Raw genomic sequence first — 115,343 nt, forward strand, 5'->3', positions numbered from 1 at the left:
CCAACGGGTGCTGTGATGGGTAGGGGAGCGTCGTGTGCCGGGTGAAGCAGCCGCGGAAGCGAGTTGTGGACGGTTCACGAGTGAGAATGCAGGCATGAGTAGCGATACACACGTGAGAAACGTGTGCGCCGATTGACTAAGGGTTCCTGGGTCAAGCTGATCTGCCCAGGGTAAGTCGGGACCTAAGGCGAGGCCGACAGGCGTAGTCGATGGACAACCGGTTGATATTCCGGTACCCGCTTTGAAACGCCCAATATCGAGCCCATTAATGCTAAGGCCGTGAAGCCGCCGGCTGAGTCTTCGGACGAGGTCGGAGTGGTGGAGCCGCTGACCCAAGGTGGTAGTAGGTAAGCGATGGGGTGACGCAGGAAGGTAGTCCAGCCCGGGCGGTGGTTGTCCCGGGGTAAGGGTGTAGGCCGTGTGATAGGCAAATCCGTCACACATTAAGGCTGAGACCTGATGCCGAGCCGATTGTGGTGAAGTGGATGATCCTATGCTGTCGAGAAAAGCCTCTAGCGAGTTTCATGGCGGCCCGTACCCTAAACCGACTCAGGTGGTCAGGTAGAGAATACCGAGGCGTTCGGGTGAACTATGGTTAAGGAACTCGGCAAAATGCCCCCGTAACTTCGGGAGAAGGGGGGCCATTCTTGGTGATCCGATTTACTCGGTGAGCTGGGGGTGGCCGCAGAGACCAGCGAGAAGCGACTGTTTACTAAAAACACAGGTCCGTGCGAAGCCGTAAGGCGATGTATACGGACTGACGCCTGCCCGGTGCTGGAACGTTAAGGGGACCGGTTAGCTTGGATTCGTCCAGGCGAAGCTGAGAACTTAAGCGCCAGTAAACGGCGGTGGTAACTATAACCATCCTAAGGTAGCGAAATTCCTTGTCGGGTAAGTTCCGACCTGCACGAATGGCGTAACGACTTCTCGACTGTCTCAACCATAGGCCCGGTGAAATTGCACTACGAGTAAAGATGCTCGTTTCGCGCAGCAGGACGGAAAGACCCCGGGACCTTTACTACAGTTTGATATTGGTGTTCGGTTCGGCTTGTGTAGGATAGGTGGGAGACTGTGAACTCTGGACGCCAGTTCAGGGGGAGTCGTCGTTGAAATACCACTCTGGTCGTGCTGGATGTCTAACCTGGGTCCGTGATCCGGATCAGGGACAGTGTCTGATGGGTAGTTTAACTGGGGCGGTTGCCTCCCAAAGGGTAACGGAGGCGCCCAAAGGTTCCCTCAGCCTGGTTGGCAATCAGGTGTTGAGTGTAAGTGCACAAGGGAGCTTGACTGTGAGACCGACGGGTCGAGCAGGGACGAAAGTCGGGACTAGTGATCCGGCGGTGGCTTGTGGAAGCGCCGTCGCTCAACGGATAAAAGGTACCCCGGGGATAACAGGCTGATCTTCCCCAAGAGTCCATATCGACGGGATGGTTTGGCACCTCGATGTCGGCTCGTCGCATCCTGGGGCTGGAGTCGGTCCCAAGGGTTGGGCTGTTCGCCCATTAAAGCGGTACGCGAGCTGGGTTTAGAACGTCGTGAGACAGTTCGGTCCCTATCCGCTGTGCGCGTAGGAGTCTTGAGAAGGGCTGTCCCTAGTACGAGAGGACCGGGACGGACGAACCTCTGGTGTGCCAGTTGTCCTGCCAAGGGCATGGCTGGTTGGCTACGTTCGGAAAGGATAACCGCTGAAAGCATCTAAGCGGGAAGCCTGCTTCGAGATGAGGACTCCCACCTCCTTGAGAGGGTAAGGCTCCCAGTAGACGACTGGGTTGATAGGCCGGATATGGAAGCCAGGTAACTGGTGGAGTTGACCGGTACTAATAGGCCGAGGGCTTGTCCTCATTTGCTCGCGTCCACTGTGTGGTTCCCGGGTTGCGAACAGTCGCACCGGTTGAACCAGTTCCACTTTCATAAACTGAAGAGTGTGCTTGTTCGCTAAGTGCCGATGCCCCGTTCCGCGGGGCGGCCCGATAGAGTTTCGGTGGTCATAGCGTTAGGGAAACGCCCGGTTACATTCCGAACCCGGAAGCTAAGCCTTTCAGCGCCGATGGTACTGCAGGGGGGACCCTGTGGGAGAGTAGGACGCCGCCGAACAATCTTTCAAGGACCCTTGGTCCAGCGTTCACGCTGGACCAAGGGTCCTTTTTGCTTTTCTGAATGCTTTGCCGCAGCGCGTCGGTTGGTCGACTGCGCGAGAATGTCTGTGGTACCCGATGACAGGAGTCACGCCGATGTCCCCCAACTCTTCCGACGACCGTCCGGACCGCGAGCCGCGTCGTAGGGACGGTGGTGACAGGGGCGGATTCCGCGGCGGTCGTGACGATCGTGACCGTGGGCCCCGCCGTGACGACGACCGCGGTGACCGCGGCGGTTACCGCGGCTCCCGCGACGATCGCGGTGGCCGCCCCGGTGGCTCCGGCGGTGCCGGCGGCTACGGGCGCCGCGACGACCGCGATCGTGACCGCGGTCCTCGTCGTGAGGACGACCGTGGTGGCTTCCGCGGCCCGCGCGACGACCGTGGTGGTCGTCCCGGTGGTGGTGGCGGTTACGGCTCGCGTCCCGGCGGTGGCGGTGGCTACGGCGGCCGTGACGACCGTGGCGGTCAGGGTGGTGGCGGTTTCCGTCGTGACGACCGCGGTGGTCAGGGTGGTGGCGGTTTCCGCCGTGACGACCGTGGTGACGACCGGGGTGGGCGCTTCCCCCGTGACGACCGTGACCGCGGCCCTCGTCGTGAGGACGACCGTGGTGGCTTCCGTGGTCCGCGTGACGACCGTGGTGGTCGTCCCGGCGGTGGTGGCGGTTACGGCTCGCGTCCCGGCGGTGGCGGTGGCTACGGCGGCCGTGACGACCGTGGTGGTCGTCCCGGCGGCGGTGGCGGCTTCCGTCGCGACGACCGCGGTGGACGCGACGACCGCGGCGGCCAGGGCGGTGGCGGCGGCTACGGGCGCCGTGACGACGACCGTGGTGGCTTCCGCGGCCCGCGTGACGACCGTGGTGGTCGTCCCGGTGGCGGTGGCGGTTACGGCTCGCGTCCCGGCGGTGGCGGTGGCTACGGCGGCCGTGACGACCGCGGCGGTCAGGGCGGCGGCGGTTTCCGTCGTGACGACCGTGGTGGCCAGGGTGGTGGCGGTTTCCGCCGTGACGACCGTGGTGACGACCGGGGTGGGCGCTTCCCCCGTGACGACCGCGATCGCGGCCCCCGCCGTGAGGACGACCGTGGTGGCTTCCGCGGCCCGCGCGACGACCGCGACCGCGGCCCGCGCCGTGACGACCGTGGTGGTCAGGGTGGTGGCGGTTTCCGCCGCGACGACCGTGGTGGTCAGGGCGGCGGTGGCTTCCGTCGTGACGACCGTGGTGGTCAGGGCGGCGGCGGCTTCCGCCGTGACGACCGCGGCGACGACCGTGGTGGCTTCCGTGGCCCCCGTGACGACCGCGACCGCGGCCCGCGCCGTGACGACCGCGGTGGTCAGGGTGGTGGCGGCTTCCGTCGTGACGACCGTGGCGGCCAGGGCGGTGGCGGCGTCCACGGGCGCCGTGACGACGAGCGCGGCGGCTACCGCGGCGGACGCGACGATCGGGGCGGCTTCCGTGGCGGCCCGCGTCGTGACGACCGCTCCGGTGGTGGCGGCTACGGACGCCGTGACGACCGCGAGCGTCCCGACCGCGAGCCGATCAAGCGCCTGCCCATCCCGGACGACGTCACGGGCGACGAGATCGACAAGGACGTGCGGCAGGAGCTCCAGAGCCTGCCGAAGGGCCTCGCCGAGGACGTCGCGCGCAACCTCGTCATGGTCGCCAACCTGATCGACGAGGAGCCCGAGCGGGCGTACGCGTACTCCAGGGTCGCCCTGCGGCTGGCGTCCCGCGTCGCCGCGGTGCGCGAGGCGGCCGGCTTCGCCGCGTACGCGACGCAGAAGTACTCCGAGGCGCTGGCCGAGTTCCGTGCGGCCCGGCGGATGACCGGGACCGTGGAGCTGTGGCCCGTGATGGCCGACTGCGAGCGCGGGCTCGGACGTCCGGAGCGCGCGCTGGCCATGGCCGGCGAGCCCGAGGTGCAGAAGCTCGACAAGGCCGGTCAGGTCGAGATGCGGCTGGTCGCCGCCGGTGCCCGCCGGGACATGGGGCAGCTCGACGCGGCCATCGTGACCCTCCAGAGCCCCGAGCTCGCGTCGAGCTCCGTGCAGCCGTGGACGGCCAGGCTCCGGTACGCCTACGCCGACGCGCTGCTGGCCGCCGGCCGCGAGGACGAGGCGCGGGAGTGGTTCGCCAAGGCGCTGGAGGCCGACAAGGACGGGGCGACCGACGCGTCCGACCGTCTCGCCGAGATGGACGGCGTGGAGTTCACCGACGCCATGGACGACAGCGACGAGGACGAGCACCGCGACCTCGACGCCGGCCACGAGGCCGCCGGTGACGGCGAGGCCGAGGACGCCGCCGAGGACACGGTGTCGGCCGCCGAGGACGTCACGGACGAGCCGTCCGGCGAGGACGAGGCTCCGGCCAGGTCCGCCGAGTAGGGCGGGACACGGCACACACCGAAGGGCGGTACCCCGAACCGGGGTACCGCCCTTCGGCGTTGTCGGCCCTGAGGGCCCGGGGGTGTGGGCGAGCGCAGGCACGGGCCGTGCACCGGGCCGCCCGGTGTCAGCCCAGGGACAGGCTGCGCAGCACCAGACCCGTGGCCGGCTTCGGGCCGAACGAGGTCGACTTGCGCGGCATCGTGACGCCCACGCGGGCCAGGTCGCGCACGACCTCCTCGCGCACCGGGTGCATCAGCACGGCCGTGCCGCCGCTGCGTTCGGCCTGGGCGACCGCGGCCTCGGTGTCGTGGATGTAGGCGATGTGCTCCGGGCCGTCCGGGACGCGCCACAGGCGGTCCAGGATCGTCGAGTGGAGCACCGTGGCGTCCAGTGAGCGCCACGCGGCCGGCGGGTCCTGCGGGACGGTGTCGGCGAGGAGCGCGGCGTCCGGCCGGTCGACGAGGTGGAAGCGGCCGTCTCCGGCGAGGAGGAAGGCGTTGGACGCGGCCGCCGCCTCCGCCAGGTCGTCCAGGGCCCCCGGCAGGTCCGTGGCGAGGGTGCGGACACGGAAGGAGCCGTCGAGCGCGGTGAGCGCGTCGGCGAGGGGGAGGCCGCGCAGCAGCCGGTGGATGGCGCGCACCTGGAGGGGGTGGCGGGCCGTGTCGATCAGCAGCACCAGGCCGTAGTCCCAGGGGCCGGGCGCGGGGTGCTCGGCGCGCAGCCGGAGGTAGGTGGCCCACCGGTGGTGGCCGTCGGCGATCAGGGCCTGATGCCTGCTCAGGTCCGCGCGGACGGCGGCCGTCTCGGCCGGGTCGGTGAGCGACCAGAGCCGGTGCTCGAAGCCGTCCTCGGTGGTGGTGGCGAGCAGCGGCGGGCGGGCGGCGGCGCGTTCGACGGCGGTCGTGGCCGCGCCGGGGACGTCGTCGCCCCGGTAGGTGAGGAGCAGTGGTTCGAGGTTGGCGGCGGTGCTCCGCATCAGGGCGGCGCGGTCCGCGACGATGTCCGGCATCACCCCTTCGTGGGGGAGCACGATGCCGTCGGACGGCTCGGACAGGGCGAGGGCGCCGATGATCCCGCGCTGCAGGAGGTCGCCGCGGCGCTGCTCGTACACGTACAGGGCCGGTTCCGGGTCGGGCGCGAGGACGCCCTCGGCGAGCCAGCGGCCGAGGGTGTCGGCCGCCTGCCGGTGGCGGGCGTCGGGGGTGGCGGCCTGCGGCAGGATGAGCCGGACGATGTTGTGCGGGTCCGCCGACTCCAGGTGGTGCAGGCCGTCGGGGCGCACGACCACGTCGTACGGCGGTGAGGTCACGGCGGCGAGGCTGCCCACCCGCTCGGGGACGTAGCGCAGTCCGCGGAACGGGATCAGGTGCAGGCCGCCATTGGCCGCAGGACCGTCGGTGTTCATCAGGGCATCGTATGCGCGTGGGGGCGATGAGCGATGATCGGGGGAGAGGACCGACGGACGACGAGGAGCGGACACGGATGAGCCAGCGGGGCAGGACCATGCCGGGCGGAAGCACGACCGCGCCGGCCGAGGCGTACGACACGGCCCTGCTCGATCTGGACGGTGTCGTCTACGCGGGCGGGGAGGCGATCGCGCACGCGGTGCCGTCGCTGGGCGCGGCCCGCAGGCAGGGGATGCACCTGGCCTATGTGACGAACAACGCGCTGCGCACGCCGGAGAGTGTGGCGGCGCATCTGACCGAGCTCGGTGTGCCGGCCGTCGCGGAGGACGTCATCACCTCCGCGCAGGCGGTGGCCCGGCTGATCTCCGAGCAGGTGCCGGGCGGGTCGCGGGTGCTGGTCGTCGGCGGCGAGGGGCTGAAGGTCGCGCTGCGCGAACGGGGTCTGGTGCCGGTGGAGTCGGCGGACGACGAGCCGGTCGCCGTGGTGCAGGGCTACGGCGGGCCCGAGCTGGCGTGGGGCCGGTTCGCGGAGGCCTGCTACGCGATCGCGCGCGGTGTGCCGTGGTTCGCGTCCAACACGGATCTGACGATCCCGGGTGCGCGGGGCATCGCGCCGGGCAACGGGGCCGCGGTGGAGGTCGTGCGGATCGCGACCGGGGGCGAGCCGCAGGTCGCGGGCAAGCCGCTGCCGCCGATGCACCGGGAGACGATCCTGCGGACGGGCGCGCAGCGGCCGCTGGTGGTGGGGGACCGGCTGGACACGGACATCGAGGGCGCGTTCAACGGGGAGGTGGACTCGCTGCTCGTGCTGACCGGGGTGACGGACGCGGCCGGGCTGCTGGCGGCCGAACCGCGTCACCGGCCGACGTACGTGGACGCGGATCTGCGCGGTCTGCTGGTGCCGCAGCCCGAAGTGGCCGCGGTGGAGGGGGAGTTCCGCTGCGGTGGCTGGCGGGCGGCGGTGCGCGGCGGGGAGCTGGTGCTGGAGGGCGAGGGCGACGGCGCTCCGCTGGACGGTCTGCGGGCGCTGTGCGGGGCGGCCTGGTCGTACGCGGGCGAGGGTGTCTGCGACCTCGACGCGGCGAAGGTGCTGGCCAGGCTGGGCCTGTGAGGTGAAGCCGGGCCGGGGCCGGGAATCGGCGCGGGGGGCAGGTTAGGTTAACCTAACTGCGTGTTGGTCGACAGTCCCTCGAAAACGAGCGCGGAGCCGATATCCGCCGCCCCGGCTTCCCCCCGGCGTCACGCCCTGCGTGCGCTGGGGCTGCTGGTGGCCGTCGGCGTCCTGCTGCTGGTCTGCGTCGCGAGCATCGCCGTGGGCGCCAAACCGGTGCCGGTCTCCGATGTGTGGGACGGGCTGTTCCACAACACCGGGACCGGCAACGACGTGGTCATCCGTGATCTGCGGGTGCCCCGGACGCTGCTCGGTCTGCTCGTCGGCGCCGCGCTCGGGCTGTCGGGGGCCGTGATGCAGGCGCTGACCCGCAATCCGCTCGCCGAGCCCGGTCTGCTGGGCATCAACGCGGGCGCCGCGGCGGCCGTCGTCAGCGGCATCAGCTTCTTCGGCGTCACCTCGCTCTCCGGCTACGTCTGGTTCGCGTTCCTCGGCGCCGCCGCCGTCTCGGCGGCCGTGTACGTGCTCGGCGGCAGCCGCAGCGCCACCCCGGTGCGCCTGGCGCTGGCCGGCACGGCCGCGAGCGCGGCGCTGTACGGCTACATCAACGCCGTGCAGCTCCTGGACGCCGCCGCGCTGGAGCGCCTGCGGTTCTGGACGGTCGGCTCGCTCTCCTCGGCGAGCATGGACACCATCACCAAGGTCGCCCCGTTCATCGGCACCGGCCTGCTGCTGGCGCTGCTGCTGGCGCGGCCGCTGAACGCGATGGAGATGGGCGACGACACGGCCCGCGCGCTCGGCGCCCATCTGAACCGCACCCGGATCCTCGCGATGATCGCCGTCACCCTGCTGTGCGGGGCGGCGACCGCCGCCTGCGGGCCGATCGTCTTCGTGGGGCTGATGATCCCGCACGTCGTGCGCTCGTTCACCGGGCCCGACATGCGCTGGATCCTGCCGTACTGCGCGGTCCTCGCCCCCGTCCTGCTGCTCGGCGCGGACGTGATCGGCCGGATCGTCACCCGCCCCTCCGAACTCCAGGTCGGCATCGTGACCGCGGTCGTCGGCGGGCCGGTCTTCATCCAACTCGTCCGCCGCAAGAGGATGGCCCAGCTGTGACGGCCCCGCACACCACCGCCGAACAGGCCCCGGCCGCCCCCGCCGCGAAGGGCTCCGCGCGGCCGTCGTCCGCCGGGGCGCCGAAGGCCGTCCGCGTGCCCGGCGGTCTCTCGCTGCGGGTGGACCCGCGCGCGGCGCTCGTCTGCGTCCTGCTGGCCGCCGCCGCGTTCGCGGTCGCCGTGGTGCTCATCGGGACGGGCGACTTCCCCATGTCCTTCGGCGACGTCGTCTCGACGCTGCTGGGCAACGGGACCGCGGCGCAGGAGTTCATCGTCCACGACCTGCGGCTGCCGCGGGCCCTGGTGGCCGTCCTGGTGGGGGCCTCGCTCGCGCTCAGCGGGGCGATCTTCCAGTCGCTGTCCCGCAATCCGCTCGGCAGCCCCGACGTCATCGGTTTCGGCCACGGCTCCACCGTCGGCGCGCTCACCGTGATCGTGCTCTTCGGCGGCGACACCCTGGCGGTGTCGGGGGGTGCGGTGGCCGGCGGGCTGCTGACCGGTGTCCTGGTCTACGCGCTGGCGTGGAAGCGGGGGGTGCAGGGCTTCCGGCTGGTGCTCGTCGGCATCGGCGTCGCCGCCGTGCTGACCGCGGTCATCCACTTCCTGATCACCAAGGCCAACCTCGTCGACGCCACCCGGGCCACGCTGTGGATGACCGGTTCCCTCGACGGGCGCGACTGGGCCCAGGTCGGGCCGCTGGCGCTGCTGTGCGCGGTGCTCATGCCCGTGGTGTTCGCCCACGGCAGGCCGCTGCGGATGCTGGAGATGGGCGACGACTCGGCGTACTCGCTGGGGGTGCCGGTCGAGCGCACCCGGGTGGTGCTGATGACCTGCGGCGTGCTGTTCATCGCGGTGGCCACCGCGGCGGCCGGGCCGATCGCCTTCGTCGCGCTCAGCGCTCCGCAGCTCGCGCGCCGGCTGACCCGCTCGCCCGGGCCCAACCTGGTCGCCGCCTCGCTCATGGGCGCGGCCCTGCTGCTCGTGGCCGACTGGGTCGCGACCGCGGCCTTCCCCGGCCGGCAGCTCCCCGTCGGCGTGGTGACCGGTGTGCTGGGCGGCTGCTACCTGCTCTGGCTGCTCGTCACCGAACGCAGGGCCGGCCGGATATGACCGCCCGCAAGGAACCGAACGCCCCGACCCCGTCACGGCACCCCAGGAGTACGACCAGCATGCAGCGCCTCACCGCGGAAGAGGTCACCCTCGCCTACGACCAGCGGGTCATCGCCGAGAACCTCTCGGTGGAGATCCCCGACAACTCCTTCACGGTCATCGTCGGGCCGAACGCCTGCGGCAAGTCCACGCTGCTGCGCGCCCTGTCCCGGATGCTGAAGCCGTCCGTCGGCCGGGTGCTGCTCGACGGGCAGTCGATCCACTCGCTGCCCGCGAAGAAGGTCGCCAGGACGCTCGGGCTGCTGCCGCAGTCGTCGATCGCGCCGGACGGCATCACCGTGGCGGACCTCGTCGGCCGCGGCCGCTACCCGCACCAGGGCCTGCTGCGGCAGTGGTCGCCCGAGGACGAGCGGATCGTGCAGGAGTCCATGGCCGCGACGGGCGTCGGGACGCTGGGCGACCGGTACGTCGACGAACTGTCCGGCGGCCAGCGCCAGCGGGTGTGGATCGCGATGGCGCTGGCGCAGCAGACCCCGCTGCTGCTGCTGGACGAGCCGACGACCTTCCTCGACATCCAGCACCAGCTGGAGGTCCTCGACCTCTGCGCCGAACTGCACGAGACGCAGGGCCGCACCCTGGTCGCCGTGCTCCACGACCTCAACCAGGCGGCCCGGTACGCCACCCACCTCGTCGCGCTGCGCGAGGGGAAGGTCGTGGCCGAGGGCGCGCCCGCCGACGTGGTCACCGCCGAGCTGGTCGAGGAGGTCTTCGGGGTGCGCAGCCGGGTCATCGAGGACCCGGAGTCGGGCACCCCCCTGGTGGTGCCGTTCGCCCGCGCGCGGGCGCCCCGTCAGGCCGCCGCGCGCTGAGCGCGGCCCCGCCGGGTCACAGCAGGGAGCGCAGCCGCATCAGGTCGCGGAAGCCGGCCTCCAGGCGGACCCGGCCCGAGGCCCAGGCCCGGGCGAAGTTCAGCTCGCCGCCGACCATGGCCACCAGGTCGTCGCCGGTCATCGCGAGGCGGATCTCCGCCTTGTCGCGGGGCGGTCCTTCGTAGGTGTCGGTGACGTCGATCCGGCTCTGGTGGAGCCGGCCGGCGAAGGTGGTGTCCAGGTCGGTGACGTGGCAGCTCAGGGAGCGGTCCAGCGCCGTCGCCGAGCGGACGTCGCCGTCCGCCTTCGCCAGATTGCCGGAGAGGGTGTCGAGTGCGCTGCGGCACTCCTGCGTCGTGGCCATCGTGACCGACGGTACCGCAGGGCTTCGCGGTAGCGTCTGGGCATGAGTGACGAAGCGCTGCCGGGGCCGCCCGCCCGGACCGCGGCCGGGGCCGGGGACGGGACGGCGGCCCGCGAACCCGCCGGGCCGGCGCCGCTCGGCGTCGAGCGGGTGCCCACCCACCACCCGGAGGTCGACGCGCTGCTGGAGCGGCTCGCCGATGTGGACCACCTCGCCGCCGACGGCCACAGCGAGGTGTACGAGGATGTACACCGGGGCCTGCGGGACGCGCTGACCGCGCTCGACACCCGTCCGGGTCCGCGGCCCCCGCACCCGTCGCACGACCACAGGAGCTGAACCCACCGTGGCAGGAGTCGCCCGCCGCCGTCTCGACGCCGAACTGGTACGCCGCAAACTGGCGCGTTCGCGGGAGCACGCGGCCCAGCTCATCGCCGCGGGCCGCGTCACCGTCGGCGGCAACACCGCGACGAAGTCCGCCACCCAGGTCGAGACGAGCGCCGCGCTCGTGGTCTCGGCCGACGACAGCGACCCCGACTACGTCTCGCGCGGCGGCCACAAGCTGGCCGGCGCGCTGGCCGCCTTCGTGCCGCTGGGGCTGGAGGTCACGGGCCGCCGGGCGCTGGACGCGGGCGCCTCGACGGGCGGCTTCACCGATGTGCTGCTGCGCGCCGGCGCCGCCCACGTGGTCGCCGTCGACGTCGGCTACGGGCAGCTCGCCTGGTCGCTCCAGAGCGATGAACGCGTGACCGTCAAGGACCGTACCAATGTGCGGGAGATGACGTTGGAGACGATCGACGGGGTGCCGGTGGACCTGGTGGTGGGCGATCTGTCCTTCATCCCGCTCGGCCTGGTGCTGCCGGCGATGGTGCGCTGCTCGGCGCCCGGCGCGGACCTCGTGCTGATGGTGAAGCCGCAGTTCGAGGTGGGCAGGGAACGCCTCGGCAGCGGCGGTGTCGTCCGCAGCCCCGAGCTGCGGGCCGACGCCGTGAGGGCGGTCGCGGGCCGGGCCGCCGAGCTGGGCCTGGGGGTCCGGGGGGTCACCGCCAGCCCGCTGCCGGGCCCCTCGGGCAACGTCGAATACTTTCTGTGGCTCCGGGCGGGTGCGCCCGGACTCGACCCCGCGGACGTCGACCGCGCAGTGGCGGAGGGACCTCGTTGACCGAGACAGCAGCAACCACAGCAACGACCACGACGAAAGCGGCGCGCACGGTCTTCCTGCTCGCCCACACCGGACGCCCCGCGGCGATCCGCAGCGCCGAACGCGTCGTCCAGGGGCTGCTGCGCAGCGGCCTCGGCGTGCGCGTGCTGGAGGCCGAGGCGGCCGACCTGCCGCTGCCGGCCGCCGTCGAGACCGTGCCCGACGGGGCGCCGGACGTGCTCGACGGCTGCGAGCTGCTGATCGTGCTCGGCGGCGACGGGACGCTGCTGCGCGGCGCCGAGTTCTCCCGCGCCTCCGGTGTGCCGATGCTCGGCGTCAACCTGGGCCGGGTGGGCTTCCTCGCCGAGGCGGAGCGGGACGACCTCGACAAGGTCGTCGACCGGGTCGTCAGCCGTGCCTACGAGGTCGAGGAGCGGATGACCCTCGACGTGGTCGTGCACAGCAACGGCGACATCGTGCACCGCGACTGGGCGCTGAACGAGGCCGCCGTCCAGAAGGTGTCGCCGGAGCGCATCCTGGAGGTCGTGCTGGAGATCGACGGCCGCCCGGTGACCGCGTTCGGCTGCGACGGCATCGTCTGCGCGACACCGACCGGTTCGACGGCGTACGCCTTCTCCGCCGGGGGACCGGTGGTGTGGCCCGAGGTGGAGGCGCTGCTGATGGTGCCGATCAGCGCCCACGCCCTGTTCGCCAAGCCGCTGGTGACCTCGCCGACGTCCACCCTGGCCGTGGAGGTGCAGCCGCACACGCCGCACGGTGTGCTGTGGTGCGACGGCCGCCGGACCGTGGAGCTGCCGTCCGGCGCGCGGGTGGTGGTCAGACGGGGCGCCGTGCCGGTCCGCCTGGCACGGCTGCACCACGCGTCGTTCACCGACCGTCTGGTGGCCAAGTTCGCGCTGCCGGTGTCGGGTTGGCGCGGCGCGCCGCACTGAGAGCGGCGAAGAGCCCCTCGGGAGAGTGAACGCGGGGCCGGGGTCCGTCGCGCGGCGGGCCCCGGACCTCGTAAGGTCGTGTCCGTGTTGGAGGAGATGCGGATACGGTCGCTCGGAGTCATCGACGACGCGGTCGTCGAGCTGTCGCCCGGGTTCACCGCGGTGACCGGTGAGACGGGCGCGGGCAAGACGATGGTCGTGACCAGCCTGGGGCTGCTGCTCGGCGGACGTGCCGACCCGGCCCTGGTGCGGATCGGCGCCAAGGCGGCGGTGGTGGAGGGGCGGGTCAGGGTGCCCGCCGGCTCCCCGGCCGCGCTGCGCGCCGAGGAGGCCGGGGCCGAGCTCGAGGACGGCACGCTGCTCGTCAGCCGGACGGTGTCGGCCGAGGGGCGCTCGCGCGCCCACCTCGGCGGGCGGTCGGTGCCCGTGGGCGTGCTGTCGGAGCTGGCGGACGAACTCGTCGCCGTGCACGGCCAGACCGACCAGCAGGGCCTGCTGCGGGCCGCCCGCCAGCGCGAGGCGCTGGACCGCTACGCGGGCGCCGCCGTCGCGGGCCCGCACACCGGGTACGCCGCCGCCTACCGGCGGCTGCGCGCGGTGTCGGCCGAGGTGGAGGAGCTGACCACCCGTGCCCGCGAGCGGGCCCAGGAGGCGGATCTGCTGCGCTTCGGCCTCGACGAGATCGCGGCCGTCGAGCCGCGGCCCGGCGAGGACGTCGAGCTGGCCGCAGAGGCGGAGCGGCTCGGCCACGCCGAGGCGCTGGCGTCCGCCGCGTCCGTCGCCCATGCCGCGCTCGCCGGCAATCCGGAGGACCTCGAAGCCGTCGACGCGACCACCCTGGTCGCCGGCGCGGGGCGCGCGCTGGACGCGGTGCGCTCCCACGACCAGTCGCTCGCGACGCTCGCCGACCGGATGGGCGAGATCTCCATCCTGCTCGGCGACGTGGCGGGCGAACTGGCCGGGTACGCCGACGACCTGGACGCCGATCCGCTGCGGCTGGCCGCCGTCGAGGAGCGGCGGGCCGCGCTGACGGGTCTGACCCGCAAGTACGGGGCGGACATCGCGGCCGTGCTCGCCTGGGCCGAGGAGAGCGCCGCCCGGCTCACCGAGCTGGACGGCGACGACGAGCGCATCGGGGAGCTGACCGCGGAGCGGGACACCCTGCGGGGCGAACTCGCCGGGCTGGCGCAGGCGCTGACGGACGCCCGCACCGAGGCGGCGGACCGGTTCGCGGACGCGGTGACCGAGGAGCTCGCCTCCCTCGCCATGCCGCACGCCCGGGTCTCGTTCTCGGTGCGCCAGACCGAGGACCCGGAGGGCGTCGAGGTCGGCGGCCGGACGGTCGCCTACGGCCCGCACGGCGTCGACGAGGTGGAACTGCTGCTCGCCCCGCACCCGGGGGCGCCGCCGCGGCCCATCGCCAAGGGCGCCTCGGGCGGTGAGCTGTCCCGGGTGATGCTGGCGGTCGAGGTGGTCTTCGCCGGGACCGACCCGGTGCCGACGTACCTCTTCGACGAGGTCGACGCCGGTGTCGGCGGCCGGGCCGCGGTCGAGATCGGCCGGCGGCTGGCGAAGCTGGCCAGGTCGGCACAGGTCGTGGTGGTCACCCACCTGCCCCAGGTGGCCGCGTTCGCGGACCGTCAGCTCCTGGTGGAGAAGACCGACGACGGCTCGGTGACCCGGTCCGGGGTGACCGTGCTGGAGGGCGAGGACCGGGTGCGGGAGCTGTCCCGGATGCTGGCCGGCCAGGAGGACTCCGAGACGGCCCGGGCGCACGCGGAGGAACTGCTGGCCGCGGCCCGCGCCGACGCGTAGCCCCCGCCGCCCGGCCGCGCAGCCGCCCGGTCCCGGCGCCCGGTCCCGGCCGCGCAGCCGCCCGGCGCGCGGCCGGATCCGGCGCTTCGGATTCACCGATGTGGGTGATCCGTCGACGCCGGATCCTGCTCCGTGCACCGGAACGACATCGCGACGGTGCCGGAACGCCCGTACGGACTGGCATCCTTGGCGGGTGACACAGCTGCGGACGGTCCAGGTGCTGGGGGGCGGCAGCGCGGGCAGCAGCACGCACGTCAGGTCACTGGCCGCCGGGCTGGTGGCCCGCGGCGTGCGGGTGACCGTGTGCGCCCCCGCCGCACTCGACCGTGTCTACGACTACGCGGGGGCCGGCGCGCTGTTCGCGCCCGTCCCCCGCCGGAGCGACCCCCTGACGGTCGGCGCCCTGCGCGCGGCGTGCGCCGGGGCGGACGTCGTCCACGCCCACGGGCTGCACGCCGCCGTGCGGGCCTCGCTCGCCCTCGGCGGCCTGTCCGTCCCGCTCGTCGTCACCTGGCACACCCGGGGGCACGGCGACGGCGGGCGGGAGCGGCTGCTGCGGCTGCTGGAACGCCGGGCGGCCCGCGCGGCGGCCGTCGTCCTCGCCACCTGCTCCGAACTCGTCGACCTGGCCCGCGCCCGGGGCGCGCGTGACGCCCGCCTCGCGCCCGTCGCCGCCCCCAGGGCCGTCACCCCGCCCGGCGGGCGCCCCGACAAGACCCATGCCGAACTGGGCTCCATGGGACGCCCGTTGATCGTCGCCGTGGGCAGCCTCGACGCCCACCGTGGCTACGGCACACTGCTCGACGCGGCCCGCCGCTGGCGGGCGCTCGACCCCGCCCCGCTGCTCGTCGTCGCGGGGGAGGGGCCCCGGCGTGCCGCGCTGCAGGGCCGCATCGCGCGGGAGGACCTGCCGGTGCTCCTGCTCGGCCGGCGCGACGACGTCCCCGAGCTGCTGGCCGCGGCCGACGTCGCGGTGCTGCCCAGCCGCTGGGAGGCGCGCTCGGTCCTCGCCCAGGAGGCGCTGCGGCTCGGCGTCCCGCTGGTCGCCACGGCGGTCGGCGGAGTCCCCGAACTGGTCGGCGACGCGGCCGAACTGGTCCCCTACGGCGACGCCGGCGCCCTCGCCGACGCCGTCCGGGGGCTCCTCGCCGACCCGGCGCGGCGCGTCGAACTGTCCCGCGCCGGCCGCGTCCAGGCCGGCGGCTGGCCCTCGGAGGACGACACCGTCGCCCATGTGCTCAGCGTCTACGACGAGCTGACGGGCGGGGGAGCGCTCCCGCTCTGAGCCCCCGGCCGCGGCGGTCCGGGCGGGTGCCCGGCCGGGGTCACGGGGTGTGGCGGCGGGCGCGCAGGGCGAGGCTCAGCGAGAGCACCGTCTCCGGGTCGTCCAGGTCCGTGCCCAGCAGTTCCCCGATGCGGGCCAGCCGGTTGTACAGCGTCTGCCGGTTCAGATGCAGCTCGCGCGCCGTCTCCGCCTTGCGGCCGGCGTGCGCGAGATACGTCCGGAGGGTCGGCAGCAGTGGCGGACGGGAGACCGCGTCGTGCGCCAGCAGCGGCCCGACGGAGCGCTCCACGAACGCGGCCAGGTCCGGGTGTTCGCGCAGCCGCCACAGCAGCAGCTCGATGTCGAGCCGCCGCGCGTCGTACCAGGGCCGGTCGCCGAGGCCCTGCGCCGCCACCGCCGTCTCGGCCGCGTGCCGCAGCCCCGGCCCCGCCGTTGACCAGTCGCCCGCCGCCGCGACCACGACCACCGCGGGCGGCCCGCCCGCCCGCTCCAGACCGGCCCGCTCGACGCCGGTGCGCAGCGCGCCCGCGACCCGGTCGGCGACGGCCGCCCGCTCGGACCCGTCGCGCAGGCCGACCAGCAGCGGCACCCGGCCCTCGACCGGGCGCACGCCCAGCAGCACCGGGACGCCGAGCCCGGCCAGCTCCTTCGACACCGCCCGCGCCAGCACGGCCCAGTCCCCGGTCCCCGTGGGCTCCGCGGCGAGGCGCATGACCACCGGCAGCAGCGGCCCCTCGCCCGGCCGGAAGCCGAGGACACGGGCCTGGGCGGGGGCGGAGTCGGGCGCGATGCGGCCCTCCGCGAGATCGGTGAGGAAGTCGCCCCGCCCCCGGGCCGCCAGCTCCTCCTCCTGCCGTGCCTGCATCAGCACCACCGCGAGGGAGCCCGCCGCGCGTTCCGCGGCCATGCGGTGCACCGGGGACAGCGGGGCCGAGACGGCGAGCAGCACCAGCCGGGCCCGGACCGCGGCGGTGCCCCCGCCACCGCCGGGCACGTCCACCACGACGGCCGTCGCGGGCGTGCCCTCCGCCCGTCCGCCGCGCAGTCCCTCCCACACCTGGAGCGGATCGGCCGGGGACCGCCCGGCCTCCGCCGCGTACAGCAGCCGGCCGTCCGGGGTCTCCAGGAAGACCGGGTTCGCGGTGAACTCCGACAGCACGCGCAGCACCTGCGGCACACCCCCGCCGCCCAGCAGCGCCGCCGTGCAGCGCCGGTGCACCTCCTCGGCCTGGCGCAGCAGGGCGTAGTGGTGGTTGACGATCTCGGTGTGGATCTCCTCCGTCACCGAGACGAAGGGCACCTCCCGGTGGAGCTGGACGAGCGGCAGCCCGGCCGCCCGGGCGGTCTCCACCAGGGTCGAGGGCAGCCGGTCGAAGCGGGGCCCGAGCTCCACCACCAGCGCGGCGATGCCGCGTTCGGCGAGCTGCCGGACGAAGGCGCGCTGTTCGGCGGGGCGGGTGCCGAGCCCGAGGCCCGTGGTCAGCAGCAGTTCGCCGCCCTTGAGCAGCGAGGCGATGTTGGGCACCTCGCCCGCGTGCACCCAGCGCACCGTCCGCCCGAGCCGGTCGCCGCCCGCCACGGTCTCCGGCAGGCCGCTGCGCAGCACCGGCAGTTCGAGGGCCCGCCGCACGGTGATCCCGCCCTGGTCTTCCATGGAGCGGGACGCTACCGGTGTCCCGTTTCCGCCGCATCGTCCGGGGCACGGGGAGCGGACGCGCGGGGGACGGCGCACGGGGAGCGGACCGCGCGGGGACGCCGCACGGGGAGCGGACGGCAGGGACGGGCCGGTCCGGCGGTCCGGCGGGAGGCCCGCCGGACCGGTACGGGCTCAGCCCCCGTAGGCCCCGGAGGCCGTCAGGCGCAGGGCGGTGTCGATCAGCGGGACGTGGCTGAACGCCTGCGGGAAGTTGCCCACCTGCCGCTGGAGCCTCGGGTCCCACTCCTCGGCGAGCAGACCGAGGTCGTTGCGCAGCGCCAGCAGCTTCTCGAAGAGCCGGCGCGCCTCGTCGACCCGGCCGATCATGGCGAGGTCGTCCGCCATCCAGAACGAACACGCGAGGAACGCGCCCTCGTCGCCGGGCAGACCGTCGACGCCCTCGTCGGCGCCCTCGGTCGGGTAGCGCAGGATGAAGCCGTCCTCCGTGGACAGCTCCCGCTGGATGGCCTCGATGGTGCCGATCACCCGCTTGTCGTCCGGCGGCAGGAAGCCCATCTGCGGGATCAGCAGCAGCGAGGCGTCGAGCTCCTTGGAGCCGTAGGACTGCGTGAAGGTGTTCCGCTCCTTGTCGTACCCCTTCTCGCAGACGTCCCGGTGGATGTCGTCGCGCAGGTCGCGCCACCGCTCCAGCGGGCCGTCCGCGTCGCCGGACTCGATCAGCTTGATGGTCCGGTCGACGGCCACCCACGCCATCACCTTGGAGTGCACGAAGTGCCGGCGCGGCCCGCGCACCTCCCAGATGCCCTCGTCGGGCTGGTCCCAGTGCTTCTCCAGGTACTGGATCAGCTTGAGCTGGAGCAGCGAGGCGTAGTCGTTGCGGTTGAGGCCGGTCATGTGGGCCAGGTGCAGGGCCTCGGTGACCTCGCCGTAGACGTCGAGCTGGAGCTGGTGCGCCGCTCCGTTGCCGACCCGGACCGGGGTGGAGTTCTCGTAGCCCGGCAGCCAGTCCAACTCGGCCTCGCCGAGTTCGCGTTCACCGGCGATGCCGTACATGATCTGGAGGTTCTCCGGGTCTCCGGCGACCGCGCGCAGCAGCCACTCGCGCCAGGCGCGGGCCTCCTCGCGGTAGCCGGTGCGCAGCAGCGAGGAGAGGGTGATCGCGGCGTCGCGCAGCCAGGTGTAGCGGTAGTCCCAGTTGCGGACCCCGCCGATCTCCTCGGGCAGCGAGGTGGTGGGCGCGGCGACGATCCCGCCGGTCGGCGCGTAGGTGAGCGCCTTCAGCGTGATCAGCGAGCGGACGACGGCCTCCCGGTAGGGGCCGTGGTACGTGCAGTGGTCGACCCACTCGCTCCAGAAGCCGGCCGTCGCCTCCAGCGACCCCTCCGGGTCGGGCAGCGCCGGCGGCTCCTTGTGGGAGGGCTGCCAGCTGATCGTGAACGCGATCCGCTCGCCGGGGGAGACGGTGAAGTCGGAGTACGTGGTGAGGTCCTTGCCGTACGTCTCGGCGTCGGTGTCCAGCCAGACCGAGTCCGGGCCCGCGACGGCGACGGTACGGGTGTCCACCTTGTGCACCCACGGCACGATGCGGCCGTAGCTGAAACGCATCCGCAGCGCGGAGCGCATCGGCACCCGGCCGGTGACGCCCTCCACGATGCGGATGAGCTGGGGCGCACCGTCACGCGGGGGCATGAAATCGGTCACTCTGACCGTGCCCCGTGCGGTGTCGTACTCGGATTCGAGGATCAGGGAGTCGCCCCGGTACTGCCGCCGGGTGGCCGACGGCGGCGCGGAGTCCGCGCCGTACGCCGGGCCCAGCCGCCAGAAACCGTGCTCCTCGGTGCCGAGGAGTCCGGCGAAGATGGCATGCGAGTCGAAGCGGGGCAGGCACAGCCAGTCCACCGTGCCGTCCCGGCAGACCAGTGCTGCGGTCTGCATGTCTCCGATGAGTGCGTAGTCCTCGATGCGCCCGGCCACGTGCATCTCCAGTCGAACGGCCACGTCCGCCCCTCGGGGCGCTTACGAAGTCAAGGGTCGTTGACGAGCCGCGACGACCCAAACACCGAAGTGGCCCTGTCGCCACTCGCACTGGTGTGGGGGGCGCCGAGAACCGGCCCTCGGCTGGGAAATCCGCCGCTCGGCCGGCCCGGCTCGGCAGCGAGTGTCCGAGCAGGATACGACGCACACCGGGGGTCCGCGCAGGTGTCCCGCCAACGTTCCTGCGCCGAACGGGTGAGCGGCAGGTCGGACGCGGTGAGCGGTCGCCGGACAGCCTGCCCGCACGACGGCCGGCCACACCCCCGAGAGGGCGGCGCGAGGTGTGGCCGGAAGCAGCCGTGCGTGGGCGCTGATACCCTGGTACCCCGTGGACCGGTGGCCGTCCCGATGCGGAGAAGGCCCCGAAACCGCAGCGACGGCGCCCCCCGAAAGGGATCCGGCAGCCGGTACGTACCCCACCACGCGACCACGGGAGCCCCCTCTTGGCGATGCCGGCACGAGCCACATCCGCGACGACCAAGCACATCTTCGTCACCGGGGGTGTCGCCTCCTCCCTCGGCAAGGGCCTCACGGCCTCCAGCCTGGGCGCGCTGCTCAAGGCGCGGGGCCTGCGGGTCACCATGCAGAAGCTCGACCCGTACCTGAACGTGGACCCGGGCACCATGAACCCGTTCCAGCACGGTGAGGTGTTCGTCACCAACGACGGCGCCGAGACCGACCTGGACATCGGCCACTACGAGCGCTTCCTCGACGTCGACCTCGACGGCTCCGCGAACGTCACCACCGGCCAGGTGTACTCGCAGGTCATCGCCAAGGAGCGGCGCGGAGAGTACCTGGGCGACACCGTCCAGGTCATCCCGCACATCACCAACGAGATCAAGTCGCGCATCCGCCGGATGGCCACCGACGACGTCGACGTCGTGATCACCGAGGTCGGCGGCACCGTCGGCGACATCGAGTCGCTGCCGTTCCTGGAGACGGTCCGCCAGGTCCGCCACGAGGTCGGCCGGGACAACGTCTTCGTCGTGCACATCTCGCTGCTGCCGTACATCGGCCCGTCCGGCGAGCTGAAGACCAAGCCGACGCAGCACTCGGTCGCCGCGCTGCGCAACATCGGCATCCAGCCCGACGCGATCGTGCTGCGCGCCGACCGCGACGTGCCCACCGCCATCAAGCGCAAGATCTCGCTGATGTGCGACGTCGACGAGGCCGCGGTCGTCGCCGCGATCGACGCCAAGTCGATCTACGACATCCCGAAGGTGCTCCACACCGAGGGCCTGGACGCCTATGTCGTGCGCAAGCTCGACCTGCCGTTCCGCGACGTCGACTGGACGACCTGGGACGACCTGCTCGACCGGGTGCACAACCCCGACCACGAGGTCACCGTCGCGCTCGTCGGCAAGTACATCGACCTGCCCGACGCCTACCTGTCGGTGACCGAGGCCATGCGGGCCGGCGGCTTCGCCAACAAGGCGCGGGTCAAGGTCAAGTGGGTCACCTCCGACGACTGCAAGACGCAGGCGGGCGCGGAGAAGCAGCTCGGCGACGTCGACGCGATCGTCATCCCCGGCGGCTTCGGCGAGCGCGGTGTGGACGGCAAGGTCGGCGCGATCAAGTGGGCGCGCGAGCACCGGGTGCCGCTGCTGGGCCTGTGCCTGGGCCTCCAGTGCATCGTGATCGAGGCCGCGCGCAACCTCGCGGAGATCCCCGACGCCAACTCCACCGAGTTCGACGCCACCACCGCCCACCCGGTGATCTCCACCATGGAGGAGCAGCTCGCCTACGTGGAGGGCGCCGGCGACCTCGGCGGCACCATGCGCCTGGGCCTCTACCCGGCCAAGCTCGCCGAGGGCTCGATCGTGCGCGAGGTCTACGACGACCAGCCGTACGTGGAGGAGCGCCACCGCCACCGCTACGAGGTCAACAACGCGTACCGCACCGAGCTGGAGAAGAAGGCGGGCATCCGGTTCTCGGGCACCTCGCCCGACAACAAGCTCGTCGAGTACGTCGAGTACCCCCGCGAGGTGCACCCCTACCTGGTCGCCACCCAGGCGCACCCGGAGCTGTGCTCCCGCCCGACCCGCCCCCACCCGCTCTTCGCCGGTCTGGTGAAGGCGGCGGTGGAGCGCCAGCAGGCGGCGCGCGCGGCCGAGTAGTCCGCGGACGATACCGTTGACCGGGGTGCCCGCCCATGGGGGAGGGCGCCCCGGTCCGTCGTCTGTACGTGGTGGAAGGACGCTTCGATGACCCTGAAGGACACCCCCGAGGAGTGGCAGGTCACCGCGACCGCGACGCCGTTCCGCGGCAACAAGACGAGTGTCCGCACGGACAGCGTCGTCATGCCCGACGGGACGGTCGTCACCCGCGACTACCAGGTGCACCCGGGGTCGGTGGCGGTGCTCGCCCTCGACGGCGAGGGGCGCGTGCTGGTGCTGCGCCAGTACCGGCACCCGGTGCGGCACAAGCTGTGGGAGATCCCGGCCGGTCTGCTCGACGTCCCCGGCGAGAACCCGCTCCACGCGGCGCAGCGCGAACTGTACGAGGAGGCGCACGTCAAGGCCGAGGACTGGCGGGTGCTCACCGACGTGTACCCCACCCCCGGCGGCTGCGACGAAGCGGTGCGGGTCTTCCTCGCCCGTGACCTCTCCGAGGCGGAGGGCGCGCGCTACGAGGTCTCCGAGGAGGAGGCCGACATGGAGCTGGCGCGGGTGCCGTTGCAGGACCTCGTCCGGGGCGCGCTCGCGGGCGAACTGCACAACACCTGCCTGGTCGTCGGCGCGCTCTCCGCCGCGGCGGCGCTGGCCGGCGACGGTTTCGACGCCCTGCGTCCCGCCGGCGCGCCCTGGCCGGCCCGCCCGTTCGAGGCCTGAGGCGCGAGCCCGGACGGGCGTGTGACGGGCTCTCAGGTTCCGTAATGTGACCATCAGTTGATCCGATCGGGGGACGGGGGGCTGTGCCCGCCCCGTGCCGCCGGGATCGTCCCGATGCGTGAACTAGGCTCGCAACGCCCGTGCGGAGCCCCGGCGGGCTCGGCTCGTGCGCGGACGGACTGGAGCGTGGCCCGTGACGGATCAGGCGCTGGACTCGGACGGCCCCGACCGGGCGGTGGGCGTCCGGACCGGCGCCGGTGACCGTTTCTTCGGCAGGCACCGCGAACTCAGGTCGCTCCACGACGACATCGGGCACGCCGGCCTCGACACCCTCGCGGGCCGCAGGGCCGCCCGGGCCCGGGTCCTGCTGATCGCGGGCCGGCCCGGATCGGGGCGTACCGCCCTCGCGGAGGAGCTCGCCCGCACGCTCGCCGACCGCTACCCGGACGGTGTGCTGCGGGTGCGCCTGACCGAGCCGGGCGGGCGGCCCGTCCCCCTGGAGGAGGCGGCCGGCTCGCTGCTGCGCGCCATGGGGGCGACCGCGCCCCCAGGAGCGGACGAGGACGAGCTCACCGAGTGTGTGCGCGAGGCCCTCGCCGTCCGCCGGGTGCTGCTGCTCGTCGACGACGCCCGCGACGCCGAACACGTCGACCCGCTGATCCCCGACAACCCCGACGCCCTCGTGGTCGCCGTCGCCGAGGGGCCGCTCACCGGCATCCCGGGTGTCCGGCCCTGCACGCTCGGCGGCATGGACGCCAAGTCCGCCATCGAGCTGCTCACCTGCTACACGGGCGAGGTCCGCATCACCGTCGACCCGCAGGCGGCCGAGGCGGTCGCCGAGGAGTGCGGAGGCCAGCCCGCCGCGCTGGTGCTGCTCGGCGGCTGGCTGGCGGCCCGGCCCTCCTCCTCGGTCGCCGACGCCGCCCGCCGGCTGCGCGCGCTCCCCGACGACGGCGAGCTGCCGAGCGGCGGCCGGCCGCTGGCCCGGGCGTTCCGGCTGGTGTACGAGTCCCTGCCGGCGACCGCGGCCCGGACGCTGCGGCTGCTCGCCCTCGCACCGGCCGGCCGGGCCGACGCGCACACAGCGTCCGCGCTGGCCGGCTGCTCGGTCTCGGCGGCGCAGACCACGCTCGAATCGCTGGCCGCCCTCGGTCTGCTGCGGCGCGCGGAGGACGTCTTCGAGGTCCCGGGCTGCCTCGCCGGGCTGCTCAGGGCCCTGCTGGACACGGCCGACCGCCCCTCCGAGGTGCAGCTCGCGCGGGCCCGGATGCTGGAGCGCACCGTCCGCAGGCTCCAGGCGTGCCGGGCGGTCACCGAGCCGGACGGCAGCCCGGCACGCCGCAAGCTCGCCGCGCTGCCGCGGGCGCTGCGCTTCGTGTCGGTGGCCGAGGCGGACGCCTGGCTCGACGCCCGGCGGGAGGTGCTGCTCGCCTCCGCGCGGGTCGCCGTCGACGACGGGGAGCTGGACACGCTGGCCAGGCGGCTGGTGGCCGGTCTCGTGCGGGCGCTGGCGGCGCACCGCGGCACCGACGCGGCCGCCGCCGACCTCTACGGACTGCACCGGCTGGTGCTCGACGTCGCGCAGCGGCGCGGTCTGCACCGCGAGCGGGCCGCCGCCCTGCTGAACCTCGCCGACCTGGACGCCGGGCACGGCCGCACCGAGGACGCGCTGGCCCGCTACCGCGAGGCGCTGGACGCCGGACGGCTGGCGAAGGACGCCTACGCGACGGGCCGTGCGATGGAATCCGTCGGGGGCGCCTACCAGGAGCTGGGGGACTGGCAGCGGGCCGCCGACTGGTACGGCCGGGCCCTCGCGCAGCGCCAGACCCGCGGCGAGCGGGCCGACGAGGCGCGGCTGTACGGGCGCCTCGGCACCGCGCACACCTACGCCGGGCGCTACGGGGAGGCGCTGCGGAGCTGGCGGGCCGCGGTGGCCGGGCACCGCAGGCTCGGCGACGTGCCCGCCCAGGCGCGGGCGCTGAGCGAGGTGGCCCGGGTGCAGGAGTACGCGGGCCGACCGGAGGAGTCGCTGCGCACCTGCCGGGAGGCCGTGGAGTGGGCGCGGCAGGCCGGTGACAGGCGCCTCCAGGCCGCGCTCCAGCTCCGGCTGGCGGACACGCTGGAGCGGCTGTCGGACCCCGCCGCTGCGCAACTGCACCGTCACGCTGCGGAAAGGCTCCTTGGAGAGGAGGGTTCCGCCTACGAAATCCGCAGTGGTTCCGAAGAAGATTGATGCTTTGTAAGGCTAGACAGCGGGAAGTCCTTCATTAGACTGGTTGATGCCGGGCCTTCACATGGTGTGTCCCGGTGTGCCCGGTGAGGCTGGGTATCTATGGCATTGACCGCTTTTTCCCTCTGAGTCAAGGACCGTGATCGACGTGAAGGTCGGCATCCCCCGCGAGGTCAAGAACAACGAGTTCCGGGTGGCCATCACCCCCGCCGGCGTGCACGAGCTCGTGCGACACGGCCACCAGGTCGTCATCGAGCGGAACGCGGGCGTCGGTTCCTCGATCACCGACGAGGAGTTCGTCGCGGCGGGGGCGCAGATCCTCCCCACCGCCGACGAGGTCTGGGCCGCCGCCGACCTGCTGCTGAAGGTCAAGGAGCCCATCGCCGAGGAGTACCACCGCCTCCGCAAGGACCAGACCCTCTTCACCTACCTGCACCTGGCCGCCTCCCGCGAGTGCACCGACGCCCTGCTGGAGTCCGGCACCACCGCCATCGCCTACGAGACGGTCGAGACGGCGAACCGCGCGCTGCCGCTGCTCGCCCCGATGTCCGAGGTCGCGGGCCGGCTGGCCCCCCAGGTCGGCGCCTACCACCTGATGCGCTCGGCCGGCGGCCGCGGCGTGCTCCCCGGCGGCGTCCCCGGCACCCAGGCCGGCCGGGCCGTCGTCATCGGCGGCGGCGTCTCCGGCTGGAACGCCACCCAGATCGCCGTCGGCATGGGCTTCCACGTGACCCTGCTCGACAAGGACATCAACAAGCTGCGCGAGGCCGACAGGATCTTCGGCACCAAGGTGCAGACGATCGTGTCCAACGCCTTCGAACTGGAGAAGGCCGTCGTCGAGGCCGACCTCGTCATCGGCGCCGTGCTGATCCCCGGAGCCAAGGCGCCGAAGCTGGTCACCAACGAGCTCGTCGCCAGGATGAAGCCCGGAAGTGTCCTTGTCGACATTGCGATCGACCAGGGCGGCTGCTTCGAGGACTCCCGTCCGACCACCCACGCCGACCCGACCTTCCCGGTCCACGGCTCGGTCTTCTACTGCGTCGCCAACATGCCCGGCGCGGTGCCCCACACCTCCACCTACGCGCTCACCAACGCCACGCTGCCCTACATCGTGTCGCTGGCGAACAACGGCTGGGCCGAGGCCCTGCGCCGCGACACCGCGCTGGCCAAGGGTCTCAACACCCATGACGGCAAGGTGGTTTACAAGGAGGTCGCGGAGGCCCACGGCCTGGAGAGCGTCGAGCTGAGCGCGCTTCTCGGCTGACGGTCAACCGACGTCGTCAACATCACGTGTCCGGCCGGACCTTGGTCAGCAAGGTCCGGCCGGACACGTTTGTCCCTGCTCGGGACGGAGGTTCAACTCGCCTCGAACGTAACCCTTTAGCCGTTTCGCCCACCCCTGAAACCTGTCGGCGGGAGCACAGGGAACGGGTCGCGCGCCCTTGACAGCGGGGTGTTCGATTGCCGACACATCGGGCCGGGTCCGGCGGATTGTGTTGCTGCGGAGCGGTGACACGCCATAGAGTCGCCAACCGTCGGCATGGTGCCACGCTGACCTATCGATAAGTTTCCTGGTCCCGTCCAAGGAGGTAAGACGACTTGTGAATGAGTCGACATTTACTCCCGGGGGTGGTCAACCAGGAACGGCTGCGGGCCAGGACCCGTCGCCCGGTTTCGAGGCTGTCGGCTCCGTCGCTGTCCGCCCCTTCGTGACGCACCAGCACACGACGCACATGACGACACCCCACACGATGAAGACGATGGACGGCCAACACGTGAACGCCATGGCCGGCAACGAGAGTGGCCGAGAGTCCACCCACTTCGCCGCCTACGAGGAAGTCCCCGAAGGGCACTTCTACGACCCCGACGCCGAGTATGAGCCCGACCCCGAGTACGCGGCCACCCTCGCGCCCGACGCCGCGCGTCAGCGCCGCGAGCGGATCGGCCCCACCGGACGTCCCCTGCCGTACTTCCCGATTCCGGGCCCGCTGACCGACCACGGTCCCGCCAAGATCATCGCGATGTGCAACCAGAAGGGCGGCGTCGGCAAGACCACGTCGACCATCAACCTGGGCGCCGCGCTCGCCGAGTACGGCCGCCGGGTGCTGCTCGTCGACTTCGACCCGCAGGGCGCCCTGTCCGTGGGCCTCGGCGTGAACCCGATGGAGCTGGACCTCACCGTCTACAACCTCCTGATGGAGCGCGGCATGTCCGCGGACGAGGTCCTGCTCAAGACGGCCGTGCCCAACATGGACCTGCTGCCGAGCAACATCGACCTCTCCGCGGCCGAGGTGCAGCTCGTCAGCGAGGTCGCGCGCGAGTCCACGCTCCAGCGGGCGCTGAAGCCGCTGATGTCCGACTACGACTACATCGTGATCGACTGTCAGCCCTCGCTCGGCCTGCTCACGGTCAACGCGCTGACCGCGGCGCACAAGGTCATCGTGCCGCTGGAGTGCGAGTTCTTCGCCCTGCGCGGAGTGGCGCTGCTGACCGAGACCATCGAGAAGGTCCAGGAGCGGCTCAACCCCGACCTGGAGCTCGACGGCATCCTCGCCACGATGTACGACTCCCGCACGGTGCACAGCCGCGAGGTGCTGGCGCGGGTCGTCGAGGCGTTCGACGACCACGTCTACCACACGGTCATCGGCCGGACGGTCCGCTTCCCGGAGACCACGGTCGCCGGTGAGCCCATCACCACCTACGCGTCCAACTCCGTCGGCGCCGCCGCCTACCGCCAGCTCGCCAGGGAGGTGCTCGCCCGGTGTCACGCCGAGTGAGTCTGCCCGGTGCCGACGAGCTGTTCCGCACGACCGGGGGCACGGCGCTGCAGGCGTCGTCCCCGCGCAAGCAGTCCGGCGGCGAGCCGCGGGTGCCGGCACCGGCGGGCGAGAGCGACCCGGCGGCGGAGGGCGGCTCCGGCGCGAACGCGCGCTCGCAGGAGCACGCGGCGGCCGCCGGCCCCGAGGCGCCCGGCGAGGAGCGCGGGCGCGGCCAGGAGGCCGCGGACGCCCCGGGGGCGAAGGCACGCCGTGCGCCCGGTACGGAGGCGCCGGCGGGCGGCGCCGCGAGGCGGCGCGGCCGGGGCGCCAACCGGCGGCCGAGCGGCCGGGAGCGGCACGACGAGAAGATCACGGTCTACGTCTCCGCCGAGGAGCTGATGGACCTGGAGCACGCGCGCCTGGTGCTGCGCGGCGAGCACGGACTGGCCGTCGACCGCGGGCGCATCGTCCGCGAGGCGGTCGCGGTGGTGCTGGCCGACCTGGAGCAGCGCGGCGACGCGAGCATCCTGGTGCGCCGCCTGCGGGGCCGCTGACGCGGTAGCCTGCGGGCCTGCCCACCTGCGCCGTTCCCCGCCCCTGGACCACGATGCCCCCGACCGACGAAACGTCCCGCCCGGCCCGCCGCCGCGCACTGGGCCGGGGCCCGGGGGTCCCGGCCGCGCCGGGACCGGAGGGGCATGGCGCCGCGGCGGCGCCCGCCCCGGAGGCCGAGGCGGCCCCCGTGCCCGAAGCCGTCGCCACGCCCGCCACGTCCGCACCGGAGGCGCCGCCCGCGTCTGTGGGCGTGGGCGTGCCGGAAGCGGCTCCTGAGCCCGGCGTCCACGGTTCCGTGACCACGCCCGCGCCGGAGGCGGCCCCCGCCCCGGAGGCGTCCACCCCCGTGCCCGCGGCCCGGGAAGCGCCTGCCCCGGAGACGGAGGCGGGCCCGGTGCCGGAGGCCGAGGCGCCTCCCCTGCCCGAAGCCGTCGCCACGCCCGCGCCGCCCGCGTCTGTGGGCGTCGGCGTGCCGGAAGCAGCTCCTGAGCCCGGCGTCCACGATTCCGTGACCACGCCCGCGCCGGAGGCGGCCCCCGCCCCGGAGGCGACCACCCCCGTGCCCGCGGCCCGGGAAGCGCCTGCCCCGGAGACGGAGGCGGGCCTAGTGTCGGAGGCCGAGGCGCCTCCCGTGCCCGAAGCCGTCGCCACGCCCGTGCCGGAGGCGGCCCCCGCGCCCGGGGAGGGGCGGTTCACGGTGCGGTTGGCGAACTTCGAGGGGCCGTTCGATCTGCTGCTGCAGCTCATCGCCAAGCACAAGATGGACGTCACCGAGGTCGCCCTCTCCAAGGTCACCGACGAGTTCATGGCGCACATCCGGTCCATGGGCGCCGACTGGGACCTCGACCAGACGACCGAGTTCCTCGTCGTCGCCGCCACGCTGCTCGATCTCAAGGCCGCGCGGCTGCTCCCGGCCGCCGAGGTGGAGGACGAGGCCGACCTCGCGCTGCTCGAGGCGCGGGACCTGCTGTTCGCCCGGCTGCTCCAGTACCGCGCCTACAAGCGGATCGCGGAGATCTTCGAGGGGCGGCTCGACGACGAGGCGCGGCGCTTCCCGCGGACCGTCGGGCTCGAACCGCACCACGCGGACCTGCTCCCCGACGTCGTGATCAGCATCGGCGCGGAGGGCTTCGCCCGGCTCGCGGTGAAGGCGATGCAGCCGAAGCCCCGGCCCCAGGTGTACGTCGACCACATCCACGCCCCGCTGGTCAGTGTCCGGGAGCAGGCCGAGGTGGTCGTCGCGCTGCTCAGGGAGCGCGGCACCGCCAGCTTCCGGGAGCTGACCGAGGGCGTGGACGACACCCTGACCGTCGTCGCGCGCTTCCTGGCCCTGCTGGAGCTGTACCGGGAGAAGGTCCTCGTGCTGGAGCAGCCCGAGGCGCTCGGGGAGCTCACCGTCACCTGGGCCGCCGGGGACGGGGCCGCCGGCGTGACGGTCACCGACGAGTTCGACCAGGTCGTGGAGGAGAAGGAGTGAGCGAGCTCAAGCCCGCCCTGGAGGCGGTCCTCATGGTCGTCGACGAGCCCGCCACCGAGGAGCACCTCGCCAAGGTGCTGGAGGTCCCGCGCCGGGCGGTCGCCGACGCGCTGCGGGAGCTCGCGGACGAGTACACCGTCCAGGGCCGCGGATTCGAGCTGCGGCTCGTCGCGGGCGGCTGGCGGTTCTACAGCCGTCCCGCGCACGCCGCGGCCGTGGAGCGCTTCGTCCTCGACGGGCAGCACGCCCGGCTCACGCAGGCCGCCCTGGAGACCCTCGCGGTCGTCGCGTACCGCCAGCCCGTCAGCCGGTCGAGGGTGTCGGCGGTGCGCGGAGTGAACTGCGACGGGGTCATGCGCACCCTGCTCCAGAGGGGTCTGGTCGGGGAGGCGGGCACGGAACCCGAAACAGGTGCGATCCTGTACAGGACGACGAACTACTTCCTGGAGCGGATGGGCCTGCGCGGCCTGGACGAACTCCCGGAGCTCGCGCCCTTCCTCCCCGAGGCGGACGCGATCGAGGCGGAGACGCAGGAAGGGCTCCCGTCGTTCGACCCGGACGCACCGGAGGCGCCGGGCCGTGAGGACGCAGACGACAAGACGGACATTTGATGCGAAGCAGCAGCGGCAGGAACAGCAGCGGAAACAACGGCGGGAGCCGTGGTGGCAACAGCGGCGGCCGCGGCAGCAGCGGTGGCGGCCAGCGCGGCGGCCAGGGTGGCGGTGGCGGCGGCCAGCGCGGCGGCAGCGGCGGCGGGCGCGGCAACTACCGGGGCGCGGGCAACGGCCGCGACGACCGGCAGGGCCAGGGCCAGGGCGGCCGGCCCCGCAACCCCCGCCCCGAGGAGCGCCGCTACGACGTCGGGATGCCCTCCGACGGCCCCGACGGCCCCAGGAAGGGCCGCGGCGGCGCGGCCCGCGGCGGCGCCAAGGGCGGCCCCCGCCAGTCGCCGCAGCGCGGCGGCGGACGCACCGCGCCCGCCCGCTCGCGCGAGTACGACGCCCGCGCCGAGCAGCGCAACCGGGAGCGGTACGAGAACAGACCGGAGATCAAGACCCCCAAGACGTTCGGCGAGGAGGAGGGCGAGCGGCTGCAGAAGGTGCTGGCCCGGGCCGGCATGGGCTCGCGCCGCGCGTGCGAGGAGCTGATCGAGGCGGGCCGCGTCGAGGTCAACGGTTCGATCGTGATCGAGCAGGGTGTCCGGGTGGACCCGGAGAAGGACGAGATCAAGGTCGACGGGCTGACCGTCGCGACCCAGTCCTACCTGTTCTTCGCGCTGAACAAGCCCGCCGGTGTCGTCTCCACCATGGAGGACCCGGACGGGCGCCAGTGCCTCGGCGACTACGTCACCAACCGCGAGACCCGGCTCTTCCACGTCGGGCGGCTGGACACCGAGACCGAGGGCATCATCCTGCTCACCAACCACGGTGAACTGGCCCACCGCCTCACCCACCCCAAGTACGGCGTGAAGAAGACGTACCTGGCCGCCATCCAGGGCCCCCTGCCGCGCGAGGTGGGCAAGCGCCTCAAGGACGGCATCCAGCTGGAGGACGGCTACGCGCGCGCCGACCACTTCCGGGTCGTCGAGCAGACCGGCAAGAACTACCTGGTCGAGGTGGTCCTCCACGAGGGCCGCAAGCACATCGTGCGCCGGATGCTCGCCGAGGCGGGCTTCCCCGTCGACAAGCTGGTGCGCACCGCGTTCGGCCCGATCTCGCTCGGGGACCAGAAGTCCGGCTGGCTGCGCCGGCTGACCAACACCGAGGTCGGCATGCTGATGAAGGAGGTCGGTCTCTAGGACCGGCCCCGCCCCGCCGCACACGAGGAGCCCGCGACCGCCAGGTCGCGGGCTCCTCCGCGTGCGGCCCCTGCCCGGGTCCGGGCCCCCGCCTCCGCACGCGCCGCCGGTTCCCGGTCCGGAAAACCCTTGTGGCGGAGCGCCGGAAGCATTTATGGTCACTATGACCATTAAGGAGGTCGGTGTGAGCCTCGCAGACATGCTCCAGCCCTTGCAGCAACCGCTGTTCACCCTGCTCGACACGCCCGTGAGCTGGGTCGAGGTCCTCGGCTTCGGCAGCGGCGCGCTCTGCGTCTGGCTCGTCGCCCGCCAGCACATCGCCAACTGGCCGATCGGCATCGCCAACAACCTCTTCTTCATCCTGCTGTTCACCCAGGCCGGGCTCTACGCCGACGCCGGCCTCCAGATCGTCTTCATCGCCCTCGCCGCGTACGGCTGGTGGACCTGGACCCACGGGGGTGGACCAGGCGCCGGCACGCTGCCCGTGCGCCGCACCACGCGCACCGAGTGGCTGTGGCTGCTCGCGGCGGGGGCGGTGGGGACCGCCGGCCTCACCCTCCTGCTGGACCGGGCCACCGACTCCACGGTCCCCTTCTGGGACGCCCTGACCACCGCGCTCTCCCTGATGGCGACGTACGGCCAGTGCCGCAAGCGCCTGGAGTCCTGGTGGCTGTGGATCGCCGCCGACGTGGTCTACATCCCGCTCTACGCCCACAAGGACCTGTACCTGACCTCGCTGCTCTACGTCGGCTTCCTGACGCTCTGCCTCGTCGGGCTGCGCAACTGGCACCGCGACCTCGCCGCGGGCAGGCCGGCGGCCCCGGTGGAGGCGGTCGCGTGAGCCGCCACGGACACGGCCTGGTGCTGGGCAAGTTCTATCCGCCGCACGCCGGCCACCACCACCTCGTCCGCACCGCCGCCGAGCGCTGCGAGCGGCTCACCGTGCTGGTGTGCGCCTCCTCCGTGGAGAGCGTCCCCCTGGCGGACCGGGTGGCCTGGATGCGCGAGGTCCACCCCGGGGTGCGGGTGGTCGGCGCCGTCGACGACACCCCCGTCGACCTCCACGACCCCGCCGTGTGGGACGCCCACATGGCCGTCTTCACCACCGCCGTCCCCGAACCGGTGGACGCCGTCTACACCTCCGAGGGCTACGGCGACGAACTCGCCCGCCGCTTCGGGGCCGTGCACGTGTCCGTCGACCCGGGCCGCACGGCGTTCCCCGTCTCCGGCACCGCCGTGCGCGGGGACCTCGCCGGCCGCTGGGACCACCTCGCCGCCCCCGTGCGGGCCGCGCTCACCCGGCGGGTCGTCGTCCTCGGCGCCGAGTCCACCGGCACCACGACCCTCGCCCTGGCCCTCGCGGAGCACTACCGCGGGCGCGGCGGCGTCTGGGCGCGCACCCGGTACGTCGCCGAGTACGGCAGGGAGTTCAGCGAGGACAAGCTGGCGGCCCTGCGGGCCCGGCGCCCGGGGGCCGACTGGGCCGACGTGTCCTTCGCCTCCGAGGAGTTCCCCGTCATCGCCCGGGAGCAGGCCGCCCGCGAGGAGGCCGCCGCCCGGGACGGGTCGCCGCTCCTCGTCTGCGACACCGACGCCTTCGCGACCACGGTCTGGCACGAGCGCTACCTGGCGGGCCCCTACCCCGCGGCGCCCGAACCGCGGCGCCAGCACCTGTGGATCCTGACCGACCACCACGGGGTCGCCTTCGAGGACGACGGGCTGCGCGACGGCGAGCATCTGCGGCCCTGGATGACCGGCCGCTTCCGCGAGGAGCTGGCCCGCACCGGCCGTCCGGCCGTCGAGGTGACCGGACCGCACGAGCGGCGGCTCGCCGCCGCGGTCGAGGCGGTCGACGCCCTGCTGGCCGACGGCCTCCGGTTCGCCGACCCGCTCCCGGAGCGCCGCTGATGACCGCGTACGACCCCGGCGCGTTCCCGCCGTTCGCCGTCACCGTCGACCTGGCGGTCCTCACCGTGCGCGGCGACACCCTCCAGGTGCTGCTCGTCGAACGGGGACAGGAGCCCTACCGCGGCGACTGGGCGCTGCCCGGCGGCTTCCTGCTGCCCGACGAGTCGGCCGAGACGGCGGCCCGCCGCGAACTGGCCGAGGAGACCGGGCTGTCGCCGTCGACCGCGGCCGGACTCCACCTGGAACAGCTCCGCACCTACAGCGACCCGGGGCGCGACCCGAGGATGCGGGTGGTGTCCGTGGCGTTCACCGCGCTCGTGCCGGACCCGCCGGAGCCCCGCGGCGGCGGCGACGCGGCCCGCGCCCGCTGGACGCCCGCCGCCACCGCCGGACCGCTCGCCTTCGACCACGACCGGATCCTGGCCGACGCCCAGGAACGCGTCGCCGCCAAGTTCGAGTACACCTGCGTGGCCACCGCCTTCTGCCCGCCCGAGTTCACCCTCGGCGAGCTCCAGCGGGTCTACGAGACCGTCTGGGGCGTCGCGCTGGACCGGCCCAACTTCCGCCGCAAGGTCCTCGCCACCCCCGGTTTCGTCGAGGCCGTCCCGGGCGGACCGCGCCGCACCGGCGGCCGGGGGAAACCGGCCGCGCTCCACCGGGCGGGCCCCGCCCGCTTCCTGCACCCGCCCCTGCTGCGACCGGAAGGACGTCACCCATGACCTCGGCCACCCCGCACCCGACCCCGGCCACTCCCACCGCCGCCGCCGCGAAGCGGGCGGCGACCGGCTCCCTGATCGGCCTGGCGCTCGGGGACGCGCTCGGTTTCCCGACCGAGTTCAACGACGTGCCGTCGATCCTCGCGAAGTGCGGCCCCTGGCGGTCGATGGAGCTGCCCGAGCCCGCGATCGTCACCGACGACACCCAGATGACCCTCGCCCTCGGCCGGGGCCTGCGCACCGCGCTGTCCGGCGGCACCCTCGCGCCGCTGCGGATGGTCCGCCCCGTCCGCGAGGAGTTCACCGACTGGTACCACTCCCCGGACAACAACCGGGCGCCCGGCCGCACCTGTCTGGTGGCCTGCCGGAAGCTCGACGACCCGGACCTGCCCTGGCAGGAGGCGAGCCAGATCGGCTCCAAGGGCTGCGGCGCCAACATGCGCGTCGCGCCCGTCGGGCTCGTCCCCGGGCTGAGCGTGCGCCACCGTGCCGGGGCCGCCCAGCTGCAGTCCGCGCTCACCCACGGCCACCCCACCGCGCTCGCCGCGAGCGACCTCACGGCACACGCGGTGCGCCTGCTCGCCGACGGCGCGGAGCCCACCGGGCTGGTCGGCCGGCTGCGCTCGTACGCGCTGGACATGCGCCGCACGTACCACGAGGAGTGGCTGGGGGACCTCTGGCGGCACTCGACCGCCGACGCGAGCCCCGAGGCGTTCATCGCCCGCGGCTGGGACGAGTGCCTCGACGTGCTGGAGCGCCTCGCCGCGGCCGTGCGCTCGCCCGAGCCGGAGATCGACCCGTGCCTGGTCACCGGGGACGGCTGGATCGCCGAGGAGGCCCTGGCGACGGGCCTGCTGTGCTTCCTGATGTTCCCCGGCGAGCCCCTGACGGCGCTGCGCCGGGCGGCCTGCACCCGGGGCGACTCCGACTCGATCGCCTGCCTCGCCGGCGCCTTCGCGGGCGCCCACCTCGGGGCGGACGCCTGGCCCGCGGAGTGGGCCGGCCGGATCGAGTACCGGGAGGAGCTGCTGGCCCTGGGGGCCGCCTGGGACGTCCGAGCCGGAGCTTGAGCCCGGGGCCTGAGTCCGGCCCCCGTCCGGGGTCGCGCCGGGCCCGGGTCAGGTCAGCAGGACGGCGCCCCCGGACACGGTGATCCGCTCCGGCGGCAGCGGCTTCGTCGCCGGGCCGCGCTCGACCGAGCCGTCGGCGACGCGGAACCTGCTGCCGTGGCAGGGGCAGACGATCAGCCCGTCGGTGACCGACCCGACCAGGCAGTGCTGATGGGTGCAGATCGCCGAGAACGCCTTGAACTGCCCGGCCTCCGGCTGGGTCACCACGACCTTCGGCCCCTTGAGGATCGTGCCGCCGCCCACCGGGACGTCCGCCGTCCTCGCCAGCTCCTCGCCGCCGGGGGCGGAGGTCCCGCGGGAGGCGGAGGCGCTGTCGGACGCCTCCGGGGTCCCGCCCGTCTCCGGGGCGGACGGGCCGCCGCCGTCGCCGCCGCACCCCGTCGCCAGGGTGACCGCCCCCGCTGCGCCCGCCGCCAGGACCGACCGTCGGCACGTGTTCATCACACTCTCCCTCGTACGGTGACGTCGCGGCCCGGCGTCGCCGGTGCCACGGGCATCGTCACCGCCCGTGCGGCCCGTGCGACGCAACCGGGCCCCCGTTGTCCGTCCGCCGGCCCAGCGCGGCGGCCCGCACGGGCGCGTCAGGGCCCCGGCGCGAGGCCCGTGGCCCGGCCGCTCCCGTCGCGCACCACGGTGGACACCGCCACCACGGCCTCGCGCTCGACGGCGCCGTGGACGTGCGGATACGAGGTGCCGCCGGCGTCCTCCCAGCGGACCTCGGCCGACAGCCGGGACGGGTCGACCGTCAGCACCAGCAGCCGCCCCGGCACCTCGCGGTAGCGGGCGTCCGCGACGGCGAGCGCGGCCGGCTCGTCGGCCGAGCAGTGGACGAAGCCCTCCTCGGCGAGGGACGCGGGGGCGTAGGGGGCGGGGGCGCCGGCGGCCCACCGGTCCTCGGGCACGACATGGAAGATCATGCACCCGTTGTAGCAGCCTGCTTGTCCTCGTTGTTTGCCTATGGGGTGTAGGAAAATGCATACTGGCCGAAGGAAGAGGAGAGGAGGGCGTCATGGCACGCGCCGGGCTGACACCCGACCGGCTCGCCCGAGCCGGAGCCGAGCTCGCCGACGAGGCGGGCCTCGACGCGGTGACCGTCTCCGCGCTCGCCCGCCGGTTCGGCGTCCGGGCCGCCAGCCTCTACGCCCATGTGCGCGGCACCGACGACCTGATGACCCGGATCGCCCTGCTCGCCCTGGAGGAACTGGCCGACCGGGCCGCCGACGCGGTGGCCGGCAGATCCGGCAAGGACGCGCTGGCCGCCTTCGCGGACGCCTACCGCGACTACGCCCGCGAGCACCCCGGCCGCTGGGCCGCGACCCGCTTCCCGCTCGACCCGGAGACGGCCGCCGCGAGCGCGGGCCCGCGCCACGCCCGGATGACGCGGGCGATCCTGCGCGGCTACGACGTGCCGGAGGAGGAGAGCGTGCACGCCGTCCGGCTGCTCGGCAGCGTCTTCAACGGCTGGGCCGGCCTGGAGAACGCCGGCGCCTTCGACCACAGCGAGCCCGGTCCGCAGGCGAGCTGGGAGCGGGCCGTCGACGCCTTGGACGTCCTCCTGCGGCACTGGCCGGCCCCCGGCCGCTGAGCCGGGGCCTGTCCGGCCCGGCGCCGGGAGCCCCGCACCCCGCCCGGCCCCACCCACCACCACGGCGGCGTCCCCGCGCCGCCGGGAACGGCGACCGACATGGACACCACCACCGCACCCGACCGCGACGACTGGATCACCACCCCCCTCACCGCCGCCCTGCTGCGCGGCGCGCTCGAACTGGAGCGCACCGGGCACGGCCTGCTGCCCCACCGGCTGCCCGCGCGCGCCCGCGCCCAGTGCACCGACCCGCAGCTCGCCATGGTCGAGTCGCAGCCCTCCGGCGTCCGCCTGGTCTTCCGCACCCGCGCCACGGCCGTCGAGCTGGACACGCTGCCCACCAAGCGGAACTACACCGGCGCCCCGCCGAGGCCCGACGGGGTCTACGAACTCCTCGTCGACGGCCGTCCCGCCGGGCGGGGCAGCGTGACGGGCGGCAACACGCTCACCATCGACATGGAGACCTGGGCGAGCGACTACCGCCCCGGCGAGCCCGGGACGGTCCGCTTCGACGGTCTGCCGGGCCGTGCGAAGACCGTGGAGATCTGGCTGCCGCACAACGAGACCACCGAGCTCGTCGCCCTGCGCACCGACGCGCCCGTGGAGGCCGTGGCCGAGCGGGGGCGGGTGTGGCTCCACCACGGCAGCTCCATCAGCCACGGCTCCGAGGCGGCCGGACCGACCTCCATCTGGCCGGCGCTCGCGGCCTCGCTCGGCGGCGTCGGGCTGGTCAACCTGGGCCTCGGCGGCAGCGCCCTGCTGGACCCGTTCACCGCGCGCGCCATGCGGGACACCCCGGCGGACCTGATCAGCGTCAAGATCGGGATCAACCTGGTGAACCTCGACCTCATGCGGCTGCGGGCCTTCGGGCCGGCCGTGCACGGCTTCCTCGACACCATCCGCGACGGGCACCCGGCCACCCCGCTGCTCGTCGTCTCGCCGATCCTCTGCCCCATCCACGAGGACACCCCCGGTCCCGGCGCCCCCGACCTGGAGGCCCTGTCCACCGGCCGGGTCCGCTTCGTCGCCACGGGGGACCCCGCCGAGCGGGCGGCGGGCAAGCTGACCCTCGGCGTGATCCGCGAGGAACTGGCCCGCATCGTCCGGGAGCGGGCCGCCGACGACCCGCATCTGCACCACCTCGACGGGCGCGAGCTGTACGGGCCGGCCGACCACGAGAGGCTGCCGCTGCCCGACAACCTCCATCCCGACGCGGCCACCCACCGCCTGATCGGCGAACGCTTCGCGACGGCGGTGTTCGGGGAGGGGGGCGCGTTCGCCGAAGGGGGGACGTCCAGCCCGTCCGCCGACTGAGGACACGGCGGCGGCCGTGCCGCGGCGGCCGGCCCGCGCACGGCCGGCGCCCCGCCCCCGAGCGCACCGATCCCGCCGGCCGTCCCCGCGGGCCTGCCCTCGCCGCACCCCCCCGCCGCGCGCGGGTGCCCCCGATCGCCGGACGGGCTGGTTGCCCGGTGCCGCCGCCCCGCTGGCTACGCTGGGCGGACAGCACACCCCCGCGCCGGCCGCCGCCCCGCGGCACGGCCCCCGTCGCTAGGACACCGCCCCGTGAGAACCGCGCTCGTCATCGGAACCGGACTGATCGGCACCTCCGCCGCGCTCGCCCTCGCGGGCCGCGGGGTCACCGTGCATCTCGTCGACCACGACGCGGCCCAGGCGCGTACCGCGGCGGCGCTCGGCGCGGGCACCGACGCGCCGCCCGAGGGCCGGGTGGACCTCGCCGTGGTCGCCGTGCCGCCCGCCCATGTCGCCGCCACCCTCGCCGAGGTGATCAAGGCGGACGCCGCGCGCGGCTACCTGGACGTCGCCAGCGTCAAGGGCGGACCGCGCCGCGAGCTGGAGGCGACGGGCACCGACCTGTCCGCCTACATCGGCAGCCACCCCATGTCGGGCAAGGAGCGCTCCGGGCCGCTCGCCGCCAGCGCCGACCTCTTCGAGGGCCGCCCCTGGGTGCTCACCCCCACCCGGGACACCGACACGGAGGTGCTGAACCTCGCCCTGGAACTGGTCGCGCTGTGCCGGGCCGTCCCCGTGGTGATGGACGCGGACGCCCACGACCGGGCCGTCGCCCTCGTCTCGCACACCCCGCAGCTCGTCTCCTCGATGGTCGCCGCCCGGCTGCGGGAGGCCGACGAGACCGCCGTCCGGCTCTGCGGCCAGGGCATCCGCGACGTCACCCGGATCGCCGCCTCCGACCCCCGGATGTGGGTGGACATCCTGTCCGCCAACCCCGGCCCGGTCGCCGACGTGCTGGCGGGCGTCGCGTCCGACCTGGAGGAGACCGTCCGCTCCCTGCGCTCCCTCCAGGCCGACGACGCCGCCGAGCGCTCGGCGGGCGCCGCCGGCATCGAGGACGTGCTGCGCCGCGGCAACGCCGGCCGGGCCCGGGTCCCCGGCAAGCACGGCGCGGCCCCCGCCTCCTACGAGACCGTCGCCGTGCTCATCAGCGACCAGCCGGGCGAGCTCGCCCGGATCTTCGCGGACGCGGGCCGGGTCGGCGTGAACATCGAGGACGTGCGCATCGAGCACGCGACGGGACAGCAGGCCGGCGTGGTGCAGCTCATGGTCGAGCCGTCCGCCGCCCCCGTCCTGAGCGCCTCGCTGCGGGAGCGGGGCTGGGCGCTGCGGCAGTAGCCCGCGCCCCCGGCCGGCCGGGGCCGGGCCCGCCCGCGGGCGGGCCGGACGCCGCGTGCAAGAGGGGTGCCCGGCACTCGGTAACCTTGTGCCGGGCACATCGGCAGTCCCGCCGGCCCGCCACCCCAGATCTGAAAGGTGTCCGACACCGTGGAATCCGTGATCGTCGCCATCGACGGCCCCTCCGGCACGGGCAAGTCGAGCACCTCCAAGGCCGTCGCCTCCGCGCTGGGACTGAGCTACCTCGACACCGGCGCCCAGTACCGCGCGATCACCTGGTGGATGATCAGCAACGGCATCGACGTCTCCGACGCCGCCGCCGTCGCCGCCGTCGCGGGCAAGCCGGTCATCGAGTCCGGCACCGACCCGGCCGCCCCGGCGATCACCGTGGACGGGCTGGACGCCTCCGGCCCGATCCGCACCCAGGAGGTCACCTCCAAGGTCAGCGCCGTCAGCGCCGTGCCCGAGGTGCGCACCGTGATCACCGACCTCCAGCGGTCCATCGCCTCGGCCGCCGGGAAGGGCATCGTCGTCGAGGGCCGTGACATCGGCACCACCGTGCTCCCCGACGCCGACCTGAAGATCTTCCTGACGGCGTCGCCCGAGGCGCGCGCCGCGCGCCGCAGCGGCGAGATCAAGGGCTCCGACGTCGCCGCCACCCGCGAGGCGCTGATCCGCCGGGACACCGCCGACTCCAGCCGCAAGACCTCCCCGCTCGCCAAGGCGGACGACGCCGTCGAGGTCGACACCACCGAGCTCACCCTCCAGCAGGTCATCGAGTGCGTCGTGACCCTGGTCGAGGAGCGCCGGAGCGCACCGAAGCAGGTCGCCAGGTGACCGTTCCCTCGCTGAAGGGCGCGGCCGTCGGCCGGGGCATCGGCATCGGCCTCATGTACGGGCTCTGGAGACCCCGGGTGCTCGGTGCCTGGCACGTGCCCGCGTCCGGGCCCGTCATCATGGCCGTGAACCACTCGCACAACATCGACGGCCCGATGCTGATGGGAACCGCGCCCCGGCCGGTGCACTTCCTGATCAAGAAGGAGGCGTTCGTCGGCCCGCTCGGCGCCTTCCTGACCGGCATCGGCCAGGTCCAGGTGGACCGGACGACCGCCGACCGCACCGCGATCGGCAACGCGCTCGGCGTGCTGGAGAACGGCGGCGTCCTCGGGATCTTCCCCGAGGGCACCCGGGGCGAGGGCGACTTCGCCTCGCTGCGGGCCGGCCTCGCGTACTTCGCCGTGCGCAGCGGCGCGCCGATCGTCCCGGTCGCCGTGCTGGGAAGCACGGAGCGCCGCGGACGGTTGATAAAGCAGCTCCCCCCGCTGCGCAGCCGGGTCGACCTCGTCTTCGGCGAGGCGTTCCAGGCCGGCGACGGGAGCGGCCGGCGGACACGCAAGGCGCTCGACGAGGCGACCGTACGCGTCCAGGAGAGGCTGACCGCCCACCTGAAGGACGCGAAGCGCCTCACCGGGCGCTGAGACAGACTTGAGTAATGGGCCGCCGGACGCGGCCCAGTGACGAACGAGGAACGGACTTCATGAACGACCAGCACGACCACGGAGCGCTCGGTGACACCGAGTACGCGGAGTTCATGGAGCTCGCCGCGGAAGAGGGCTTCGACGTCGAGGACGTCGAGGGCGCGATCGAGGAGGCCGGGCACGGCCCGCTTCCCGTCCTCGCCGTCGTCGGCCGCCCGAACGTCGGCAAGTCGACCCTGGTGAACCGGATCATCGGCCGCCGCGAGGCGGTCGTCGAGGACAAGCCCGGTGTCACCCGCGACCGCGTGACCTACGAGGCCGAGTGGGCGGGCCGCCGCTTCAAGGTCGTCGACACCGGCGGCTGGGAGCAGGACGTCCTCGGCATCGACGCCTCCGTCGCCGCCCAGGCCGAGTACGCCATCGAGGCGGCCGACGCGGTCGTCTTCGTGGTGGACTCGACCGTCGGCGCCACCGACACCGACGAGGCCGTCGTCAAGCTGCTGCGCCGCGCCGGCAAGCCCGTCGTCCTGTGCGCCAACAAGGTCGACGGCCAGAGCGGCGAGGCGGACGCCACCGCCCTGTGGTCCCTCGGACTCGGCGAGCCGCACCCCGTCTCCTCGCTCCACGGCCGCGGCACCGGCGACATGCTCGACGCCGTGCTGGAGGTGCTGCCGGACGCCCCGGCCCAGACCTTCGGCGCCGCCGTCGGCGGGCCGCGCCGCATCGCCCTGATCGGCCGTCCCAACGTCGGCAAGTCCTCGCTGCTGAACAAGGTCGCCCGCGAGGAGCGCGTCGTCGTCAACGAGCTGGCCGGCACCACCCGCGACCCGGTCGACGAGCTGATCGAACTCGGCGGCGTGACCTGGAAGTTCGTCGACACCGCCGGTATCCGCAAGCGGGTCCACCTCCAGCAGGGCGCCGACTACTACGCCTCGCTGCGCACGGCCGCCGCCGTGGAGAAGGCCGAGGTCGCCGTCATCCTGATCGACGCGACCGACACCATCAGCGTCCAGGACCAGCGCATCATCACGATGGCCGTCGAGGCGGGCCGCGCGATCGTCGTCGCCTACAACAAGTGGGACGACCTCGACGAGGAGCGCCGCTACTACCTCGAGCGCGAGATCGAGACCGAGATGCAGCAGGTCGCCTGGGCGCCCCGGGTGAACGTCTCCGCGCTCACCGGCCGCCACATGGAGAAGCTGGTCCCGGCGATCGAGTCGGCGCTGGCGGGCTGGGAGACCCGGGTCCCCACCGGCCGTCTGAACGCCTTCCTCGGCGAGATCGTCGCCGCGCACCCGCACCCGATCCGCGGCGGCAAGCAGCCCCGCATCCTCTTCGGCACGCAGGCCGGCACCAAGCCGCCCCGCTTCGTCCTCTTCGCCTCCGGCTTCCTGGAGCACGGCTACCGCCGCTTCGTGGAGCGCAGGCTGCGCGAGGAGTTCGGCTTCGAGGGGACGCCGATCCACATCTCGGTGCGGGTGCGGGAGAAGCGCGGCCGCAAGAAGTGATCCCCGGCCGCCCGCGGGAGTGCCCGTGGCGCGGACACGGCGATGCCCCGGACCGCAGGCGAAGAGCCGCGGTCCGGGGCATCGCCGTGTCCGGCGGAGCCTCAGGCGCCCCGGCGCGGCCCCGGCGGCAGCGCCGCCGGCTCGTGCCCGCCCGGCGGCCGCACCACCTGGTGGTAGGGCTGCCAGTTGTTGCCCGGGTGGACGACGGGGCTGAAGTGCCCGGCGTACGAGCCGAATCCGCCGCGGCTGCTGTGCAGCCCGGTCGACCCGAACGCCCGGAAGCCGAGATCCTCCTCGCCGCTCCGGTCGCCCGGGAGCGTCCGGAACGCCCGGCGGAACTCGGAGTACAGCGCGTCGTAGATCGGCGTGGGCGATTCGCCCGACGAACCGTCACGCGCTGCGCGCGCCGAGGGGATCTGGCTCTGGTACGGCTGGCGGGATGGGTCGTATGTGTGCACGTACCTGCAACGACCCGGCCGTCCTCGCGGATGCGGTCTGCGCTGCCGTGCATTCTTCCGGGGGAGGCGCGGCACGCGCGGTCGATGCGCCGCCGGGGCGCCGGGGCCGCTCGCCGGGCGGGGCCTTCCGCGCAGCAGCGGGCGCCGGCCCGCGTGCCGCGGGCCGGCGCCGTGCGTGTCCTCGTGCGGCCGGCGGCACGGCGCGGGCCGCCGCCCGCGCCGGAGGGCCGGCGGGGATCAGGTGCCGGCGAGGGGCATCGCGGCGGCCACCAGGCGGCCGTTGGCGGCGGCCTTCTCCAGGGCGTCGCGCAGCAGGTCCTCACGCGGCTGCTGGCCGATGGAGCCCACCGGCGCGGCGAACACGAGCACCGTGTGCGACCGGTTGGCCGCCGTGCGCCAGCCGTCCGTGACCTGGAGCGGCTGGTGCGCCTGCCACCAGGCGACCGGGCTGCCGCCGTGGGTGGCGGGCTGGAGCACGGCGTGGAGCTGGCCCATCGCGACCAGGACGGACCAGCCGGGGAGCTGGCGGGGCACCTGGTTGACGTCGTTCACCGGCTGGAAGCCCTGCTCGATCAGCAGCGGCAGGAAGTCGTCGCCGCCGTTGCCCGTGGTGCCGGGGCGGGCGATGGGCGCGGTGGGCTCGACGACCAGCGCCGGGTGCAGCTCGCCGTTGATCAGGATGAGACCGCTCGTCACCCCGAGCACGGCCTGCTGCGGCGCGCCCCCGCCGGCCGGGGACTCCTCGCCGGTGATGGACCGGACGGCGCCCTGCAACTGGTCCTCGGCGACCTGGACGACCTGCGAGGGGATGCAGGTCGCGTGGGCGAACGCGAGGACCGCGGTCTCCTCGCCGACGAAGAGCACCGTGCTGGTGCGCTCCTGCTCGGAGTCGCCCGGGGTGCGGCAGGAGGTGCAGTCGTAGCTGCCCGGTGCGTTGTGGCCGGCGAGCAGCCGGTCGGCTTCTTCGTCGCCGATCTCGGCGCGTACGTCCTCGCTGACGTCGAGCATGCGCGGCACGGGTGGCTCCTCGGACTTGATCTTGTGCGCCGGGCCGGTCCCGGGCTCATGAAGGGTCAACGGGTGATGTGCGGCCGGAGTCACGCGCGGCGCGCCACCCGTTACGAGGCGCCTGGTCACGGGGGTGGCGCCGGCGGGGGACCGGCGCGGCGCGCGCACTCCGCCGCCTCGCCGCGGAACACGACCGCCCCCCGGCGCAGCCCGTGCACCACGACCGGGACTCGCACGGGTCCCCGCAGCGCGTCCGGGAGCCGCTGCTCGGCGAGGACGACGGCGGCGCCGCTCGCGCACAGCAGCGCGTAGGTGCGGGCCGCCGCCGCCGGGGCCATGCCGCGGGCGGGTTCGTCGAGGAGCAGCACCTCCGCGCCCGTGACCAGAGCGCGGGCCACCGCGAGCATGCGCTGCTCGCCGCCGGAGAGCGTGGCGGCCGGGCGGTCCAGCAGCGGCCCGAGCTCCGGGTAGGCCGCCAGGGCCGCGTCCGCGGGGCCGCCCCGCGCGGCCGCTTCGAGGTTGTCGGCGACGGTGAGCGTCTCGTGCACCGCGCGTTCCCCGGGCACCAGGCACAGCCCGAGACGGGCCCGCCGGTGCGGGGGCAGGGCGCCCACGTCCCGGCCGTGCCAGAGCACGGCTCCGGCGGCCGGGGCGACGGTCCCGGCGAGGACGCGGAGCACGGTCGTACGGCCGGACCCGTTGCGCCCGGTCAGCACGGTGACGGCGCCGGCGGGCACGGGCAGGTCCACACCGTGCAGGGCCTCCAGGGGCCCGTACCGGACGCGTACGCCGCGGAGCTCCATCACGGGGGTCATCGCCCGATCCGGCCTCCCTCCAGGACGAGGACGCCGTCCGCGACCCTGGCGACCAGCTCCGGGTCGTGCTCGACGACGAGGACCGCCGTGCCGTCGGCGGCGAGCGCCCGCAGCACGCGGGCGAGGGCCTCCGTCTCCGCCGTGTCCAGCCCGGCGGCCGGTTCGTCGAGCAGCAGGGTGTGCGGCCGCCCCGCCAGCGCCCGCCCCAGCTCCACGCGCCGGAGCACCCCCGTGGACAGCCCGGCCGCCCGCCGCCGGCGCACGGGCCCGTCCAGCCCGAGCAGCCGCAGCACGGGCTCGACGGCGGGCGCCGCCGGCCGGTGCCCGGCCTGCTCGGCGCCGACCAGGACGTTCTCCTCGACGGTCAGCGAGGGGAAGACGGCGAGTTCCTGGAACGTCCGCGCCACACCGAGCCGGGTCCGCGCGTGGGCGGACCGGCGGGTGATGTCGGTCCCGTCGAGGCGGATGCGCCCGGCGTCGGGCCGCAGGGTCCCGCAGAGGCAGTGGAACAGGGTGGACTTGCCGGCCCCGTTGTCCCCGACGAGGGCGGTGACCCGGCCCGGGGGCACGGCGATGTCGACCCCGTCGAGCACCACGAACCCCTGGTACCCGACCCGCACCCCCCTGGCGACCAGGCCCCGCTCGTCCGCGCCTTTGGCGAAGCGCTCGGGCCGGGCGTGGGCGGGGCCGGCGGTCCGCCCGGCGGGCCCGGGCGGGACGGCCTTGCCGCCGGCCGACGCGGCCCGGGGGGTGGGTGGTGCGTCGCGCGGGGGCGGGGGCCCTGGCGGAGCCGGGCCCCGGCCGGGAGCGGCGGGGGCCGCCGGGTCGGCGCCGCCCTCCGGAGCCCGGAGCGCCTCGGTCCGGTCGTCCCCGGCGGCCGGGGGCTCGGGGGCGGGGAGCCACGGTGGGGCCGTGCCGGCGGCGTCGGGTGCGCAGGCGGTGCGGCGGCGGAGGCCGGACAGGGCCGCGAGGAGGCCGACCACGACCGCCGCCACCCCCGGCTCCGTGCCCGCGTCCAGCCCGACCAGCAGGGCCGCCGCGAGCAGCGGGGCCATCAGGTTGTCCGCGCCGAGGACGAACACCGCCGCGAACCAGAGCAGCCCCCGCACCGGGTCGAACGCCGCCGGGTCGAAGGCCCGCACCCCCAGCACGAGCAGACCTCCGCCCAGCGCGGCGAGCGCCGCCCCCGCGGCGAACGCCAGCAGCTTCAGCGCGGGCACCGCGACCCCCGCCGCCTGCGCGCCCGCCTCGTGGTCGCGCATCGCGGCCAGCGCCCTGCCCGTACGGCCCCGGCGCAGCGCCGCCACCGCCGCCAGCGCACCGGCCAGGACGGCCAGTTCGACCGCGTAGTACGCCCGGTCGCCGTCGAGGCCCGGGGGACGGGCCACCACCGGCAGCCCCGCCGTCGCGTACGGCTGCTCGAACACGAAGCGGCTGACCGCGACCCCCACCGCCAGCGTCGCCAGCGCCAGGGCCAGCCCGTGGCGCCGGATCGCGGGCCACCCGGTCAGCAGCCCGAGGGGCGTCACGCACAGCACCGCCACCGCGAGGGCGGCCGGCACCGGCAGCGCGGGCAGCCCCGGGAAGCGTCCGGCCGCCAGCAGCGCGGTGAACAGGCCCCCGAGGCCGGCGAACGCGGCCTGCCCCAGCGAGATCTGGCCGCCGCGCCCGGTGACGACGACCAGCGACAGCAGCACGACCGCGAGCGCGGGCACCTGCACCGCCGTCCCCGGATCGGAGCCCGCGAACCCGAGCGGCAGCAGGAACAGCACCGCGGCGACCGGCCAGGCGGGCCAGGGGATCCGCACCGGCGGCGCCGCGGCCCGCGCCACCGAACCGCCCTCACCCCCCACCCCCGGCAGCACCAGCGCGGCGACCAGCAGCGCCACCACGAAGAGGTTCGCGCCGAGCGACTGGACCACCGACTCGGCGTCGCCCCCCGGGTGCAGACGCGCCATCTGCGCCTGGGCGACCCCGATCGCGAGGGCCGCGCCCGCCGCCACCGGCAGGCTGCGCATCCGGGCGATCACCGCGACCGCGATCACCTCCAGGACCAGCAGCGGCAGTCCGTAGGGGTCCAGGCGCACCAGGGGCGCGAGGAGCACACCCGTCAGACCGGCCGTGAACGCGCCGAACGCCCACCCCGCCGCCGCCGTCCGGTCCGCGTCGACACCGCCCAGCGCGGCGAGTTCCCGGTTGTCGACGACGGCCCGCAGACCCCGCCCGAACCGGGTCCACCGGGTGACCGCGCCCACGGCGCAGCCGAGCAGCAGCACGGCGGCGAGCTGGATCCAGGGGTCGTCGGGGAGCAGCACCGGGGCGTCCGACCTGGCGCCGGTGCCCCAGAGCAGGGCCGCCGCGCCGACCAGCAGCACGAAGACGCCGATGGAGGCGACCAGGGTGCGCGCCGGGTCGGGCGCGGGCGTCGACAGCGGTCGGAAGACGGCCCGGTCGAGCAGCAGCCCCATGCCCGGCGCGACGACCAGCAGGGTCACGGCCGCCGCCGCGGGCACCGGCCAGCCCCAGGCGACGACGAACTGGCGCAGCACGTAGGCGCAGATCATCGCCACCGCCCCGTGCGCGAGGTTCAGCACACCCGTCGCCCGGTGGGTGACGACCAGCCCGATCCCGGTGAGCGCGGCCGCGCTGCCGACGGCCAGCCCGGCGAGGGTGAGGTCGTACGTCAGCGACCCCACGGCCGCTCCCGCCCCTCGCCCGCCCCGTGACCGCCCGCGCCGTCACCGCCCGCCCCGTGACCGCCCGTCCCCCGCCCGCCCGTCTCCCCGGGGGGTGCCGTACCGGCGGGCCGGGCCGCCCCCGGTGCCCCGCCGTCCCCGGCGGTGCCGCGCCCCGGGTCCGGTCCGGGCCCCTGGCCCGGTGTGCGATCCGGGTCCGGTCCGCGCCCCGGGTCCGGTCCGCGCCCCGGGTCCGGTTCGCACACCGGGCACGGGGTGAGCGGCGCCCCGCCGGCCCCGCCGGCCGCGCTGGTCACCGGCTTCCCGGCGACCAGCGGGCAGTCCGGGCGGTGGAAGAGCGTCCCACCGGGCACCCGCACCGGCCGGGCCGCCGTGTGCGGGGCAGGCACGGCGGGCACGCACACGGGGTCCGCCACCTGCTCCCGGGACCCGCCCGCGTCCGGCCCGTCGCCACCCGCTCCCGGGGGCCGGACACGGGCCGAGGCCGCGAGGAGGACCGCCCCGGCCACCAGCAGGGCCGCGCCCGGCACGGTGGCGGAGGCCAGGTAGGGGAGCTGGCGCGCGGCCGTCCGTTCGCCCGAGACGCCGTACCAGCCCAGGACGCACAGCACGGCACCGCAGACCGCGGCCGCGATCCCACCCCAGTACAGCCACCGCGACGTCGGCATCGGAATGCCTCCTTTCTTGCACTATGCCCCCAGTCGTCGGAGGCTGGAAACCGACAACCGGTGGTGAGCGCCATGGTTCTTTCAAGGCACCCCCGTACCGCGGTCTGGGCAGCCGCCGCAGTGCTCGTCCTGGGGCCCGTCGCGGTGGCCTGCTCCGACGACTACGGCAACGGCGGCTCGTCCTCCCCGTACACGTCCACCGCCCCCGCGACACCGTCCGAGGCCGCCTCCGGCCCCGCCGACCCCGCTGCCGCCGAGCAGCAGATCCGGGCCGCCTGGGGCACCTTCTTCGACCCGGCGGCGAGCACGGACGAGAAGGTCGCGGTGCTCCAGAACGGCGAGCAACTGCGGCCGGTGCTGAGCGCCTTCGGCGATGACCGCGACGCGTCCAGGGTCTCGGCGACGGTGACGTCCGTCGAGTTCACCTCGCCGACCGCGGCGACCGTCACCTACGACCTGAAGGTGGCGGGCCAGACGGTGCTGCCCGACGCCAAGGGCAGCGCGGTGGACGAGGGCGGCACCTGGAAGGTCTCCGTGAAGGCACTGTGCGCCCTCGTCGAGCTGAGCCCGAACGCCCAGAGCGTGCCCGGCTGCTGAGCCGGACGCCGTCCGGCCCGCCCGCGGCCGTCTCCCGCCGGCGCACGGCACCTGCCGCGGCGGGAGAGGGCCGGGTCCCCCGCAGGCGCACGGCCCGAGCCGCGGCGCCCCGGCTGCCGCGGGCGGCCGGCGCGCTGCTGCTCGCCGGGCTGCTGGCGGTCACGGCCGCGTGCGGCAGCAGGCTCCCCGAGCGCGATGCCGGGCCCTCCTCCGCGCCATCGGGACGGGAGCCGATCCGGGTCGGCGTCATCGCCAGCTCCACCAGCCCCGTCGGCGGCGCCGCCTTCGACGCCCCCGGCGAGGGCGCCCGCGCCTGGTTCGCCGAGCTGAACGCGCACGGCGGGATCGGGGGCCGGCGGGTGGAGGTCGTCGGCTGCGACGACGGCGGCAGCGGCGTCGGCAACGACGCGTGCGTGCGCCGGCTGGTCGACGAGCGCAAGGTGACCGCGCTCGTCGCGACGACCGCGTACGACTACGCGGGCGCGTCCCGGGTCTCCGCCGCCGGGGTGCCCGACATCGGGGGGCAGCCCATCGGGCCCGCCTACGACACCTATCCGCATCTGTACGGCATCTACGGCAGCCTCGCCCCGCGCGACGGCGACACGCCCGGCTGGCACGGCACGCTCTACGGCGGCACCGAGGTCTACCGCTGGTTCCGCCAGGCGCGGGGCGCCCGCACGGCCGCCGTCGTCCACTACAACCAGGCCTCGTCCGCCGCGTACGCGCGGCTGGTGACCCGGGGGCTGGAGAAGGAGGGCTACCGGGTCGTGCGGGAGCAGGTCGACTTCGCGCTGCCCAACTTCCGCGCGGCCGCGGCGGACATCCGCCGCAGCGGGGCCGACCTGGTCTTCGACGCGCTCGACACCCACGGCAACGCCCAGCTCTGCGAGGCGATGGACGACCTCGGGGTGCGCGTCACCGCGAAGGTCACCAACGTCCAGAACTGGTCGGAGTCGGTGGCCCGTGACTACGCGGACGCGCCCCGGTGCCGCAACAGCCTCTGGGCGACCGGCGCGAGCCGCAACCACGACGACACCGCCGACCCGCAGGTGCGCGCGTTCCGCGCCGCCATGGCGCGCGCCGGCGACGCGGCCGGGCCGCTGTCGCAGTGGCAACTGGAGGGCTGGGCGGCCGCGATGTGGTTCACGGACGCCGCCCGGGCGTGCGGCGCCGACGTGACCCGCGCGTGCGTCGACCGCCGGGTCCGGGAGCTCACGCCGTACACCGCCCGGGGGCTGCTGCTGCCCGTCTCGTTCGAACAGCTCGCCGATCCGCCGCGCACACGCCGCAGTTGTCTGTCCGTCGCCCGCTGGCAGGACGACCGCGGCTGGGTGGGCCAGGGGCCCGGCATGACCCGCACCTGTTTCGTCGTGCCTCAGATCCCGTACCGGCCCTGACCGGCAAGTACAGTCCTCGGGAGATCTCCTTCGCGACCACGGGGGAGCAGAGCCGATCAGGGGGATACGGCGACTCATGCGTGTGTCATTTCTGCTGCACAACGCGTACGGATTCGGGGGCACGATCCGTTCGACGTTCAATCTGGCCGAGGAACTGGCCCGCCGTCACGAGGTCGAGATCGTCTCGGTCTTCCGGCACCGCGACCGGCCTGGCATGGAGGCCCCCGGGGGCGTGACGCTCCGGCACCTCGTCGATCTGCGCAAGGACAGCCCCGCCTACGACGGGGACGATCCGCAGGCCGCCCGGCCCGCCAAGGTCTTCCCCCGGGGCGACGGGCGCCACCGGCAGTACAGCCGCCTGACCGACCGGCGGATCGCGGAACACCTCGCGGAGCTGCGGGCCGACGTCGTCGTCGGCACCCGCCCCGGTCTCAATGTGCACATCGCCCGGGAGGCCAGGCCCGGCATGGTCCGCGTCGGTCAGGAGCATCTGACCGTCGGGGGCCACAGCCTGCGGCTGCGCCGCGAGATCGGCTACCGCTACGCGGCGCTCGACGCGGTCACCACCGTCACCGAGGCCGACGCCCGCGCCTACCGGACGTCCTTCCGCCTGCCCGGCGTACGGGTGCGGGCGGTGCCCAACAGCGTGCCCGAGCCCTCGGCCGAACCGGCCGACGGCTCGGCGAAGTGGGTGGTCGCGGCCGGCCGGCTCACCCGCGTCAAGCGCTACGACGTGCTGATCGAGGCCTTCGCGCAGGTGGTCGCCGTCCGGCCCGACTGGCGGCTGCGCGTCTACGGCGGCGCCGACGCCACCGGCAACGAGCGGGACGCCCTGCGGCGGCTCGTGGCGGAGCGCGGGCTGCACAACCACGTCCTGCTGATGGGCACGGTGAGCCCGCTGGAGGCGGAGTGGGTCAAGGGGTCGGTCGCGGCCGTGACCTCCTCGCTGGAGTCCTTCGGCATGACCATCGTGGAGGCCATGCGCTGCGGCCTGCCCGTGGTCTCGACCGACTGCCCGCACGGACCCGGCGAGATCATCGAGGACGGCGTCGACGGGCGGCTGGTGCCCGTGGGCGACGCGGACGCCGTCGCCCGGGCGCTGCTGGAGCTGATCCAGGACGACGGACTGCGCCGCCGCGCCGGGAAGGCGGCCCTGGCCGCGTCCGCGCGGTTCGACCCGGCGAGGATCGCCGAACGGCACGAGGCCCTGTTCGCCGAACTCCTCGAAGCGGGGGCCGGCGGGCGCCGGGGCGGCGGGGCGCGCGAGACGTTCCACCGCGGCCGGGGCGCCCTCTACGACGGCGTGTACGCGCTGCGCCACCGGGCCGCCGGGGTGGTCCGGGGACGGAGGGCGGGCGCATGAGCACGTCGACGAGGGTGAGGGCGACCGCCGCGGCGCTCGGGGGCCGGGGCGCGAAGAGGGGGGACGCGTGAGCACGTCGACGGAAGCGGGAACGGGCGCGGGCACGCCCGCCGGGCCGGTGCGGGCGGACTGCCTCGCCGACGCCGGGGGCGGGATCGCCTTCCGGGTGCGCGGGACGGCGGCCGGTGACGCCGGCGCCCTGGTGCTGCGGCGACGCGGCGGCGGCCCCGGCGAAGAGCTCCGGCTGCCGCTCACCGAGGCGTCCGGCGGCGTCCTGCGGGCGGAGCTGCCGGCCTCGGCCGTCACGGCGGAGGGCCGCTGGACGGTGACCACCGACACCGGCCGCGTCGTGGAGCCCGGCCTCCGGGACCTGCGCGCCGTCGTCGACCGGACACCGGGACCGGGGCCGCTCACCGTCCGGGTGCCGTACCCGGGAGCGGGCGGCCGCCTGGTGATCCGCTGCTGGCTCCGCACCGCCCACGCGGAGGCGGGACACCTGGACGTGTCGCCCGGCGGCACGCTCTCGGTGACCGGCCGGCTCCACGGCACCACCCTCGGCCCCGACGCCCGCGCCGAGGCACGGACACCCGGCCCGGACGGGGCGGAGCGGGTCCACCCGGTGTCCGTGACGGGGGAGGGCGGGACCTTCGCGTTCACCCTCCCGTACGCGCCGCTGGCGGAGGCGGGCGCCGGCGAGGAACGGACCTGGGAGCTGTGGCTGCGCCCCGCAGCCGGGGCGGACGAGCTGCGGATCGCGCGCATCCTCGACGACGTCTGGGACAAGCGAGAGATCTTCCGCTTCCCGGAACACCGCACACCGGCCTGGCACGCCGTCCCCTGCTACACGGCGGACAACGAACTCGGCATCCGCCTGACGCCCCGCCGCCCCTGACCCCCCGCCGCCCGCCCCGGGGCCGCGCGGGCCAGGCCCCGGGGCCTGTGGCCTCGCGGTCGGGTGCTCGTCGCCGAGGGTGGGTGCTGGCCGCCCGGGGCCGGTGGCCCTCGCGGTCGGGTGCTCCCCGTCGAGGGTGGGTGCTGGGCGCCCGGGGCCGGTGGCCCTCGCGGTCGGGTGCTCGTCGCCGAGGGTGGGTGCTGGGCGCCCGGGGCCGGTGGCCCTCGCGGTCGGGTGCTCCCCGTCGAGGGTGGGTGCTGGGCGCCCGGGGCCGGTGGCCCTCGCGGTCGGGTGCTCCTCGCCGAGGGTGGGTGCTGGGCGCCCGGGGCCGGTGGCCCTCGCGGTCGGGTGCTCCCCGTCGAGGGTGGGTGCTGGGCGCCCGGGGCCGGTGGCCCTCGCGGTCGGGTGCTCGTCGCCGAGGGTCGGCGCGCCGCGCCAGGGCCTGCGGCCTCGCCGCCGGGCGCTCCCGCCCAGGGCCGGCGCGCCGTACCCATGGCCGTGGCCCCGGCGGGAGCCTGCCTGCCTATCGGTAGCCCGGGCGTCGCCGTTCTCCCGGCGCACCAGGCGCACCCGGCACCCGGCACCGGGCCCGCGCCGGTGCCCGCGCCCGGGTCCCGGCGCGGCCCGAGACCCAACCCCGCCGCCTCCGGGCTCCCGGCGCACCCGGCACCAGGCGCACCCGGCACCCGGCACCGGGCCCGCGCCGGCACCCGGCACCGCGCCCGGGCCCCGGCGCGGGCCCGAGACCCAACCCGCCGCCCCCGGGCGGCCCCCCTTGCGGACAGAGGGTGTCCGCAAGGGGTGGGAGACTCGGCCGCATGTTGGAGACCTCGGCACGTCTGCTGCGTCTGCTGTCCCTGTTGCAGGCCCACCGCGAGTGGTCCGGCGCCGATCTGGCCGACCGGCTCGGGGTCACCCCGCGCACGGTGCGGCGGGACGTCGACCGGCTGCGCGACCTCGGCTACCCGGTCGACGCCAGCCCCGGGACCGGCGGCGGCTACCGGCTCGGCGCGGGTGCCGAGCTGCCGCCGCTGCTGCTCGACGACGACGAGGCCGTCGCCGTCGCCGTGGGGCTGCGCACCGCGGCCGGCCAGGGCATCGAGGGCATCGGCGAGTCGTCCGTCCGCGCGCTCGCCAAGCTGGAGCAGGTGCTGCCGAACCGGCTGCGGCGGCGGGTGGGCGCGCTCAACGCCTTCACGGTCCCCATGCTGCGGGGCCGCCAGGGCCCCGTCGTCGACCCGGCCCTGCTGACCGAGCTGGCCCACGCCTGCCGCGACGGGGAACTGCTGCGCTTCGAGTACCTGGACCACAACGGGACGGCGACCCGGCGCACGGCCGAGCCGCACCGGCTGGTCTGCACCGAGCACCGCTGGTACCTCGTGGCCTGGGACGTGGACCGGGCGGACTGGCGCACCTTCCGTACCGACCGCATCACCCCGAAGCCTCCGCACGGCCCGCGTTTCGCGCCCCGCACCCCACCGGCGGACGACCTCGCCGCCTATGTCTCCCGGGGTGTCTCCAACCAGGTCTACGCGGCCCGCGCCGTGCTCAGGCTCCAGATCTCCGCCGAGCGGGCCGCGGAGGTCATCGGCCCGTCGGTCGGGGTGCTGGAGGCGGTGGACGAGACCTCCTGCGTGCTGCGCACGGGCGCCCCGAACCTGGAGGTCCTCGTCGTCCACGTCATGCTGCTCGGCGTCGACTTCGAGATCGTCGAACCCGCCGAGCTGACCGACCTCGTCGCGGCGGCGCGCGACCGGCTCTCCCGGGCCCTCGCCGCCGGAGGGGGCATGCCGCGCCCGGCCGATGATGGGGATCCTGTGAGGAAGCGGTGAATTCCCTGCAAGGCGTCAATTCGCCGTGCCGCGGCGAACGGGGTAATTCCCGGGAATTGAATCCGCATGGTTTCCGGATTCCGGGGAATGAGAGGAAGCCGCGTCCGGAAGTGCCCGTTCGGGTGAACGAGTTCGACGGGAACGGCCGCAGAACACATGTCGGGATCCTGTGACAGAAGCGTGACCGGCGCGCTACGCCGGACTGCCGGTGGTGATCACCCGTCCGGCTTCCGTCACCGTGTGAGGCCGCCTACGGTGGGGGCATGGGAACCCAACCGACCCCTCAGGAACAGCCCGACGCGCCCGACTCCTATGTCGGCCTCGACGCCGGCCCGGCGGAGCGGATCGCCCGCGAGCGGGGCTGGTCGCCGGTGAGATCGCTGCCGCCCGGCTCGATCATCACCATGGAGTACATGGAGGGCCGGCTCAACTTCGAGGTGAAGGACGGGACCGTCGTCCGCTGCTGGAAGGGCTGACCGCCCCCGGCGGGCCGCCGCACGGCGAAGGGCTCCGGCACACGAGGTGTGCCGGAGCCCTTCGCCGTCCTTCGGTGCCCGCCCGCTCAGCCGCCCGCCACGGGCCGCGAGTGGGGCGGCCGTCTGCTGCCCGTCGGGGTGACCGGCGAGCGCTCGGAGCGCACCGCGTGCGCCCGCGGGGAGGTGTGCGTGGCGGTCCGTGTGGTCGCCGCCGACCCGGAGGGCCGGGTCGTGGTGCCGGTGACGGCGACCGGCTCGTGCGGCGCACCGCCCTCGGGCTGCGGCACGGGATCGCGCTGCGGCACGAGCCCCGGCCGGGGGCCGCCCGCCGCGACCGGCCGCGACGGCGTGAGTACCCGGCGGGAGCGCCAGCGGTCCCGCAGGCCCAGGATCCAGACCTCGGCACGCCCGATCAGCGGCTCGCACCACGGCAGGGCGAGCAGGACCAGCAGCCCCGCGGCCCAGCCCAGGAGCACGTCGCTCAGCCAGTGCGTACCCAGGTACACGGTGGTGAGCCCGACCCCGAGGGAGACCACGGCTGACAGGGCCGACAGGTAGCGGCGCGCCCTCGGCGTCGTGGCGAGGTACGCCAGGATGCCCCAAGTGACCACGGCGTTGGCGGTGTGTCCGGAAGGGAATATATCGCCGCCGGCGAACATCTCGGCCGAGCCGATCTCCGTCGCGTAGTGGGGGCCGAGCCGGCCGAGGCCGATCTTGACCGCTCCCACCGAGAGGTTCAGCATCAGCAGGGCCGCGCCGAGCGCCAGGAGGGGCCTGAGGGTGTGCTGGCGCCAGGAGCGCCAGCCCAGCCATGCCGCCACCATCACGGCCGTCGGGCCGCGCTGGCCGAGCACCACGAAGTAGTCGAGGAACGCGTGCTGTTCGGGCCACTGCTCGTACGGCCGGAAGAGCATCAGCTTCCAGTCGAGGGACACGAGCCAGGTCGACGCCAGCACGGCGACCACGATGGCCGCGTAGAACGCGGACGTCCCGCCGAAGAGGGCGAGACGCGTGCGGCTCATCCGCGGGATCTCTATCTTCGGCGGTTCCGGCTCCCGGTCCAGCCGGGCAAAGATGTCGGTACGCACCCAATCGACGTTACAGGGAGTGAGTGTGCGGTCAGGTCGATCCACTCCTTTCGTGATGCCTATGTGATGTGGAGTTTGTCTCAGCTCCACTCAATTCCGGGGCCCGCGCGGGAATTGCCGGGAAGGGCTTCCTCATTTGCCGCACGGCCCCCGCCAAGGGATTACGCGCCCCGGCGGCGAATGGTTCACCGCCGTTCCGCGTGGAATTTCCGTGGCGTTCAGGGGCGCGCATGATCCACACAGGCGGCGCGGGGGGAGTGGCGTACGACACACCGGGCCGCCGCAGGTCGTGAGAGATCGACCACGCGCACCGGACGGGAACTCGCGTACGCTGACGGCTCACTCGCCCGTCGATGCCGGGCGGCCCGCGGGACTCCTAGCAGCACCGATGCGGGCCGGTCCGCCGAGCGCGAGGACTCTACGGGAGGTTCGTACATGTCGGTGACGACCACGGCCGGGGCACGTCTGCGCTCCGTCGGCGGCGGCGCCAACCGCTGGGTCGTCCTCTTCGTCCTCTGCGTCAGTCTGCTGCTGGTCGCCCTCGACGCGACCGTGCTGCACGTCGCCGTCCCGGCCGTCACCGAGGACCTGCGTCCGAACGGTGTCGAGCTGCTGTGGATCGTGGACGCGTATCCGCTCGTCTGCGCCTCGCTGCTGATCATGTTCGGCACGCTCGGCGACCGGGTCGGGCGCCGGCGGCTCCTGCTGCTCGGCTACGCCGTCTTCGGCGCCGCCTCCGCGGTGGCCGCCTTCGCGCCCACCCCCGATGTGCTCATCGCCGCGCGTGTCCTGCTCGGCGCGGGCGGCGCGATGATCATGCCCGCCACGCTGTCGATCCTGCGCGACGTCTTCCCCGACCGGCGCGAGCGGGCCACCGCGATCGGTATCTGGACCGCGGTCGCCGCCGTGGGCGCCGCGACCGGGCCGGTGCTCGGCGGCTTCCTCGTCGAGCACTTCTGGTGGGGCTCGGTCTTCCTGATCAACATCCCGCTGATGGCGCTGATCCTGCCCGCGGGCAAGTGGCTGCTGCCCGAGTCGCGCGGCGCCGGCGAGGGGCCCTGGGACGTCCTCGGCGCCCTGATGGCGGCCGGCGGCGTGCTCGGCGTGGTCCTCGGGGTGAAGCGGCTGGGCGCGGGCGACGGGCTGCTCGACCCGAGGGCGAGCGGCCCGCTGCTCGTCGGCGGCCTGCTCCTCTGGCTCTTCGTGCGGCGGCAGCGGCGGCGCAGGCATCCGCTCATCGACATGCGGATGTTCTCGCGGGCCGCCTTCACCACCTCCGTCGGCTGCATCGTGCTGGCCATGCTGGCGCTGGTCGGCCTGGAGCTGATCGCTGTCCAGTACCTCCAGCTCATCCTCGGGCTCAGCCCGCTGGAGACGGGGCTGCGGCTGCTGCCGCTGACCTTCGCCGCGATGGCGGCGGGCGCCACCGGCTCGTTCACCCTCAGGCGCGTCGGGCCCCGCCGGATGGTCGGCTGGGGATTCGTGCTGACCGCGGCCGCGGTTCTGCTGCTCGTGCTGATGGGGCAGCACGACCGGCCCCTGCTGCTCACCGTCGGTTTCGTGCTGCTCGGCTTCGGCCTCCAGACCACGCTCTTCGCCGCCTACGAGTCGATGCTCAGCGAGGCGCCGGCGGAGCAGGCCGGCGGCGCGGCCGCCATAGGCGAGACCTCGTACCAGCTCGGCGCCGGCATGGGCATCGCCCTGCTCGGCAGCGTGATGAACGCCGCGTACGGCCCCCCGGTCGCCGGGGTGGCCGGTGTGCCGCGCTCCGCGAGCGAGGCGGCGGCCCACTCCCTCGGCGAGGCGTACCAGGAGGCCGAACGGCTCGGCGGCGCGGCGGGCGACCTGCTGCGCACCACGGCCCGGCACGCCTTCGTCCACGGTCTGCACGTCACCCTGGTGGTCAGCGCCGTCCTGCTGCTGCTCGGCGCGGTCGCCGCGCTGCGGCTGCCGCGGCGGATGGAGGGGTCCGTCGCCGCGGCGGACGGGCCCTCGGCCCCGCCGGCCCGCGACGCGGTCCCCGCCGCCCGGCGGCCGGAGGCCGGGGCGCCGGAGCAGGGCGCGAGCGCCGACGCCGTACCTGCCGCCCGGCGGGCTGTCACCCCGGAGCGGGGTGCCGAAGCCGTGCCTGCCGCGGGGCGGCGGGTGGAGGCCGGGGGGCCGCAGCATCCCGCGGACACCGAGGCCGTTCCGGCCGCCCGGCGGGCCGCGGCCCGTGACCGCCGCACGGATGCCGCCGCCCCCGAGTGCCGGACGGCTGCCGCCCGGCGGGCCGGGGCCCCCGGGCATCCCGCGGACGCGGACGGCGTTCCCGCCGCCCGGCGGTCGCGCGGCGGCGCGTCGGAGGGGCGCTCGGATGCCGAAGGCGTCTCCGCCGCCGGGCACCCCGCGGACGTGGACGCGGACGGCGTTCCCGCCGCCCGGGAGCCGGGGGCCGACGGCACGGGACCCGCCCAGGAGCGTGCGCGTGCCGAGGCGGCCGGGTCTGGACGCACGGCACACTGAGCCGTAACGTCAGTCCGTAACTAGCACTGCTAGTTTTCGCGCCTGTCGTCAGAGTCCCGCCGTGAGAGCCGCCGGAGGTCATCCCGTGTCCGCATCCTCGAAGCTCCCCGCCTTCGATCCCGCCGACCCCCTGGGCCTGGACGACCTGCTCGACGCCGAGGACCTCGCCGTACGCGACACCGTCCGCACCTGGGCGGCCGACCGGGTGCTGCCCCACATCGCCGACTGGTACGAGCGCGGCGAGCTGCCCGGCATCCGCGACCTCGCCCGCGAACTCGGCTCCCTCGGGGCTCTCGGCATGTCGCTCGACGGCTACGGCTGCGCCGGCGCCTCCGCCGTCCAGTACGGGCTCGCCTGCCTGGAGCTGGAGGCGGCCGACTCCGGCATCCGCTCCCTCGTCTCCGTCCAGGGCTCGCTGGCGATGTACGCCATCCACCGCTTCGGATCCGAGGAGCAGAAGCAGCGCTGGCTCCCCGGGATGGCGGCCGGGGAGATCATCGGCTGCTTCGGGCTCACCGAACCGGACCACGGCTCGGACCCGGCCGGCATGCGCACCCACGCCAAGCGCGAGGGCTCCGACTGGGTGCTCGACGGGCGCAAGATGTGGATCACCAACGGATCCGTCGCCGGGGTCGCCGTCGTCTGGGCCCACACCGACGACGGCATCCGCGGTTTCGTGGTGCCCACCGACAGCCCCGGCTTCTCGGCGCCCGAGATCAGGCACAAGTGGTCGCTGCGCGCCTCGGTCACCAGTGAGCTGGTGATGGACGGAGTGCGGCTGCCGGCCGACGCGGTGCTGCCCGAGGTGACCGGGCTGCGCGGCCCGCTGAGCTGTCTGAGCCACGCCCGCTACGGAATCGTCTGGGGGGCCATGGGCGCGGCGCGGGCGAGCTTCGAGTCGGCGCTCGACTACGCGCGCACCCGCGAGCAGTTCGGCCGGCCCATCGGCGGCTTCCAGCTCACCCAGGCCAAGCTCGCCGACATGGCCGTCGAGCTGCACAAGGGGATCCTGCTCGCCCACCACCTCGGCCGGCGCATGGACGCGGGGCGGCTGCGGCCCGAGCAGGTCAGCTTCGGGAAGCTCAACAACGTGCGCGAGGCGATCGACATCTGCCGCACCGCGCGGACGATCCTCGGCGCCAACGGGATCTCCCTGGAGTACCCGGTGATGCGGCACGCCACCAACCTCGAATCGGTGCTCACCTACGAGGGCACCGTCGAGATGCACCAGCTCGTGCTGGGCAAGGCGCTCACCGGCCTGGACGCCTTCCGGTAGTCCGGGGCCGGCGGGCGCGCTGCTCAGCTCTGGTTGAAGAAGCCGTCCTGCGAACGGCCCGCGGGATCCCCGCTGACGATCTGGGTGTCGGCGGGGGTCAGCAGGAACACCCGCGTCGCCACCCGCTCGATCGAACCGCGCAGGCCGAAGCAGAGCCCGGCGGCGAAGTCCACGACGCGCTTGGCGTCGCCGGGCTCCATCGCGGTCAGGTTCACGATGACGGGGACGCCGTCACGGAACAGCTCGCCGATGCCGCGGGCGTCCCGGAACCCGTCCGGGGAGACGGTCGCGATCCGGCGTCCCTCCTGCGACGCGGATTCGGAGGCCACGCGCACCCGGGGGTCGGTGACCCATGCGTCACCCGCTTCCTGGCCCTCGGCGTACTCGTCGTCGTAGTAACGCCCGTCGTCCTCGACGAGTCCCAGCCAGGCGCTCGCCTTGCGTACCGAACCCATGGACGCCTCCTTCCGCTGCTGCAGTGGTCGCACTGCGGTCTCTGTCGTATCCGCACCCCTATGGTCGTCCATAATGCGGATCGCACGCCAAGTGGATAGTCGGCGCGCAGGAGATTCGTGACGGTACTGGTGCAGAAGATGTGGCGATTCGTCAAGGTTCTTCCTGTGCAGGGGGCATGAGGGGATCAAAATATAAAAGTCGGACCAGACGGGTGACGCCGGGGGCGTCCGGGTGAACGGGCTCATCGATACGATGCCCCCGATGAGTTGAACGACTCCCGGGGGATCGTCCGTGTTCGGAATAGTCAGGCCCTGCGCGCACCGGCTCGGTGACGCGCTCAAGGTCGAGTGGATGGCGCATCTGTGCGGGCTCTGCCTGGCGTTGCGCGCGGACCACGGGCAGTTCGCCCGTATCGTGACCAACTACGACGGCCTGATCGTCTCGGTCCTGACGGAGGCTCAGACCGAACGCACACCCCAGGGGCGCCGCACCGCGGGCCCCTGTCCGCTGCGCGCCATGCGCACCGCCCCCGTCGCCCGCGGCGAGGGCGCGAAACTGGCCGCCGCGGTGTCCCTCGTCCTCGCCTCGGCCAAGGTGCGCGACCATGTCGCCGACGGCGACGGCATGCTGGCCCGCCGGCCCGTCGCCGCGGCCGCGCGCCGGGTCGCCGCCGGCTGGGACCGGGCCGGTGCCCGCTCGGGCGCCGCCCTCGGCTTCGACACCGCGGTCCTCGTCGACGCCGTCGACCGGCAGACCGGCATCGAGGCACTGGCGGGCCCCGGTACACCGCTGCTCACCGTCACCGAGCCCACCGAGACGGCCACCGCCGCCGCCTTCGCCCACACCGCGGTGCTGGCGGGCCGCCCCGGGAACGCCGCCCCGCTCGCCGAGGCCGGACGCCTCTTCGGGCGCCTCGCGCACCTGCTGGACGCCGTGGAGGACCAGACCGCCGACGCCGCGGCGGGCGCCTGGAACCCGCTCACCGCGACCGGCACCCCGCTCACCGAGGCGCGCCGGCTCGCCGACGACGCCCTGCACGGCATCCGGCTGGCGCTGCGCGACGCCGACTTCGCCGACGACCGGCTGGTGCACGTCCTGCTCGCCCACGAGCTGCGCACCTCCGTGGACCGGGCCTTCGGCTCCACGACCTGTTCGCACCAGCCGGGGCCGTACACGCCCGGCAACCCGTACGCCCCCGGCGGGCCGGCCGGCCCCGGCGGTCCGCTGCCGCCCGAACCGCCCCGGCGCGACCGGCGGGGCCTGATCGCCGGCTGCCTGGTGTGGGCGGGCCTCGCCTGCACCTGCCAGATGTGCTGCGGCACCCACGAGGACCCCTGGAGCGGGGAGCGCAAGGAAGGGCTGTGCAGCAGCTGCGACTGCGGAAGCTGCTGCGACTGCTGCTCCTGCTGCTCGGACGGCTGCTCCTGCTGCGAGGGCTGCGACTGCGGCTGCGACTGCTGAGCCCACGCCGGCCGATGGACCGACGGATCGCCGACTGCCGACTGCCGACTGCCGACTGCCGACGGCCGTCCGGCGGGACTGCCGGCCGCCGGCGCGGGCACGGCACGACGCCCCGCCGGGAGAGGTCCTGACGGGGCGTCGGGCGTGCCGGGAGGGGCCGGACGGCGGTGCGGCGCCGTCCGGCCGATCGGTCACCGGATCTCGGGCGGCGAGATCTGCGAGGTCTCGATCGCCGACTCGCTCGTGCCCCACTTCTTCAGGATGCGGTCGTAGGTCCCGTCCGCCTTGAGCTTGTTCACCGCCGCCTGGAACGCCGGCGCCAGCGGGGTGCCCTTCGTGAAGGCGAAGCCGACGTCGAGGCGCTTGAACTCGTTGAGGAACGTGGTGCCCGGCTGCTGGGTCACCGCGTAGCGCAGCCCGTTGATGGTGCTCATCACGATGTCGCTGCGTCCCTGGTGGAGGGAGATCCACACGGCGCCGGGCTCCGCGTACGTCTGCACCTCGTACGGCTTCTCGCCGGCCGCCGCGCAGACGCCCTTGTTCTTCTCCAGCACGGCCTCGAAGGTGGTGCCCGCGCCGGTGGCGACCTTCAGGCCGCACAGGTCCTCGAAGGAGGACACCTTGTCGAGCGCCGACTTCTCCAGCGCCGCGAAGCCCTGGCCGTCGTTGATGTAGGTGACGAAGTCGATGGTCTTCCGGCGCTCCTCGGTCACACCGAAGTTGCCGGTGCCCACGTCGTACTTGCCGCTGCCGAGGGAGGGCAGGATCGCCTCGAAGCTGGCGACCTCGCGCTCCAGCCGCAGGCCGAGCACCTTGGCGACGGCGTCGGCGAAGTCGATGTCCTGGCCGACGAGGGTCCTGCCGTCCTTGAGATAGGTGGCGTTCGGCGGGTTGCCGATGGCCGCCGCGACCTTGAGGGTGCCCCGGTCGCGGATCTCCTCCGGCAGCAGGTCCGCCGCCGCCCGGTCCTTCGTCACCTGGGAGACCACGTCGGTGACGGGCAGCTCGCCCTGCCCGGCGGGCGCGGCGCCCTTGGCCGCCGGTGCCGGCTGCGCGGCCCCGCCGCCCCCGCCCCCGTCCGAACCGCAGGCGGTGAGGGTCAGCGCGGCGGCGGTGATCAGCGCGAACGTCAGCGAATGGCGTGTCCTGCTCATGAGACGTGGTTCTCCAGGTGTTTTTCGAACGGCAGATGACCGATCGACTCCGGATCTGCGGACAGATCGAAGAGCGGGCGGTAACCGGCGGCCAGATAGAGGCCCTTGGCCTCGGGCTGCCGTGGTCCGGTGGTCAGGAAGATCCGTGCGTAGCCGCGTTCCGCGGCGTCGAGCTCCAGGACGCGCAGCACCCGCCGGGCGAGCCCCCGGCGGCGGTGCGCCGAGTGCGTCCAGATGCGCTTGAGTTCGGCCGTCGTCGCGTCGTAGCGGCGGTAGGCGCCCCCGGCGACGGGCCGGCCGCGCTCCAGGAGCAGCAGAAAGGCGCCGTCGGGCGGGGCGAACTCCTGTGGTGCGTACCGCTGGAGGTCCTCGGCGGACCCGTAGCGGGACAGGTACTCGTGGGCCAGTTCCGCGAGCAGCGGACCGGCCAGCGGATCGTCGACCGTGGTCCGCCGCACGGACAGCGCGGGGCCAGGGCTCGGGGAGACGGTCATGCGTGTCCCGTGTTCGGTGTCCGCCCGGTCCGGGCGGGCCGGCGGACGGGCGGGCAGGACGGAGGTACGGAGAAGGGTGCGGCGAGGGGAGCCGCGGAGGTACGGAGGGTGTGAAGGCACGCGTGGGCGTCAAAGGACGGACGGGAGGCGTGGCCGCCCTACGGGCGGCGGCGGGACACCCCGGCGCGGAGCGCGGGGTTCACCGGGAGTGCGGCAGGACGGCCGGCGCCGGCGGACGCGACGGGGCCGCTACAGCGGAGGACGGCTCAACAGGAAGAGGACCACACGCGACCGAAGTCGATGTGGGAGCGCGTGACCAGCCACTGCTGCGAATGCATGGCCCAAGTGGAGCAGGCTTCTCGTATCCGCGTCAACTGCCGGGCGGTCAGGCGCCCACAGTCCGGACAGGCTTGACAGAACGGGTGCCGGGCCGCTTACCTCGGGGCTCACGACCGCTGCTGAGGGGCGCGGTCGCACGTGTCCCGTGAAGGCACCACCCGTGTTCGATCTCTGCATCCACGGAGCCTTCGCATGGCCGTGCCCACCGACGCCCTCCCCGTGTCGCCTCCCGTCAAGACCGACGACCCGTCCCCGCCGCGCATCGTGCCGGCGCGCAGGACGGGGCAGTGGCTGGCCGCTGCCGTCGTCCTGCTGCTGCTCGCGGTCGTCGGCACCTCCGTCGTCCGCAACGACGCCTTCCAGTGGCCCGTCGTCGGCGAGTACTTCACCTCCGCGTCCGTGCTGCGCGGCCTGGGACTCACCCTCTGGCTGACCGCCGTGGTCATGGTGCTCGGCTTCGCCCTCGGCACCCTGCTCGCCGTGATGCGGCTGTCCGCCAACCCGGTGCTCGCCCATGTCAGCCGCGGGTACATCTGGCTGCTGCGCTCCACACCGCTGCTGGTGCAGCTCCTGTTCTGGTTCAACATCGGCGCCCTGTACCCGCAGATCTTCGGCGTGCGCACCGTCGACCTGCTCGGTCCGGTGACCATCGCCGTCATCGGGCTCACCCTCCACGAGGCCGCCTACGCCGCGGAGGTCGTCCGCGGCGGCATCCTCTCCGTCGAGCCCGGCCAGATCGAGGCCGCCCAGTCGCTCGGCCTCGGGCGCGGCCGGCGGCTGCGCCGGATCGTGCTGCCGCAGGCCATGCGCGCCATCGTGCCCCCGGCCGGCAACATGCTCATCGGCACCCTCAAGGGCACCTCGATCGTCAGCATCATCGCCGTGCAGGACCTGCTCTACTCCGTGCAGCTCGTCTACCACCGCACCTACCAGGTGGTGCCCCTGCTGCTGGTCGCCACCATCTGGTACGCCGCGGTCACCACGATCCTCTCGGTGGGGCAGCACTACGTCGAGAAGCACTACGCGCGCGGCACGGTCGGTGCCCGGTGACCTCCCTCGTGATCATCGGCGCCGGGCCGCGGGGGACCGGCGTCCTGGAGAGACTCGCGGCCAGCCTGCCCGAGCTGTACGGCGAACGGCCCCTGGACGTCCACCTCGTCGACCCCCACCCGCCCGGCGGCGGACGGATATGGCGCGACGACCAGTCGCCCCTGCTGTGGATGAACTCCATGGCCGAGGACGTCACCATGTTCACCGACGACACCGTCCTCCAGGACGGCCCCGTGGTGCCCGGCCCCACCTACGCCGAGTGGTCTGGCACCGACGGGCAGCGCTTCCCCACCCGGCGGGAGCAGTCGGCGTACCTGCGCTGGGTGTACGAGCGGGCCGTGGCCGCCCTGCCCCCGAGCGTCACCGTGCACGAGCACCGCACCACCGCCCTGCGGGTCGAGGGCCCGCCCGGCGGGCGGCAGCGCGTACGGCTGGAGGGACGCGACCTCCCCCTGGAGGCCGACCTGGTGGTGCTGACCCTCGGCCACCTGGACGCCGAACCGGACGGCGAGCAGCGGCGCCTGGCCGCCTTCGCCCGGCGCCACGGGCTGCTCCACCTGCCGCCCGACTTCACCGCCGACGCCGATCTGAGTGCCCTGCCCGCCGGCGAGCCGGTCATCGTCCGCGGATTCGGGCTCGCCTTCGTCGACCTCATGGTGCTGCTCACCGAGGGCCGGGGCGGCCGCCACCACGACGGGGAGTACCTGCCGTCGGGGCGCGAACCGGTGCTGTGGGTGGGCTCCCGCCGGGGCGTGCCGTACCGCTCCAAGATCGGCTACACCACCGCCGAACGCCCGCCGCTGCCGCGCTTCTTCGGGCCCGAGCAGATCGCCGAGCTGAGGAGCCGCCGCGCCGCCCCGGACTTCGGGCGCGACATCTGGCCGCTGGTCGGCAAGGAGCTGGGCTGGGCCCACTACCACCGGCTGTTCACCGCCCACCCCGAGCGCACCTCGCTGCCCTGGCCGGCCTTCGAGGAGGCGTACGCCGCCGCACGGCCGGGCAGCGCCGAGCTCACCGCGCTCGCCGCCGCGGCCGTCCCCGACCCCGCCGACCGGCTCGACCTCGCCGCGCTCGACCGCCCGCTCGCCGGAGTGCGCCACACCTCCGCCGAGGCGCTCCAGGAGGAGCTGCGCGCCCATGTCGCCGCCGACCTCGACCGCCGCCACGACCCCCGGTACAGTCCCGACCTCGCCGTCTTCCACGGACTGCTCTCGGTCTACGGCCAGTTGCTCACCCTGGGCGGCGACATCGGCGGCGGCTGGCACGGCTTCTTCAGCTACCTCGCCTCCGGCCCGCCGGGGCCCCGGCTGCGCCAGCTGCTGGCCCTGTCACGGGCCGGCGTGGTCCGCTTCGCCGGTCCGGACATCGCGGTCGGCACGGACGAGGAACGCGGGGTGTTCACCGCCACCGGGGCCACCCTGCCCGGCGAGCGGATCGAGGCCCGCGCCCTCGTCGAGGCCCGGCTGCCCGACCCGACCCAGGAGCTGACCCGCAGCCCGCTGATGCGGTCCCTGTACGAGGACGGCGCGGCGGTCGGCGGCAGCGGGCTGCTCGCGGTGGACCCCGCCGACGGGCGGGTGCTCGACCGCGCGGGGCGGGCGCACCCGCGCCGCTTCGCCCTGGGCCCGCACACCACGGCGCGCGGCGGCGGCGCCTTCACCCGGCCGCGCACCGGCGGCCCGGCGTTCCGGCAGAACGACGCCACCGCGCGGGCCGCGCTCCGCTTCCTGCGGGACCTGGAATGTCCCGGCACCGGCGAGGCGGCCCGCAGGCCCGCCTGACGCCCTGCCCCGCACCACCGCCGTACCGCAACCGCGGCCACCGGGTGCCCTGCCCCGCGGGCCAGCCCGACGCCCCGCCCCGCACCACCGCCGTACCGCACGGCCGGCACCCGCCCGGCGCACCGCCGCGGGAGGCGCCCGCCCCGACCCCCGTCCCTTCACCGCACACCCCGGGAACCGCCATGTCCCTCGCGACCGATCCGCCCACCGCCGGGCCCCTCCCACCGGACCCCCCGGACGCCGCCACGGCCCGTCCGGGCGACGACGCACCCGCCGCCGACGGCGCACCGCAGCTGCGGATCGTGCGTCTGCGCCACCCCTGGCGCTGGGTCGCCGTCGCCGCGACCGCGGTGATCGTCGCCCAGTTCGCCCACGGACTGATCACCAACCCCGGCTGGGAATGGGACGTCTTCGCCCGGTTCTTCACCGCGGAGACCGTCGTCAAGGCGGTCTGGGTCACCCTCCAGCTCACCTTCTACGGCACCGCCATCGGCTTCGCCCTCGGCATCCTGCTCGCCTTCATGCGGCTGTCCCGCAGCCGCTTCCTCTCCGGTGTCGCCTTCACCTACATCTGGGCGTTCCGGTCGATCCCGCTCATCGTCCAGCTGCTGTTCTGGTTCAACCTGGCCTACCTCTACAAGGAGCTCCAGTTCGGCATCCCGTTCGGGCCCGGCTTCGTCTCCTTCGACACCATGGGCCTGGTCGGCGCGATGAGCGCCGCCGTCCTCGGGCTCGCGCTGCACCAGGCGGCCTACGCGGCCGAGATCGTGCGCGCCGGTGTGCTCTCGGTGGACAGCGGGCAGACCGAGGCCGCCGCCGCGCTCGGCATCCCGCGGCTGCGGCAGGTCCGCCGGATCGTGCTGCCGCAGGCGATGCGCTCCATCCTGCCGAACGCCGCCAACGAGATCATCTCGCTCTTCAAGGGGACCTCGATCGTCTCCGTCATGGCGATCGGCGAACTCTTCTACCAGGTCCAGGTCGTCTACGGACGCAACGGCCGGGTCGTGCCCCTGCTGATGGTCGCCACCGTCTGGTACATCCTGCTGACCACCGCGCTCTCCGTCCTCCAGCACTACGTCGAACGCCACTACGCCAAGGGAGCAGCGCGATGAGCGACGCCATGGTCGAAGTCCGGTCCGTCCACAAGAGCTTCGGCTCGCTCCAGGTGCTGCGCGGCATCGACCTCGACGTGCGCGCCGGGGAGGTCACCGTCGTCCTCGGCCCGTCGGGCTCGGGCAAGTCGACGCTGCTGCGCACCATCAACCATCTGGAGAAGGTCGACAGCGGCTGGGTCAGCGTCGACGGCACCCTGATCGGCTACCGCCGCTCCGGCGACAAGCTGTACGAACTGCCCGAGCGGGAGGTGCTCAGGCAGCGCACCCGGATCGGCTTCGTCTTCCAGAACTTCAACCTCTTCCCGCACCTGACGGTCCTCGACAACATCGTGGAGGCCCCCGTCTCCGCCCTCGGCCGGCCCCGCAAGGAGGCGGTCGCCGCGGCGGAGAAGCTGCTGGCGCGCGTCGGGCTCGCCGACAAGGCGACCGCCTATCCGAAGCAGCTCTCGGGCGGTCAGCAGCAGCGGGTGGCCATCGCCCGCGCGCTCGCCCTCGAACCGAAGCTGCTGCTGTTCGACGAGCCGACCTCGGCGCTCGACCCGGAACTCGTGGGCGAGGTCCTCGACGTCATCAAGGACCTGGCGGCCCAGGGCACCACCATGATCGTCGTCACCCATGAGATCGGCTTCGCCCGCGAGGTCGCCGACACCGTCGTCTTCATGGACGACGGCCGGATCGTCGAACAGGGCCCGCCCGGCGAGGTGCTCGACCACCCCCGCGAGGAGCGCACCCGCGCCTTCCTCTCCAAGGTCCTGTGAGCGCCCCCGCCCACCGGCCCTCCCTCCCGTCCGTCTCCTCTCCCTCCTTTCTCTCCTCTCCTCCGTCCCGCCTTCCCGGCCATCCGGCCTCTCGTCGCAAGGAGCACGCCGTGCCGTCCCGCCGCACCCTTCTCACCGCCGCCGCCACCCTCGTCGCCTCCGCCACGCTCGCCGCCTGCGGGACGAGCGACGCCGCCGACAACACCGTCCGGCCCGAGGGCCACCAGGGCGCGGGCATCAACATCGGCCCCGACCAGGACCGCATCCGCGGCAAGAAGAACGACGCCGCGGCGGCGAAGCTGCCCGCCGCGATCCGGGAGCGCGGCACGCTGCGCATCGGCGCCAGCGCCGACGCCTCGCCCCCGCTCGGCTTCTACGCCACCGACGACAAGACCCGCATCGGGTCCGAGATCGACCTGGCGACCCTGGTCGCCGACACCCTCGGGCTGAAGGTCGAGTTCGAGGCGGTCTCCTGGGAGAACCTCTTCGTCGGCCTGGACAGCTCCAAGTTCGACGCCGTGTTCTCCAACGTCACCGTGACCGAGGAGCGCAAGGAGAAGTACGACTTCGCCACCTACCGGCTCGACGACCTGGCCTTCGAGACCAAGAAGGGCGCCGGGGCCGTCAAGGGCCCGGCCGACGTCGCGGGCAAGAAGATCTCGGTCTCCTCCGGGACCAACCAGGAGAAGATCCTGGTCGACTGGAGCGAGCAGAACGAGAAGGCCGGGCGCGAGCCGGTGGACATCGTGTACTTCCAGAAGGACACCGACTACTACCTCGCCCTCCAGTCCGGACGGATCGACGCCCACCTCGGCCCCCACCCGTCCGCCGCGTACCACGTCGCCTCCGCCGGCCAGACCGAGATCGCCGGCAAGCTCTCCGGCGGCGGCGACCAGGTGCAGGGCAAGATCGCGGCCACCACCAAGAAGGACAGCGGCCTGGTCGAGGCGTACGCCGCCGCGATCGACCACGTCATCGCGGACGGCTCCTACGCCAAGGTGCTGGACCGCTGGGGGCTGGCGAGCGAGGCCGTCCCGAAGTCGGAGATCAACCCGCCGGGTCTGCCCAAGCCGCGGGACTGACCCCGCAGACCGACCCCGCCGCCACCGAAAGGCCGTCCCATGCCAGCCCCCGCCCCGCTCCACCTCGCCGCCGAGATCGGCGGACCGCCCCATGACGACACCGGCCGGCTCGTCCGGCTCGCCCGGACCGCCGAGGAGGGGCTGCTCGACTTCGTCACCCTGGCCGACTCCTTCGGCGGCCCCGGGCCCGACGCGCTCGGCGCACTCGCCCGGATCGCGCCGGAGACCGGCCGGATCGGCCTGGTGCCCACCGTGACCACCACCCACACCGAGCCGTTCCACGTGCAGGCGGGTGTCGCCACCCTCGACTGGGTCAGCCGGGGGCGGGCGGGCTGGCGTGTCGACGTGTCGACATCGGCCGCCGAGAACCGGCTCGTCGGCCGCCGGGAGACCCTCGGCCCCGCGGCCGCCTGGGCGGAGGCGGGCGAGGTCGCCGAGGTCTCCCGGCTGCTGTGGGACAGCTGGGAGGACGACGCCGAGATACGCGACACGTCGACAGGCCGCTTCGTCGACCGCGACAAGCTCCACTACGTCGACTACCGGGGCACGGCCTTCGGCATCCGGGGGCCGTCGATCGTGCCCCGGCCGCCGCAGGGCCATCCGGTCACCGTCGTCGACGCGTCGGCGGCGGTGAGCCGGGACACCGCCGCCCGCCACGCCGACGTCGCCCTGCTGCGGGCCCGCACCGCCGAGGAGGCGGCCGCCCTCGGCGCCGACCTGCGGGCCCGGGCCGCCGCCCACGGCCGCGACCCGGGCGCGCTGCGGATCCTCGCCACCCTCGTCGTCGACCTCGGGGACGGGCCCGCCGCCTCCGCGCCGGACGGCGGACACTTCGGCGGCAGCCCCGCCGAACTCGCGGACCTGATCGCCCGGTGGCACGCCGGCGGTGCCGTGGACGGCTTCCACCTCGTGCCCCTCGCCCCGGACACCGGCCTCGCCCGGTTCACCCGAGGCACCGTCGCCGCCCTGCGCGAGCGGGGCCTGTTCCGCGACCGGTACGAGGACACCACCCTGCGCGGGCATCTCCGGCTCGCCCGCCCCGCCAGCCAGTACGCCACCACCGGGGGAGTCTCATGACCGCCGGCCCGACACGGCCCCGCAAGCAGATCCATCTCGCCGCCCACTTCCCCGGGGTCAACAACACCACCGTGTGGGCCGACCCCCGGTCCGGGAGCCAGATCGACTTCGCCTCCTTCGTCCACCTCGCCCGCACCGCGGAGCGCGGACTCTTCGACTTCTTCTTCCTCGCCGAGGGGCTGCGGCTGCGCGAGCACAAGGGCCGCGTCCACGACCTCGACGTCGTCGGCAGGCCCGAGTCGATCACCGTGCTGAACGCCCTCGCGGCGGTCACCGACCGGCTCGGCCTGGCCGCCACCGTCAACGCCACCTTCAACGAGCCCTGGGAACTGGCCCGGCGCCTCGCCTCGCTGGACCTGCTGAGCGGCGGCCGCGCCGCCTGGAACGTCGTCACCTCGTCCGACGCGTTCACCGGCGAGAACTTCCGGCGCGGCGGGTTCCTCGACCGGGCCGACCGCTACACCCGGGCCGCCGAGTTCGTCGCCGCGGCCCGCGCGCTGTGGGACGCGGCCGGCGAGGGGCCGCGGTCCTTCGCCTGGTCCGGGGACCACTTCGCGATCGCCGGGGAGAGCGCCCCGCCCCGTTCCCCGCAGGGCCGTCCCGTGGTCATCCAGGCCGGGGACTCCGACGAGGGACGGGAGTTCGCCGCCTCCGCCGCCGACATCATCTTCACCCGCCACGGCACCCTGGAGGCCGGCCGGGCCTTCTACCGCGACGTCAAGCGCCGGCTGCCCGGGTACGGCCGCCGCGAGGAGGACCTCAAGCTGATGCCCGGGGTCACCGTCGTCCTCGGGGACACCGACGCCGACGCCCAGGAGCGGGCCGCGGAGATCCGCCGGCAGCAGATCTCCCCGCAGAACGCCATCCACGCGCTGGAACTCGTCTGGGGCCGCGACCTCTCCGCGTACGACCCCGACGGACCGCTGCCCGCCGTCGACCCGGACCCGGAGTCCGCCCTCGTCCAGGGCCGGGTGCGCCACGCCGACCCGTTCGAGGCGGCGGCCCGCTGGCGCGCGCTCTCCGAGGAGAAGGGGCTGTCGATCCGGCAGACGGTCATCGAGACCACCAGCCGCCAGTCGTTCATCGGCACCCCGTCGACGGTGGCGGCCGCGATGACGGAGTTCGTCGAGCGGGACGCGGCCGACGGCTTCATCCTGGTGCCCCACCTGACCCCGGGCGGCCTCGACGACTTCGTCGACACGGTCGTGCCGCTCCTCCAGGAACGCGGCGTGTTCCGCACCCGGTACACCGGCACCACGCTGCGCGAGCACCTCGGTCTGGCCGGGACCGGTGTGGAAGGGTTGACCGCATGAGCACGGACGCATCCGCCCGGGACGCACGGCGGAACTGGCAGGAATGGCACGAACAGCGCGTCGCGAGCGTCTCCGAGCCGTACGGTCCCCTCTCCCTGACGGGCACCCACTGGCTCGCCGACCACCCCGAGGGTCGAATTCCGGCCGTCCCGGGCATCTGGACGGACGAGGGCGAGCAGGTGCTGCTGACCGCCGGCGACGAGGACGGCGTCACCCTCGACGGCAAGCCGTTCACCGGCACCGTCGCCCTCGCCGCCGACCACGCGCCGATCCCCGCCTCCCGGGTCGCCCACGGCGACCGGCGGCTGGTCGTGATACGGCGTGAAGGGCTGTGGGCCGTACGCGACTTCGACCCCCACGCGCCGGCCCGCCGGGCCTTCCGGGGCATCGAGGCCACCCCGTACGACCCCCGCTGGGCGGTCCGCGGACGTTTCCGGCCGTACGGGGAGCAGCACAGCGTCCGGGTGGAGAACGCGGACGGACGCGCACGGGGGCTCGGCCTCGGCGGCGAGATCGTCTTCGCGCTCGACGGCGCCGAGCACACCCTCCGGGCGGCCGTCGAGGCCGACGGCTCCCTGTGGGCGGTCTTCGCCGACGCCACCAGCGGCGACGGCAGCTACCGGTTCCGCTTCCTGCGGCCCGGGGCCCCCGCCGACGACCTCACCGTGGACGTCGACCTCAACCGCGTGCTGCTGCCGCCGTGCGCCTTCGCCGACCACTTCATCTGCCCCTTCCCGCCGCCCGGGAACACCCTCCCGGTGGCGGTCGCCGCCGGTGAACGGAACCTGGCGGGCGCCTGATCCGTCCCACCGGACGACCGGGCACGACGCCACGCGGAAGGCCCCGGGAGCCGACGGCACCCGGGGCGTTCCGCCGTGCCCGCGAACAGCGGCCGGAATCCGCCCTTGCGCGGCCTTCCCTCCCTTGTGCGGTCGGTTGACGCCGCGAATACTCCCGACCAGCGCTTGCCGGGGCACGAGTTGTCCGGAAACGGACGGCACCGTGCCCGCCGGCTGCGCCTCACGGGCCCCGACCCCACGAACGGGCCCCCTTTCCCCTCGGGAGGAACGACACGTGAGGATCAAGCGCACCAACCCCCGCAGCACCTCCGGCAGACGCACCCGTCTGCTCGCCGTCGCCACCGGCCTGATCGCCGCCGCGGCGCTGGCCGTCCCCACCGCCACCGCGAACGCCGACCAGCCGGTCACGTTCGGCGCGGCGCAGCTCGCCGCCGCGAGCGACGCCGTGCTCGCCGCCGACGTGGCGGGCACCGCCTGGCACGTCGACCAGGCCACCGGGACCCTGGTCGTCACCGCCGACTCGACCGTCTCCCGCGCCGAGATCGCCGCCATCAAGCGCGAGGCGGGCCCGCAGGCCGGCGCCCTGCGCATCGAACGCACCCCGGGCACCTTCTCCAAGCTGATCGCCGGCGGCGACGCCATCTACGCCAGCAGCTGGCGCTGCTCGCTCGGCTTCAACGTCCGCAGCGGCAGCACCTACTACCTGCTGACCGCCGGACACTGCACCGACGGCGCGGGCACCTGGTACACCAACTCCGCCCGGACCACCGCCATCGGGCCCACGGCCGGGTCGAGCTTCCCCGGCAACGACTACGGACTGGTGCGCTACTCCAACACCTCGCTGGCCCACCCGGGCACCGTCGGCAGCGTCGACATCACCAGCGCGGCCAACGCGACCGTCGGCATGTCCGTCACCCGCCGGGGCTCCACCACCGGCACCCACAGCGGCACCGTCACCGGCCTCAACGCCACCGTCAACTACGGCGGCGGCGACGTCGTCTACGGCATGATCCGCACCAACGTCTGCGCCGAACCGGGCGACTCCGGCGGCCCGCTGTACTCCGGCAGCCGGGCCATCGGCCTGACCTCCGGCGGCAGCGGCAACTGCTCGACCGGCGGCACGACGTTCTTCCAGCCGGTCACCGAGGCGCTCAGCGCCTACGGGGTCAGCGTGTACTGAGCCGGCTGCGGCCAGGGGCGGGGAGCCCCGTGCCCGGACCGACGAGGAGCCCCCGCCCGGACCACCGGGCGGGGGCTCCTGTCATGGGCGGGCCGCCCATGACAGGAGCCCATTTCGTGAAGGCGCTGTGAACGCAACCGTGTTGTCGTGTGCCCGTCCAGAAGTCGGCCTTGTGTGCGAGTGCGACGCCTCGGAATAGTGGGCGCGTCCACCTCCGCTCCCGGACACCCCACTTGTCCCGGGCGCGGCCCCCCACAGGAGGTCACCTTTGAAGCACCGTCGCATAACCCGGAGGAAGACCGCCGTCGCCGGCGGCGCCGTCGTCGCGCTGCTCGCCGCGGGTTTCACCTTCCAGAGTGCGAACGCCAGTGACAACCCCGAGCAGTTCACGGTCAAGGCGCTCACCGCGCCCGCGGCCGGGACGCTCGCCCTCTCCCTCAAGTCCGACCTCGGCGCCGACGAGGCCGGTTCCTACTACGACACCGAGGCGAAGGCCCTCGTCGTCAACGTCCTCTCCCAGGACGCCGCGACGACCGTGCGCGAGGCGGGCGGCAAGGCCCGGATCGTCCAGCACACGCTGGCCGAACTGACCGGCGCGCGCCAGACGCTCTCCGACAAGGCCACCATCCCCGGCACCTCCTGGGCGACCGACCCGGTCACCAACAAGGTCGTCGTGACGGCCGACCGCACGGTCGCGGGCGCGGAGCTCGCCAAGCTGAAGAAGGTCGTCGACGGCCTCGGCGCCAAGGCCGAGCTGAAGCGCACCGCGGGCGAGTTCACGACCTTCGCCTCGGGCGGCGACGCCATCCACTCCGGCGGCGGCCGCTGCTCCCTCGGCTTCAACGTCGTCAAGGACGGCGAGCCCCACTTCATCACCGCCGGGCACTGCGGCGAGACCGGCAGCGAGTGGTCGGACTCGGCGGGCGGCGCGGCCATCGGCTCGATGGTCGACTCCCAGTTCCCGGGCAACGACTTCGCGCTGGTGAAGTACAGCGGTGACACCGCGCACCCGAGCGAGGTCAACCTCTACAACGGCAGCGCGCAGGCCATCACGTCCGCGGGCGACGCGACGGTCGGCATGCAGGTGCAGCGCAGCGGATCCACCACCCAGGTCCACGACGGCGAGGTCACCGGACTCGACGCGACCGTGAACTACGGCAACGGCGACGTCGTCGAGGGGCTCATCCAGACCTCGGTCTGCGCCGAGCCGGGCGACAGCGGCGGCTCGCTCTTCGCGGGCGAGGTCGCGATCGGTCTCACCTCGGGCGGCAGCGGCGACTGCTCCTCGGGCGGGGAGACGTTCTTCCAGCCGGTGTCGGAGGCGCTCTCGGTGTTCGGCGCGGAGATCGGCTGACGGACGGTGGCCGTACGCAGCCGGTGTCGGAGGCGCTCTCGGTGTTCGGTGCGGAGATCGGCTGACGGACGGTGGCCGTACGCAGCCGGTGACCGAGGCGCTCTCGGTCCCGGGTGCGGAGATCGGCTGACACCGTGACGGCGGGCGGCCGGTGACGAAGGCGCTCGCGGTGCCCGGTCAGGGGATCGGCCGGGCACCGCGGCGCCGGCCGGCCGGCGCCCACGGCGGGACCATGCGGCGGGGCCGCCCCCTTCGAGGGGGCGGCCCCGCCGTCGTCCTGGTGTGCGGGCCGGGTCAGGTCCGGGCGCCGGAGCCGCCGCGGCCCCGCAGCACCGCCAGCGCCAGGGTCACCGCCGCGCCGCCGACCGCCCACGCGGACAGCACCCACATCGGGCCCGCCGCCGCGTTGCCGCGGAAGTACGCGATCGAGCGGGCCGCCCAGGTGCCCGCCCCCGGCGGGAGCGCCGGGCCGATCTCGCGCCAGAACGGCGGGAGCAGCGGATAGGGGTAGGCGCCCCCCGCGCTCGGGTTGCCCGCCACCACGACCACCAGGATCGCCAGGCCGATGCCCACGATTCCGGCCAGTCCCTGGAGGGCCAGGGTCAGCGCGCCGACGGCGAAGACCAGCAGGGTGCCCAGGCCCCACAGGGCCCAGACGCTGCCCGGCAGCGCGTCCAGGACCGGGCCGGCGACCACCGCGCCGAGCAGGCCGGCGGCGATCGAGTACAGCAGCAGGGTGCCCAGTCGGATCAGCGCGCGGGAGCCGTTCGCCGGCCGCGCGCCCGCGCTGATCGCGAGGACCGCCGCGCACAGATAGCCGCCCACGCACCAGCCGACGACCAGGTAGAACGAGGAGAGTCCGCGGGCGTCGCCCGGCGCCTCGGGGATCACGTCCACCACCCGCACCCGCCGCCCCTCGGCCGACTCCGCCTCCGCGACGACCGCGGTGAGCGCCTGGGCGAGCGAGGAGCCCGCCCCGCCGGCGACGAGCAGCCGGTCGGTGGTGACTCGGGGGTCGATGATCAGCGCCCCGTCCACCTCGCGGTTCTCGATCTGCCGCCGCGCGGTCGCCTCGTCGGCTGCCGCCCTGGGGTCGAGCGGCTCGCCGGGCAGCCGGTCCAGCCGGTACACGGACTGATCGGTCACCTGGCCCGAGACGGAGGTCACCGCCAGCGGGATCCGGTGCGGCGTCGGGTCGTGGAAGGCGCCGATGTACGACGTGATGAAGGCGATCTGGAGCGCCAGCACCCCGAGGACGAGGAGGGCCGCCCGGGTGCTCACGGCGCTCCGGACCTCGGTGAGGAAGCCGGTGCGAGGGCCTTGGCGCGGGGCGGCGGGGGAGCCGGTCCCGGAGTCGCCGGGGCCGTCGTCCGGCCCGTCTCCGGGGGTGCCGCCGGGGGGTCCGTCGTATCTCTGAGCCATGCGCCCACGCTCCGTGCGGGGCCGTGTTCCTGCAGGTGGGGCGGGTCCGAATGGCGTACGGACGGGGGCCGGGGAGCCGCGCGGAGATGTATCGTACGAGTGTTCGAAAATGGTCTATGGTGGAGAACGGGGGAGGTGAGACGGACTGATCCAGGAGGCGCGGGTGCCAGGGTTCACGCATCTGCACACCGTTTCCGGGTTCTCCGTGCGCTACGGAGCCTCCCACCCGGAGCGGCTTGCCGAGCGCGCGGCGGAGCGGGGCATGGACGCCCTCGCGCTGACGGACCGCGACACCCTCGCGGGAGCGGTCCGCTTCGCCGAGGCGTGCGCCGGCCACGGGGTGCGCCCCCTGTTCGGGGCCGACCTCGCGGTCGGGGAGCGCGAACGCCGGGACGGGCCCGCCGAGCGTCGGCGCACACCGGTGCGCGGCGGCGCGTTCGTCGACGAGTCCGCGCACCGGGCCGTCTTCCTCGCCCGCGACCGGGGCGGCTGGGCCGACCTGTGCCGCATGATCACCGCGGCCCACGCCGACGCCTCGGGCCGTCCGCTGCTGCCCTGGTCCGACAACCACGGCGACGGCCTCACCGTGCTCCTCGGCCCCTCGTCGGACGTGGGCGCGGCCCTGACCCGGGGCAGGCCCGACCGCGCCGCCGCGCTGCTCGCCCCCTGGCGGGAGCGGTACGGCGACCGGCTGTGCCTGGAGGTCGTGCACCACGGCCGCACCGGCACCGGCCCCGGGTCGCTGCGCCAGGCCGCCCGTACCCTCGGGCTCGCCGCGGAGCAGGGCGTGCGCGCGGTCCTCACCAACGCCGTCCGCTACGCCGACCCCGGGCTGGGCCCGGTCGCCGACGTGCTCGACGCGGCCCGCCGCCTGGTGCCCGTGGACCCGCGCCGAGGACTCGACAGCGGGGAGCGCTGGCTCAAGGACCCGGCGGCCATGGCGCTCACCGCCGAGCGGGTCGCCGAGGCCGCGGGCTTCCGGCGCGACACCGCGCTGCGGCTGCTCGCCATGACCGCCCAGGCGGCCGAGGCCGCCGTCGTCGACCCCGAGGACGACCTGGGGATCGGCAGCGTCCACTTCCCCGAGCCCCGGCTCGTCGGCGCGGAGCGGCGCACGGCGCAGCGGGTGCTGGCCTCCCGCGCCGCCGCCGGCATGGTGCTGCGCGGCTACGACGGGCGCCGCGACTACTGGGAGCGGATGCACCACGAGCTGGACATCATCGCCCACCACGGATTCGCCTCCTACTTCCTGACCGTGGCCCAGGTGGTGCGGGACGTGAAGGACATGGGCGTACGGGTGGCCGCGCGCGGCTCGGGCGCCGGGTCCCTCGTCAACCATCTCCTCGGCATCGCGCACGCCGACCCCGTCGAGCACGGCCTCCTGATGGAACGCTTCCTGTCCAAGCGGCGCCGGGTGCTGCCGGACATCGACATCGACGTGGAGTCGGCCCGCCGGCTCGACGTCTACCGCGCGATCATCGGCCGCTTCGGCGGGGAGCGGGTCGCGACCGTGGCCATGCCCGAGACCTACCGGGTCCGGCACGCGGTGCGGGACGTGGGCGCGGCCCTGTCCATGGACCCGGCGGAGATCGACGAGATCGCCAAGTCCTTCCCGCACATCCGGGCGCGCGACGCCCGTGCCGCCCTCGACGAACTGCCCGAACTGCGAGGGGTCGCCGAGGACCTGAAGAAGCGCGGACGGCTGTGGGACCTGGTCGAGGCGCTGGACGCGCTGCCCCGCGGGGTCGCCATGCACCCCTGCGGCGTGCTGCTCTCCGACGCCTCCCTGCCGACGCGCACCCCGGTGGTGCCCACCAGCGGGGAGGGCTTCCCCATGTCGCAGTTCGACAAGGACGACGTGGAGAAGCTCGGGCTGCTCAAGCTCGACGTGCTCGGGGTGCGGATGCAGTCGGCGATGGCGCACGCGGTCGCCGAGGTGCGCCGGGCCACGGGGGAGGAGCTGGACCTCGACGACCCCGGCCAGGTGCCGCCCGGCGACCCGGAGACCTACCGCCTCATCAAGTCGGCGGAGACGCTGGGGTGTTTCCAGATCGAGTCCCCGGGCCAGCGCGACCTGATCGGCCGGCTCCAGCCGGAGACCTTCCACGACCTGGTCGTCGACATCTCGCTGTTCCGGCCCGGCCCGGTCGCCGCCGACATGGTGCGGCCGTTCATCGAGGCACGCCACGGCCGGGCGCCCGCTCGCTACCCGCACCCCGACCTGAGGGAGGCGCTGGAGGGCACCTACGGCGTGGTCGTCTTCCACGAGCAGATCATCGAGATCGTGGACGTCATGACCGGCTGCGGCCGGGCGGAGGCCGACCGGGTGCGGCGCGGGCTCTCCGACCCCGCGTCGCAGAGCAGGATCAAGGTCTGGTTCGCCGGGCGGGCCGGGGAGCGGGGCTACGCGCCCGACGTGGTCGAACGCACCTGGAAGATCGTCGAGGCCTTCGGCTCGTACGGCTTCTGCAAGGCGCACGCGGTCGCCTTCGCCGTGCCCACCTACCAGTCGGCGTGGCTCAAGGCCCATCACCCGGCCGCCTTCTACGCGGGGCTGCTCACCCACGACCCGGGGATGTACCCGAAGCGCCTGCTGCTGGCGGACGCCCGGCGGCGCGGGGTGCCCGTGCTGCCGCTGGACGTCAACCGGTCCGCGGCCGCCCATCGAATCGAACTGGTGTCTGACGAGGGTCGGGACCGGAGCCGGGACCAGGCCCCGGGGCGGGGCCGGGATCGCGGTCAGGAGCGGGACCAGGTGCCGGGCCGGGATCGGGAGCAGGGGCGGGATCAGGCCCCGGGCCGGGAGCAGGGGCGCTGGGGGCTGCGGCTCGCGCTGTCCGACGTCCACGGCATCAGCGAGGACGAGGCAGCCCGCATCGAGGAGGGGCGGCCGTACTCCTCGCTGCTCGACTTCTGGCAGCGCGCCCGCCCCTCGCGGCCCGTCGCCGAACGGCTCGCCCAGGTCGGCGCGCTCGACGCCTTCGGCGCCAACCGGCGCGACCTGATGCTGCACCTCGCCGAACTCCACCGCGGCGGGCGCTCCACCGCCTCGCGCGGCGGCCAGCTCCCGCTCGACCAGGGCCGGCGGACCGCCCCCGTCGGGCTGCCCGACCTGGGGGACGCCGAGCGGCTCAGCGCCGAACTGGGCGTCCTCGGCATGGACGCGTCCCGCCATCTGATGGGGGACCACCACGCCTTCCTGGCCGAGCTCGGCGCACTCTCCGCGCAGCGGCTGCGCGACGCGCGGCACGGGCAGACCGTGCTGGTCGCCGGCGCCAAGGCGGCCACCCAGACGCCGCCGATCCGGTCCGGCAGGCGCGTCATCTTCACCACGCTCGACGACGGCACCGGCCTGGTCGACCTGGCCTTCTTCGACGACAGCCACGCCGCCTGCGCCCACACCGTCTTCCACTCCTGGCTGCTGCTGGTGCGCGGCGTCGTGCAGCGCCGGGGCCCGCGCAGCCTCAGCGTGGTGGGCGCCGCCGCCTGGAACCTGGCCGAACTGGCCGAACTGCGGCGCACCGGCGGCCTGGACGCGGTCGCCGCCCGCCTCGCCGCACCCGTGCCCCCGGCCGGTTCCGGCGACGGGGAGCCCGGTGGCGGGGAGTCCGGCGGGGGCGGGGCGTCCGGGGACGACGGGCGCCGCATCGAGATGCCCACCGGCTACCGGATGAACCCCTGGGCGGACCTCCAGCCGGCCGGCGACAAGGCCGCCACCGGACGGAAACTGTGGCACCGGAGCCCCGGGAGCGCGGGATGATCCTTCACGTACGGTTCCTGCTGCCGCCGATGTACGAGGCGGCGCTGCCCGCCCTGCTCGCGGTGGCCGAGGACATCAGCCCCGTCGTGCAGGCACTCCCGCCGGACGCCGCGCTCGTCGACGTCCGGGGCGCCGAACGGTACTTCGGGCGGGACACGGTCGGACTCGCCGCCCTGCTGCGGGTGCGGCTGCTCGCCCACTGCGGCGTGGACTGCGTGATCGGCGCCGGGCCCGGCCCGATGATCGCCCGGATGGCGGCGCGCGAGGCGGTGCCCGGCACGACCCGGGTGGTGACGGCGCAGGAGACGGCCGGCTTCCTGGCGGACAAGCCGGTCGCCGCGCTCGACGGCGTGGGCACGGCGACCGCCCGCACGCTCTGCTCCTACGGCCTCGACTCCGCGGGCCGGGTCGCGGCGGCCCCGCTCGCCGTGGTCCAGCGGCTGCTGGGCGTGCGCGCCGGCCGCGAGGTGTGGGAGCGGGCACGCGGGGTCGACCGCACGGCGGTCGTGCCCGACGCGCTCTCGCGGTCGATGGCGGCGGAACGCTCCTTCGACGTCGACGAGCTGGACGGGGACCGGCACCGCAGGGCGCTGCTCTCCCTCGCCGGGGAGCTGGGCGCGCGGATGCGCGGGGAGCGGCAGGTGTGCCGCTCCCTCGCCCTCACCGTGCGCTACGCGGACCGGTCCGTGACCACCCGCACGCGCACGCTGCGCGAGCCGACCGCCCACTCGGCGGCCCTCACCGCGACGGCGTACGCGATGCACGAGTCGCTCGGGCTGCAACGGGCGCGGGTGCGGGGGCTGTCGCTGCGGGCGGAGGGGCTGGTGCCGGCGGAGGGGGCCGCCCGGCAGCTCTCGTTCGACCCGGCCGACGAGCGGGCGCGCCGCCTGGAGGCGGCCGCGGACCGTGCCCGCGCCCGCTTCGGCCCGGGAGCGGTGATCCCGGGCGCGCTGGCGGCGTAGCCGCCGGGGCGGTCCGGCTCGTGGGGAGGGGCGGCTGGGGTGCCGGCTCCGTGCGGGCCCGTGGTCGCGGTACGGCCTGCGGCCGTGCCCCCGATCGCCGGACGGGCTGGAGTCACCCCGCAGAAGCTTTACCGTCACGTAACTTCCCACGCCCGGTTACCCGTGCGTAATTTGGCTGGAGAGTTGTCGTGCGCACCGCAACTTCGGTCATCCCCACTCCCTTGAGCCGCAAGGAGAACGACCGATGCTGCCCTGGAAACGTGCCGTCAGACCGCTGTCAGCGGTGCTGCTGGCGTTCGCCCTCGCCCTCACCCCCGCCGTCACCGCGACCGCCGCACCGACGGCCGCCGCGCCCGCCAGTGGCTGGAACGACTACCGCTGCAAGCCCTCCCAGGCCCACCCCCGGCCCGTCGTCCTCGTCCACGGGACCTTCGGGAACTCCGTCGACAACTGGCTCGTCCTCGCCCCCTACCTGGTGAAGCGCGGCTACTGCGTATTCTCCCTCGACTACGGGCAGCTCCCCGGGGTGCCCTTCTTCCACGGCCTCGGCCCGGTCGAGGAGTCGGCCGCGCAGCTCGATGCCTTCGTCGCCCGGGTCCGCGGGGCCACGGGGGCCGCCGAGGTCGACATCGTCGGCCATTCCCAGGGCGGGATGATGCCCCGTCACTACCTGAAGTTCCTCGGCGGGGCCGCCGAGGTGAACGCCCTCGTCGGCATCGCGCCCAGCAACCACGGCACCACCCTCGGCGGGCTGACCCGGCTGCTGCCGTACTTCCCCGGCGTCGCCGGCCTGATCGACGAGCACACCCCCGCCCTCGCCGACCAGGTCGCGGGATCCGCCTTCCTCACCCGGCTCAACCAGGGCGGCGACACCGTCCCCGGCGTGCGCTACACGGTCATCGCCACCCGCTGGGACGAGGTCGTCACGCCCTGGCGCACGCAGTACCTCAGCGGGCCGGACGTCCGGAACGTGCTGCTCCAGGACCTGTGTCCGCTCGACCTCTCCGAGCACGTGGCCATCGGCACCGTCGACGTGATCGCCGCCCACGAGGTGGCCAACGCGCTCGACCCCGCCAACGCCCGCCGGACGACCTGCGGGTCCGTCCTCGGCTGACCCCCGCACGCGACGGGGCCGCCGCACACCCCCGGGGGTGTGCGGCGGCCCTCCGTCCAGGTCAGCGGCCGTGACGCCCGCCGGCCGCCGCCGTCCGGCGCCGGCCGAGACCGAACAGCGCCGCGGCGCCGATCGCGAGCGCGGCGGCGCCGCCGGCCGCCAGGTACGCCGTGCTGCCGTCACCACCCGTCTCGGCGAGGTTCACGTCGTTGCCGGCGGTCCCGGGAGCCGCCGCCGGGGACGGGGAAGCGGCCTCGGCCGCCTCGGGCGCGTTCGCCCCGCCGGCCGCCTCCGGGGCCGCCGCCTGCGCCGGGGTCTCGGCCGGGGCGCTCCCGTGGCCCTCGTGGCCGTCGCCGCCGTGACCGCCGTGGTCCACGGTCGACTTGTCGGCGCCGTCGGCGATCTCCTCGTCCGAGGGGGCCGAGGCGGTGGGCGCGGCGCCGCCGCCGCTGTCCTTGCCGAACACCACGTCGGAGCAGGTGTAGAAGGCCTCGGGGGAGTCCGAGCGCTGCCAGATCGAGTAGATCAGGTGCCGGCCCGTCCGGTTCGGCACGATGCCGGTGAAGGTGTACGAGCCGTTCTCCAGCTTCGGGTCGGTGACCTTCGCGAACGGCTTCTCCTCCAGGTCGGACCAGGCCAGCGGCTTCGACGGGTCGTAGCCCTCCTTGGTCACGTACAGCTCGAAGGTGCCCTTGTGCGGGGCCGTCGCCTTGTAGGTGAAGGTGCGGTTCCCCGCGGTCATCGCGGACGAGGGCCAGTCGGCGCGGGGCAGGTCGAGCCCCTTGTACTTGTCGCGGCCGGCGCTGCACAGCTTGCCGTCCGCGATCAACTGCCGGTGGTTCCCCGCGGCGTTGGCGATGTTGACCTCGTTCCAGTCGTACAGCGGCTGGGTGCCGCCCGCCGCGACGAGCGCCTTGCACGCCGCCGAGACCGGGCTCTCCGGCCCCTCGGCGAAACAGGCGGAGATCCGGCTGACCGGGTCCGTCATCGAGCCGTGCGCGGACGCCGGGACCGTGGCCAGCGAGACCAGCGCGAGCGGCGCGAGACCGAGTGCGGCGACCGTGGCGGCCCTGCGGCGAGCGGTCATGGTGAGGTTCTCCTTCGAAGCGGGGACGGGCGGACGGGCCCGGCACGGGGGCGGCGGCGCGGCCCCCCGTGGAACTGCGGCGGCGACGGCCCCGGACCGGTCCGGCGCAATGCAAGCTAGCCGCTCGCCGACGTGAAATCGCCTGCTGGGAAAGGGGAACGGGCATCCTTATGGTCCCGTTAAGGCGGTCCTAAGAGGGCGCTGAGACTGACCCCGCCCGGGCCCCCGGAACGCCCCCGACGACCCGTTGCCGGCGGCTCCGGCGACCCGCTGACCCCGAGCCCGGCGACCCGTTGCGCCGGCCGCGTCCGGCCCGTCGCCCCGGCCCCGTCCGGCTGCGGGCGACCGGGGCCCGGCCTACGGTGGAGACGGTGTTCCGCGACGAGCCGGGAGCGAGCGATGGCCGGGGAGATCTCCTTCTTCGAACTGGGTGTGGGCGACCCCGACCGGGCGCGCGCCTTCTACGGCGGCCTGTTCGGCTGGGTCTTCGAGGCCGGGACGACCGAGGGCGGCGGCTACGCGATCCGCACCGAGGGCGCCCCCGGCGGCGTGCACGGCGGCGATCCGGGAGCCCGCCCGTACGTCTTCTTCCGTGTCGACGCCATGGACGCCGCGCTCGCCCGGGTGCGCGAACTCGGCGGCCGGGTGGACGAGACGGAGCTCGGCGGCGACGAGGAGACGGTCGCCCGCTTCGGACGCTTCCTCATCTGCGAGGACGACCAGGGATCGGCCTTCGGCCTCCACGAGCCCCCGCCCGCCCCCGGGCCGCCTGCCCCCTGAGCCGCACCCGCCCCCTGGCCCGCCCCCGCACCGTGAGCCCTGCGCCCGTGCCTCAGCCGACCCGGCGGTAGCGGCGCTCGGGGCGGCCCGTCCCCCCGTACCGCAGCGTCACCGCGGCCCGGCCGGTGTCCGCGAAGTACTCCAGATAGCGCCGGGCGCTGACCCGGGACAGCGACAGGGCCTCGGCGCACTCCGTGGCCGACAGGTCGCCCGGATGCTCCCGCAGGATCCGCTCCACCAGCTCCGCCGTGTGCGCGGCCAGCCCCTTCGGCAGCTCCCGGGAACCCGGCGGACGGGCCCCGAAGAGCTGGTCCACGTCCTCCTGGCGCGCTTCGTCCAGGTGCTCCAGCCGGGACCGCAGCGACGCCACATGACGGAGCTGCTCGTGCAGCGCGGCCTGGGTGAAGGGCTTGATCAGATAGTGCAGCGCCCCCGCCCGCAGCGCCGACCGCACCACGGCGGCGTCCCGCGCGGCGGTGATGAACAGGGCGTCCGCGCACCCCCGCCCCGGGTCGGCGGCCTCCGCGGCACGCAGCTCCCGCAGCACCGCGATCCCGTCCATGTCGGGCAGGTAGACGTCGAGCAGCACCAGATCGGGCCGCAGCCGCTCCGCGGCGCGCAGCGCCTCGCCGCCGCTGTGCGCCACCCCGGAGACCGTGAAGCCCTCCGCCTGGGACACATAGCGGCTGTGCAGCTTGGCGACCATGAAGTCGTCGTCGACCACCAGCACCTTCGTCACGCGGACACGCTAGGCGGCGACCACAACGACCACAACGTCCGTTGATTCCGGAAGAGAGACAGCTTCTTAACGTGCGGGCAACATGTGGGCCACCTCACAGGTCCCCACCACCGCTCACGAGAGGCGTACCCGTGCGATTGCGCACCCCCTTCGCCGTGCTCGGGGCCGCTCTGCTGGTGCTCGTCGCGCCCCCGCTGCTCACCACGGGCAGCGGCGACGGCACCGGTACTCGGATCCCCGGACTGCGCATCATGGTCCCCAACACCCCCGGCGGCGGCTACGACATCACCGCCCGCACCGCCGCCAGGAACGCCGAGGACGCCGGACTCAGCCACGGCATCGAGGTGTTCAACCTCCCCGGCGCGGGCGGCACCGTCGGCCTCGCCCGTCTCGCCGGCGAACGGGGCAACGGCAAGCTCGCCATGTCCATGGGCCTCGGGGTGGTGGGCGCGGTGCACACCAACAAGGCGCCCACCACCCTCGCCGACACCACACCGATCGCCCGGCTCACCGAGGAGCAGGACATCGTCGTGGTCGGCAAGGACTCCCCGTACCGGACCATCGACGAGCTGATCGCCGCCTGGAAGGCGGCTCCGGGCAAGCTCCCCGTCGGCGGCGGCTCCTCGCCCGGCGGCCCCGACCACCTCGCGCCCATGCTGATGGCGCAGGCCGCCGGGATAGCCCCCCGCTCCGTGAACTACGTGCCCTTCGACGGCGGCGGCGAACTCCTCGCCTCCATCCTCGGCGACAAGGTCGCCTTCGGCGTCTCCGGCGTCGGCGAGTACCTCGACCAGATCAGGTCCGGCGAACTGCGGCTGCTCGCCGTCACCGGGCCCGAGCGGGTGCCCGGGCTGGACGCGCCCACGCTGCGCGAGGCGGGACTCGACACCGAGTTCACCAACTGGCGCGGCATCGTCGCCCCGCCGGGGCTCTCCGACGGCGAACGCGACCGGCTGGTCGCCCTCGTCACCGAACTGCACGCCTCGAAGGAGTGGCAGGAGTCGCTGCGCACGAACGGCTGGGACGACGCCTTCCTGACCGGCGACAGGTTCGGCGACTTCCTCGCCGAACAGGACCGCAACGTCGACCAGGTGCTGAAGGAGCTGGGCCTGTGAGCACCCCCGAAAACCCCGGGACCCCCGAAAACCCCGGGACCCCCGGGACCCCGGAGGCCCCCGGGGCCTCCGGCACCCCCCGGACTCCCGGGACCCCCGACGCCCCCGGCACCCCCGGCGCCCCGCCGGCCGGGGCCGCCGCCTGGCTGCGCGAGCGCTCCGAACTCGGCGTGGGCCTGCTGCTCGCCCTCATCGGGATCCTCGTCCTCACCGACGCGTTCACCATGGACGTCGACATCGCCCAGCGCGGCCCCGTCGGCCCGCGGACCGTCCCCTTCGTCGTCGGCACCGGCCTCCTGGTCGTGGCCGCCCTGCTCACCGTCGACGTGCTGCGCGGCGGACGCGGGGAGGCCGAGGGCGGCGAGGACGTCGACCTCGCCGAGCCGGGGGACTGGCGCACCGTGCTGCTGCTGGCGGGTGTCTTCCTCGCCTTCGCCGTGCTCATCGGCCCGCTGGGCTTCCCCGTCGCGGGGGCGCTGCTGTTCTGGGGCTCGGCCTTCGCCCTCGGCAGCCGCCACCACCACCGCGACCCGCTGATCGCGGCGGTCCTCGCCGTCGTCACCTATGCCGTCTTCGACCGTCTGCTCGGCGTGCCCCTGCCCGGCGGCCCGCTCATGGGGGTGCTGTAGTGATGGACTCCCTCTCCTCGCTGATCGACGGCTTCGGCACCGCGCTCACCCCGGTGAACCTGCTCTGGGCCGCGCTCGGGGTCCTCCTCGGCACCGCGATCGGCGTCCTGCCCGGCATCGGCCCGGCCATGGCGGTCGCGCTGCTGCTGCCCGTCACCTACGGGCTGGAGCCGACCGGCGCGTTCATCATGTTCGCCGGCATCTACTACGGCGCGATGTTCGGCGGCTCCACCACCTCGATCCTCCTCAACACCCCCGGCGAGAGCGCCGCCGTCGTCGCCGCGCTCGAAGGCAACCCGATGGCCAAGTCGGGGCGCGGCGCGCAGGCGCTCGCCGCCGCGGCCGTCGGCCACTTCGCGGGCGGCATGATCGGCACGATCCTGCTCGTCGTGCTCGCCCCCACCGTCGCGGCCCTCGCCGTGGACATCGGCGCGCCCGACTACTTCGCCATCATGGTGCTCGCGTTCATCGCCGTGACCTCCGTCCTCGGCTCGTCCCGCATCCGCGGTCTCGCCTCGCTGCTCATCGGCCTGACCATCGGTCTCGTCGGCCTCGACCAGATGACCGGGCAGTCCCGGCTCACCTTCGGCTCGCTCCAGCTCGCGGACGGCGTCGACGTCGTCATCGTCGCCGTCGGCCTCTTCGCCATCGGGGAGGCCCTGTGGGTCGCCGCCCATCTGCGGCGCACCACGGGCGAGGCCATCCCCGTCGGACGGCCCTGGCTCGGCCGCGGGGACGTCCGGCGGACGTGGAAGGCCTGGCTGCGCGGACCGGTCATCGGCTTCCCGTTCGGCGCGATCCCGGCGGGCGGCGCCGAGATCCCGACCTTCCTGTCGTACGTCACCGAGAAGCGGCTCTCCCGGCACAAGGACGAGTTCGGCCGCGGTGCGATCGAGGGCGTCGCCGGGCCCGAGTCGGCCGCGTCGGCGTCCGCCGCCGGCACGCTGGTGTCGATGCTGACGCTCGGGCTGCCGACGACCGCGGTCGCCGCCGTCATGCTCGCCGCGTTCCAGCAGTACGGCATCCAGCCGGGACCGCTGCTCTTCGAGCGGGAGCCCGACCTGGTCTGGGGCCTCATCGCCTCCCTGTTCGTCGGCATGGTGCTGCTGCTCGCGCTCAACCTGCCGCTCGCGCCGGTCTGGGCGAAGCTGCTGAGGATCCCCCGGCCGTACCTCTACGCGGGCATCCTCTTCTTCGCCGCGGTCGGCGCGTACGCCGTGGGCGGCGAGGCGCTCGACCTGGTGATCCTGCTCGCCATCGGCGTGCTCGGCCTCGGCATGCGGCGCTACGGACTGCCCGTGCTGCCCGCCGTGATCGGCGTGATCCTCGGCCCGGCCGCCGAGCAGCAGCTCCGGCGGGCGCTCCAGATCAGCGACGGCAGTGTCACCGGGCTCGTCGACACACCGTTCTCGATCACCGTCTACGCCGTGGTCGTCGTGCTGCTGGCGTGGCCGCTGCTGAAGCGGACGCCGCTCCGGAAGGCGCTGTCGCGCCGGGGGAGCGCCGGCTGACCGGCCCGCACCAGGCCGTGAGCACCGGCCGACCGGCCCGGCACACGGCCCGGAACCCGTGAAGGGGCCCGGCACACGGCCCGGAACCCGTGAAGGGGCCCGGCACACCCCAATGTGCCGGGCCCCCGTCATGGCCGGCCCTCGCCGGGCGGGTACCGGGGGCCGTGCGGCCCCCGGCCCCGGGTTCAGGTGGCGAGGAGCCCGGTCAGCCCCTCGCCGCGGGCGAGGAGTTCGAGCCCGTCCAGGGCGCGCACCGCGGCCGCCGCCGCGTCCGGGTCCCGCTCCGCGAGCCCGCTCGCGGCGAACTCGTCCTCGTCCAGCCGCAGCACCTCGCCGCCGTCGGCGGACACCCAGAGGTCGAGGTCCAGGTCCTCCACCACGACCTCGTCGCCGGTGCGCACCGCGGGCCGGGTGATGTCGCAGTACCAGCCCTTGAGGGCGCCCGCGCCGGTGCGCACCTCCTTGACGGCGTACCACCGGTCGCGCCAGTAGTGCTCGGTGAACACGTCGCCCGGCTCGAAGCGCACGAAGCCGAAGTCGCGCACGCCGGGCGCGGCCCACGGCGCGCGGACCACGAGACGGGTGCCGTCGTCGTGGATCAGCCCGGCGGGATAGCGGATCTTGGTCGTGCCGGCCTTCACCAGCCGGACCACCACCTCAGCCGAGGCTCCGGACATGCCGCACCTCCGTGGCGCAGACCTCGTACCCGAACCAGGTGTTGATCGCCAGCATCGGCCCGTTGCCGGTGTCGTTGCTGGTGAACGCGTCCGTGAAGCCCGCGTCGCGGGCGCGCCGCAGCGAGTCCGTCTTCGCCAGCCTGGCGAACCCCTTGCCCCGGTGGGCGCGCACCGTGCCCGTCATCCCGCTGAGGTAGCGGGTGCCGCCGTCGGTCATCGCCGCGGTGAACGCCGCCACCTCGCCGTCCACCACGACCACCGTGGACAGCCCCCGGTCGAGCAGCGGGTGCTCCCAGGTGTGCCGGATCCAGTCGTCGTAGTCGGTGAAGTCCATGGAGATGTCGCCCGGTTCGTCGGACGTGGCCTCCGCGTCCGCCGCGAACATCGGCCGGGGGTCGTCCTCGTAGTCCGCCGCCGTCCGCAGCTCCACCCCGGCCGGCCGTGCCGGGAGCTCCGGGAGGGTGCCCGGCGCCAGGCCCAGGCGCTGGAAGTGCGCCGAACGGAGCGGGCGGTAGCCGTGCCTCCCGGCGAACGCCCGTGCCTCCGGCGTGTCCTGGACCCAGGAGTACAGCGACCGCGCCCCCTCGGCGGCCAGATGCTCCTCCGCCGTGCGGAGCAGCAGTCCGCCCGCGCCCCTGCCCCGGCGGGCGGGGAGCACCACGGGGCTGGCGAAGGAGAGCCCGGGCTCGGACGCGTCGTAGGCGATGCCGCTGTGCGTCATGCCGATGATCTCGCCGTCCTCCTCGGCGACCAGCAGCCGGTACTTCTTCGCGGGGTGTGCGGTCCGCACGTCGAAGAGCACCGCCGCGGCGGTGGTCACGTCGAACGGGAGCGCCGCCCGCCGCACCCGGGTCACGGCCTCGGCGTCCTCGGCGCGGAAGTCGCGCACGATCACAGTCATGGGGTCGCACGCTACGTCCCGCCGCGCGCCCCCGCCTCCCAATTTCCGGGCGGTGGGGGACAATCGGCCCGTGACGCCGAACTTCACCATCGATCCCGGGGGCGCGGACGCGCCGTACGAACAGCTCCGTGCCCAGATCGCCGGCCGGGCGCGCTCGGGCGCCCTCCCGGTCGGGCACCGGCTCCCGACGGTACGGGCGCTGGCGGAGGAGCTGGGCCTCGCCGCCAACACCGTGGCCAAGGCGTACCGGGCGCTGGAGGGCGACGGGGTGATCGAGACCCGGGGGCGCAACGGCACCTTCGTGGCGGCCGCCGGTGACGCGGCGGAGCGCCGGGTGGCCGCCGCGGCGGCCCACTTCGCGGCCGAGGCCCGCCGTCTCGGGGTGGGCGAGGACGCGGCGCGCGGTGCGGTGGAGGACGCGCTGCGGGTGGCGTACGGCAAGGACTGACGCCGCGGGGACGCGGGGGCGCCCCGCGGGGACGAGGCGGCCCCGCGGCGGCGGCGGCGTCGGCGGCAGCGGTGACGGTCCGCGGTCCTCGCGGACCGGCCGTACCGGCGTGGGGCGGCGGCGCGGGCCGTCAGAGGTACAGGCCGGCGTCCGCGCTCGTGCCGGGCGCCGGGACCGACGCCGGTGAGGTGCCCCGGCGCAGCGCGAACAGCTCCGCCAGGGTCGCCCCTTCGCGGCCGACGCCCTGCTCGGTGCCCAGCCAGGACACCGCCTCCGGCCGGGTCAGCGGCCCCACCTCGATACGGGCGAGGCAGCGGCCGGGGCGCACGACCGCGGGGTGGAGGCGTTCGAGGTCCTCGTTGGTGGTGACGCCCACCAGGACGTTGCGCCCCTGGCCGAGCAGACCGTCCGTCAGGTTCAGCAGCCGGGACAGGGCCTGGCCGGCGGTGTGGCGCGCCTCGCCGCGGATCAGTTCGTCGCAGTCCTCCAGCAGGAGCAGCCGCCAGCGGCCCTTCGCCGTCCCCTCGTCCTCGCCGATCGCGATGTCCATGAGGTAGCCGACGTCGTTGAAGAGGCGCTCCGGGTCCAGCACGCAGTCCACCTGGCACCAGTCGCGCCAGGACCGGGCCAGGGTCCGCAGGGCCGAGGTCTTGCCCGTGCCGGGCGGCCCGTGGAGCAGCAGCAGCCGGCCGGCGATGTCGTCGGGCGTCACCTTCATCAGCCGGTCCATCGCCCCGGCCACCGGCGCCGTGTAGTTGGCGCGGATCTCGTCCCAGGTGCCGGCCGCGATCTGCCGGGTGGTGCGGTGCGGGCCGCGCCGGGGCGAGACGTACCAGAAGCCCATGGTCACGTTCTCCGGCTGGGGTTCCGGTTCGTCGGCCGCGCCGTCGGTGGCCTGCTTCAGCACCTTCTCCGCCAGTTCGGAGCTGACCGCCGTCACGGTGACGTCCGCCCCCCGGTTCCACCGGGAGACCAGGACCGTCCAGCCGTCGCCCTCGGCGAGGGTCGCGCTGCGGTCGTCGTCGCGGGCGCTGCGCAGCACGGAGGCGGCGGGCGGCAGCAGTTCCGCGCCCGCTCGGACGCGGTCGATCGTCGAACTGTGCGAGTACGGCTGCTCGCCCGTGGCGAAGCGGCCGAGGAACAGCGCGTCGACGACGTCGGACGGGGAGTCGCTGTCGTCGACGTTCAGCCGGACCGGCAGTGCGTCATGGGGATTCGCGGACATACGGCACATGATCCGGCAGACCGTGCGCCGCCGCACCGTGTTTTGCCCGGAGCGGCATTGGCGGGAACCGGCCCCGGACAGCGCCCGGTTCGGACCGCTTGGCTCCACCTTGGGGGTCCTTGATCCAGGGGTCCCGACAACTCGTCAGTAACATCTTTGGCATGAACACTTCCTGTGCGGTGTGTCCACTGGTACGAAAGTGCCCGCAGAGATCCTGCGCACCGCCTGGGAGGTTCCATGAAGCTGTCCCGTCTCGCGGCACTTTCGTCCTCGATCGTCCTCGGTGCCGTACTCGCCCTCACCGGAGCGGGCACGGCACAGGCCGACACCTCGGCCGCCGCCCTCGACTACGTGGCCGTCGGCGACTCCTACTCCTCCGGTGTGGGAGCGGGCAGTTACGACAGTGCCAGCGGGGACTGCAAGCGCAGCACCCGCGCGTTCCCGAAGCTCTGGGCGGCGGCGAACGCCCCCTCCTCGTTCGCCTTCACCGCCTGCTCGGGCGCCCGCACCAACGATGTGACGGCCAACCAGCTCGGCCCGCTCAGCTCGGCCACCGACCTCGTCTCCGTCACCATCGGCGGCAACGACGCCGGCTTCGCCGACGTGATGACCACCTGTGTGCTCAACTCCGAGTCCACCTGCCTCAACCGGGTCGCGCAGGCCAAGGCCTACGTCGACAGCACCCTGCCCGCGCGCCTCGACTCGGTGTACAACGCGATCCGCGCCAAGGCGCCGTCCGCGCGCGTCGTGGTCCTCGGCTACCCCCGCTTCTACCAGTTGAACGGGAGCTGCGTCGCCGGTCTCAGCGAGGGCGAGCGGACCGCGATCAACGGTGCGTCGGACCACCTGAACGCGGCCCTGGCCAAGCGGGCCGCCAACCACGGCTTCACCTTCGGCAGCGTCGTGGGGACCTTCACCGGCCACGAGATCTGCTCGGGCTCCTCCTGGCTGCACAGCGTCAACTGGCTCAACATCGGGGAGTCCTACCACCCGACCGCGGCCGGCCAGTCGGGCGGCTACCTGCCCGTCCTGAACGCCAACGACTGACGCGCCACCGCACCGCCCCGCACGGCGGCGCCGCAGCCCGCCGGCTCCACGGCGCCGCGTCTCCACAGAACGACAGCACGACAGCACGACAGAACGACAGCGCCACAGCACCGCAGCACCACAGGCCCTGCCCGGCGTCACCCGCCGGGGCAGGGCCGTTCCGTTCCCGGGGCCCGCGGGCGGCCCGTGATCAGCCGCCCGCCAGCACCCACACCAGTGCGGCCAGCGCGACCACCAGCACGGCGATCCCGCCGGCCAGGACGGCCGTGGCGTGCCGGGGCCCCTCCTGGCCGTCCGGGGCTGGGGCGGTGTCCGGCGGGGTGCCGCCGGCGGGCTCCGGGGCCTCGCCGCCCGCCTCCGGCGGCGGGACCGGGGCGGACACCGTCCGCGCCGCGCCGGTCCGCTGTTTGCCGCCCGCGCTCGCCAGCCGCAGCCGGTGCTCCGCCTCGGCGGCCGTCATCCGCTCCGCCGGGTCCTGCCGCAGCAGCCCCTCGATCACCGGCGCCAGCGCCGGGCCCGCCCGGCCGGCCACCGCGGGCCCGTCCCCGGCCGGGTAGCGGCCCTCGACCGCCGTGAACAGCAGCGCCCCCAGCGACCACAGGTCCGACTCCGCGCCCGGCGCGTCCGCCGCGGCGGCGGCGGACGGGCCGAGCGAGCCCGCGGTGCCGGCCGCCGCGGCCATCCCGAAACCGGTCACCAGGATCCGGCCGTCGTTGGCGATCAGCACATTGCCGGGCTTCACGTCCAGATGGGCCACCCCCGAGGCGTGCGCCGCCCGCAGCCCGGCCAGCGCCTCGGCGCCGATGTGCGCCGCCCGCTCCGGCGGCAGCGGGCCCTCGCCCTCCAGCACCTCCGACAGCGCCAGCCCGCGGACCAGCTCCATGACGATCCAGGGCCGGCCGTCGTACGTGGCCACGTCGTGGACGGCCACGACGTTGCGGTGCGAGACGCGGCCGGCCGTCCGGGCGGCGTGCTCCAGCCGCCCGTGGAGCGCGCGGGCCGCCGCGGGGTCGCCGCCCCCGGGGCCGCGGACCTCCTTCACCGCCACGTCCCGCTCCAGCAGTTCGTCGCGGGCGAGCCACGCCACGCCCGTCACCCCCTCGCCGATCCGCCCGATCAGGCGGTAGCGCTCCGCAATTAGCCGGCCCGTACCCGGTGCTCCGCTCATGCCCTGCCCCCTGTCCGTCGTCCTCCCCGCGGGGGCCTCCGGGGCCCCGCGGCATTACCCAACTCGGGCGCGTACGCTGTGCCTTGAGGTGCGGTCAGCCGGTCGCGCCTTCGCGCCGGAACGATCCGGCGGTCCAACTCGCCCTGGAATCACTTGTATTCGGAGAGTAACCGTCAATCTCCGTACAGGTGTGGTGAATCATGCAGGCGGGATACACGGGTGTACCGCCGGGGCGATAGGGTTAACCTGCCCGGGCCGGGTATCTCGTACGGGTGGGGAGTGACATGGATCAGATAACAGTTCGGAGCAGGGCGCGTGTGCCTGCCATCACCTGCGGGAGCGGCGCGACCAGTTCGCGTCTGGACCGTCATCTCGCGGTGCTCGGCGGCCCCGCCGTCCCGCAGCGCGAAGCCGCCGAGGCGACGCTGCTCATGCGCGAGCTGACCTCGCGCGACGTGGCGCACCGGCGCCGGAGCAAGAGCGCCCGGGTCTCGCTGTTCGCCCCGCTGCGCAGGCTGCGCCGGTCCATCCTCGGCAGCCGCGGCTGACCCGACGGCGCACGTCCCACTCCCGGTACACGGCTTTCACGTCGGCACGCTCAGGCGACCACACCGTCCCGGCGCAGCGCGGCAGCGGTCTCTTCCGTCATCCCCAGGGCCCGCAGCAGCGCGTCGGTGTGCTCGCCGAGTGAAGGAATCGCGCCCATCGGCGCCGGGGCCCCGCCCGGCAGCGTGATGGGCGGCAGCAGCGCGCGCAGCGGCCCCGCCGGCGAGTCCACCTCCCGCCAGCGGTCGCGCGCGGCGAGCTGCGGATGCCCGGCCACGTCGTGCACCGTGCTGATCCGTGCGCAGGCGATGCCCGCCGCCTCCAGCCGCTCGACGGCCTCCGCCGCCGTCAGCGGGGCCAGCGCCCCGGCCACCACGGCGTCCGTCCGCTCCCGGTTCGCGGTGCGGGCCCGGTTGGTCGCGAAGTCGGGGTGGCCGGCCAGCTCCGGCCGCCCGATGACCTGTTCCGCAAGCCGCCGCCACTCCCGGTCGTTCTGCACCGACAGCAGCACCTGGCTCCCGTCGGCGGTGCCGTACGCGTCGTAGGGCGCGATCACGGCGTGCGCGAGCCCGGTGCGCGCCGGGGCCTCGCCCCCGTGCATCCCGTGGTGCAGCGGATGCCCCATCCACTCGGCGAGCGAGTCGAGCATCGACACCTCCACCGGCCCGCCGAGCCCGGTCGTGCCCCGCCGCAGCAGCGCGGCCAGCACACCGGAGAACGCGTACATCGCGGCGGCCACGTCGGCGGCCGGCACCCCCGCCTTGACCGCGTGCTCCGGCGTGCCCGTCACCGACACCAGGCCGGCCTCGCACTGGACGAGCATGTCGTAGGCGCGCTTGTGGGCGTAGGGGCCCTCGGGCCCGTAGCCGGAGATGTCGACGGCGACCAGCCGGGGGTGCCGCGCGCAGAGCGCGGCCGCGTCCAGCCCGAGCCGGGCCGCCGCCCCCTGGGCGAGGTTCTGCACGAACACGTCGGCGTCCGCCACCAGCCCGCGCACGATCTCCAGGCCGCGCGGGTCCTTGAGGTCCACGGCGATGGACTCCTTGCCCCGGTTGCACCAGACGAAGTGCGAGGCCAGCCCGCGCGCCGCGGTGTCGTACCCGCGGGCGAAGTCCCCGCCGTCCGGGCGCTCGACCTTGATCACCCGGGCCCCGAGATCGGCGAGCTGCCGGGTGGCGAAGGGCGCGGAGACGGCCTGTTCGACGGCGACGACGGTGATGCCGGCGAGCGGCAGCGGCTGGTGATCCATGCCGGTCTGCCTATCGCGCGGGACCCCCGCCTGTCACCCCCGCCATGCCCGCCGCACCGGCCGCGCCCGCCGCCCCCGGCCGCCGCACCGGCTCGCCCCCACCCCTCACAGCAGGGCGAACTGGCCGTCCGGGCCCTCCTCGTGGTGGTCCAGGACGGAGGCCGGGCGGCGGGCGGCGGAGGGCACCGGCAGGACGCCCGCCGCGCGCAGCTCGCCGGCCGTGATCCGGGGGCCCTCGCCCAGGGGCGCGAGGCGCGGGCGCAGTTCGGCGAGGAGCGCCAGGACGGTGATCAGCTCCAGCAGTTCGGACGTCCACTCCTGGAGCCAGCCGGCCGGGCGCACCGCCTCCAGCGTGCCCGGTTCCGCCGCCGCCGTGCGCCGGGCGAACCACAGGTCGAGCACCCGGCCGCCGCCCGCCTCGAACTCCCAGGCGCCCGTCGGTACGGGGGAGACACGGCCGCCGTCGCCGATCAGCAGGGCCTCCTCCCCGGGGTCGTACCCGAGCGTGCCGGGCCGCGGCGGCAGCGCCGCCCGGACGTAGGGGCGCCGGCCGCCCGGCAGCTTCGGCCGGGCGCCGCCGTCCGCGCCGCGGAGCAGGATCCCGGTCGCGGTGCGCCCGAGCGCGACGCCCCGCGCCCACAGCGCGGGGTCGGCGGTCAGCGGCACGGCGCACCCGGCGGGCGTGCCGGTCGCGGCCGCCACGCTCCAGCAGAGCAGGTCCTCCGCCGTCACGGGGTGCCCGTAGCGGGCGGCGAGCAGCGCGAGGAGTCCGGGCGCCACATTGGGCTCCTGCCCGCCGGGGCGGCGGTACAGCGGCCGGATCCGCCCCGGGCGGCCCGCCGGTGACCGCCCGTCGGGCAGCAGCGCGGTCACCACCAGGGCGGGACCGGTGTCCCCGGGGACGTGCCCCTGCTCGACGGCGAACCGCTGCCGCCCGTCGCGCACCCGCCACAGTTCGGGCCGGGCGGTGTCGATCAGCCGGTGGTCCGGTATCAGCCACTGCTCGTCGAACGCGCCGTGCAGCACCCGCACCGGCTCCGGGCAGCGGCCCTCCTCGCGGTCGATCCGCCCGGTGCCGCTCGGCTGCCCGGGCAACTGGGCCACCGTGCTGCGCGGGGTACGGGACCGGGTCGGGCGGAAGAGCCTCTCGCGCTCGCCGGGCTCCGCCCCGGTCAGCGCCTGCCAGCGGCCGCGCAGGGAACCGGCGTCGGGCGCCATCACCCAGTCGCGGCCGAGCCGCAGCGGGGCCACGGACCACGGCATCAGGTCGTCGAGCAGCGGCACGTCCCCGGGCGCCCGCGGGCGCCCCCGGGGTGCCGCCGCCCGCCGCCCGGCCGCCGCGCCGGGGGGCTGCCCGGCCTCGGGCGGGGACGTCGGATCGGACGGGATACGTGCGGTCACCGTCCGCATGCTACGGAAACGCCCCCGCCGTCCGCACCGGTGCGCCCCGCCGGCGGACGCGCCCCCGCGGGGCTCAGTCCGCCGCGTCCACGGTCACCGAGAAGGAGAACCGGTCGCCCCGGTAGCGGATCCGGGCCACGTCGACCACCCGGCCGTCGGCGTCGTAGGTGACGCCCGTGTAGTGGAGGATCGGGCTGAGCAGCGGGACGGAGAGGAGCCGGGCCGTCTCCGGGTCGGCGAGGCGGGCCTCGACGGTGTCCGTGATCCGGCTGATGCGGATGCCGAGCGCGTCCCGCAGCACCTTCGTCATCGGCCAGCGCTCCAGGTCCGCGAGGTCGACGCGGGCCGCGAGCTCGGGACGCAGCGCGTTCTCCGCCCAGTTGGTCGGTTCGCCGGTGTCGCCGTCGCGGCGCAGCCGCCGGAAGACGACGACCTCCGCGGTGTCCGGGAAGTGCTCCGCCAGATCGCCGGGGACCGGCTGCGGGCCGTGGCCGAGGACGGTGGTGCGCTCGCCGGACTGCTGGGCGACGATCGCGTCGATCGACCCCAGCAGCCTGCGGGGCGCGCCCCGGCGCGCCCCCGGCTCGATGAAGGTGCCGCGCCGCCGGTGGCGGCTGATCAGACCTTCCTCCTCCAGCTCCTTGAGCGCCTGGCGCATGGTCAGGACGCTCACCCCGTAGTGCTGGGCGAGCTGCTCCTCGGTGGGCAGCCGCAGGGACGCCTCGGGCGCTCGGCCCAGTATCGAGGCGCGCAGCGACTGCGAGACCTGGTACCACAGCGGCAGCTTGCGGTTCAGGACCAGCGAGTCGGGGGCGAAGGAGGTCACGGCATCTCCGTACACGGCATCTGGCTGTTACGGCCGGAAGTGGCGCTCAAGACCCTGCCACACGTTGTCGTACCCCTTCTGCAGGTGTGCGGCGCCGGCCGCCTGCGCGGTGGCGGTCACCGGCCAGCGGGTCTCGAACATGAACGCCAGGCCGTCGTCGATCCTCTGCGGCTTCAGCTCCGCGGCGCTCGCCCGGTCGAAGGTCTCCCGGTCGGGGCCGTGCGCGGACATCATGTTGTGCAGCGAGCCGCCGCCGGGGACGAAGCCCTCCGCCTTGGCGTCGTAGGCCCCCTCGATCAGGCCCATGTACTCGCTCATCACGTTGCGGTGGAAGTAGGGCGGGCGGAAGGTGTCCTCGCCGACCAGCCAGCGGGGGGCGAAGACCACGAAGTCCACCCCGGCGAGACCGGGGGTGTCCGAGGGCGAGGTCAGCACGGTGAAGATGGACGGGTCGGGGTGGTCGTAGGAGATCGTGCCGATCACATTGAAGCGCCGCAGGTCGTAGACGTAGGGCGCGTGGGTGCCGTGCCAGGCGACCACGTCGAGCGGGGAGTGGTCGTACGCCGCCGTCCAGAGGTTCCCGCAGAACTTGTTGACCACCTCGACCGGGCGCCCGGTGTCCTCGTAGGCCGCGACCGGGGCGAGGAAGTCCCGTGCGTTGGCGAGGCCGTTGGCGCCGATGGGGCCCAGCTCGGGGAGCTCGAAGGGCTGCCCGTAGTTCTCGCAGACGTAGCCGCGCGCGGTCTCGTCGAGGAGGTCGACGCGGAACCGGACGCCGCGGGGGATCAGGGCGACCTCGCCGGGGCGGACGGGCAGCAGGCCCAGCTCGGTCACCAGCAGCAGGCCGCCGTGCTCGGGGACGATCAGCAGTTCGCCGTCGGCGTCGGAGAACACCCGGTCCGTCATGGCGGCGTTGGCGTGGTAGAGGTGCACGGCCATGCCGGTGCGCTGGGCCGCGTCGCCGTTGCCGCCGAGCGTCCACAGGCCGGCCAGCCAGTCGGTGCCGGGGGCGGGCTCGGGCAGCGGGTTCCACCGCAGCCGGTTGGGGTCGGGCACGGTCTCGGTGAAGGGGGCCGTGCGCAGGCCGCCGTTGTCGGTGCGGACGAAGGCGGGGTGGGCGGCCGAGGGGCGGATCCGGTACAGCCAGGAGCGGCGGTTGCGGGCGCGCGGCTCGGTGAAGGCGCTGCCGCTGAGCTGCTCGGCGTAGAGGCCGAGGGGGGCGCGCTGGGGGGAGTTGCGCCCGTGCGGGAGCGCGCCGGGCACGGCCTCGGAGCTGTGCTCGTTGCCGAAGCCGGGGGAGAAGGACCCTTCGGTCAGTCCCCCGGCGGTCTTGCGCGCCTGTTCGATGCCGCTCATCGCCGCTCCATGATGTCTGCGTCAGCCGGTGCCGTGGCCGCCCACGAGCCCATTCCTATGCACCACCGTAGGATTGCAGGACGGGTCCGTCAACGGCATCGGCCCGGCATCATGGGGCGCGTGTCCCCGTCCCCTCTGCGCCGGGAGCCCGTCCAGCGGCGCAGCGCCGACCGGCTCGCCCGGATCCTGGACGCCTGCGCCGAACTCCTCGACGAGTGCGGCTACGAGGAGCTGTCCACCCGTGCGGTCGCGGAGCGCGCGGGCGTCCCCATCGGTTCCGTCTACCGCTTCTTCGGCAACAAGCGCGCCCTGGCCGACGCGCTGGGCCACCGCAACCTCGACCGCTACGCCGAGCGCATCGCCGCCCGCCTCGGACCGCCGGGCGAGGGCGACTGGCGCGCGGTCGTGGCGGTGGTGCTCGACGAGTACCTGGAGATGAAGCGCACGGTGGCCGGGTTCACCCTGATCGACTTCGGCGCGCAGGTCCCGCTGGGGGCGCCCGTCACCGGCGTGAACAGCGAGGTCGCCGACCGGCTGAGCGGACTGCTCGCCGCCCAGGTGGGGCGCCCGGAGGACGAGGAGCTGCGCCGGGCGGTGCTGGTCGCCGTCGAGGCGGCCGACGCGCTGCTCCAGCTCGCCTTCCGGGCGGACCCGGCCGGGGACGAGCGCATCGTCGCGGAGACCCGCCGCCTGGTCGGGGCCTACCTCGCCCAGGTGCTGGACCCCTGACCGCCCGGCGGCCCCGTGGCCCGGGGAACCGGGCGCGTCAAGGCCCTGCCGCGCATGCCTACCGGTCGGTATGCTGCCCGGGACGGCATGCCACCGCCCCCGGGAGGACCTGTGTCCAGCTCCGCAGCCGACGCCCCGACGACCGAGCCCGCACCGCCCGCACACGGCGGGGGCGACGGGGCGGCGAAGGCCCCGCCCGCCGCCAGGACCGCTCCGCCGGCACCCGGGGCGGGCCCCGGCACCCGGACCGCGCTGCGCATCTGCCCCCTCTGCGAGGCCACCTGCGGGCTCACGCTCAGCATCGAGGGCACCCGTGTCACCGGGGTGCGCGGGGACCGCGACGACGTCTTCAGCGAAGGCTTCATCTGCCCCAAGGGCGCCTCCTTCGGTGAACTCGACGCCGACCCCGACCGGCTGCGCACCCCCCTCGTACGGGAGGACGGGGAGCTGCGCGAGGCGAGCTGGCAGGAGGCGTTCGACCTCATCGCCGCCCGCGTCCGCCCGCTGGTCGAGGAGCACGGACCGGACGCCGTCGGCCTCGTCCTCGGCAACCCCAACGTTCACACCATGGCCGGCGGCCTCTACCCGCCCGTGCTGCTCGGCGCCGTGCGCACCCGCAACCTGTTCACCGCCTCCACGCTCGACCAGATGCCCAAGCACGTCTCCAGCGGACTGCTCTACGGCAGCGCCGTCGCGATCCCCGTCCCCGACCTGGACCGCACCGACCATCTGCTGCTCATCGGCGCCAACCCGCTGGAATCCAACGGCAGTCTGTGCACCGCGCCCGACTTCCCCGGCCGGCTGAAGGCACTTCGCCGCCGGGGCGGCACCCTCACCGTGGTGGACCCGCGGCGCACCCGCACCGCGCGGCTCGCCGACCGGCACGTCGCCATCCGCCCGGGCACCGACGCGCTGCTGCTCGCCGCGCTGGCGCACGTGCTGTTCGCCGAAGGGCTCACCGCCCCCGGCCGCCTCACCGAACTGGCCGAGGGCATCGACGACGTCGAGGCCGCCCTGGCCGGCTTCACCCCCGAGGCCGTCGCCGCCGCCTGCGACCTGGACCCGGACGACATCCGGACCATGGCCCGCGAACTGGCCGCCGCCCCCACCGCCGCCGTCTACGGCCGCATCGGGAGCTGCACCGTCGAGCACGGCACCCTGGCGAGCTGGCTCATCGACGTGCTCAACGTCCTCACCGGCAACCTGGACCGCCCCGGCGGCGTCCTCTTCCCGCTCTCCGCCACCGACCGCGCCCCCCGCCCCGCGGCCCCCGGCAAGGGCTTCGCCCTCGGCCGCTGGAGCAGCCGGGTCTCCGGCCGCCCCGAGGCGAAGGGCGAACTGCCGATGGCGGTCCTCGCGGAGGAGATCGAGACCCCGGGCGAGGGCAGGATCCGCGCCCTGGTCTCCATCGCGGCCAACCCCGTGCTCAGCGCCCCGGACGGCGACCGCCTCGACCGGGCGCTCGACGGCCTGGAGTTCATGGTCAGCGTCGATCCGTACCTCAACGAGACCTCCCGCCACGCCGACGTCGTCCTGCCCCCGCCGCCGCCCGCGCAGAGCGCCCACTTCGACTTCGCGTTCAACGCCCTGGCCGTGCGCAACCAGGTCCGCTTCACCCCCGCGGCCGTGCCGCTGGAGGAGGGGCTGATGGACGAGTGCGAGATCCTCGCCCGGCTGGTCCTCGCCCTCTCCGGCATGCACGGCGCCGACCCGTCGGCGGTCGACGACATGGTCATCGGCGCCGCCCTGGCCAAGGCGGTCGCCGACCCGCACTCCGCCGTCCACGGCCAGGACCCGGCGAAGCTGGCCGCCGATCTCACCGGCGGCAGCGGGGCGGAGCGCCGGCTCGACATGATGCTGCGCCTCGGGCCCTACGCGCTCACCCTGGAGGACCTCGTCAAGAGCCCCCACGGCATCGACCTCGGCCCCCTGCGCCCCCGGCTGCCCGAGATCCTGCGCACCCGCAGCGGACGCGTCGAACTGCTGCCCGGCCCCGTCGCCGACGATCTGCCGAGGCTGCGCGAGGCGCTCGGCGCACGGCCCGCCGCGCTCGTCCTCGTCGGCCGCCGCCATCTGCGCTCCAACAACAGCTGGCTGCACAACGTGCCCGCGCTGAACGGCGGTTCCAACCGCTGCACCCTCCAGGTCCATCCCGACGACGCGGCCCGCCTGCGGCTCGGCGACGGCGACACCGCCAGGGTCACCGGGGACGGCGGGAGCGTCGAGGTGCCCGTGGAGATCACCGACGAGGTCCGCAGGGGAGTGGTGAGCCTGCCCCACGGCTGGGGTCACGACCGCTCCGGCGTCCGCCTCTCCGTCGCCTCCGCCCGCCCCGGGGTCAACGTCAACCAGCTCCTCGACGGTTCGCGGACCGACCCGATGTCGGGCACCGCGGTGCTCAACGGCTTCCCCGTGGAGGTGGCCCCGGTCTGAGGCCGCTCCCGCGCGCCGCCGGCCCTGTCGCGCGGCGAGGAGCTTGTGCGCTCAGGTGTCCCCGCGCCGCGGCCGTCCCGCTGAGCTGGGGTTCTGCTCGTATTGCTCACGTGTCAACACCTTGTTAACGGCAAATCATGGCACCTAACGTCGTCCGGGCCGCCGCCTCCCGGTGGAGTTCAAGGGTGAACGTTAGGTGTCCTGAATGCTGACAATCCTCGGCTTCACCATGATCGCGACCTTCCTGGTCCTGATCATGATGAAGAAGATGTCGCCGATCGCGGCGCTGGTCCTGATCCCGGCCCTCTTCTGCGTGATCGTGGGCAAGGGCGCCCACCTCGGGGACTACGTCCTCGAAGGCGTCGGCAATCTCGCCCCCACGGCCGCGATGCTGATGTTCGCGATCGTCTACTTCGGCGTGATGATCGACGTCGGCCTCTTCGACCCGATCGTCCGCGGCATCCTGCGCTTCTGCCGGGCCGACCCGCTGCGGATCGTGGTCGGCACGGCGCTGCTGGCCGCGATCGTCTCCCTGGACGGCGACGGCTCCACCACCTTCATGATCACGGTGTCGGCGATGTATCCGCTCTACAAGCGGCTCGGCATGAGCCTGGTCGTGATGACGGGTGTGGCCGCGACGGCCAACGGCGTGATGAACACCCTGCCCTGGGGCGGCCCCACCGCCCGTGCCGCCACCGCCCTCAAGCTGGACGCGGGGGACATCTTCGTCCCGATGATCCCGGCGCTCGGCGTCGGCCTCCTCTTCGTGATCGGCCTCGCCTACGTCCTCGGCCGCCGTGAGCGCAAGCGCCTCGGCTACCTCTCGCTGGACGAGGCGCTGGAGCCGCGGAGCGAGACGGTGCTGGTCAAGGCCGGCGGCCCGGGCACCGCCGCCGGCACGGCGACCGGCGGCACCCCCGCCACCGGCGGCCCCGCCGACGCGGGCGCGGGCGTGGACGGCGGCGAAGGGGACACCGCCGAGGAGGAGTTCCAGGGGCTCGACCCGAACCGGCCCACCCTGCGCCCGAAGCTGTACTGGTTCAACGCGGGCCTCACCGTCGCCCTGCTGGCCTCCATGATCATGGAGCTGCTGCCCATCCCGGTGCTGTTCCTGCTCGGCGCCGCGCTCGCCCTCACCGTCAACTACCCCTCGATGACGGACCAGAAGGCACGGATCGCCGCCCACGCGGACAACGTCCTGAACGTCTCCGGCATGGTCTTCGCCGCCGCCGTCTTCACCGGTGTCCTCACCGGCACCGGGATGGTCGAGCACATGGCCGACTGGCTCGTCGGCGCCATCCCCGAGGGCATGGGCCCGCACATGGCCGTCGTCACCGGCCTCCTCAGCCTCCCGCTGACGTACTTCATGTCCAACGACGGCTTCTACTTCGGCGTGCTGCCGGTCCTCGCCGAGGCGGGCGCCGCCCACGGGGTCTCCCCGCTGGAGATCGCCCGCGCCTCCCTCGTGGGGCAGGCCCTGCACATGTCCAGCCCGCTGGTCCCGGCCGTGTACGTGCTGGTCGGCATGGCGAAGGTCGAGTTCGGCGACCACACCCGGTTCACCGTGAAGTGGGCCGCCCTCACCTCGCTGGTGGTCCTCGGCGCCGGCATCCTGTTCGGAATCATCTGAGATGACGTCCTCCCGGGGCTGGCTGCTGCGCCTCGTCATCGCGTTCGCCTTCGCGCAGGGCGCGGTGTCGATGGCGCGGCCCGCCGTCTCCTACCGGGCCCTCGCGCTCGGTGCCGACGAGCGCGCCATCGGCGTCATCGCCGGTGTCTACGCCCTGCTCCCGCTGTTCGCGGCGGTGCCGCTCGGCCGCCGCACCGACCACGGCCGGTGCGCCCCGCTGCTGACCGCCGGGGTGGTCCTGATCGCCGGGGGCTGCGCACTCGGCGGCACGGCGGGCTCCCTCGGCGCCGTCGCGGCCTGGAGCGGACTGACCGGCCTCGGCCACCTCTGCTTCGTGATCGGCGCCCAGTCGATCGTCGCCCGCCGGTCCGCCCCCGCCGAACAGGACCGCAACTTCGGGCACTTCACCATCGGCGCCTCCCTCGGCCAGCTCGCGGGCCCGCTCGCCGCGGGCGCCGTGATCGGCGGCGACATGGCGCGTACGAGCGCGCTCGCCCTCTACGGCTCCGCCGCGGTCGCGGCCGCCGCCCTCACCGCGATGTGGCGGATCGAGGCCCGGCCCCGCCCCGTGCCCCGCGCCGAGCGGGCCAAGGTGCCCGTCCGCGGCATCCTGCGCACCCGTGGGGTGCCCGCCGGGATCTTCGTGAGCCTCGCGGTGCTGTCGGCGACCGACATCCTCACCGCCTATCTGCCCGTGGTCGGCGAACAGCGCGGCATCGAGCCCGCCGTGGTGGGCGTGCTGCTGTCGCTGCGGGCCGCCGCCACCATCGCCTGCCGGCTGGTCATGGGCCCGATGCTCCGGCTGATGGGCCGGACCGCGCTGCTCGCCGCCACCTGTCTCACCGGTGGCCTGCTGTGCGCGGCCCTCGCCCTGCCGGTGCCGCTGTGGGGGCTGGCGGCGATGCTCGCCGTGCTCGGCTTCTGCCTCGGGGTCGGGCAGCCGCTGTCGATGACGACCGTGGTGCGCGCGGCGCCCGAGCAGGCGCGGTCGACGGCGCTGGCGCTGCGGCTGACCGGCAACCGCCTCGGGCAGGTGGCGGCGCCCGCCGGGGCCGGGCTGGTCGCCGGAGTGGCGGGCGTGGCCGCGCCGTTCGTGGTGCTCGGGGTGCTGCTCGCGGCCTCGGCGGGGGTGGCGGTGCGGGCCGCCCGCCCGGCCCGCCCGAAGCGGCCGCGGGGCGCCCCGGCGGCAGAGCCGGCCGCGGATCGGGGGGACGCCCCGTCGCCCGGTCGGCACACGTCCGGTATCGGCTAGTCAGGGCATATCTGACATCGTTTCAGCGATTCGAGGCTTTGCGGCCCCCGATCTGTGACATCTAGTCAGGCGATCGCCTGATCAGTATGACAATCAGATCGGCTTGAAGGAGCCCCGCATGCCCTCCACCGCATCGTTCCGCGCCCACCGCCTCCGTCCCGCCGCGGCCGCCCTCGCGACGCTCGCCGTCGCCGGGGCCACCCTGGCCGGCGCCACGCCGGCCCTCGCCGCCCCGGGCGACAGCGGTGACCTGAAGGTCCACCGCGCGGGGGTGCCCCACTGGAACACCCAGGACGACCTGAAGGTCTGCAAGTTCAGCCTCTCGGCGTTCAACTTCGAGACCGTCCCGCTGCTCACCTGGGCCATCGCCCCCCAGCCGCCCACGCCGACCGGCCCGACCCTGTCCGGCAGCCTCACGCTGATCGCCGGCCGCGGCCACACCCCGGAGTACAGCCTGCCGGAGGGCGAGTACCGGCTCACGTGGACCTTCACCGGCGGCGTCGCCAAGCAGAAGGTCTTCCAGGTCACCTGCCCCGACGACAAGAAGGGCACCCCGGGCGGGCGGGGCGAGCGGCCCGACAACGGCAACGAGGACCGTACGGCGGGCTCCGGGCAGGACGACAAGTGGGAGCAGCCGTCCGGCGCCGTGCCCGCGGGCGGCGGCGGCATGGCGGGCACCGGCGGCGACAGCGGTTCCGGGGTCGGCGCGACGCCCGTGGTGGCCGGCACCCTCCTCGCGGGTCTCGCGGGCCTGATCGTCGTCCGCCGGGCACGCCGCCGTGTCCATGGCGCAGCGTAACCTCCCGAGCCGCCGACCCCAGCCCCCCGCGCGTCCCCGGCGCCGCCGTCGCGGACCGAGTCGCGCCTGCCGCCTGACCATCACGCTCAGCGTGACGGCGACCCTGGTGACCGGCCTCGTCCGGGCGTGCGACAGCACGCCTCCGGACGGGGCGGGGGCGGCCGTCACCGTGGCGGCCGGCGCGCCGGCCAGGATCGAACTCCCGCCGCTCACCACGCGGGTGGCGAGCCCGCCCGCCCGGCGGACACCGTCCCCCCGGGCCACGCAGGCGAAGCCCCGGCCGGAGCGGCCGAAGCCCTCGGCGTCACCCGCGGGCACCGGGCGGAGCACCTCCGCCGCCCGGCCCGCCTCCCGGGACGGAAAGGGCGGCGGCACCCGGGCGCTGCCGCCGTCCCCGGCCAAGCGCCTGGTCATCCCGAAGCTCACCATCGCGTCCCCGGTCACCCAACTCGGCCTCGACGAACGGGGAGCGCTCACCGCGCCGCCGGTCGACGACCCGAAGCTGGTGGGCTGGTACGGACTGGGCCCGGCGCCCGGCGAGGCGGGCACGGCCGTCGCGGTCGGGCACCGGGACACCAGGACCGGGCCGGCCGTCTTCCTCAATCTGGGCATGCTCAAGCCCGGGGACAAGGTGAACGTGCTCCGCGAGGACCGCCGCACGGCGGTGTTCACGGTGGACAAGGTCCGCACCTTCACCAAGGAGAAGTTCCCCGACAAACAGGTCTACGGCAGCACGGGACGCCCCGAGCTGCGGCTGCTGACCTGCGGCGGGTCGTTCGACAAGAAGCGCGGCTACTCGGCCAACGTGGTCGTCTTCGCGCATCTCACGGACGTCCGCCAGGTCTGACCACACGTGGGGCCGGCCCGTCACGGGCCGGCCCCGCGGGCATGCCCGGACCGCCCGCCGGCGAGGCCCGCGCCCCCGGCCGCCCGTGCCGGACGCATGTGCCCCAACTGCCCCCGGCGAAGGGCTGTTTCCGGCCGTTCCGGGTACGGCGGCAAGTGAGCGGACAGTGCCTCAGATGTCCGTTCGCCGACCTTTCGCGCGATGTATTCCCTGATCGCACACCGTGGGCTAACTTCTGGCCTCTCGGCTGCCTTCCTCACTCCCGGGCGGGACCCCTATGACTCGCGCCATCGCTCTGCACAACGTCAGCAAGAGATACGGGCGGAACGCCCGTGCCGTCGACCGGCTCTCCCTCTCGGTGGAACCGGGCGAGTTCCTCGTGCTGCTGGGCCCGTCCGGGTGCGGGAAGTCGACGGTGCTGCGGATGATCGCGGGCCTGGAGGACATCACCGAGGGAGAGTTGCTGCTGGACGGCGAGTACGCCAACGACGTCCCGCCGCGCGAGCGCGACATGGCGATGGTCTTCCAGAACTTCGCCCTCTACCCGAGCATGACCAACCGCGAGAACATCGGCTTCCCGCTCAAGCTGGAGAACCCGCGCGCCGACCGCAACCCCCGGGTCGAGGCCACCGCCCGGATGCTCGGCATCGAGGACCTCCTCGACCGCCTCCCCGGCCAGCTCTCCGGCGGCGAGCGCCAGCGCGTCGCGATGGGACGCGCCATCTCCCGCCGCCCCTCCGTCTTCCTGATGGACGAGCCTCTGTCCAACCTCGACGCCAAGCTCCGCAACCACCTGCGCGCGGAGATCGCCCGCCTCACCGCCGAACTGGGCGTCACCACCGTCTACGTCACCCACGACCAGGCCGAGGCGATGTCCCTCGGCGACCGGGTCGCCGTCATGCGCGGGGGCGTGCTGCAACAGGTGAGCAGCCCGCGCGAGACCTACGCGCTGCCCGCCAACGTGTTCGTCGCCGCCTTCATCGGCACGCCCCGGATCAACCTGCTCCAGGCCGTCGTCCACGCGCCGCTGGACGGGCGGATGTCGATCGACCTCGGCCGGCAGCGGCTGCCGCTGCCCGAACCGCTCAGCCCCGACCACCAGTTGCTCCGCATCCAGCAGGGGCGCCAGATCATCGTCGGCCTGCGGTCGGAGGCCGCCCGCATCGCGCCGCCCAGCCAGGCCCGCCCCGGCGAGGTGGCCCTCACCGGGCTCGTCGAGCACATGGAGTACCAGGGGCACGAGGCGCTGGTGCACTTCAACACCGGCTCCCGGCCCGCGGTCGTGCCCGACTTGGAGGCCTCGCGGCCGCAGACGCCCGGCCGCAGGCGCCGCGAGGGCGGCCCGGGCGTGCTGGCCCGGCTCAAGGAACGCGCCGTCTCCCAGGTCACCGGCCCCGTCGCGGTGCTCGACGCCCCCGACGTCGCGGCGCCCGACGAGCGCCGGGCCGTCGCACCGAGCGACCTGGTGGTGCGCACCGGGCCGGACGTGCGGCTGCGCCCCGGCGCCCAGGTGCCGCTCCTCGTCGACCTCGCGCACCTCTACGTCTTCGACCACCTCGGCCGCCGGATCTGCCCGACCCCGGCGGACGTGCCCGGCCTGGAGGTCTGAGGACCCCCGCCCGCCCCCGCCCGCGTCACGCCGGGGCGGGGCCCGGGGTGCGCAGGGCGAGCATGGCGACGTCGTCGTCGTTGTCGCGGGGGCGCACCTCGTCCAGCAGGGAGTCGCAGAAGGCGTCCAGCGGCCGGTGCGCGAAGGAGGCCGCGTGCCGGCGCAGCCGGTCCAGGCCGTCGTCGATGGCGTGCCGCGGGGACTCCACCAGACCGTCCGTGTAGAGCAGCAGCGTGGACCGGGGCGGCAGCACGGTGACGGCCTCCGGCCGGGCCCGGTCCAGCCCCGTCCCGAGCAGGATGCCGTGGGCCTCGTCGAGATAGCGGGCCCGGCCGTCGTGGGTGACGAGCAGCGGCGGCGGGTGGCCGCCGTTCGTCCAGTGCAGCCGCCAGCGGCCGTCGTCGCCGGGGGCGATCCTGGCCAGGATCATGGTGGCCATCGGGACCTCGGCGATGTGCATCACCGCCTCGTCGAGGCGGGTGACCACGGTGCCGGGCGCCGCCCCCGGGTCGGACCAGGCGAAGGCCCGCAGCATGTTGCGCACCTGCGCCATGCCGGCCGCGGCGTCGAGGTCGTGCCCGACGACGTCTCCGATGACCAGCGCGTGGCCGTGGCCGGCCAGCGCGAAGGCGTCGTACCAGTCGCCGCCCACCGAGGAGGCGTGCGGGGCCGGCACGTACCGCGAGGTCATCTCCAGCCCGGGCAGGACGGGGAGCTGCGGCAGCAGATGGCGCTGCATCGTCTCGGCGACCTTGAGCTGCCGCTGGTACAGGCGGGCGTTGTCCAGCGCCAGGCCCGCCCGGCGGGTGAGGTCCTCCAGCAGCGGCAGGTCGGCCGGGGTGAAGGCGTCGCGGCGCTGCGAGCGGCCGAGGGTCAGGGCGCCGAGCATGTCCCGCAGGCCCCGGATCGGCGCGATGGCCGCGGAGTGCATGCCCGTGACGGCGAACAGGCGCTGCTGCTCGACGGCGATGCCCGAGTCCGGCGGCCCCTGGTAGGTGGCCGGACCGGCGAGCGTGGAGGCCGCGCCGCGCAGGGCGCGCGACAGCGGCATCGGGGACTCCGCCGGCACCGGGGGCATCGGCCCCTGGAGGTCGCTCCGCTCGATCAGGATGCCGTCCTTGTGCTCCACCACCAGGACACGCCGCACCTCGTCGCGCTCGGTGAGGAGGTCGACCACCGCCCAGTCGGCCAGCCGCGGCACCGTCAGGGCCGCCAGCCGGTGCAGCGCCTCGTCCGCGTCCAGGGTGGACGTGAGCCGGGTGGTCGTCTCCGCGAGCAGCGACAGGCGGTCCAGTTCGGTGAGCGGCGCCGCGTACCCGGCCCCGCCCGGGGGCGGGGCCTCCTGGGGCTGCTCGTACAGCAGTGCCAGGGCGCCGGTGGTGGCGGCGCCCGGTGCGCAGGGGGTGACCAGCCAGGACAGCCGGATCAGCGTGCCGTCCCCGCGGGCGAACCACTCGGCGTCGCCGTGCACGGTCCCCTGGGTGAGCAGCGCCTTGCGCATCAGACAGCGGCTGCGCGGCAGCGCGTGCCCGTGCTCGTCCCGGTGCAGCAGGTCGTGGGAGTCCTGGCCGACGAGGGCGGCCGCGTCGTGGCGCAGCAGGCGCAGGGCCGCGGTGTTGGCCGCCAGGATGCGGCCGTCGCCGTCGACCACCACGGCCGAGGCCGTCATGCTTTCCAGGCTCCGGCCCAGCAGGGCCGCCGAGAGCGCCCCCGCCCCGGACACCGGGAGGCCCGCCGTGCCCGGAACGGCCATATCGTCCATGTCCCTCCTCCGTCTGGACGCGCACCTCACTCTGGGTTCCCCGGCCGGGCCGTGGCAAGCCTCGAAGCCGCCCGATGTGCCCGGGCCCGCGCCGCCGCGGGCGTCCCGCTTGACCTTGACACCGTGCCAAGCCCTTCACTGTCGGCGAGGAGGTGGTCCCCATGACCCTGCCGACACCCGGCACCCAGGCCGTCCCGGACACGGACGCCCCGACCGTCCCGGACGGCGGCACCCCGGCCGTCCCGGTCACGGACACGACGGCGCGCGCCCGCCGGGGGCTGACGGACGACCGGGCCTCGGTGCGGCTGCGCGCCGCGATGGCCGTCGGCGCGTCCCCCGACGAGGCGCTCGTCGCCACCCTGATCGCGCGCTGCGGAGCGGAACCCGACTTCCAGGTCCGCGAGGCCCTCACCTGGGCCCTCACCCGCCACTCCCCGTCCGCGACGCTCCCCGGGCTGCTCGGCGAACTCCGCTCGGAGCGGGCGCAGGCGCGGAGCCAGGCGCTCCACACCCTCTCCAAGATCGGGGACCGCCGGGCCTGGCCCGCCGTCACCCGGGCGCTGCTGTGCGACCCGGACGACGAGGTGGCGCGCAGCGCCTGGCGGGCGGCCGTCGTCCTGGTGCCCGGGGGCGAGGAGCCGGGGCTGGCCGTCGTGCTCTCCACCCAGCTCGGACGCGGCGAGCGGGAGACGCAGCTCAGCCTCAGCCGCGCGCTGACCGCGCTCGGCGAGGTGATCCTCCCCGTCCTGCGCGCTGCCATCATGGGAGCCGACCCTGGTGTGCGAGCGCACGCCATGGCTACCGAACGCCTGCTGCGCGATCCGGACGCCGGCTTCGGCTGGGCGATCGAGGAGGCGAAGCGGATCGTGGCCCTCGGCGGGAGCGGCCCGGAAGGGTGACGGACGGTGTTGATCGGTGAGGTGGCCCGGCGGTCCGGGGTCAGCGCCCGGATGCTTCGGCACTACGAGTCGCTGGGCCTCGTCCGGCCGTCCGACCGCAACGCCGCCGGCTACCGGGAGTACTCCGCCGACGACATCCGGCGGATCTTCCACATCGAGAGCCTGCGGTCGCTCGGGCTCTCGCTGCGCGACGTCGGGCGGGCGCTCGACGATCCCGGCTTCGCCCCCGGCGCACTCGTCGACGATCTCATCCGCGGCACCCGGGAGCGCATCGCGGCCGAGACGGAGCTGCTGACCCGGCTCTCCCGCATCGGCGCGACGGAGCCCGCCGGCTGGGAGGACGTCCTGCGCACGGTGGCGCTCCTCCAGGCGCTGGGATCCGCCGGCGCGGGGAACCGGCAGCGCGCGGCGCTGTCGACGGCCGAGGAGGCCCCGGTGCCGGTGTCCGCGCTGGCCGAGGCGGCGCTGCGGGAGGCGGACCCGTACGTCGCCGGGGCCCTTCGGTGGGCGCTGGCGCGGGAGGGCGGAAGCGCGTCGGCGGCGCTGGCGGAGGGCCTCGCCTCACCGGTGGCCGCGGTGCGCGAGCGGGCCGTCCGGGCGCTCGCCGCGATGCCGGACGAGGCGGCGACCGCCCTGCTGCGGGAGGCCCTCGGCGGTCCCGACGACACGGTCCGCCCGATCGCGGCCCTGGCGCTCGGGGCCCGCGGGGCCACCGAAGCGGTCCCGGTGCTCGTGGAGCTGGTGGTGGCGGGGACCAACGACGTCGAAGCAGCCGACACACTGCACTCCCTGGCGACCTCGCCCGCGGCGGCGGACCGCGTCGCGGCCGCCCTCGTCCGGCGGCTCGACGGCCGCGCCGGCGACCCGGGGGCGCGCCGGCGGGTGGCGCAGGCGCTCGCGGACATCCCCGGCCCCTCGGCCGACCGCGCTCTGCGGGAGCTGGCGCGGGACGCGGACCGCGGGGTCGCCGTCACCGCGGAGTACGTCCTCGGCCGGCGCGACGCCCGGCGGGACGGCACCGCGTAGCCTCCGCCACACCGCCCGGACACCCCTGGCGCAGGAAAACTAACACCGCTAGTTTGGGGTGCGAGACGACCGCGACGCGTGGAGGAGTGCGATGAAGGCCCACGACGGCATGTACATCGGCGGCCGGTGGCGGCCCGCCATCGGCACGGACACCATCGCGGTGGTGAACCCCGCCGACGAGCAGGTCATCGGCGAGGTGCCCGCGGGCACGGCCGAGGACGTCGACGCGGCCGTGCGCGCCGCCCGCGAGGCGTTCCCCGGCTGGGCGGCCACCCCGCCCGCCGAGCGCGCCGCCCTGCTCGGCGCGCTGCGCGACGAACTCGGCCGCAGGACCGAGGAGATCGCCGAGACCGTCACCGCCGAACTCGGCGCCCCGCCGGCCCTCGCGCTCGCCGTCCACGCCTCGCTGCCGGTCGTGGTCGCCGGGACCTACGCCGAACTCGCGGGCTCCTACGCCTTCGAGGAGAAGCTCGGCACTTCGACCGTGCTGCTGGAGCCGGTCGGCGTCGTCGGCGCGATCACGCCCTGGAACTACCCGCTCCACCAGATCGTCGCCAAGGTCGCCCCCGCGCTCGCCGCCGGCTGCACCGTCGTGCTCAAGCCCGCCGAGGACACCCCGCTGACCGCCCAGCTCTTCGCCGAGGCGGTGGACGCGGCCGGCATCCCCGCCGGGGTCGTCAACCTCGTCACCGGACTCGGCCCGGTCGCCGGACAGGCGCTCGCCGAGCACGAGGGCGTCGACCTGGTGTCCTTCACCGGCTCCACCGCCGTCGGCAGCCGGATCGGCGCCGTCGCGGGCGCCGCGGTCAAGCGGGTGGCGCTGGAACTGGGCGGCAAGTCCGCCAACGTCATCCTGCCGGGCGCCGACCTCGCCAGGGCGGTCAACGTGGGCATCGCCAACGTGATGTCCAACTCCGGCCAGACGTGCAGCGCCTGGACCAGGATGCTCGTCCACCGGGACCACTACGACGAGGCGGTCGCGCTCGCGGAGGCCGCCGTCGCCAAGTACGTCCCCGGCGAGCGCGTCGGCCCGCTCGTCAACGCCAGGCAGCAGGAGCGGGTCCGCGGCTTCATCGAGCAGGGCGTCGCCGAGGGCGCCCGCCTCGTCGCCGGCGGCCCGGACGCCCCGCTGGAGACCGGCTACTACGTCCGGCCCACCGTCCTGGCCGACGTCACCCCGGGGATGACCGTCGCCCAGGAGGAGATCTTCGGCCCGGTCGTCTGCCTGATGCGGTACGAGGACGAGGACGACGCCGTCGCCATCGCCAACGGCACCGTCTACGGCCTGGCCGGCGCGGTGTGGGCGGCCGACGATGCCGAGGCCGTCGCGTTCGCCCGCCGGATGGACACCGGGCAGGTCGACATCAACGGCGGCCGCTTCAACCCGCTGGCCCCCTTCGGCGGTTACAAGCGCTCCGGCGTCGGCCGGGAACTCGGCCCGCACGGTCTCGCCGAGTACCTCCAGACCAAGTCCCTCCAGTTCTGAGCCGGGAGAACGCCACCGTGGTCCGCGCAGCAGTCCTGCCCTCCGTCGGATCTCCGCTGGAGATCACCGCCATCGACCTCCCCGACCCCGGCCCCGGTCAGGTCCGGATCAGGCTCACCGCCGCCGGGGTGTGCCACTCCGACCTGTCCCTGTCCGACGGCACCATGCGGCTGCCCGTCCCCGCCGTGCTCGGGCACGAGGGGGCCGGCACCGTCGTCTCCGTCGGCGAGGGCACAACCGGCCTCGCCCCCGGCGACGGCGTCGTCCTCAACTGGGCGCCCTCCTGCGGCGTCTGCCACCCCTGCTCCCTCGGCGAGGTGTGGCTCTGCAACGACGCCCTCACCGGCGCCGGCCGCGTCCACGCGGTGGCACAGGACGGCACGCGGCTCCACCCGGGCCTCAACGTCGCCGCCTTCGCCGAGGAGACCGTGGTCCCCGCGAACTGCGTGCTCCCCGTGCCCGACGGCATCCCGCTCGCCGACGCGGCCCTGCTCGGCTGCGCGGTCCTCACCGGCTACGGCGCCGTCCACCACTCCGCCCGGGTGCGCGAGGGCGAGTCGGTCGCCGTCTTCGGCGTCGGCGGCGTGGGCCTCGCCACCCTCCAGGCCGCGCGGATCGCGGGCGCCGGGCAGATCGTCGCCGTCGACGTCTCGCCGGAGAAGGAGGGCCTGGCCCGCGCGGCCGGCGCGACCGACTACGTGGTCGCCTCCGACACCACCGCCCGCGAGATCCGGAAGCTCACCGGCGGACACGGCGTCGACGTCGCCGTCGAGTGCGTCGGCCGCGCCGTGACCATCCGCACCGCCTGGGAGTCCTCCCGCCGCGGCGGCCGCACCACGGTCGTCGGCATCGGCGGCAAGGACCAGCAGGTCACCTTCAACGCCCTGGAGATCTTCCACTGGGGCCGCACCCTGTCCGGCTGCGTCTACGGCAACTGCGACCCCGCCGCCGACCTCCCGGTCCTCGCCGCCCTCGTCCGCGACGGCTCCCTCGACCTGTCCGCGCTGGTGACGGACCGCATCACCCTGGAGGACATCCCGGCGGCCTTCGACGCGATGCGCGCGGGGAAGGGCGGCCGCGCCCTCGTGATGTTCTGACGCGCGTGCCGGGGGCCGGGCCCCTCGTGACGCTCCGAAGCGCGCTGTTCCGGCGCGCTGTTCCGACGCGCGCGCCGGGGGCCGGGCCACCACCCGGCCCCCGGCGCGGGTCGGCCCCCGTCCAGCTCGCACCACACGGTCTCGCCGCCCGCCCGGCGCTCCGCGCCCCACCGCACGGCGAGCGCCTCCGGCAGGGCCAGACCGCGCCCCGACGGCATACGATCAGCTCAGGGCCGCCGCACTGTCCCCGGAGGCGTCCCTGGCCATGATCGACGCAGCGGCAGAGGACTACCGACATGGCAAGCGGCCGGATTGACCTGGACGCAGTCGCTTGGCGGACGAGCAGGTACAGCAACGGCGACGGCGGCGAGTGCGTCGAGGTCGCGGACGGTCTCCCCGGGCTCGTCCCCGTCAGGGACTCCACGCGGCCGGGCGGGCCCGTGGTGGTGGTCGGGGGTACGGCGCGGGCGGTGTTCGTCGGGGCGCTGGACGCCCCCGCCGCTACGGCCTGACGGAGCGGGCCAGCCACGGGGTGAGCCCGTTCAGGAGGATCAGCTCCTTGTAGGTCTCGTCGCCCGGCAGCGGCACCACCAGCCACTCGCCCACGGGGAAGAACCTGCCCTGCACATAGGCGAGCCCGCCGAAGACGGACCGCAGGAAGCCCGGCACCGAGTCGCGCGGGACGTCGTGGAACTCGACGTCCTCCACGCTCACCCTGGCGTCCCCGTCGGCGAAGAGCCGTACGGTGACGGCCGGTTGCCCGTTCAGCTCCACGAACGCCTCGTGCGGCAGCGAGCCGTCCGGGTCGGTGGTGGTGAACGCGTCGGCCGACTCGCGGCGCGAGACCTGGTCGGTCCCGATGTCGTCGGTGACGACGAGCTCCCGGTCGAACTCCCGCGCGACCTCGCGGATCGCGGCGACGGCGGCCTCGGTCGTCGGCAGATGTGGGTGTGCCATGGGCACGATGATGCCCGCTCGGGGGCCGCCCGCCGGGACGCCGGGCGGCGGCGCCGGAGGTCAGGTGGAGACGGCCGCCGCGGCGCTCCGGTCCGGCACCGGCGGCTCGCGTTCCGGCAGGGAGCGGTGGAGCAGCCACTCGTTGACCGCGCAGCCGAGCGCCACACCGCTGCACGCCAGGACCGCGCTGTCCAGCAGGAGCCCCACGACGAACAGCGGCAGCGCCAGGGCGAACTCCTGGACGAGGCGGCCGCGCAGCACGGTGCCGAAGCGGCCGGCGGCCTTGTGCCGGCCCTCGGAGACCGCCGCGAGTACCCGGAACGGCAGCGCCACCGCCTGGCAGGCGATCAGCGCCCCGAGCCAGT

At 74.5% G+C, this 115,343-nt stretch carries 99 protein-coding genes, 2 rRNA genes and 2 pseudogenes (2 of these 103 cut by a window edge); 74 read left to right on the forward strand and 29 right to left on the reverse strand.

Annotated features, from left to right (window positions below; all coding sequences use genetic code 11):
- The 4 genes from JE024_RS27345 to JE024_RS27355 all read left to right on the forward strand — a co-directional run.
- Positions 1-1,841, forward strand: a 23S ribosomal RNA gene (locus JE024_RS27345) (it extends 1,285 nt beyond the left edge of the window).
- Positions 1,842-1,977: 136 nt separating this feature from the next.
- Positions 1,978-2,094 (forward strand): 5S ribosomal RNA (gene rrf, locus JE024_RS27350).
- Positions 2,095-2,316: 222 nt separating this feature from the next.
- On the forward strand, positions 2,317-3,804 hold the full coding sequence (locus tag JE024_RS41255; RefSeq protein WP_244883090.1) for a hypothetical protein: 1,488 nt from the start codon (positions 2,317-2,319) through the stop codon (positions 3,802-3,804).
- Complete coding sequence (locus JE024_RS27355) at positions 3,726-4,517, forward strand: tetratricopeptide repeat protein (protein ID WP_244883091.1); 792 nt, start codon at positions 3,726-3,728, stop codon at positions 4,515-4,517. Before JE024_RS41255 ends, JE024_RS27355 begins: the two co-directional genes overlap by 79 nt.
- Before the next feature lie 127 nt (positions 4,518-4,644).
- Here the strand turns inward: JE024_RS27355 and JE024_RS27360 are convergent, their stop codons facing one another.
- Positions 4,645-5,925 (reverse strand): DUF1015 family protein, encoded by a 1,281-nt coding sequence (locus JE024_RS27360; protein WP_205376130.1) that lies wholly within the window; start codon positions 5,923-5,925, stop codon positions 4,645-4,647.
- Between the two features lie 77 nt (positions 5,926-6,002).
- Here JE024_RS27360 and JE024_RS27365 point away from each other — a divergent pair, with 77 nt between their 5' ends.
- From JE024_RS27365 to JE024_RS27380, 4 genes are all read left to right on the forward strand, one after another.
- Entirely contained in the window at positions 6,003-7,037 is a 1,035-nt protein-coding gene (locus JE024_RS27365; RefSeq protein ID WP_205376131.1) for an HAD hydrolase-like protein, read from the forward strand.
- A 60-nt stretch (positions 7,038-7,097) separates the two neighbouring features.
- A complete protein-coding gene (locus JE024_RS27370; RefSeq protein WP_205376132.1) occupies positions 7,098-8,153 on the forward strand; it encodes a FecCD family ABC transporter permease in 1,056 nt (351 codons plus the stop codon).
- Between the two features lie 95 nt (positions 8,154-8,248).
- Complete coding sequence (locus JE024_RS27375) at positions 8,249-9,262, forward strand: FecCD family ABC transporter permease (RefSeq protein WP_244883236.1); 1,014 nt, start codon at positions 8,249-8,251, stop codon at positions 9,260-9,262.
- Between the two features lie 59 nt (positions 9,263-9,321).
- Positions 9,322-10,131, forward strand: a complete 810-nt coding sequence (locus JE024_RS27380; protein ID WP_205376134.1) for an ABC transporter ATP-binding protein — start codon at positions 9,322-9,324, stop codon at positions 10,129-10,131.
- 16 nt (positions 10,132-10,147) lie between these two features.
- Here the strand turns inward: JE024_RS27380 and JE024_RS27385 are convergent, their stop codons facing one another.
- Positions 10,148-10,495: an SCP2 sterol-binding domain-containing protein gene (locus JE024_RS27385; RefSeq protein ID WP_205376135.1), complete on the reverse strand. Its 348-nt coding sequence runs from the start codon at positions 10,493-10,495 to the stop codon at positions 10,148-10,150.
- A gap of 42 nt (positions 10,496-10,537) precedes the next feature.
- On the opposite strand from JE024_RS27385, the gene JE024_RS27390 reads away from it, so the two are divergent.
- The 5 genes from JE024_RS27390 to JE024_RS27410 all read left to right on the forward strand — a co-directional run bounded on the left by JE024_RS27390 (position 10,538) and on the right by JE024_RS27410 (position 15,686).
- Positions 10,538-10,831, forward strand: coding sequence for a hypothetical protein (locus tag JE024_RS27390; protein ID WP_244883092.1), 294 nt, complete (start codon positions 10,538-10,540; stop codon positions 10,829-10,831).
- Positions 10,832-10,838: 7 nt separating this feature from the next.
- Positions 10,839-11,654, forward strand: coding sequence for a TlyA family RNA methyltransferase (locus tag JE024_RS27395; protein WP_205376136.1), 816 nt, complete (start codon positions 10,839-10,841; stop codon positions 11,652-11,654).
- Positions 11,651-12,586 (forward strand): NAD kinase, encoded by a 936-nt coding sequence (locus JE024_RS27400; RefSeq protein WP_205376137.1) that lies wholly within the window; start codon positions 11,651-11,653, stop codon positions 12,584-12,586. The genes JE024_RS27395 and JE024_RS27400 overlap by 4 nt, the downstream gene beginning before the upstream one ends.
- A 96-nt stretch (positions 12,587-12,682) precedes the next feature.
- Positions 12,683-14,401, forward strand: coding sequence for a DNA repair protein RecN (gene recN, locus JE024_RS27405; protein WP_205376753.1), 1,719 nt, complete (start codon positions 12,683-12,685; stop codon positions 14,399-14,401).
- Positions 14,402-14,594: 193 nt separating this feature from the next.
- The gene (locus tag JE024_RS27410) at positions 14,595-15,686 is read left to right on the forward strand and encodes a glycosyltransferase family 4 protein (protein ID WP_205376138.1); all 1,092 of its coding nucleotides are present in this window, start codon (positions 14,595-14,597) and stop codon (positions 15,684-15,686) included.
- Between the two features lie 40 nt (positions 15,687-15,726).
- On the opposite strand, the gene JE024_RS27415 is transcribed toward JE024_RS27410, so the two are convergent.
- Both JE024_RS27415 and JE024_RS27420 read right to left on the reverse strand, forming a co-directional pair.
- Positions 15,727-17,340 (reverse strand): PucR family transcriptional regulator, encoded by a 1,614-nt coding sequence (locus tag JE024_RS27415; RefSeq protein ID WP_205376139.1) that lies wholly within the window; start codon positions 17,338-17,340, stop codon positions 15,727-15,729.
- Positions 17,341-17,514: 174 nt separating this feature from the next.
- The gene (locus JE024_RS27420) at positions 17,515-19,317 is read right to left on the reverse strand and encodes a glycoside hydrolase family 15 protein (RefSeq protein WP_205376754.1); all 1,803 of its coding nucleotides are present in this window, start codon (positions 19,315-19,317) and stop codon (positions 17,515-17,517) included.
- Positions 19,318-19,826: 509 nt separating this feature from the next.
- Between JE024_RS27420 and pyrG the strand changes: the two genes are divergently transcribed.
- The 13 genes from pyrG to JE024_RS27485 all read left to right on the forward strand — a co-directional run bounded on the left by pyrG (position 19,827) and on the right by JE024_RS27485 (position 34,721).
- Positions 19,827-21,494 (forward strand): CTP synthase, encoded by a 1,668-nt coding sequence (pyrG, locus tag JE024_RS27425; RefSeq protein WP_205376140.1) that lies wholly within the window; start codon positions 19,827-19,829, stop codon positions 21,492-21,494.
- Positions 21,495-21,581: 87 nt separating this feature from the next.
- Positions 21,582-22,208: an NUDIX domain-containing protein gene (locus JE024_RS27430; RefSeq protein WP_205376141.1), complete on the forward strand. Its 627-nt coding sequence runs from the start codon at positions 21,582-21,584 to the stop codon at positions 22,206-22,208.
- Between the two features lie 193 nt (positions 22,209-22,401).
- Positions 22,402-24,441: a tetratricopeptide repeat protein gene (locus JE024_RS27435; protein WP_205376142.1), complete on the forward strand. Its 2,040-nt coding sequence runs from the start codon at positions 22,402-22,404 to the stop codon at positions 24,439-24,441.
- Positions 24,442-24,586: 145 nt separating this feature from the next.
- On the forward strand, positions 24,587-25,702 hold the full coding sequence (ald, locus tag JE024_RS27440; RefSeq protein ID WP_205376755.1) for an alanine dehydrogenase: 1,116 nt from the start codon (positions 24,587-24,589) through the stop codon (positions 25,700-25,702).
- A 337-nt stretch (positions 25,703-26,039) separates the two neighbouring features.
- On the forward strand, positions 26,040-27,215 hold the full coding sequence (locus JE024_RS27445) for a ParA family protein (protein WP_205376143.1): 1,176 nt from the start codon (positions 26,040-26,042) through the stop codon (positions 27,213-27,215).
- A complete protein-coding gene (locus JE024_RS27450) occupies positions 27,212-27,751 on the forward strand; it encodes a hypothetical protein (RefSeq protein ID WP_205376756.1) in 540 nt (179 codons plus the stop codon). The genes JE024_RS27445 and JE024_RS27450 overlap by 4 nt, the downstream gene beginning before the upstream one ends.
- 296 nt (positions 27,752-28,047) lie before the next feature.
- Positions 28,048-29,229, forward strand: coding sequence for a segregation and condensation protein A (locus tag JE024_RS27455; RefSeq protein ID WP_372449847.1), 1,182 nt, complete (start codon positions 28,048-28,050; stop codon positions 29,227-29,229).
- Positions 29,226-29,840: an SMC-Scp complex subunit ScpB gene (scpB, locus tag JE024_RS27460; protein ID WP_205376145.1), complete on the forward strand. Its 615-nt coding sequence runs from the start codon at positions 29,226-29,228 to the stop codon at positions 29,838-29,840. The genes JE024_RS27455 and scpB overlap by 4 nt, the downstream gene beginning before the upstream one ends.
- Positions 29,840-31,027 (forward strand): pseudouridine synthase, encoded by a 1,188-nt coding sequence (locus JE024_RS27465; protein ID WP_205376146.1) that lies wholly within the window; start codon positions 29,840-29,842, stop codon positions 31,025-31,027. Before scpB ends, JE024_RS27465 begins: the two co-directional genes overlap by 1 nt.
- A 184-nt stretch (positions 31,028-31,211) precedes the next feature.
- A complete protein-coding gene (gene pnuC / locus JE024_RS27470; RefSeq protein ID WP_205376147.1) occupies positions 31,212-31,868 on the forward strand; it encodes a nicotinamide riboside transporter PnuC in 657 nt (218 codons plus the stop codon).
- Positions 31,865-32,935: an AAA family ATPase gene (locus JE024_RS27475; RefSeq protein ID WP_205376148.1), complete on the forward strand. Its 1,071-nt coding sequence runs from the start codon at positions 31,865-31,867 to the stop codon at positions 32,933-32,935. Before pnuC ends, JE024_RS27475 begins: the two co-directional genes overlap by 4 nt.
- The gene (locus tag JE024_RS27480) at positions 32,935-33,654 is read left to right on the forward strand and encodes an NUDIX hydrolase (protein ID WP_205376149.1); all 720 of its coding nucleotides are present in this window, start codon (positions 32,935-32,937) and stop codon (positions 33,652-33,654) included. The genes JE024_RS27475 and JE024_RS27480 overlap by 1 nt, the downstream gene beginning before the upstream one ends.
- Positions 33,651-34,721 (forward strand): ADP-ribosylglycohydrolase family protein, encoded by a 1,071-nt coding sequence (locus JE024_RS27485; protein WP_205376150.1) that lies wholly within the window; start codon positions 33,651-33,653, stop codon positions 34,719-34,721. The genes JE024_RS27480 and JE024_RS27485 overlap by 4 nt, the downstream gene beginning before the upstream one ends.
- A gap of 48 nt (positions 34,722-34,769) precedes the next feature.
- Here JE024_RS27485 and JE024_RS27490 read toward each other — a convergent pair whose 3' ends face one another.
- Entirely contained in the window at positions 34,770-35,222 is a 453-nt protein-coding gene (locus JE024_RS27490) for a Rieske (2Fe-2S) protein (RefSeq protein WP_205376151.1), read from the reverse strand.
- A 140-nt stretch (positions 35,223-35,362) separates the two neighbouring features.
- Entirely contained in the window at positions 35,363-35,698 is a 336-nt protein-coding gene (locus JE024_RS27495) for a DUF952 domain-containing protein (RefSeq protein WP_205376152.1), read from the reverse strand.
- Between the two features lie 92 nt (positions 35,699-35,790).
- On the opposite strand from JE024_RS27495, the gene JE024_RS27500 reads away from it, so the two are divergent.
- The 6 genes from JE024_RS27500 (at position 35,791) to der (ending at position 42,004) form a co-directional block, all read left to right on the forward strand.
- Entirely contained in the window at positions 35,791-36,366 is a 576-nt protein-coding gene (locus tag JE024_RS27500) for a TetR/AcrR family transcriptional regulator (protein ID WP_205376153.1), read from the forward strand.
- A gap of 99 nt (positions 36,367-36,465) precedes the next feature.
- On the forward strand, positions 36,466-37,680 hold the full coding sequence (locus JE024_RS27505) for an SGNH/GDSL hydrolase family protein (protein WP_205376154.1): 1,215 nt from the start codon (positions 36,466-36,468) through the stop codon (positions 37,678-37,680).
- Positions 37,681-37,932: 252 nt separating this feature from the next.
- Entirely contained in the window at positions 37,933-39,018 is a 1,086-nt protein-coding gene (locus tag JE024_RS27510) for a prephenate dehydrogenase (RefSeq protein WP_205376155.1), read from the forward strand.
- Between the two features lie 138 nt (positions 39,019-39,156).
- A complete protein-coding gene (gene cmk, locus JE024_RS27515) occupies positions 39,157-39,855 on the forward strand; it encodes a (d)CMP kinase (protein WP_205376156.1) in 699 nt (232 codons plus the stop codon).
- Between the two features lie 53 nt (positions 39,856-39,908).
- Positions 39,909-40,496, forward strand: a complete 588-nt coding sequence (locus tag JE024_RS27520; RefSeq protein WP_244883238.1) for a lysophospholipid acyltransferase family protein — start codon at positions 39,909-39,911, stop codon at positions 40,494-40,496.
- Between the two features lie 59 nt (positions 40,497-40,555).
- On the forward strand, positions 40,556-42,004 hold the full coding sequence (der, locus tag JE024_RS27525; RefSeq protein ID WP_205376158.1) for a ribosome biogenesis GTPase Der: 1,449 nt from the start codon (positions 40,556-40,558) through the stop codon (positions 42,002-42,004).
- A 101-nt stretch (positions 42,005-42,105) separates the two neighbouring features.
- Here the strand turns inward: der and JE024_RS27530 are convergent, their stop codons facing one another.
- The 5 genes and pseudogenes from JE024_RS27530 to JE024_RS42365 form a co-directional block, all read right to left on the reverse strand.
- Positions 42,106-42,462, reverse strand: a complete 357-nt coding sequence (locus JE024_RS27530) for a hypothetical protein (RefSeq protein ID WP_205376159.1) — start codon at positions 42,460-42,462, stop codon at positions 42,106-42,108.
- A 237-nt stretch (positions 42,463-42,699) separates the two neighbouring features.
- Positions 42,700-43,479, reverse strand: coding sequence for a DUF8842 C-terminal domain-containing protein (locus tag JE024_RS27535; RefSeq protein ID WP_205376160.1), 780 nt, complete (start codon positions 43,477-43,479; stop codon positions 42,700-42,702).
- A 116-nt stretch (positions 43,480-43,595) separates the two neighbouring features.
- Entirely contained in the window at positions 43,596-44,285 is a 690-nt protein-coding gene (locus tag JE024_RS27540; protein ID WP_205376161.1) for an ATP-binding cassette domain-containing protein, read from the reverse strand.
- Positions 44,282-46,981, reverse strand: a complete 2,700-nt coding sequence (locus JE024_RS27545; protein WP_205376162.1) for an ABC transporter permease subunit — start codon at positions 46,979-46,981, stop codon at positions 44,282-44,284. Before JE024_RS27545 ends, JE024_RS27540 begins: the two co-directional genes overlap by 4 nt.
- 227 nt (positions 46,982-47,208) lie before the next feature.
- Positions 47,209-47,649: pseudogene (locus JE024_RS42365) on the reverse strand (hypothetical protein); the annotation flags it as partial.
- 72 nt (positions 47,650-47,721) lie between these two features.
- On the opposite strand from JE024_RS42365, the gene JE024_RS27555 reads away from it, so the two are divergent.
- The 6 genes from JE024_RS27555 to JE024_RS27580 all read left to right on the forward strand — a co-directional run bounded on the left by JE024_RS27555 (position 47,722) and on the right by JE024_RS27580 (position 54,206).
- Positions 47,722-48,246: an MTB12 C-terminal domain-containing protein gene (locus JE024_RS27555; RefSeq protein ID WP_205376163.1), complete on the forward strand. Its 525-nt coding sequence runs from the start codon at positions 47,722-47,724 to the stop codon at positions 48,244-48,246.
- Between the two features lie 113 nt (positions 48,247-48,359).
- Positions 48,360-49,643 carry an ABC transporter substrate-binding protein gene (locus tag JE024_RS27560; RefSeq protein ID WP_205376757.1) on the forward strand — a complete coding sequence of 428 codons (1,284 nt, stop codon included), beginning with the start codon at positions 48,360-48,362 and terminating at the stop codon, positions 49,641-49,643.
- Positions 49,644-49,719: 76 nt separating this feature from the next.
- The gene (locus JE024_RS27565) at positions 49,720-51,006 is read left to right on the forward strand and encodes a glycosyltransferase (RefSeq protein ID WP_205376164.1); all 1,287 of its coding nucleotides are present in this window, start codon (positions 49,720-49,722) and stop codon (positions 51,004-51,006) included.
- 67 nt (positions 51,007-51,073) lie between these two features.
- On the forward strand, positions 51,074-51,898 hold the full coding sequence (locus JE024_RS27570; RefSeq protein ID WP_205376165.1) for a hypothetical protein: 825 nt from the start codon (positions 51,074-51,076) through the stop codon (positions 51,896-51,898).
- Positions 51,899-52,716: 818 nt separating this feature from the next.
- Complete coding sequence (locus JE024_RS27575; protein WP_205376166.1) at positions 52,717-53,730, forward strand: helix-turn-helix transcriptional regulator; 1,014 nt, start codon at positions 52,717-52,719, stop codon at positions 53,728-53,730.
- A 263-nt stretch (positions 53,731-53,993) separates the two neighbouring features.
- A complete protein-coding gene (locus tag JE024_RS27580) occupies positions 53,994-54,206 on the forward strand; it encodes an I78 family peptidase inhibitor (RefSeq protein ID WP_205376167.1) in 213 nt (70 codons plus the stop codon).
- 86 nt (positions 54,207-54,292) lie between these two features.
- Here the strand turns inward: JE024_RS27580 and JE024_RS27585 are convergent, their stop codons facing one another.
- The gene (locus JE024_RS27585; RefSeq protein WP_205376168.1) at positions 54,293-55,294 is read right to left on the reverse strand and encodes a phosphatase PAP2 family protein; all 1,002 of its coding nucleotides are present in this window, start codon (positions 55,292-55,294) and stop codon (positions 54,293-54,295) included.
- A gap of 435 nt (positions 55,295-55,729) precedes the next feature.
- On the opposite strand from JE024_RS27585, the gene JE024_RS27590 reads away from it, so the two are divergent.
- Positions 55,730-57,799 carry an MFS transporter gene (locus JE024_RS27590; protein WP_244883093.1) on the forward strand — a complete coding sequence of 690 codons (2,070 nt, stop codon included), beginning with the start codon at positions 55,730-55,732 and terminating at the stop codon, positions 57,797-57,799.
- An 85-nt stretch (positions 57,800-57,884) separates the two neighbouring features.
- Positions 57,885-59,075: an acyl-CoA dehydrogenase family protein gene (locus tag JE024_RS27595; protein ID WP_205376169.1), complete on the forward strand. Its 1,191-nt coding sequence runs from the start codon at positions 57,885-57,887 to the stop codon at positions 59,073-59,075.
- Between the two features lie 23 nt (positions 59,076-59,098).
- Here JE024_RS27595 and JE024_RS27600 read toward each other — a convergent pair whose 3' ends face one another.
- Entirely contained in the window at positions 59,099-59,530 is a 432-nt protein-coding gene (locus JE024_RS27600; RefSeq protein WP_205376170.1) for a cell division protein SepF, read from the reverse strand.
- A 292-nt stretch (positions 59,531-59,822) separates the two neighbouring features.
- Between JE024_RS27600 and JE024_RS27605 the strand changes: the two genes are divergently transcribed.
- Positions 59,823-60,992, forward strand: a complete 1,170-nt coding sequence (locus JE024_RS27605) for a DUF5685 family protein (RefSeq protein ID WP_205376171.1) — start codon at positions 59,823-59,825, stop codon at positions 60,990-60,992.
- Between the two features lie 191 nt (positions 60,993-61,183).
- Here JE024_RS27605 and JE024_RS27610 read toward each other — a convergent pair whose 3' ends face one another.
- Together JE024_RS27610 and JE024_RS27615 are read right to left on the reverse strand one after the other, a co-directional pair.
- On the reverse strand, positions 61,184-62,146 hold the full coding sequence (locus tag JE024_RS27610) for an ABC transporter substrate-binding protein (protein WP_205376172.1): 963 nt from the start codon (positions 62,144-62,146) through the stop codon (positions 61,184-61,186).
- Positions 62,143-62,640 (reverse strand): GNAT family N-acetyltransferase, encoded by a 498-nt coding sequence (locus JE024_RS27615; protein ID WP_205376173.1) that lies wholly within the window; start codon positions 62,638-62,640, stop codon positions 62,143-62,145. Before JE024_RS27615 ends, JE024_RS27610 begins: the two co-directional genes overlap by 4 nt.
- 531 nt (positions 62,641-63,171) lie before the next feature.
- On the opposite strand from JE024_RS27615, the gene JE024_RS27620 reads away from it, so the two are divergent.
- The 10 genes from JE024_RS27620 (at position 63,172) to JE024_RS27665 (ending at position 74,489) form a co-directional block, all read left to right on the forward strand.
- Entirely contained in the window at positions 63,172-64,029 is an 858-nt protein-coding gene (locus JE024_RS27620; protein ID WP_205376174.1) for an amino acid ABC transporter permease, read from the forward strand.
- Positions 64,026-65,810 carry an FAD/NAD(P)-binding protein gene (locus tag JE024_RS27625; RefSeq protein ID WP_244883094.1) on the forward strand — a complete coding sequence of 595 codons (1,785 nt, stop codon included), beginning with the start codon at positions 64,026-64,028 and terminating at the stop codon, positions 65,808-65,810. Before JE024_RS27620 ends, JE024_RS27625 begins: the two co-directional genes overlap by 4 nt.
- Before the next feature lie 182 nt (positions 65,811-65,992).
- Complete coding sequence (locus JE024_RS27630) at positions 65,993-66,922, forward strand: amino acid ABC transporter permease (protein WP_205376175.1); 930 nt, start codon at positions 65,993-65,995, stop codon at positions 66,920-66,922.
- Between the two features lie 8 nt (positions 66,923-66,930).
- Positions 66,931-67,683 carry an amino acid ABC transporter ATP-binding protein gene (locus JE024_RS27635; RefSeq protein ID WP_205376759.1) on the forward strand — a complete coding sequence of 251 codons (753 nt, stop codon included), beginning with the start codon at positions 66,931-66,933 and terminating at the stop codon, positions 67,681-67,683.
- A gap of 110 nt (positions 67,684-67,793) precedes the next feature.
- Positions 67,794-68,765: an ABC transporter substrate-binding protein gene (locus JE024_RS27640; protein ID WP_205376176.1), complete on the forward strand. Its 972-nt coding sequence runs from the start codon at positions 67,794-67,796 to the stop codon at positions 68,763-68,765.
- A 39-nt stretch (positions 68,766-68,804) separates the two neighbouring features.
- The gene (locus tag JE024_RS27645) at positions 68,805-69,842 is read left to right on the forward strand and encodes an LLM class flavin-dependent oxidoreductase (RefSeq protein ID WP_205376177.1); all 1,038 of its coding nucleotides are present in this window, start codon (positions 68,805-68,807) and stop codon (positions 69,840-69,842) included.
- On the forward strand, positions 69,839-71,155 hold the full coding sequence (locus JE024_RS27650) for an NtaA/DmoA family FMN-dependent monooxygenase (RefSeq protein WP_205376178.1): 1,317 nt from the start codon (positions 69,839-69,841) through the stop codon (positions 71,153-71,155). Before JE024_RS27645 ends, JE024_RS27650 begins: the two co-directional genes overlap by 4 nt.
- Complete coding sequence (locus JE024_RS27655) at positions 71,152-71,955, forward strand: DUF1684 domain-containing protein (protein WP_205376179.1); 804 nt, start codon at positions 71,152-71,154, stop codon at positions 71,953-71,955. The genes JE024_RS27650 and JE024_RS27655 overlap by 4 nt, the downstream gene beginning before the upstream one ends.
- A gap of 274 nt (positions 71,956-72,229) precedes the next feature.
- Complete coding sequence (locus JE024_RS27660; RefSeq protein ID WP_205376180.1) at positions 72,230-73,135, forward strand: S1 family peptidase; 906 nt, start codon at positions 72,230-72,232, stop codon at positions 73,133-73,135.
- A gap of 268 nt (positions 73,136-73,403) precedes the next feature.
- Entirely contained in the window at positions 73,404-74,489 is a 1,086-nt protein-coding gene (locus JE024_RS27665) for a S1 family peptidase (RefSeq protein ID WP_205376181.1), read from the forward strand.
- Between the two features lie 294 nt (positions 74,490-74,783).
- Here JE024_RS27665 and JE024_RS27670 read toward each other — a convergent pair whose 3' ends face one another.
- A complete protein-coding gene (locus tag JE024_RS27670; RefSeq protein ID WP_244883095.1) occupies positions 74,784-75,911 on the reverse strand; it encodes an ABC transporter permease in 1,128 nt (375 codons plus the stop codon).
- Between the two features lie 163 nt (positions 75,912-76,074).
- Here JE024_RS27670 and JE024_RS27675 point away from each other — a divergent pair, with 163 nt between their 5' ends.
- The 3 genes from JE024_RS27675 to JE024_RS27685 all read left to right on the forward strand — a co-directional run bounded on the left by JE024_RS27675 (position 76,075) and on the right by JE024_RS27685 (position 81,747).
- The gene (locus JE024_RS27675; RefSeq protein WP_205376182.1) at positions 76,075-79,671 is read left to right on the forward strand and encodes a DNA polymerase III subunit alpha; all 3,597 of its coding nucleotides are present in this window, start codon (positions 76,075-76,077) and stop codon (positions 79,669-79,671) included.
- Complete coding sequence (locus JE024_RS27680) at positions 79,668-80,633, forward strand: DNA polymerase Y family protein (protein ID WP_205376183.1); 966 nt, start codon at positions 79,668-79,670, stop codon at positions 80,631-80,633. Before JE024_RS27675 ends, JE024_RS27680 begins: the two co-directional genes overlap by 4 nt.
- Before the next feature lie 244 nt (positions 80,634-80,877).
- A complete protein-coding gene (locus JE024_RS27685) occupies positions 80,878-81,747 on the forward strand; it encodes an esterase/lipase family protein (RefSeq protein ID WP_205376184.1) in 870 nt (289 codons plus the stop codon).
- A 61-nt stretch (positions 81,748-81,808) separates the two neighbouring features.
- Here JE024_RS27685 and JE024_RS27690 read toward each other — a convergent pair whose 3' ends face one another.
- The gene (locus JE024_RS27690) at positions 81,809-82,834 is read right to left on the reverse strand and encodes a lytic polysaccharide monooxygenase auxiliary activity family 9 protein (RefSeq protein ID WP_205376185.1); all 1,026 of its coding nucleotides are present in this window, start codon (positions 82,832-82,834) and stop codon (positions 81,809-81,811) included.
- A gap of 399 nt (positions 82,835-83,233) precedes the next feature.
- On the opposite strand from JE024_RS27690, the gene JE024_RS27695 reads away from it, so the two are divergent.
- Entirely contained in the window at positions 83,234-83,614 is a 381-nt protein-coding gene (locus tag JE024_RS27695) for a VOC family protein (protein WP_205376186.1), read from the forward strand.
- A 52-nt stretch (positions 83,615-83,666) separates the two neighbouring features.
- On the opposite strand, the gene JE024_RS27700 is transcribed toward JE024_RS27695, so the two are convergent.
- Positions 83,667-84,353, reverse strand: a complete 687-nt coding sequence (locus JE024_RS27700; protein ID WP_205376187.1) for a response regulator — start codon at positions 84,351-84,353, stop codon at positions 83,667-83,669.
- A 131-nt stretch (positions 84,354-84,484) separates the two neighbouring features.
- Here JE024_RS27700 and JE024_RS27705 point away from each other — a divergent pair, with 131 nt between their 5' ends.
- The 3 genes from JE024_RS27705 to JE024_RS27715 all read left to right on the forward strand — a co-directional run bounded on the left by JE024_RS27705 (position 84,485) and on the right by JE024_RS27715 (position 87,608).
- A complete protein-coding gene (locus JE024_RS27705; protein ID WP_205376188.1) occupies positions 84,485-85,468 on the forward strand; it encodes a Bug family tripartite tricarboxylate transporter substrate binding protein in 984 nt (327 codons plus the stop codon).
- Between the two features lie 146 nt (positions 85,469-85,614).
- Entirely contained in the window at positions 85,615-86,097 is a 483-nt protein-coding gene (locus JE024_RS27710; RefSeq protein WP_244883239.1) for a tripartite tricarboxylate transporter TctB family protein, read from the forward strand.
- 2 nt (positions 86,098-86,099) lie between these two features.
- Positions 86,100-87,608, forward strand: coding sequence for a tripartite tricarboxylate transporter permease (locus JE024_RS27715; RefSeq protein WP_205376190.1), 1,509 nt, complete (start codon positions 86,100-86,102; stop codon positions 87,606-87,608).
- Between the two features lie 185 nt (positions 87,609-87,793).
- On the opposite strand, the gene JE024_RS27720 is transcribed toward JE024_RS27715, so the two are convergent.
- Positions 87,794-88,285 (reverse strand): ribonuclease FAU-1 family protein, encoded by a 492-nt coding sequence (locus JE024_RS27720; protein WP_205376191.1) that lies wholly within the window; start codon positions 88,283-88,285, stop codon positions 87,794-87,796.
- Positions 88,266-89,186, reverse strand: coding sequence for a GNAT family N-acetyltransferase (locus tag JE024_RS27725; RefSeq protein ID WP_205376192.1), 921 nt, complete (start codon positions 89,184-89,186; stop codon positions 88,266-88,268). Before JE024_RS27725 ends, JE024_RS27720 begins: the two co-directional genes overlap by 20 nt.
- A 70-nt stretch (positions 89,187-89,256) precedes the next feature.
- Here JE024_RS27725 and JE024_RS27730 point away from each other — a divergent pair, with 70 nt between their 5' ends.
- Positions 89,257-89,634, forward strand: coding sequence for a GntR family transcriptional regulator (locus JE024_RS27730; protein ID WP_244883096.1), 378 nt, complete (start codon positions 89,257-89,259; stop codon positions 89,632-89,634).
- 130 nt (positions 89,635-89,764) lie between these two features.
- Here the strand turns inward: JE024_RS27730 and JE024_RS27735 are convergent, their stop codons facing one another.
- Positions 89,765-90,859 carry a DUF5925 domain-containing protein gene (locus JE024_RS27735; protein ID WP_205376194.1) on the reverse strand — a complete coding sequence of 365 codons (1,095 nt, stop codon included), beginning with the start codon at positions 90,857-90,859 and terminating at the stop codon, positions 89,765-89,767.
- Positions 90,860-91,096: 237 nt separating this feature from the next.
- On the opposite strand from JE024_RS27735, the gene JE024_RS27740 reads away from it, so the two are divergent.
- Positions 91,097-91,906: an SGNH/GDSL hydrolase family protein gene (locus tag JE024_RS27740; RefSeq protein ID WP_205376195.1), complete on the forward strand. Its 810-nt coding sequence runs from the start codon at positions 91,097-91,099 to the stop codon at positions 91,904-91,906.
- A gap of 190 nt (positions 91,907-92,096) precedes the next feature.
- Here the strand turns inward: JE024_RS27740 and JE024_RS27745 are convergent, their stop codons facing one another.
- The gene (locus JE024_RS27745; RefSeq protein WP_205376196.1) at positions 92,097-93,074 is read right to left on the reverse strand and encodes a serine/threonine-protein kinase; all 978 of its coding nucleotides are present in this window, start codon (positions 93,072-93,074) and stop codon (positions 92,097-92,099) included.
- Between the two features lie 284 nt (positions 93,075-93,358).
- Here JE024_RS27745 and JE024_RS27750 point away from each other — a divergent pair, with 284 nt between their 5' ends.
- Positions 93,359-93,622: a hypothetical protein gene (locus tag JE024_RS27750; protein WP_205376197.1), complete on the forward strand. Its 264-nt coding sequence runs from the start codon at positions 93,359-93,361 to the stop codon at positions 93,620-93,622.
- Positions 93,623-93,672: 50 nt separating this feature from the next.
- On the opposite strand, the gene JE024_RS27755 is transcribed toward JE024_RS27750, so the two are convergent.
- The 4 genes from JE024_RS27755 to hmgA all read right to left on the reverse strand — a co-directional run bounded on the left by JE024_RS27755 (position 93,673) and on the right by hmgA (position 98,452).
- Positions 93,673-94,869, reverse strand: a complete 1,197-nt coding sequence (locus JE024_RS27755) for a CaiB/BaiF CoA transferase family protein (protein WP_205376198.1) — start codon at positions 94,867-94,869, stop codon at positions 93,673-93,675.
- Positions 94,870-94,974: 105 nt separating this feature from the next.
- Positions 94,975-96,279 (reverse strand): type ISP restriction/modification enzyme, encoded by a 1,305-nt coding sequence (locus JE024_RS27760; protein WP_205376199.1) that lies wholly within the window; start codon positions 96,277-96,279, stop codon positions 94,975-94,977.
- Between the two features lie 64 nt (positions 96,280-96,343).
- Positions 96,344-97,096, reverse strand: coding sequence for a GntR family transcriptional regulator (locus JE024_RS27765; protein WP_205376200.1), 753 nt, complete (start codon positions 97,094-97,096; stop codon positions 96,344-96,346).
- A gap of 27 nt (positions 97,097-97,123) precedes the next feature.
- Positions 97,124-98,452 carry a homogentisate 1,2-dioxygenase gene (gene hmgA / locus JE024_RS27770; RefSeq protein WP_205376201.1) on the reverse strand — a complete coding sequence of 443 codons (1,329 nt, stop codon included), beginning with the start codon at positions 98,450-98,452 and terminating at the stop codon, positions 97,124-97,126.
- Positions 98,453-98,563: 111 nt separating this feature from the next.
- On the opposite strand from hmgA, the gene JE024_RS27775 reads away from it, so the two are divergent.
- From JE024_RS27775 to JE024_RS27805, 7 genes are all read left to right on the forward strand, one after another.
- A complete protein-coding gene (locus JE024_RS27775; protein ID WP_205376202.1) occupies positions 98,564-99,181 on the forward strand; it encodes a TetR/AcrR family transcriptional regulator in 618 nt (205 codons plus the stop codon).
- A gap of 54 nt (positions 99,182-99,235) precedes the next feature.
- Positions 99,236-101,614 carry a molybdopterin oxidoreductase family protein gene (locus JE024_RS27780; protein ID WP_417842870.1) on the forward strand — a complete coding sequence of 793 codons (2,379 nt, stop codon included), beginning with the start codon at positions 99,236-99,238 and terminating at the stop codon, positions 101,612-101,614.
- 205 nt (positions 101,615-101,819) lie between these two features.
- Complete coding sequence (locus tag JE024_RS27785; RefSeq protein WP_205376204.1) at positions 101,820-103,244, forward strand: CitMHS family transporter; 1,425 nt, start codon at positions 101,820-101,822, stop codon at positions 103,242-103,244.
- A gap of 1 nt (position 103,245) precedes the next feature.
- Positions 103,246-104,496 carry an MFS transporter gene (locus JE024_RS27790; RefSeq protein WP_205376205.1) on the forward strand — a complete coding sequence of 417 codons (1,251 nt, stop codon included), beginning with the start codon at positions 103,246-103,248 and terminating at the stop codon, positions 104,494-104,496.
- A gap of 118 nt (positions 104,497-104,614) precedes the next feature.
- Complete coding sequence (locus JE024_RS27795) at positions 104,615-105,295, forward strand: hypothetical protein (protein ID WP_205376206.1); 681 nt, start codon at positions 104,615-104,617, stop codon at positions 105,293-105,295.
- Between the two features lie 91 nt (positions 105,296-105,386).
- Positions 105,387-106,142, forward strand: a complete 756-nt coding sequence (locus JE024_RS27800; RefSeq protein WP_244883097.1) for a class F sortase — start codon at positions 105,387-105,389, stop codon at positions 106,140-106,142.
- Positions 106,143-106,419: 277 nt separating this feature from the next.
- On the forward strand, positions 106,420-107,751 hold the full coding sequence (locus JE024_RS27805; RefSeq protein ID WP_205376208.1) for an ABC transporter ATP-binding protein: 1,332 nt from the start codon (positions 106,420-106,422) through the stop codon (positions 107,749-107,751).
- Positions 107,752-107,776: 25 nt separating this feature from the next.
- Here JE024_RS27805 and JE024_RS27810 read toward each other — a convergent pair whose 3' ends face one another.
- Positions 107,777-109,504, reverse strand: coding sequence for a SpoIIE family protein phosphatase (locus tag JE024_RS27810; RefSeq protein ID WP_244883242.1), 1,728 nt, complete (start codon positions 109,502-109,504; stop codon positions 107,777-107,779).
- A 170-nt stretch (positions 109,505-109,674) separates the two neighbouring features.
- Here JE024_RS27810 and JE024_RS27815 point away from each other — a divergent pair, with 170 nt between their 5' ends.
- The 6 genes and pseudogenes from JE024_RS27815 (at position 109,675) to JE024_RS27835 (ending at position 114,533) form a co-directional block, all read left to right on the forward strand.
- Positions 109,675-110,412 (forward strand): HEAT repeat domain-containing protein, encoded by a 738-nt coding sequence (locus JE024_RS27815; RefSeq protein ID WP_205376210.1) that lies wholly within the window; start codon positions 109,675-109,677, stop codon positions 110,410-110,412.
- 6 nt (positions 110,413-110,418) lie between these two features.
- Complete coding sequence (locus tag JE024_RS27820; RefSeq protein ID WP_205376211.1) at positions 110,419-111,438, forward strand: MerR family transcriptional regulator; 1,020 nt, start codon at positions 110,419-110,421, stop codon at positions 111,436-111,438.
- Between the two features lie 91 nt (positions 111,439-111,529).
- On the forward strand, positions 111,530-112,924 hold the full coding sequence (locus JE024_RS27825) for an aldehyde dehydrogenase family protein (RefSeq protein ID WP_205376212.1): 1,395 nt from the start codon (positions 111,530-111,532) through the stop codon (positions 112,922-112,924).
- Between the two features lie 17 nt (positions 112,925-112,941).
- Positions 112,942-114,021 (forward strand): Zn-dependent alcohol dehydrogenase, encoded by a 1,080-nt coding sequence (locus tag JE024_RS27830; protein WP_205376213.1) that lies wholly within the window; start codon positions 112,942-112,944, stop codon positions 114,019-114,021.
- 214 nt (positions 114,022-114,235) lie between these two features.
- Positions 114,236-114,337, forward strand: a pseudogene (locus JE024_RS41260) (XRE family transcriptional regulator); the annotation flags it as partial.
- Positions 114,318-114,533: a DUF397 domain-containing protein gene (locus tag JE024_RS27835; protein WP_205376214.1), complete on the forward strand. Its 216-nt coding sequence runs from the start codon at positions 114,318-114,320 to the stop codon at positions 114,531-114,533. The pseudogene JE024_RS41260 and the gene JE024_RS27835, both read left to right, overlap by 20 nt.
- On the opposite strand, the gene JE024_RS27840 is transcribed toward JE024_RS27835, so the two are convergent.
- Both JE024_RS27840 and JE024_RS27845 read right to left on the reverse strand, forming a co-directional pair.
- A complete protein-coding gene (locus JE024_RS27840) occupies positions 114,523-114,978 on the reverse strand; it encodes a hypothetical protein (RefSeq protein ID WP_205376215.1) in 456 nt (151 codons plus the stop codon). The genes JE024_RS27835 and JE024_RS27840 overlap by 11 nt on opposite strands.
- Before the next feature lie 60 nt (positions 114,979-115,038).
- A protein-coding gene (locus tag JE024_RS27845) for an MATE family efflux transporter (protein ID WP_205376216.1) crosses the window boundary here: on the reverse strand, positions 115,039-115,343 show its final stretch. The gene runs 1,021 nt beyond the window's last position; the window shows 305 of its 1,326 coding nt (coding positions 1,022-1,326); its start codon lies off the right edge, out of view; the stop codon is at positions 115,039-115,041.

Origin of the sequence: Streptomyces zhihengii (assembly GCF_016919245.1) — a bacterium.
Lineage (GTDB): Bacteria > Actinomycetota > Actinomycetes > Streptomycetales > Streptomycetaceae > Streptomyces > Streptomyces zhihengii.

Bases quoted from the DNA above. Each gene is read 5' to 3' on its own strand.
- JE024_RS27505 (WP_205376154.1), top strand. From the start codon at position 36,466: ATGGACACCACCACCGCACCCGACCGCGACGACTGGATCACCACCCCC.
- JE024_RS27825 (WP_205376212.1), top strand. From the start codon at position 111,530: ATGAAGGCCCACGACGGCATGTACATCGGCGGCCGGTGGCGGCCCGCC.
- JE024_RS27490 (WP_205376151.1), bottom strand. From the start codon at position 35,222: ATGAACACGTGCCGACGGTCGGTCCTGGCGGCGGGCGCAGCGGGGGCG.
- hmgA (WP_205376201.1), bottom strand. From the start codon at position 98,452: ATGAGCGGCATCGAACAGGCGCGCAAGACCGCCGGGGGACTGACCGAA.
- JE024_RS27480 (WP_205376149.1), top strand. From the start codon at position 32,935: ATGACCGCGTACGACCCCGGCGCGTTCCCGCCGTTCGCCGTCACCGTC.
- der (WP_205376158.1), top strand. From the start codon at position 40,556: ATGAACGACCAGCACGACCACGGAGCGCTCGGTGACACCGAGTACGCG.
- JE024_RS27795 (WP_205376206.1), top strand. From the start codon at position 104,615: ATGCCCTCCACCGCATCGTTCCGCGCCCACCGCCTCCGTCCCGCCGCG.
- JE024_RS27630 (WP_205376175.1), top strand. From the start codon at position 65,993: ATGTCCCTCGCGACCGATCCGCCCACCGCCGGGCCCCTCCCACCGGAC.
- JE024_RS27590 (WP_244883093.1), top strand. From the start codon at position 55,730: ATGTCGGTGACGACCACGGCCGGGGCACGTCTGCGCTCCGTCGGCGGC.
- JE024_RS27600 (WP_205376170.1), bottom strand. From the start codon at position 59,530: ATGGGTTCGGTACGCAAGGCGAGCGCCTGGCTGGGACTCGTCGAGGAC.
- JE024_RS27715 (WP_205376190.1), top strand. From the start codon at position 86,100: ATGGACTCCCTCTCCTCGCTGATCGACGGCTTCGGCACCGCGCTCACC.
- JE024_RS27360 (WP_205376130.1), bottom strand. From the start codon at position 5,925: ATGAACACCGACGGTCCTGCGGCCAATGGCGGCCTGCACCTGATCCCG.
- JE024_RS27745 (WP_205376196.1), bottom strand. From the start codon at position 93,074: ATGAGCGGAGCACCGGGTACGGGCCGGCTAATTGCGGAGCGCTACCGC.
- JE024_RS27735 (WP_205376194.1), bottom strand. From the start codon at position 90,859: ATGTCCGCGAATCCCCATGACGCACTGCCGGTCCGGCTGAACGTCGAC.
- JE024_RS27720 (WP_205376191.1), bottom strand. From the start codon at position 88,285: ATGTCCGGAGCCTCGGCTGAGGTGGTGGTCCGGCTGGTGAAGGCCGGC.
- JE024_RS27695 (WP_205376186.1), top strand. From the start codon at position 83,234: ATGGCCGGGGAGATCTCCTTCTTCGAACTGGGTGTGGGCGACCCCGAC.
- pyrG (WP_205376140.1), top strand. From the start codon at position 19,827: ATGCCGGCACGAGCCACATCCGCGACGACCAAGCACATCTTCGTCACC.
- JE024_RS27485 (WP_205376150.1), top strand. From the start codon at position 33,651: ATGACCTCGGCCACCCCGCACCCGACCCCGGCCACTCCCACCGCCGCC.
- JE024_RS27690 (WP_205376185.1), bottom strand. From the start codon at position 82,834: ATGACCGCTCGCCGCAGGGCCGCCACGGTCGCCGCACTCGGTCTCGCG.
- JE024_RS27430 (WP_205376141.1), top strand. From the start codon at position 21,582: ATGACCCTGAAGGACACCCCCGAGGAGTGGCAGGTCACCGCGACCGCG.
- JE024_RS27680 (WP_205376183.1), top strand. From the start codon at position 79,668: ATGATCCTTCACGTACGGTTCCTGCTGCCGCCGATGTACGAGGCGGCG.
- JE024_RS27575 (WP_205376166.1), top strand. From the start codon at position 52,717: ATGTTGGAGACCTCGGCACGTCTGCTGCGTCTGCTGTCCCTGTTGCAG.
- JE024_RS27385 (WP_205376135.1), bottom strand. From the start codon at position 10,495: ATGGCCACGACGCAGGAGTGCCGCAGCGCACTCGACACCCTCTCCGGC.
- JE024_RS27815 (WP_205376210.1), top strand. From the start codon at position 109,675: ATGACCCTGCCGACACCCGGCACCCAGGCCGTCCCGGACACGGACGCC.
- JE024_RS27755 (WP_205376198.1), bottom strand. From the start codon at position 94,869: ATGGATCACCAGCCGCTGCCGCTCGCCGGCATCACCGTCGTCGCCGTC.
- JE024_RS27780 (WP_417842870.1), top strand. From the start codon at position 99,236: ATGCCTACCGGTCGGTATGCTGCCCGGGACGGCATGCCACCGCCCCCG.
- JE024_RS27670 (WP_244883095.1), bottom strand. From the start codon at position 75,911: ATGGCTCAGAGATACGACGGACCCCCCGGCGGCACCCCCGGAGACGGG.
- JE024_RS27565 (WP_205376164.1), top strand. From the start codon at position 49,720: ATGCGTGTGTCATTTCTGCTGCACAACGCGTACGGATTCGGGGGCACG.
- JE024_RS27645 (WP_205376177.1), top strand. From the start codon at position 68,805: ATGCCAGCCCCCGCCCCGCTCCACCTCGCCGCCGAGATCGGCGGACCG.
- JE024_RS27635 (WP_205376759.1), top strand. From the start codon at position 66,931: ATGGTCGAAGTCCGGTCCGTCCACAAGAGCTTCGGCTCGCTCCAGGTG.
- JE024_RS27500 (WP_205376153.1), top strand. From the start codon at position 35,791: ATGGCACGCGCCGGGCTGACACCCGACCGGCTCGCCCGAGCCGGAGCC.
- JE024_RS27650 (WP_205376178.1), top strand. From the start codon at position 69,839: ATGACCGCCGGCCCGACACGGCCCCGCAAGCAGATCCATCTCGCCGCC.
- JE024_RS27380 (WP_205376134.1), top strand. From the start codon at position 9,322: ATGCAGCGCCTCACCGCGGAAGAGGTCACCCTCGCCTACGACCAGCGG.
- JE024_RS27540 (WP_205376161.1), bottom strand. From the start codon at position 44,285: ATGACCCCCGTGATGGAGCTCCGCGGCGTACGCGTCCGGTACGGGCCC.
- JE024_RS27740 (WP_205376195.1), top strand. From the start codon at position 91,097: ATGAAGCTGTCCCGTCTCGCGGCACTTTCGTCCTCGATCGTCCTCGGT.
- JE024_RS27835 (WP_205376214.1), top strand. From the start codon at position 114,318: ATGGCAAGCGGCCGGATTGACCTGGACGCAGTCGCTTGGCGGACGAGC.
- JE024_RS27750 (WP_205376197.1), top strand. From the start codon at position 93,359: ATGGATCAGATAACAGTTCGGAGCAGGGCGCGTGTGCCTGCCATCACC.
- JE024_RS27555 (WP_205376163.1), top strand. From the start codon at position 47,722: ATGGTTCTTTCAAGGCACCCCCGTACCGCGGTCTGGGCAGCCGCCGCA.
- JE024_RS27465 (WP_205376146.1), top strand. From the start codon at position 29,840: ATGCGAAGCAGCAGCGGCAGGAACAGCAGCGGAAACAACGGCGGGAGC.
- JE024_RS27610 (WP_205376172.1), bottom strand. From the start codon at position 62,146: ATGAGCAGGACACGCCATTCGCTGACGTTCGCGCTGATCACCGCCGCC.
- JE024_RS27390 (WP_244883092.1), top strand. From the start codon at position 10,538: ATGAGTGACGAAGCGCTGCCGGGGCCGCCCGCCCGGACCGCGGCCGGG.
- JE024_RS27805 (WP_205376208.1), top strand. From the start codon at position 106,420: ATGACTCGCGCCATCGCTCTGCACAACGTCAGCAAGAGATACGGGCGG.
- JE024_RS27495 (WP_205376152.1), bottom strand. From the start codon at position 35,698: ATGATCTTCCATGTCGTGCCCGAGGACCGGTGGGCCGCCGGCGCCCCC.
- JE024_RS27760 (WP_205376199.1), bottom strand. From the start codon at position 96,279: ATGCGGACGGTGACCGCACGTATCCCGTCCGATCCGACGTCCCCGCCC.
- JE024_RS27580 (WP_205376167.1), top strand. From the start codon at position 53,994: ATGGGAACCCAACCGACCCCTCAGGAACAGCCCGACGCGCCCGACTCC.
- recN (WP_205376753.1), top strand. From the start codon at position 12,683: ATGCGGATACGGTCGCTCGGAGTCATCGACGACGCGGTCGTCGAGCTG.
- JE024_RS27725 (WP_205376192.1), bottom strand. From the start codon at position 89,186: ATGACTGTGATCGTGCGCGACTTCCGCGCCGAGGACGCCGAGGCCGTG.
- JE024_RS27775 (WP_205376202.1), top strand. From the start codon at position 98,564: ATGGGGCGCGTGTCCCCGTCCCCTCTGCGCCGGGAGCCCGTCCAGCGG.
- JE024_RS27655 (WP_205376179.1), top strand. From the start codon at position 71,152: ATGAGCACGGACGCATCCGCCCGGGACGCACGGCGGAACTGGCAGGAA.
- JE024_RS27840 (WP_205376215.1), bottom strand. From the start codon at position 114,978: ATGGCACACCCACATCTGCCGACGACCGAGGCCGCCGTCGCCGCGATC.
- JE024_RS27620 (WP_205376174.1), top strand. From the start codon at position 63,172: ATGGCCGTGCCCACCGACGCCCTCCCCGTGTCGCCTCCCGTCAAGACC.
- JE024_RS27810 (WP_244883242.1), bottom strand. From the start codon at position 109,504: ATGGCCGTTCCGGGCACGGCGGGCCTCCCGGTGTCCGGGGCGGGGGCG.
- JE024_RS27685 (WP_205376184.1), top strand. From the start codon at position 80,878: ATGCTGCCCTGGAAACGTGCCGTCAGACCGCTGTCAGCGGTGCTGCTG.
- JE024_RS27785 (WP_205376204.1), top strand. From the start codon at position 101,820: ATGCTGACAATCCTCGGCTTCACCATGATCGCGACCTTCCTGGTCCTG.
- JE024_RS27520 (WP_244883238.1), top strand. From the start codon at position 39,909: ATGTACGGGCTCTGGAGACCCCGGGTGCTCGGTGCCTGGCACGTGCCC.
- JE024_RS27365 (WP_205376131.1), top strand. From the start codon at position 6,003: ATGAGCCAGCGGGGCAGGACCATGCCGGGCGGAAGCACGACCGCGCCG.
- JE024_RS27615 (WP_205376173.1), bottom strand. From the start codon at position 62,640: ATGACCGTCTCCCCGAGCCCTGGCCCCGCGCTGTCCGTGCGGCGGACC.
- JE024_RS27790 (WP_205376205.1), top strand. From the start codon at position 103,246: ATGACGTCCTCCCGGGGCTGGCTGCTGCGCCTCGTCATCGCGTTCGCC.
- JE024_RS27415 (WP_205376139.1), bottom strand. From the start codon at position 17,340: ATGGAAGACCAGGGCGGGATCACCGTGCGGCGGGCCCTCGAACTGCCG.